Source organism: Kitasatospora brasiliensis (genome assembly GCF_032654805.1).
Lineage (GTDB): Bacteria > Actinomycetota > Actinomycetes > Streptomycetales > Streptomycetaceae > Kitasatospora > Kitasatospora brasiliensis.
Window position 1 is genome coordinate 55372 of the sequence record NZ_JAUOOW010000002.1, and the last position, 111797, is coordinate 167168.

At 72.5% G+C, this 111797-nt stretch carries 102 protein-coding genes, 4 tRNA genes, 1 rRNA gene and 2 pseudogenes (2 of these 109 only partly in view); 45 read left to right on the forward strand and 64 right to left on the reverse strand.

The features are described from left to right. The 5 genes from QWJ13_RS08100 to crcB (QWJ13_RS08120) form a co-directional block, all read right to left on the reverse strand. Positions 1-1836 carry the 5' portion of a DEAD/DEAH box helicase gene (locus tag QWJ13_RS08100; protein ID WP_316521870.1) on the reverse strand. The gene continues 420 nt to the left of window position 1, outside the view, so 1836 of the gene's 2256 nt are visible here — the first part of the coding sequence; it begins with the start codon at positions 1834-1836; the stop codon falls past the left edge of the window. A gap of 195 nt (positions 1837-2031) precedes the next feature. After that, positions 2032-2745, reverse strand: coding sequence for a hypothetical protein (locus QWJ13_RS08105; protein WP_316521872.1), 714 nt, complete (start codon positions 2743-2745; stop codon positions 2032-2034). A 217-nt stretch (positions 2746-2962) separates the two neighbouring features. Then, positions 2963-3337 carry a fluoride efflux transporter CrcB gene (gene crcB, locus QWJ13_RS08110; RefSeq protein WP_316521874.1) on the reverse strand — a complete coding sequence of 125 codons (375 nt, stop codon included), beginning with the start codon at positions 3335-3337 and terminating at the stop codon, positions 2963-2965. Next, on the reverse strand, positions 3334-3705 hold the full coding sequence (locus QWJ13_RS08115) for a DUF190 domain-containing protein (RefSeq protein WP_316521880.1): 372 nt from the start codon (positions 3703-3705) through the stop codon (positions 3334-3336). Before QWJ13_RS08115 ends, crcB (QWJ13_RS08110) begins: the two co-directional genes overlap by 4 nt. Continuing rightward, the gene (crcB, locus tag QWJ13_RS08120; RefSeq protein WP_432277460.1) at positions 3702-4235 is read right to left on the reverse strand and encodes a fluoride efflux transporter CrcB; all 534 of its coding nucleotides are present in this window, start codon (positions 4233-4235) and stop codon (positions 3702-3704) included. The genes QWJ13_RS08115 and crcB (QWJ13_RS08120) overlap by 4 nt, the downstream gene beginning before the upstream one ends. 70 nt (positions 4236-4305) lie before the next feature. Between crcB (QWJ13_RS08120) and QWJ13_RS08125 the strand changes: the two genes are divergently transcribed. From QWJ13_RS08125 to QWJ13_RS08140, 4 genes are all read left to right on the forward strand, one after another. Further along, entirely contained in the window at positions 4306-4647 is a 342-nt protein-coding gene (locus tag QWJ13_RS08125; protein ID WP_316523923.1) for a metallopeptidase family protein, read from the forward strand. Between the two features lie 117 nt (positions 4648-4764). After that, positions 4765-4837, forward strand: a tRNA-Glu gene (locus QWJ13_RS08130). A gap of 56 nt (positions 4838-4893) precedes the next feature. Continuing rightward, a tRNA-Asp gene (locus QWJ13_RS08135) sits at positions 4894-4967 on the forward strand. Between the two features lie 27 nt (positions 4968-4994). Then, positions 4995-5068: transfer RNA gene (locus tag QWJ13_RS08140), tRNA-Phe, on the forward strand. Between the two features lie 98 nt (positions 5069-5166). Here QWJ13_RS08140 and QWJ13_RS08145 read toward each other — a convergent pair. Together QWJ13_RS08145 and QWJ13_RS08150 are read right to left on the reverse strand one after the other, a co-directional pair. Then, on the reverse strand, positions 5167-6237 hold the full coding sequence (locus QWJ13_RS08145) for an alpha/beta hydrolase family protein (protein ID WP_316521882.1): 1071 nt from the start codon (positions 6235-6237) through the stop codon (positions 5167-5169). Between the two features lie 50 nt (positions 6238-6287). Continuing rightward, a pseudogene (locus QWJ13_RS08150) lies at positions 6288-6588 on the reverse strand (zinc-binding dehydrogenase); the annotation flags it as partial. Positions 6589-6766: 178 nt separating this feature from the next. Between QWJ13_RS08150 and QWJ13_RS08155 the strand changes: the two are divergent. The 3 genes from QWJ13_RS08155 to QWJ13_RS08165 all read left to right on the forward strand — a co-directional run bounded on the left by QWJ13_RS08155 (position 6767) and on the right by QWJ13_RS08165 (position 12080). Continuing rightward, positions 6767-7723, forward strand: a complete 957-nt coding sequence (locus QWJ13_RS08155) for a LysR family transcriptional regulator (protein WP_316521884.1) — start codon at positions 6767-6769, stop codon at positions 7721-7723. Positions 7724-7875: 152 nt separating this feature from the next. Beyond that, on the forward strand, positions 7876-11865 hold the full coding sequence (gene hrpA, locus QWJ13_RS08160) for an ATP-dependent RNA helicase HrpA (protein WP_316521886.1): 3990 nt from the start codon (positions 7876-7878) through the stop codon (positions 11863-11865). A 141-nt stretch (positions 11866-12006) separates the two neighbouring features. Beyond that, positions 12007-12080: transfer RNA gene (locus QWJ13_RS08165), tRNA-Asp, on the forward strand. Between the two features lie 359 nt (positions 12081-12439). Here the strand turns inward: QWJ13_RS08165 and bldC are convergent. Further along, a complete protein-coding gene (bldC, locus tag QWJ13_RS08170; RefSeq protein WP_014137253.1) occupies positions 12440-12646 on the reverse strand; it encodes a developmental transcriptional regulator BldC in 207 nt (68 codons plus the stop codon). A gap of 496 nt (positions 12647-13142) precedes the next feature. Continuing rightward, on the reverse strand, positions 13143-14045 hold the full coding sequence (locus QWJ13_RS08175) for a DUF8083 family protein (protein WP_316521903.1): 903 nt from the start codon (positions 14043-14045) through the stop codon (positions 13143-13145). Between the two features lie 184 nt (positions 14046-14229). Here QWJ13_RS08175 and QWJ13_RS08180 point away from each other — a divergent pair, with 184 nt between their 5' ends. Continuing rightward, complete coding sequence (locus QWJ13_RS08180; protein ID WP_316521905.1) at positions 14230-15387, forward strand: Glu/Leu/Phe/Val dehydrogenase dimerization domain-containing protein; 1158 nt, start codon at positions 14230-14232, stop codon at positions 15385-15387. A gap of 375 nt (positions 15388-15762) precedes the next feature. Continuing rightward, complete coding sequence (locus tag QWJ13_RS08185) at positions 15763-16020, forward strand: DUF3073 domain-containing protein (protein WP_316521906.1); 258 nt, start codon at positions 15763-15765, stop codon at positions 16018-16020. A gap of 150 nt (positions 16021-16170) precedes the next feature. On the opposite strand, the gene purM is transcribed toward QWJ13_RS08185, so the two are convergent. The 3 genes from purM to QWJ13_RS08200 form a co-directional block, all read right to left on the reverse strand. Next, positions 16171-17280 carry a phosphoribosylformylglycinamidine cyclo-ligase gene (gene purM / locus QWJ13_RS08190; protein ID WP_316523926.1) on the reverse strand — a complete coding sequence of 370 codons (1110 nt, stop codon included), beginning with the start codon at positions 17278-17280 and terminating at the stop codon, positions 16171-16173. A 124-nt stretch (positions 17281-17404) separates the two neighbouring features. Then, positions 17405-18988 (reverse strand): amidophosphoribosyltransferase, encoded by a 1584-nt coding sequence (purF, locus tag QWJ13_RS08195; protein WP_316521907.1) that lies wholly within the window; start codon positions 18986-18988, stop codon positions 17405-17407. 262 nt (positions 18989-19250) lie between these two features. Next, positions 19251-20096 carry a diacylglycerol kinase family protein gene (locus tag QWJ13_RS08200; protein ID WP_316521909.1) on the reverse strand — a complete coding sequence of 282 codons (846 nt, stop codon included), beginning with the start codon at positions 20094-20096 and terminating at the stop codon, positions 19251-19253. A 126-nt stretch (positions 20097-20222) separates the two neighbouring features. On the opposite strand from QWJ13_RS08200, the gene QWJ13_RS08205 reads away from it, so the two are divergent. Together QWJ13_RS08205 and QWJ13_RS08210 are read left to right on the forward strand one after the other, a co-directional pair. Further along, on the forward strand, positions 20223-21506 hold the full coding sequence (locus QWJ13_RS08205) for an adenylosuccinate synthase (protein WP_316521911.1): 1284 nt from the start codon (positions 20223-20225) through the stop codon (positions 21504-21506). Between the two features lie 121 nt (positions 21507-21627). After that, positions 21628-22230: a GNAT family N-acetyltransferase gene (locus QWJ13_RS08210; RefSeq protein WP_316521913.1), complete on the forward strand. Its 603-nt coding sequence runs from the start codon at positions 21628-21630 to the stop codon at positions 22228-22230. Between the two features lie 12 nt (positions 22231-22242). Here QWJ13_RS08210 and QWJ13_RS08215 read toward each other — a convergent pair whose 3' ends face one another. The 4 genes from QWJ13_RS08215 to QWJ13_RS08230 are packed head-to-tail and all read right to left on the reverse strand — an operon-like array spanning position 22243 to position 25000. After that, positions 22243-23331 carry a radical SAM protein gene (locus QWJ13_RS08215; protein ID WP_316523928.1) on the reverse strand — a complete coding sequence of 363 codons (1089 nt, stop codon included), beginning with the start codon at positions 23329-23331 and terminating at the stop codon, positions 22243-22245. Continuing rightward, entirely contained in the window at positions 23267-23884 is a 618-nt protein-coding gene (locus QWJ13_RS08220) for a class IV adenylate cyclase (protein ID WP_316521917.1), read from the reverse strand. Before QWJ13_RS08220 ends, QWJ13_RS08215 begins: the two co-directional genes overlap by 65 nt. Before the next feature lie 14 nt (positions 23885-23898). Then, positions 23899-24480, reverse strand: a complete 582-nt coding sequence (locus QWJ13_RS08225; protein WP_316521920.1) for an AAA family ATPase — start codon at positions 24478-24480, stop codon at positions 23899-23901. A gap of 19 nt (positions 24481-24499) precedes the next feature. Continuing rightward, positions 24500-25000 carry an ATP-binding protein gene (locus QWJ13_RS08230; protein WP_316521922.1) on the reverse strand — a complete coding sequence of 167 codons (501 nt, stop codon included), beginning with the start codon at positions 24998-25000 and terminating at the stop codon, positions 24500-24502. A gap of 207 nt (positions 25001-25207) precedes the next feature. On the opposite strand from QWJ13_RS08230, the gene QWJ13_RS08235 reads away from it, so the two are divergent. Both QWJ13_RS08235 and QWJ13_RS08240 read left to right on the forward strand, forming a co-directional pair. Continuing rightward, entirely contained in the window at positions 25208-26389 is a 1182-nt protein-coding gene (locus QWJ13_RS08235) for an NsdA family TPR-like regulatory protein (RefSeq protein WP_489753394.1), read from the forward strand. Next, on the forward strand, positions 26386-26688 hold the full coding sequence (locus QWJ13_RS08240) for a hypothetical protein (RefSeq protein WP_316521926.1): 303 nt from the start codon (positions 26386-26388) through the stop codon (positions 26686-26688). The genes QWJ13_RS08235 and QWJ13_RS08240 overlap by 4 nt, the downstream gene beginning before the upstream one ends. Before the next feature lie 300 nt (positions 26689-26988). On the opposite strand, the gene QWJ13_RS08245 is transcribed toward QWJ13_RS08240, so the two are convergent. Further along, the gene (locus QWJ13_RS08245) at positions 26989-27144 is read right to left on the reverse strand and encodes a hypothetical protein (protein ID WP_316521927.1); all 156 of its coding nucleotides are present in this window, start codon (positions 27142-27144) and stop codon (positions 26989-26991) included. A gap of 288 nt (positions 27145-27432) precedes the next feature. Here QWJ13_RS08245 and QWJ13_RS08250 point away from each other — a divergent pair, with 288 nt between their 5' ends. From QWJ13_RS08250 to metG, 3 genes are all read left to right on the forward strand, one after another. Further along, positions 27433-28281, forward strand: coding sequence for a helix-turn-helix domain-containing protein (locus QWJ13_RS08250; protein WP_316521930.1), 849 nt, complete (start codon positions 27433-27435; stop codon positions 28279-28281). After that, positions 28278-28478, forward strand: coding sequence for a DUF397 domain-containing protein (locus tag QWJ13_RS08255; protein WP_316521932.1), 201 nt, complete (start codon positions 28278-28280; stop codon positions 28476-28478). Before QWJ13_RS08250 ends, QWJ13_RS08255 begins: the two co-directional genes overlap by 4 nt. 205 nt (positions 28479-28683) lie before the next feature. Further along, positions 28684-30435, forward strand: coding sequence for a methionine--tRNA ligase (gene metG, locus QWJ13_RS08260; RefSeq protein WP_316521934.1), 1752 nt, complete (start codon positions 28684-28686; stop codon positions 30433-30435). Positions 30436-30490: 55 nt separating this feature from the next. On the opposite strand, the gene cutA is transcribed toward metG, so the two are convergent. Then, entirely contained in the window at positions 30491-30820 is a 330-nt protein-coding gene (gene cutA, locus QWJ13_RS08265; RefSeq protein WP_316521936.1) for a divalent-cation tolerance protein CutA, read from the reverse strand. A 64-nt stretch (positions 30821-30884) separates the two neighbouring features. Between cutA and QWJ13_RS08270 the strand changes: the two genes are divergently transcribed. Next, on the forward strand, positions 30885-31724 hold the full coding sequence (locus QWJ13_RS08270; RefSeq protein ID WP_316521938.1) for an alpha/beta fold hydrolase: 840 nt from the start codon (positions 30885-30887) through the stop codon (positions 31722-31724). A gap of 31 nt (positions 31725-31755) precedes the next feature. Here QWJ13_RS08270 and QWJ13_RS08275 read toward each other — a convergent pair whose 3' ends face one another. The 5 genes from QWJ13_RS08275 to QWJ13_RS08295 form a co-directional block, all read right to left on the reverse strand. After that, entirely contained in the window at positions 31756-32679 is a 924-nt protein-coding gene (locus tag QWJ13_RS08275) for a class I SAM-dependent methyltransferase (protein ID WP_316521940.1), read from the reverse strand. A 45-nt stretch (positions 32680-32724) separates the two neighbouring features. After that, on the reverse strand, positions 32725-33747 hold the full coding sequence (locus QWJ13_RS08280; protein WP_316521942.1) for an NAD(P)/FAD-dependent oxidoreductase: 1023 nt from the start codon (positions 33745-33747) through the stop codon (positions 32725-32727). Positions 33748-33826: 79 nt separating this feature from the next. Continuing rightward, a complete protein-coding gene (locus QWJ13_RS08285; protein ID WP_316521945.1) occupies positions 33827-34756 on the reverse strand; it encodes a hypothetical protein in 930 nt (309 codons plus the stop codon). Between the two features lie 316 nt (positions 34757-35072). Next, positions 35073-35642, reverse strand: coding sequence for a GNAT family N-acetyltransferase (locus tag QWJ13_RS08290; protein ID WP_316521947.1), 570 nt, complete (start codon positions 35640-35642; stop codon positions 35073-35075). A 23-nt stretch (positions 35643-35665) separates the two neighbouring features. Continuing rightward, a complete protein-coding gene (locus QWJ13_RS08295; protein ID WP_316521950.1) occupies positions 35666-36577 on the reverse strand; it encodes an NAD(P)-dependent oxidoreductase in 912 nt (303 codons plus the stop codon). 105 nt (positions 36578-36682) lie between these two features. On the opposite strand from QWJ13_RS08295, the gene QWJ13_RS08300 reads away from it, so the two are divergent. Continuing rightward, positions 36683-37024 (forward strand): winged helix-turn-helix transcriptional regulator, encoded by a 342-nt coding sequence (locus tag QWJ13_RS08300; protein ID WP_316521952.1) that lies wholly within the window; start codon positions 36683-36685, stop codon positions 37022-37024. A gap of 47 nt (positions 37025-37071) precedes the next feature. Here the strand turns inward: QWJ13_RS08300 and QWJ13_RS08305 are convergent, their stop codons facing one another. Then, the gene (locus QWJ13_RS08305; RefSeq protein WP_316521955.1) at positions 37072-37494 is read right to left on the reverse strand and encodes a DUF350 domain-containing protein; all 423 of its coding nucleotides are present in this window, start codon (positions 37492-37494) and stop codon (positions 37072-37074) included. A gap of 277 nt (positions 37495-37771) precedes the next feature. Here QWJ13_RS08305 and QWJ13_RS08310 point away from each other — a divergent pair. After that, positions 37772-38281, forward strand: a pseudogene (locus QWJ13_RS08310) (GNAT family N-acetyltransferase); the annotation flags it as partial. Between the two features lie 298 nt (positions 38282-38579). Then, a complete protein-coding gene (locus QWJ13_RS08315) occupies positions 38580-40409 on the forward strand; it encodes an NHL domain-containing thioredoxin family protein (protein ID WP_316521957.1) in 1830 nt (609 codons plus the stop codon). Between the two features lie 62 nt (positions 40410-40471). On the opposite strand, the gene QWJ13_RS08320 is transcribed toward QWJ13_RS08315, so the two are convergent. Together QWJ13_RS08320 and QWJ13_RS08325 are read right to left on the reverse strand one after the other, a co-directional pair. Further along, complete coding sequence (locus QWJ13_RS08320; protein WP_316521959.1) at positions 40472-41779, reverse strand: M18 family aminopeptidase; 1308 nt, start codon at positions 41777-41779, stop codon at positions 40472-40474. Positions 41780-41982: 203 nt separating this feature from the next. Next, the gene (locus QWJ13_RS08325) at positions 41983-43812 is read right to left on the reverse strand and encodes an acyl-CoA dehydrogenase (protein WP_316521961.1); all 1830 of its coding nucleotides are present in this window, start codon (positions 43810-43812) and stop codon (positions 41983-41985) included. A 213-nt stretch (positions 43813-44025) separates the two neighbouring features. On the opposite strand from QWJ13_RS08325, the gene QWJ13_RS08330 reads away from it, so the two are divergent. Beyond that, the gene (locus QWJ13_RS08330; protein ID WP_380694023.1) at positions 44026-44529 is read left to right on the forward strand and encodes an SseB family protein; all 504 of its coding nucleotides are present in this window, start codon (positions 44026-44028) and stop codon (positions 44527-44529) included. Between the two features lie 127 nt (positions 44530-44656). Beyond that, positions 44657-45616 (forward strand): pirin family protein, encoded by a 960-nt coding sequence (locus QWJ13_RS08335; protein ID WP_316521963.1) that lies wholly within the window; start codon positions 44657-44659, stop codon positions 45614-45616. A gap of 91 nt (positions 45617-45707) precedes the next feature. Here the strand turns inward: QWJ13_RS08335 and QWJ13_RS08340 are convergent, their stop codons facing one another. Then, positions 45708-46529: a protein phosphatase 2C domain-containing protein gene (locus QWJ13_RS08340; protein ID WP_316521965.1), complete on the reverse strand. Its 822-nt coding sequence runs from the start codon at positions 46527-46529 to the stop codon at positions 45708-45710. 201 nt (positions 46530-46730) lie between these two features. On the opposite strand from QWJ13_RS08340, the gene QWJ13_RS08345 reads away from it, so the two are divergent. After that, the gene (locus tag QWJ13_RS08345) at positions 46731-46934 is read left to right on the forward strand and encodes a hypothetical protein (RefSeq protein WP_316521967.1); all 204 of its coding nucleotides are present in this window, start codon (positions 46731-46733) and stop codon (positions 46932-46934) included. Here the strand turns inward: QWJ13_RS08345 and QWJ13_RS08350 are convergent. From QWJ13_RS08350 to QWJ13_RS08360, 3 genes are all read right to left on the reverse strand, one after another. Then, positions 46931-48256: an amidase gene (locus tag QWJ13_RS08350; RefSeq protein ID WP_316521969.1), complete on the reverse strand. Its 1326-nt coding sequence runs from the start codon at positions 48254-48256 to the stop codon at positions 46931-46933. The two genes, QWJ13_RS08345 and QWJ13_RS08350, sit on opposite strands and share 4 nt — an antisense overlap. 20 nt (positions 48257-48276) lie before the next feature. Beyond that, positions 48277-48507 (reverse strand): hypothetical protein, encoded by a 231-nt coding sequence (locus QWJ13_RS08355; protein WP_316521971.1) that lies wholly within the window; start codon positions 48505-48507, stop codon positions 48277-48279. Positions 48508-48774: 267 nt separating this feature from the next. After that, positions 48775-49413, reverse strand: a complete 639-nt coding sequence (locus QWJ13_RS08360) for an ATP-binding protein (RefSeq protein ID WP_316521973.1) — start codon at positions 49411-49413, stop codon at positions 48775-48777. Between the two features lie 229 nt (positions 49414-49642). Between QWJ13_RS08360 and QWJ13_RS08365 the strand changes: the two genes are divergently transcribed. From QWJ13_RS08365 to QWJ13_RS08405, 9 genes are all read left to right on the forward strand, one after another. After that, a complete protein-coding gene (locus QWJ13_RS08365) occupies positions 49643-50446 on the forward strand; it encodes a hypothetical protein (RefSeq protein WP_316521974.1) in 804 nt (267 codons plus the stop codon). A 178-nt stretch (positions 50447-50624) separates the two neighbouring features. Next, positions 50625-51368: a YcnI family copper-binding membrane protein gene (locus tag QWJ13_RS08370; protein ID WP_316521976.1), complete on the forward strand. Its 744-nt coding sequence runs from the start codon at positions 50625-50627 to the stop codon at positions 51366-51368. A 77-nt stretch (positions 51369-51445) separates the two neighbouring features. Then, positions 51446-52105, forward strand: a complete 660-nt coding sequence (locus tag QWJ13_RS08375) for an SCO family protein (protein ID WP_316521979.1) — start codon at positions 51446-51448, stop codon at positions 52103-52105. After that, entirely contained in the window at positions 52102-52602 is a 501-nt protein-coding gene (locus QWJ13_RS08380) for a copper chaperone PCu(A)C (protein ID WP_316521981.1), read from the forward strand. The genes QWJ13_RS08375 and QWJ13_RS08380 overlap by 4 nt, the downstream gene beginning before the upstream one ends. A 12-nt stretch (positions 52603-52614) precedes the next feature. Beyond that, entirely contained in the window at positions 52615-54627 is a 2013-nt protein-coding gene (locus QWJ13_RS08385; protein WP_316521982.1) for a copper resistance CopC/CopD family protein, read from the forward strand. Then, positions 54624-55886, forward strand: a complete 1263-nt coding sequence (efeB, locus tag QWJ13_RS08390; RefSeq protein ID WP_316521983.1) for an iron uptake transporter deferrochelatase/peroxidase subunit — start codon at positions 54624-54626, stop codon at positions 55884-55886. The genes QWJ13_RS08385 and efeB overlap by 4 nt, the downstream gene beginning before the upstream one ends. A 144-nt stretch (positions 55887-56030) precedes the next feature. Next, on the forward strand, positions 56031-56966 hold the full coding sequence (gene pheA / locus QWJ13_RS08395) for a prephenate dehydratase (protein WP_316521984.1): 936 nt from the start codon (positions 56031-56033) through the stop codon (positions 56964-56966). A gap of 502 nt (positions 56967-57468) precedes the next feature. Further along, complete coding sequence (serS, locus tag QWJ13_RS08400) at positions 57469-58743, forward strand: serine--tRNA ligase (RefSeq protein ID WP_316521985.1); 1275 nt, start codon at positions 57469-57471, stop codon at positions 58741-58743. An 81-nt stretch (positions 58744-58824) separates the two neighbouring features. Then, the gene (locus QWJ13_RS08405) at positions 58825-59673 is read left to right on the forward strand and encodes an HAD family hydrolase (protein WP_316521987.1); all 849 of its coding nucleotides are present in this window, start codon (positions 58825-58827) and stop codon (positions 59671-59673) included. Here the strand turns inward: QWJ13_RS08405 and QWJ13_RS08410 are convergent. From QWJ13_RS08410 to QWJ13_RS08430, 5 genes are all read right to left on the reverse strand, one after another. Further along, the gene (locus tag QWJ13_RS08410) at positions 59664-61385 is read right to left on the reverse strand and encodes a hypothetical protein (protein ID WP_316521989.1); all 1722 of its coding nucleotides are present in this window, start codon (positions 61383-61385) and stop codon (positions 59664-59666) included. The two genes, QWJ13_RS08405 and QWJ13_RS08410, sit on opposite strands and share 10 nt — an antisense overlap. Beyond that, complete coding sequence (locus QWJ13_RS08415) at positions 61382-62314, reverse strand: protein phosphatase 2C domain-containing protein (protein ID WP_316521990.1); 933 nt, start codon at positions 62312-62314, stop codon at positions 61382-61384. Before QWJ13_RS08415 ends, QWJ13_RS08410 begins: the two co-directional genes overlap by 4 nt. Continuing rightward, positions 62311-62994, reverse strand: coding sequence for a vWA domain-containing protein (locus QWJ13_RS08420; RefSeq protein ID WP_316521992.1), 684 nt, complete (start codon positions 62992-62994; stop codon positions 62311-62313). The genes QWJ13_RS08415 and QWJ13_RS08420 overlap by 4 nt, the downstream gene beginning before the upstream one ends. A 94-nt stretch (positions 62995-63088) precedes the next feature. Beyond that, positions 63089-63463, reverse strand: coding sequence for a hypothetical protein (locus QWJ13_RS08425; RefSeq protein ID WP_316521993.1), 375 nt, complete (start codon positions 63461-63463; stop codon positions 63089-63091). Then, positions 63460-65112: an AbeC-like domain-containing protein gene (locus QWJ13_RS08430; RefSeq protein ID WP_316521995.1), complete on the reverse strand. Its 1653-nt coding sequence runs from the start codon at positions 65110-65112 to the stop codon at positions 63460-63462. The genes QWJ13_RS08425 and QWJ13_RS08430 overlap by 4 nt, the downstream gene beginning before the upstream one ends. 215 nt (positions 65113-65327) lie before the next feature. On the opposite strand from QWJ13_RS08430, the gene QWJ13_RS08435 reads away from it, so the two are divergent. Both QWJ13_RS08435 and QWJ13_RS08440 read left to right on the forward strand, forming a co-directional pair. Continuing rightward, positions 65328-66050: a FadR/GntR family transcriptional regulator gene (locus tag QWJ13_RS08435; RefSeq protein ID WP_316521997.1), complete on the forward strand. Its 723-nt coding sequence runs from the start codon at positions 65328-65330 to the stop codon at positions 66048-66050. Positions 66051-66116: 66 nt separating this feature from the next. Next, a complete protein-coding gene (locus QWJ13_RS08440; protein WP_316521999.1) occupies positions 66117-67373 on the forward strand; it encodes a CynX/NimT family MFS transporter in 1257 nt (418 codons plus the stop codon). A 72-nt stretch (positions 67374-67445) separates the two neighbouring features. Here the strand turns inward: QWJ13_RS08440 and QWJ13_RS08445 are convergent, their stop codons facing one another. The 4 genes from QWJ13_RS08445 to QWJ13_RS08460 are packed head-to-tail and all read right to left on the reverse strand — an operon-like array spanning position 67446 to position 71017. Next, entirely contained in the window at positions 67446-68162 is a 717-nt protein-coding gene (locus QWJ13_RS08445; protein ID WP_316522001.1) for an ABC transporter permease, read from the reverse strand. 49 nt (positions 68163-68211) lie between these two features. Further along, positions 68212-69129, reverse strand: a complete 918-nt coding sequence (locus QWJ13_RS08450) for an ABC transporter ATP-binding protein (protein ID WP_316522003.1) — start codon at positions 69127-69129, stop codon at positions 68212-68214. Positions 69130-69156: 27 nt separating this feature from the next. Further along, positions 69157-70050 carry an ABC transporter permease subunit gene (locus tag QWJ13_RS08455; protein WP_316522005.1) on the reverse strand — a complete coding sequence of 298 codons (894 nt, stop codon included), beginning with the start codon at positions 70048-70050 and terminating at the stop codon, positions 69157-69159. Then, the gene (locus QWJ13_RS08460) at positions 70034-71017 is read right to left on the reverse strand and encodes an ABC transporter ATP-binding protein (RefSeq protein WP_316522008.1); all 984 of its coding nucleotides are present in this window, start codon (positions 71015-71017) and stop codon (positions 70034-70036) included. Before QWJ13_RS08460 ends, QWJ13_RS08455 begins: the two co-directional genes overlap by 17 nt. A gap of 245 nt (positions 71018-71262) precedes the next feature. Between QWJ13_RS08460 and QWJ13_RS08465 the strand changes: the two genes are divergently transcribed. Genes QWJ13_RS08465 through QWJ13_RS08480 form a run of 4 tightly spaced genes read left to right on the forward strand, consistent with a single transcriptional unit; the run spans position 71263 to position 75092 of the window. Then, on the forward strand, positions 71263-71673 hold the full coding sequence (locus QWJ13_RS08465; RefSeq protein ID WP_316522010.1) for a hypothetical protein: 411 nt from the start codon (positions 71263-71265) through the stop codon (positions 71671-71673). A gap of 13 nt (positions 71674-71686) precedes the next feature. Further along, positions 71687-73969: a hypothetical protein gene (locus tag QWJ13_RS08470; protein WP_316522012.1), complete on the forward strand. Its 2283-nt coding sequence runs from the start codon at positions 71687-71689 to the stop codon at positions 73967-73969. After that, complete coding sequence (locus tag QWJ13_RS08475) at positions 73966-74568, forward strand: hypothetical protein (protein ID WP_316522014.1); 603 nt, start codon at positions 73966-73968, stop codon at positions 74566-74568. The genes QWJ13_RS08470 and QWJ13_RS08475 overlap by 4 nt, the downstream gene beginning before the upstream one ends. After that, positions 74565-75092 (forward strand): hypothetical protein, encoded by a 528-nt coding sequence (locus QWJ13_RS08480; protein ID WP_316522017.1) that lies wholly within the window; start codon positions 74565-74567, stop codon positions 75090-75092. The genes QWJ13_RS08475 and QWJ13_RS08480 overlap by 4 nt, the downstream gene beginning before the upstream one ends. Positions 75093-75120: 28 nt before the next feature. Here QWJ13_RS08480 and QWJ13_RS08485 read toward each other — a convergent pair whose 3' ends face one another. The 4 genes from QWJ13_RS08485 to QWJ13_RS08500 form a co-directional block, all read right to left on the reverse strand. Beyond that, positions 75121-75747 (reverse strand): hypothetical protein, encoded by a 627-nt coding sequence (locus tag QWJ13_RS08485; RefSeq protein WP_316522020.1) that lies wholly within the window; start codon positions 75745-75747, stop codon positions 75121-75123. Positions 75748-75924: 177 nt separating this feature from the next. Next, positions 75925-77664: a hypothetical protein gene (locus tag QWJ13_RS08490; RefSeq protein ID WP_316522023.1), complete on the reverse strand. Its 1740-nt coding sequence runs from the start codon at positions 77662-77664 to the stop codon at positions 75925-75927. 129 nt (positions 77665-77793) lie between these two features. After that, a complete protein-coding gene (locus QWJ13_RS08495) occupies positions 77794-78681 on the reverse strand; it encodes an LLM class flavin-dependent oxidoreductase (protein WP_316522025.1) in 888 nt (295 codons plus the stop codon). Positions 78682-78757: 76 nt separating this feature from the next. Further along, positions 78758-79669, reverse strand: a complete 912-nt coding sequence (locus QWJ13_RS08500) for a serine/threonine-protein kinase (protein WP_316522027.1) — start codon at positions 79667-79669, stop codon at positions 78758-78760. Between the two features lie 87 nt (positions 79670-79756). Between QWJ13_RS08500 and QWJ13_RS08505 the strand changes: the two genes are divergently transcribed. The 3 genes from QWJ13_RS08505 to QWJ13_RS08515 all read left to right on the forward strand — a co-directional run bounded on the left by QWJ13_RS08505 (position 79757) and on the right by QWJ13_RS08515 (position 81886). After that, positions 79757-80302 carry an RNA polymerase sigma factor gene (locus tag QWJ13_RS08505; protein WP_316522029.1) on the forward strand — a complete coding sequence of 182 codons (546 nt, stop codon included), beginning with the start codon at positions 79757-79759 and terminating at the stop codon, positions 80300-80302. Continuing rightward, entirely contained in the window at positions 80299-81108 is an 810-nt protein-coding gene (locus QWJ13_RS08510; protein WP_316522031.1) for a hypothetical protein, read from the forward strand. The genes QWJ13_RS08505 and QWJ13_RS08510 overlap by 4 nt, the downstream gene beginning before the upstream one ends. Positions 81109-81202: 94 nt before the next feature. Further along, positions 81203-81886: a hypothetical protein gene (locus QWJ13_RS08515; protein WP_316522033.1), complete on the forward strand. Its 684-nt coding sequence runs from the start codon at positions 81203-81205 to the stop codon at positions 81884-81886. Positions 81887-81932: 46 nt separating this feature from the next. On the opposite strand, the gene QWJ13_RS08520 is transcribed toward QWJ13_RS08515, so the two are convergent. Beyond that, positions 81933-82124, reverse strand: coding sequence for a hypothetical protein (locus QWJ13_RS08520; RefSeq protein ID WP_316522034.1), 192 nt, complete (start codon positions 82122-82124; stop codon positions 81933-81935). 126 nt (positions 82125-82250) lie between these two features. Here QWJ13_RS08520 and QWJ13_RS08525 point away from each other — a divergent pair, with 126 nt between their 5' ends. Then, a complete protein-coding gene (locus tag QWJ13_RS08525; RefSeq protein WP_432277462.1) occupies positions 82251-83117 on the forward strand; it encodes an HAD family hydrolase in 867 nt (288 codons plus the stop codon). Here QWJ13_RS08525 and QWJ13_RS08530 read toward each other — a convergent pair. The 20 genes from QWJ13_RS08530 to sigJ form a co-directional block, all read right to left on the reverse strand. Next, positions 83093-83965, reverse strand: coding sequence for a phosphate ABC transporter ATP-binding protein (locus tag QWJ13_RS08530; RefSeq protein WP_316522037.1), 873 nt, complete (start codon positions 83963-83965; stop codon positions 83093-83095). The genes QWJ13_RS08525 and QWJ13_RS08530 overlap by 25 nt on opposite strands. 22 nt (positions 83966-83987) lie before the next feature. Next, entirely contained in the window at positions 83988-84893 is a 906-nt protein-coding gene (locus QWJ13_RS08535; protein ID WP_316522040.1) for a class E sortase, read from the reverse strand. After that, positions 84890-86692, reverse strand: a complete 1803-nt coding sequence (locus QWJ13_RS08540; RefSeq protein WP_316522041.1) for a phosphate ABC transporter substrate-binding protein PstS — start codon at positions 86690-86692, stop codon at positions 84890-84892. The genes QWJ13_RS08535 and QWJ13_RS08540 overlap by 4 nt, the downstream gene beginning before the upstream one ends. Positions 86693-86718: 26 nt before the next feature. After that, positions 86719-87951 carry a phosphate ABC transporter permease PstA gene (pstA, locus tag QWJ13_RS08545; protein WP_316522043.1) on the reverse strand — a complete coding sequence of 411 codons (1233 nt, stop codon included), beginning with the start codon at positions 87949-87951 and terminating at the stop codon, positions 86719-86721. 70 nt (positions 87952-88021) lie between these two features. Beyond that, positions 88022-89053, reverse strand: coding sequence for a phosphate ABC transporter permease subunit PstC (pstC, locus tag QWJ13_RS08550; protein WP_316522045.1), 1032 nt, complete (start codon positions 89051-89053; stop codon positions 88022-88024). Positions 89054-89207: 154 nt separating this feature from the next. Continuing rightward, positions 89208-91799, reverse strand: a complete 2592-nt coding sequence (locus QWJ13_RS08555; RefSeq protein ID WP_316522047.1) for a hypothetical protein — start codon at positions 91797-91799, stop codon at positions 89208-89210. Positions 91800-92030: 231 nt separating this feature from the next. Beyond that, on the reverse strand, positions 92031-92618 hold the full coding sequence (locus QWJ13_RS08560) for a hypothetical protein (RefSeq protein WP_316522049.1): 588 nt from the start codon (positions 92616-92618) through the stop codon (positions 92031-92033). A gap of 167 nt (positions 92619-92785) precedes the next feature. After that, on the reverse strand, positions 92786-93826 hold the full coding sequence (locus QWJ13_RS08565) for a PstS family phosphate ABC transporter substrate-binding protein (RefSeq protein WP_316522051.1): 1041 nt from the start codon (positions 93824-93826) through the stop codon (positions 92786-92788). A gap of 438 nt (positions 93827-94264) precedes the next feature. After that, a complete protein-coding gene (locus tag QWJ13_RS08570; RefSeq protein ID WP_316522053.1) occupies positions 94265-94669 on the reverse strand; it encodes a hypothetical protein in 405 nt (134 codons plus the stop codon). After that, positions 94659-94958, reverse strand: coding sequence for a hypothetical protein (locus tag QWJ13_RS08575; protein WP_316522055.1), 300 nt, complete (start codon positions 94956-94958; stop codon positions 94659-94661). Before QWJ13_RS08575 ends, QWJ13_RS08570 begins: the two co-directional genes overlap by 11 nt. Positions 94959-95252: 294 nt before the next feature. Then, complete coding sequence (locus tag QWJ13_RS08580) at positions 95253-97055, reverse strand: sensor histidine kinase (RefSeq protein WP_432277488.1); 1803 nt, start codon at positions 97053-97055, stop codon at positions 95253-95255. A 74-nt stretch (positions 97056-97129) separates the two neighbouring features. Next, the gene (gene cydD / locus QWJ13_RS08585; RefSeq protein WP_316522057.1) at positions 97130-100612 is read right to left on the reverse strand and encodes a thiol reductant ABC exporter subunit CydD; all 3483 of its coding nucleotides are present in this window, start codon (positions 100610-100612) and stop codon (positions 97130-97132) included. Between the two features lie 4 nt (positions 100613-100616). After that, entirely contained in the window at positions 100617-101642 is a 1026-nt protein-coding gene (cydB, locus tag QWJ13_RS08590; protein WP_316522060.1) for a cytochrome d ubiquinol oxidase subunit II, read from the reverse strand. Between the two features lie 33 nt (positions 101643-101675). After that, a complete protein-coding gene (locus QWJ13_RS08595) occupies positions 101676-103220 on the reverse strand; it encodes a cytochrome ubiquinol oxidase subunit I (RefSeq protein WP_316522062.1) in 1545 nt (514 codons plus the stop codon). Positions 103221-103647: 427 nt separating this feature from the next. Beyond that, positions 103648-105006, reverse strand: coding sequence for an oxygenase MpaB family protein (locus QWJ13_RS08600; protein WP_316522065.1), 1359 nt, complete (start codon positions 105004-105006; stop codon positions 103648-103650). Positions 105007-105362: 356 nt separating this feature from the next. Beyond that, entirely contained in the window at positions 105363-105974 is a 612-nt protein-coding gene (locus QWJ13_RS08605; RefSeq protein WP_316522067.1) for a Uma2 family endonuclease, read from the reverse strand. A gap of 136 nt (positions 105975-106110) precedes the next feature. Then, a complete protein-coding gene (locus tag QWJ13_RS08610; RefSeq protein ID WP_316522069.1) occupies positions 106111-106722 on the reverse strand; it encodes a Uma2 family endonuclease in 612 nt (203 codons plus the stop codon). 136 nt (positions 106723-106858) lie between these two features. Further along, on the reverse strand, positions 106859-108358 hold the full coding sequence (locus QWJ13_RS08615) for a sensor histidine kinase (RefSeq protein ID WP_316522071.1): 1500 nt from the start codon (positions 108356-108358) through the stop codon (positions 106859-106861). Between the two features lie 14 nt (positions 108359-108372). Further along, the gene (locus QWJ13_RS08620; RefSeq protein ID WP_316522073.1) at positions 108373-109161 is read right to left on the reverse strand and encodes a response regulator transcription factor; all 789 of its coding nucleotides are present in this window, start codon (positions 109159-109161) and stop codon (positions 108373-108375) included. Positions 109162-109366: 205 nt separating this feature from the next. Further along, the gene (gene sigJ / locus QWJ13_RS08625) at positions 109367-110320 is read right to left on the reverse strand and encodes an RNA polymerase sigma factor SigJ (RefSeq protein WP_316522074.1); all 954 of its coding nucleotides are present in this window, start codon (positions 110318-110320) and stop codon (positions 109367-109369) included. Positions 110321-110494: 174 nt separating this feature from the next. On the opposite strand from sigJ, the gene QWJ13_RS08630 reads away from it, so the two are divergent. The 3 genes from QWJ13_RS08630 to QWJ13_RS08640 form a co-directional block, all read left to right on the forward strand. Further along, on the forward strand, positions 110495-111019 hold the full coding sequence (locus tag QWJ13_RS08630; RefSeq protein ID WP_316522075.1) for a nuclear transport factor 2 family protein: 525 nt from the start codon (positions 110495-110497) through the stop codon (positions 111017-111019). A 53-nt stretch (positions 111020-111072) separates the two neighbouring features. Continuing rightward, a 5S ribosomal RNA gene (rrf, locus tag QWJ13_RS08635) occupies positions 111073-111189 on the forward strand. A 257-nt stretch (positions 111190-111446) separates the two neighbouring features. After that, positions 111447-111797, forward strand: partial view of an IclR family transcriptional regulator gene (locus tag QWJ13_RS08640; protein WP_030246527.1) — the beginning only. It continues 363 nt past the right edge of the window; the window shows 351 of its 714 coding nt (coding positions 1-351); its start codon is at positions 111447-111449; the stop codon falls past the right edge of the window.

Below are 111797 nucleotides of genomic sequence, written 5' to 3' on the forward strand. Positions count from 1 at the left end.
GTCGTCACGGTCACGGCCACCGCCGAAACCGCCACGGTCACGGTTGAAGCCACCACGGTCGCCACCACGGTCACGGTCGAAACCGCCCGAGCGACGGTCGTCACGGTCACGGCCACCGCCGAAACCACCACGGTCACGGTTGAAGCCACCACGGTCGCCACCACGGTCACGGTCGCCGCCACCGGAGCGGCGGTCGTCACGGTCACGGTCGCGGCCGAAGGCCGGACGCTCGCTGCGCGCCTCGCGGTACGCCGGGGTCCGCTCCTCGCCCTGCGGGGCGGCGGGGGCCTCGGCGGCCGGGGCGGCCTCGGTCACGGCCTGCTCGCCGGACTCGGCCTCGGCGGCCGGCTCCTCGTCCTCGATGCCCAGCTCGGCCCGCTCGCGCGCCGCACGGGCGGCGAGGCGGTCGGCCTCGTCGCGCAGCTCGGTGGCGCGGCGCTGCGCGCGCTCCAGCTGGCGGGTCATGTCGGCGAGCTCGCGCTCGGCGGCACCGGCGATGTTGGCGGCGCTCTCGGCCTGGACCTCGGTCAGCGAACGGGCGCCGGTGATCTTGGCGACCTCGGCGTCGAAGGCGTGGTCCAGGATGTGGCGCGAGGCGTCGACGCCCGCGTCCTCCATCAGGCGGAAGACGCCACGGCGCTGGTGCGGCAGCACCAGGGTGACGACGGCGCCGGAGCGGCCGGCACGCGCGGTGCGGCCGGAGCGGTGCAGGTAGTCCTTGTGGTCGCCGGCCGGGTCCACGTTCAGGACCAGGTCGATGCCGTCGACGTGGATGCCGCGGGCGGCGACGTCGGTGGCGACGACGACGTTGACGTAACCGTCCTTGAAGTCGCCGAGGACGCGGGTACGGGCGCCCTGGGTCATACCGCCGTGCAGCGCGTCGGCCTTCACGCCGGCCTCGATCAGCTGCTCGGCGACGCGGTCGGCGCCCATCTGGGTGCGGACGAAGATGATCGTGCGGCCCTTGCGGGCGGCGATCGCGTTGGTGATCGGCGCCTTGTCCTTGGGCTTCACCACGAGGATGTGGTGGGTCATGGTGGTGACCGCGCCGGCCGACGGGTCGACCTCGTGGGTGACCGGGTTCTTCAGGTAGCGCTTGACCAGGGTGTCGATCTCGTTCTCCAGGGTGGCGGAGAACAGCAGGCGCTGGCCGCCGGCCGGCACCTGGTCGAGGATCTCGGTGACCTCGGGCAGGAAGCCCATGTCGGCCATCTGGTCGGCCTCGTCGAGCACGACGGTCTTGACGTCGGCCAGCTTGGCGGAGCCGCGGTTCAGCAGGTCACGCAGACGGCCGGGGGTGGCGACCAGGATGTCGACGCCGCGCTCCAGCGCGTAGATCTGGTTCGACATCGAGGTGCCGCCGCAGACGACCTTGAGCTTGAGGCCGAGCACCGAGCCGAACGGCTCCAGGGCGTCGGCGACCTGCATGGCCAGCTCGCGGGTCGGGACCAGGATCAGGCCGCGCGGGTGCTTGGCCTTGGTGCGCTCGCCGTCGGCCAGGCGGGTGAGCAGCGGCAGACCGAAGCTGAGGGTCTTGCCGGAGCCGGTGCGGCCACGGCCCAGCACGTCCTTGCCGGCCAGCGCGTCCGGGATGGTCGCGGCCTGGATCGGGAACGGGGTGGTGACGCCGCGCTTGGCGAGGGCGCGCACGACGTCGTCGTGCAGGCCCAGGTCGCCGAAGGTGATGGTGGGCTCGGCGGCCGCCTCCTCGGTGGCCTCCACGGCCTCGGCGATCACCTCGTCCGCGGCGGTGTCGATGGTGTCGATGGTGTCGGTGACATCGGCGGCGGCCTCGTTCGCGGGCATGGCGAAGCGGGCGTCGTCAACGAGAGACATGCAAAACCTTCCGGAAGTGGCACGCGCCAAAGTCCGGGGTTCTGTTTCACAACCGCCTCTATGCGGTCAGCCACGGATCGCCGGAACGCGCCAAGGGCGCCAGATGGGAATAGGGCGCCAGTCAAATGAATCAAACGAACGATCTACCACCATAGAGGAACCTCGGGATCGGAGGCAAATGCCCTGCTCAATCCCCTAGTGCACCCCCACCCGAGGACTCGGGGCCGAGGAACCGGAGCTGCCCGGGGACGGGTCCGGGGCCGGCGGGGCGGTCGTGGCGGGCGCGCTGTGCTCGGGCGCGGGAGTGCTCGACGGGTGGTTGCTCGGGGTGGCCGAGGGCGTCCCGGACGAACCGCCGCCGGAGCGGCCCTCCCCGGTGCCGCCCGCCGCGCCGCCGGAGCCACCGGAACCGCCCGGCCCGCCACCGGGGTGCGGCACGGGGCTGGTGTTCGTCCCGCCCGCCGAACCGCCCGGCCCTCCGTCGGGAGCGCCCGAGCCCGGCACCGGCACCACCCCGGCCACCGAACCGCTGGCCGCCTCACCGGGCACCGTGACGGTGGACCCGGCCGAACCGCCCTCGCCCTGGAGGCCCCCCGGCCGCTCCGGACGCCCCGAGGCCCCGCCCGGATGCCCGGCCCCCGGCGAGGCCGAGGGCCCGCCCGTCACCCCCGGCTTGGCCGCCGAACCGGCCTGGCCGACCGGCGCCACACCGTGCTTCTCCTCCGCGGCCGGACCGACCGACATGCAGCCCGTCAGCCCGAGCCCGGCCACCGTCAGCAGCGCCGCCGCCCGTACCGCGCGCGAGCGCGGGAGCGCCGCCTGCCGCCCCCGAGCCGTACGGGCCGCGGCCATCCGCACCCGCACCGCCCGTACCGTCCGCACCGCTCGTGCCGCCCGTACCGAAGCCACTGAGGTCCCTCTCTACCGCCCCACCCGGGCCGCCCATTCGCGCGCGGCCGCTTTCGGTGCCCAACGCGCGCCCGGCCCGGCGGACACGGGCAGCGGGCAAGCTCTCGGCGCGGGACGGCGCTCCGGCGGCCGCCGCAGTCGCCTCCGAGGCCGCCTTCGGGGCATCCGCAGGGGCATCCGTCAGGGCATCCGCAGGGCGTCCGTCGGGGGCGCCCGCTCAGCCCCAGAGCGCGGCGGCCAGCTCCGCCCCGGCGTACACGGCGGTCAGCCCGGCGGCCACGCTGCCGGCCACATTGGCCAGCGCGTACCGCCCGGCGCCGGTCTCGGCCAGCCGCAGGGTCTCGTACGAGAAGGTCGAGTAGGTGGTCAGCGCGCCGCACAGCCCCGTGCCCAGCAGCAGTTGGAGCTTCGAGGAGGCCGCGCCGGCCGCCACCGCGCCGGTCACCAGCCCGAGGATCAGGCAGCCGACCACGTTCACCGTGAATGTCCCCCACGGGAACACCGAGTCGTGCCGGGACTGCACCGCCCGGTCGGTCAGGTACCGCAGCGGCGCGCCGACCACCGCGCCCGCCACCACCAGCAGCCAGTTCACTCCGCCGGCCCTTCCCGCTCGCCCCGCTCCGGGGGGCGACCCGTGCAGGCCACCACCTCGCAGCGGTCCAGCAGCACCAGCCCCTCCGCCACCATGCCGTCCAGCCGCGGCAGGAACGCCCGCACCCGCTCCTCCTCGTCCACGATCACCACCGCCACCGGCAGGTCCTCGCTCAGCGACAGCAGCCGGGTGGTGTGCACCAGCGACGAGGCCCCGAACCCCTCGATCCCCCGGAACACGCTCGCCCCGGCCAGCCCGGCCGCCCGCGCCCGGTGCACGATCTCGCTGTACAGCGGGCGGTGGTGCCACCGGTCGCTCTCCCCGACCAGCACGGTCAGCCGCAGCGCCGGCCCGCTCAGCCGGCTCATCGCGCGGCCCGCCGGACGGCGCCGCGCTCGGCCCCGCGGCGCACGGCCCGGTGGATCAGACGCCGGGTCAGCCCGGCCGCCGCCCACACCGCGAACAGCGCGCCCAGCAGCGTCAGCCCGAGGTACCCCACGGCGGGCCCGGGCCGGCCGGCCTCCAGCAGCCGCCGGATGTCCACCGCGTACGTCGAGAAGGTGGTGAACCCGCCCAGCACGCCGGTGCCGAAGAACGGCCGCACCAGCGGATGCGCCCGGCGCCCCTCGGTGAGCACCACCAGGAACACCCCGATCACCGCGCAGCCGACCACGTTGACCAGCAGCGTCGTCCACGGGAAGGCCGTCGTCCCGGTCCGCCAGCCGAGCCCGGCGGCGTACCGCGCGACCGCCCCGATCGCCCCGCCCGCCGCGACCACCGCCACCGCCGGCCCCTGCCCGCGCAGCACCGGCGGACGGGCGTCCCGGCGGCGCTCGCCGCGGGACCGCGCCACGGCCTGGTCCGCGGCATCGTCCAACGCGCCCTCCGAGGTCGTCACAGCCCCATCAAACACCGGCCCGCGCCACCTGGCACACCGTCATCCGACACCGGACAATGATCCGGTGGAGATGACCCGGGAAGAGTTCGAGACGCTGGTCAGCGACGCCCTCGACCAGATCCCCCCGCAGCTCGCGGCCATGATGGACAACGTCGCGATCTTCGTCGAGGACGAACCCGACCCGAGCGACCCGGAACTCCTCGGCCTCTACGAGGGCACCCCGCTCACCGAGCGCGGCGAGTGGTACGCCGGCGTCCTGCCCGACCGCATCCTGATCTACCGCGGCCCCACCCTGCGCCACTGCGAGACCCGCGAACAGGTGGTCGAGGAGGTCCGCACCACCGTCATCCACGAGGTCGCCCACCACTTCGGTTTCGACGACCACGAGCTGGACGAGCTCGGCTGGTCCTGACCCCGCCACCGGCCCCACCCCCCCACCCGGCCGAAACCCGTTTTGGCGATCCGCCCGACATCCCATATGCTTCTCGACGTCCCCGAACGCCGGATACGGCACAAGGACAGGCCGCAAGCCCTCATCGTCTAGTGGCCCAGGACGCCGCCCTTTCAAGGCGGTAGCACGGGTTCGAATCCCGTTGGGGGCACGCAGTACACGTAGTAAAGTGCAGTACCGCAAGACCTAAGTGGGCAACCACTACAAGGTCCCGTGGAGCAGTTGGTTAGCTCGCCACCCTGTCAAGGTGGAGGTCGCGGGTTCAAGTCCCGTCGGGATCGCTCGTCTCGCAAGAGACGATGCAGTACGGCCAGGTAGCTCAGTTGGTACGAGCGTCCGCCTGAAAAGCGGAAGGTCGCCGGTTCGACCCCGGCCCTGGCCACAACCGGGAAGCCCCCGTAGCGAATTCGCTACGGGGGCTTCTTCGATTTGAGCACCGCCGGCCTGCTGCCGTACTGACTCCGACGGGCGGTGCGCCGGTCAGCCGCGCGGTGAACCGGTCAGCTTCTCCGCGAGCCAGTCGGCGGTGGCGGGGAGCCAGTCCGGCAGGGCGGTGCCGAGCAGGTGGTTGCCGTGCGGGACGAGCAGCAGTTCGGCGTCCGGGGCGTGCTCGGCCAGGGCGGTGGCGGGGGTGACGCCCGGGATCCGGTCCTCGCCGCCCTCCACCACCAGCAGCGGGACGGTGATCCCCGGTGCGAGGTCGGCCAGGTCGACCCGGTCGGCGAAGGCGCGGGCCGCCTCGTACCCGCCGCAGCGCTGGGCCAGGGTCTCGGTGACGAACGGGACCAGGCCGTCCCAGTCCAGCCGGTACGGGCCGCTGACCGAGACGGCGGCGCACAGCCTCGGCTCGCGGGCGGCGGACTCGGCCGCGTAGTAGCCGCCGAGGCTGAGGCCGATCACGGCGGTCCGGGCGAGGTCCAGCCCGGCCCGGCCGGCCAGCGCGTCGAGGGCGCGGCCGACCACCCGGTGGTACTCCGGCTCGGGCGCGCTGGTGGCGGCCAGCACGCCCTGTCCGGGCCCGTCGACGGCGAGCACCGCGAGGCCCCGGGCGAGCAGGGCCTCGGCCACCGCGTGGAACTCCTCCTTGCCGGAGTCCATCCCCGGCACGACCACCACCACCGGAGCCGCCCCGGATGCGGCCGCCGGGCGGCGCAGCCAGCCCGCGAAGCCCTCGCCCTCGATCCGCTCCGCCCCCGGGTCGAGCAGTGCCAGCGCCCGCCGCATCGCCTCGTCGGCCTCGGCGGCGAGGGCGGCGGCGCCGGCCCGGTCGGGGTGCGGGAGCAGCCCGGCGAAGTGGTACCAGCGGGCGGCGCTCCGGTACCGCTCGCCGGCGGTGACGGTACGGCCCTCGGCGGCGGCCCGTTCCGCCGTCTCGACGTACCCGCGGGCGACGGCCCGGAAGGCGTCCGGCCAGTCGTGCGGCGAGGTCAGCGGGGCGGTCGCCCGGGCGTACTCGTACAGGTCCAGACCGGCGCCGTGGGCGCGCGGGCGGTCCTCCTCGATGAAGGCGGGCAGCAGGCCGGGGGTGTCCAGGAAGGACGGGTCGATCATCGGTGGGGGTTCCCTTCGGATCGGGTGTCAGGCGAGCGTCAGCACGGCCTTGCCGCGGCCGCCAGCTCGGTGACGTAGTGCCCCACTCCCCCGGAGGCCCCGGTCAGCAGCACCCGCCGCCCGGCCAGCGGCCGGCCCCGACCCGTCGGCGGCGCCCTGCACCACCAGCCCGGCCACGTCCTTGCCCGGCCGCCACCCGGCCCGGGGCGCCTCCGGCCGGAAGGTCTCGCCCCGGTTCACCGAGAACGCCTCGACCTTCACCAGCGCCTCCCCGGGGCCCGGCTGCGGCTGCTCCACCTCCGCGAACCGCACCGGCTCCGCCATCCGCCCCGTCGCCACCAGCGCCTTCATCCCCACCCCTCCGTCGGACACCCCCTCAGCTCACCGCGCACCGCCCCACCCGGTCCAACAACCGGAGGAGGCGGCCGACAACCCCCGGTTGTGAGCCACCCCCGCGGGCACCACGGCCCGCACTCCCGAGGGCCCGCCCCCTCCACCCCACCCCACGGCCACGTCCTAAGGTGCCGGGGTGGATCTTGATCTGGCGCAGGTGCGGGCGTTCGCGGTCGCGGCCGAGGAGTTGCACTTCGGGCGGGCGGCCGGCCGGTTGGGGATCAGCCAGCAGGCGCTGTCCAAGCGGGTGGCCCGGCTGGAGGGGGCGCTGGGGGTGCGGCTGCTGGAGCGGGACGCCCGCGGGGTGGGGCTGACCGGGGCCGGGCGGCGGTTCCTGGAGCCGGCCCGGCGGGTGCTGGCGCAGGGGGAGCGGGCGGTGGCCGCCGTGGAGTGCGCCGCACGGCCGCTGCGGATCGACGTGTGGGGGCACCTGTACGCCCCGATGCGCACCCTCGCGCAGGCGGTGGACGCGGCGCCGGGGCTCCAGGTGGAGCCGGTGCCCGGCCGGGACCTGCCGTCCGTCGCGGCCGCCGTGCTGCGCGGCGAGTCGGACGCCGGTTTCGGCCGGGTGCACCAACTGCCGAGCGAAGACGCCGGGTTGACCCACCGCCTGGTCAGGCTGGAGCCGGTGGACGCGCTGCTGAGCGCCGAGCACCCGCTGGCCGGCCGGGACACCCTGCGCCCGGACGAGCTGTGGGGCAGTGTGCTGCGCTACCCGGCGGCGGTGGACCGGCTGGACTTCCTGACCCGTTTCGCCACCCGGTTCGGCATCACCCAGCGGGTCGGCTCGACCAATCTGGGCCTGGAGCACTTCGTCGAGCAGGTCCGCACCGACCCGACCTGCTTCTCCCTGGTGCCGGCCGACAGCCCGCTCCCCGACCGTCCGGGTGTTCGCACCGTCCCGCTCGCGGACCCGACCCCGCTCTACGCCTGGTCGCTCTTGTGGCGCGGCGACCCGGCCGTCGACCCGCACCCCCGGCTCGACGACCTGTTGGGGGCGTTCACCGCCGAGGCGGCCCGTAGCCGCTGGCTGGAGTACGACCCGGCCCGCGACTGGCTCCCGGACGCCGATCAGGCCGCGCTGCACCCGTAGCGACACCCCGCCGGCACTGCGCCGACACCCCGCCGACGCCCGTCGCCGCCCACCGTCGCCCGGCGTTCGCGATTCGCCGTCGGCGGCTGTGACACTGGAGGGGCTCGAAAACCGAGGTGCGCTCCACCGTGCCTCCTTGCGAACCTAGAGGGATGCCCGCAGTGAGTTCTCCCGCAGTCCAGTCCGCCGCCGCACCCGCCGAGGGCCCCGGAATCGGTGAGCTGGCCGCCCGTCTGCCCGAGCTGACCCTGCGCGACCAGGTGCGGATCGGGCGCCGGCTGGAGGGGGCCCGCCGGGTCCGCAAGGCCGAGGCCAGGCAGCAGATCGCGGCCGAGATCGCCGCCGACATCGACCGCGCCGAGCTGGTCGTCGAGCGGCGCCGGCAGGCCGTCCCGAGGATCGGCTATCCCGCCGAGCTTCCGGTCAGCCAGAAGAAGGACGAGATCCTGGCGGCGATCCGGGACCACCAGGTGGTGATCGTCGCGGGTGAGACCGGCTCCGGCAAGACCACCCAGATCCCCAAGATCTGCCTGGAGCTGGGCCGCGGCGTGCGCGGCCTCGTCGGCCACACCCAGCCGCGCCGGATCGCCGCCCGGACGGTGGCCGAGCGGGTCGCGGAGGAGTTGGACAGCCCGCTGGGCGAGGCGGTCGGCTGGAAGGTCCGGTTCACCGACCAAGTCGGCCAGGACACCCTGGTCAAGCTGATGACGGACGGCATCCTGCTGGCCGAGATCCAGACCGACCGCGACCTCCACCAGTACGACACCCTGATCATCGACGAGGCGCACGAGCGCAGCCTCAACATCGACTTCATCCTCGGCTACGTCAAGCAGCTGCTCCCCCGCCGCCCGGACCTCAAGGTCGTGATCACCTCCGCGACCATCGACCCGGAGCGCTTCGCCCGGCACTTCGGCGACGCCCCGATCGTCGAGGTGTCCGGCCGCACCTACCCGGTCGAGGTCCGCTACCGGCCGCTCGTCGAGGACGGCGCCGAGGACGACGAGGACACGACCGAGGCCGACCGCGACCGGGACCAGATCCAGGCGATCTGCGAGGCCGCCGAGGAGCTCCAGGCCGAGGGCCCGGGCGACATCCTGGTCTTCCTCTCCGGCGAGCGCGAGATCCGCGACACCGCCGACGCCCTCGACAAGCTGAAGCTGAAGAACACCGAGATCCTGCCGCTGTACGCCCGGCTCAGCTCGGCCGAGCAGCACAAGGTCTTCCAGCGCTCGCGCAGCCGTCGGATCGTGCTGGCCACCAACGTGGCCGAGACCTCGCTGACCGTCCCCGGCATCAAGTACGTGATCGATCCGGGCACCGCCCGGATCTCCCGCTACAGCCACCGCACCAAGGTGCAGCGGCTGCCTATCGAGGCGATCAGCCAGGCCAGCGCCAACCAGCGCAAGGGCCGCTGCGGCCGCACCTCGGACGGCATCTGCATCCGGCTCTACTCGGAGGAGGACTTCCTCTCCCGCCCCGAGTTCACCGACGCCGAGATCCTGCGCACCAACCTGGCCTCGGTGATCCTCCAGATGACGGCGGCCGGCCTCGGCGACATCGCCGCCTTCCCGTTCCTGGACCCGCCGGACTCGCGCAACATCAAGGACGGCATCCACCTGCTGCACGAGCTGGGCGCGCTCGACCCGGAGGAGAAGGACCCGCGCAAGCGCCTGACCCAGCTCGGCCGCAAGCTCGCCCAGCTCCCGGTGGACCCGCGGATGGCCCGGATGGTGCTGGAGGCGGACCGGAACGGCTGCGTCCGCGACGTCATGGTGATCGCCGCCGCGCTCTCCATCCAGGACCCGCGCGAGCGCCCCACCGAGAAGCGCCAGGCCGCCGACGAGCGGCACCGCCGGTTCACCTCGGAGACCTCCGACTTCCTCTCCTACCTGGCGATGTGGCGCTACGTCCGGGAGCAGCAGCGCGAGCTCTCCTCCTCGGCCTTCCGCCGGATGTGCAAGGCGGAGTTCCTCAACTACCTGCGGATACGGGAGTGGCAGGACATCTACGTCCAGCTGCGCACCGTCGCCAAGCAGTTGGGCGTCACGATCGAGGAGCCCCACGACGACGCCGAGCCGGACGCCGACCGGATCCACCAGTCGCTGCTGGCCGGCCTGCTCTCCCACATCGGCCTGTACGACGTGGAGAAGCGCGAGTACGGCGGTGCGCGCGGCGCCCGCTTCGCGGTCTTCCCGGGCTCCGGCCTGTTCAAGAAGCCGCCGCGCTGGGTGATGTCGGCCGAGCTGGTGGAGACGTCCCGGCTCTGGGCGCGGATCAACGCGAAGATCGAGCCGGAGTGGGTGGAGCCGCTGGCCGGCCACCTGATCAAGCGCAGCTACAGCGAGCCGCACTGGGAGAAGAAGGCCGGCGCGGTGCTGGCGTACGAGAAGGTGACCCTCTACGGGATGCCGGTCGTCGCCCAGCGCAAGGTCAACTACGGGCGGATCGACCCGGAGCTGTGCCGCGAGCTGTTCATCCGCAACGCGCTGGTGGAGGGCGACTGGGAGACCCACCACAAGTTCTTCGCGGAGAACCGCAAGCTGCTCGGCGAGGTCGAGGAGCTGGAGAACCGGGCCCGCCGCCGCGACATCATGGTGGACGACCAGACCCTGTTCGACTTCTACGACGCCCGGCTGCCCGAGGAGATCGTCTCCACCCGGCACTTCGACTCCTGGTGGAAGAAGGCCCGGCACGAGCAGCCGGACCTGCTGAACTTCGAGAAGTCGATGCTGATCAACGACGCCGCCGGCGGCGTCACCGAGGCCGACTACCCGGACCACTGGCAGCAGGGCAAGCTCCGCTTCAAGCTGACGTACCAGTTCGAGCCGGGCAGCGACGCGGACGGCGTGACGGTGCACATCCCGCTGCCGGTGCTCAACCAGGTCACCGCGGAGGGCTTCGACTGGCAGATTCCCGGTCTGCGGGAGGAGCTGGTCACGGCGTACATCAAGTCGCTGCCCAAGGCGATCCGGCGCAACTTCGTCCCGGCGCCGGACTTCGCCAAGGCGGCGCTGCGCGCCGTGAAGGACCGCCAGGAGCCGCTCCTCCCGGCCCTGGAGCACGCCCTGAAGCGCCTGACGGCCGTCTCGGTGCCCCCGGAGGCCTGGGACGACGAACGGGTGCCGGAGCACCTCAAGGTGACCTTCCGGGTGGTGGACGGGCGCCGCAAGCTCGCCGAGTCCAAGGACCTGGAGGAGCTGCGGCTGAAGCTCAAGCCCAAGCTCAAGGAGACGCTCTCCTCGGCCGCCTCCGGCCAGGGCATCGAGCAGACCGGGCTGACCGCCTGGCCGGCCTCGCTGCCGGTGCTCCAGCGCACCTTCGAGCAGCGCTCGCGCGGCCACTCGATGCGCGCCTACCCGGCGCTGGTGGACGAGGGCACGTCGGTCGGCGTGAAGCTGTTCGACACCCCGGAGGCGCAGGCCCAGTCGATGTGGGAGGGCACCAGGCGGCTGCTGATGCTGACCACCAACTCCCCCGCCAAGTCGATCCAGGGCCGGCTGGGCAACCAGGCGAAGCTGGCTCTCTCGCACAGCCCGCACGGCTCGATCGGCGCCCTGTTCGAGGACGTGGTGGCCGCCGCGACGGACCGGCTGATGACCCTGGCCGGCGGCCCGGCCTGGGACGAGGCGGCCTTCGGCAAGCTGCACGACAAGGTGCGCGCGGACCTCTACGAGCTGTCCGCGGACACCACGCTGAAGACGGCCACCGCGTTGATCGCCTTCCACAAGGCCTCGACCCGGCTGAAGACGGTGAGCAGCCCGGTGCTGCTGAACGCGGTGAACGACATCCGGCTGCACCTGGCCTCGCTGGTGCACCCGGGCTTCGTGACGGCCACCGGCTGGCAGCGGCTGCCGGACCTCAAGCGCTACCTGCTGGCGGTGGACCGCCGGCTGGAGGCGCTGCCCAACCACCCCCAGCGGGACGCCCAGCAGCTGCTGAAGGTGCAGCAGGTGCAGCAGGCGTACGGGGAGCTGCTGGCGGCGGTGCCGGCCGGGCACCAGCCGTCCGCGGAGGTGCGGGCGATCCGCTGGATGGTCGAGGAGCTGCGGGTCAGCTTCTTCGCCCAGTCGCTGGGCACCCCGAGCCCGGTCTCGGAGAAGCGGATCATGAAGGCGATGGAGGCGGCGCGGGCGACCCTGTGAGCCGGGCGGGGCACGGCCCCGCCCGGTCGGGGCCGTGAGCTGCGCGGGGCCCTCAGGAGCCAGTTCGACCTGGGGGCCCACCATGGGCTACGATCTGTCTTGTTCGCAGCGCGGCAAGCGAGTGAACGAGATCAGAAATCTGGTCCCGTGGAGCAGTTGGTTAGCTCGCCACCCTGTCAAGGTGGAGGTCGCGGGTTCAAGTCCCGTCGGGATCGCCGCAAGGCGAGAGGCCCGGAACCGTCAGGTTCCGGGCCTCTCGCTTTTGACCGTCAGGTGTCATTACCCCGACTAGGTCTAGACCACAAGTGACAGAGCGCGTGACGGTCGTCACGCATCACTCCTTGGACAGGGGCCCATCAAACCCCCCTCCGGTACCCTGTTAATTTAATATGTAAAATTGTACAGGTATTCACTGTAAATCCCCCCCACCTCACGCGCATCAAATCGTTATCCGGAGTTCAACATTCCGACGGCTTGGCGCCCGTCGAACACCCTCACCCGGGCACGACAAAGGGGCCGCTTACCGGACCCGGCGGAGTCCGGTAAGCGGCCCCTTTAAAGAGCCTTTGGCCTATCAGGCCTCAGTACGCTGGGCGGGAATCCCGGCCAGCAGAGCACGCACCTCCGCCTCACGGTAACGACGGTGACCGCCGAGCGTGCGAATCGACGTCAGCTTGCCCGCCTTGGCCCAGCGGGTGACCGTCTTCGGGTCCACGCGGAACATGGTGGCAACCTCTGCCGGCGTCAGCAGCGGCTCAGCATCAGGGGTACGAGCGGTCATGAGCGGCCTCCTCGGGAGAACCGAACCAGGGCGGTTCTATCCTTCAAATTCTGCACCTTGGCCCGCGATGCCCGAAATGGCATAGACGGGCCGAGTCGGTTATAGGACGAACGGCTTGTCCTGGTGTCTACAACTACACCATCCGTCCAGCCCTATCGACCAAACCGCCAAAATTGACCCCTCACGGGTTCAAGACCGACGGATGGCGATGGACCACCCCATAACGGACAGTCACACAATGATGACATCCGGTTACGAAGGGACCAGACCCTCCGTTTCCCCGCAAAGCACGCATCAACTCCAGAACCACCCAAAAGTGGGCACGCTCACGTGAAGTTGGGCTGGTTGTCCCATTTTTGCACATAGGGGTTAGTTCGCGTCAACGGTGAGTAGTGTCACGTTCGACAGGTATTGACCCGAACCGGGACCTTGGTCATCAAGGTTTCGGTCCCTAAGTCCACAGCTCCTCTGACAGTCATACACGCGCGGTCGGACGTCAGTTCGCGTGCCGCAGGGCCAGCACCCGGTCCCACCGCACCGTCAGTTCCCGGTACACGCGCAGCGCCTCGGCCGCGTCCCCCGCCCGCAGGGCGCGCAGCCCCTCCTCCAGTTCCCCCGCCGAACGGTCCGCCAGCAGCCGTTCCGGGCCCAGCAGATGCACCAGCCCCCCGTAGTCCAGTTCCACCAGCGAGCGCGGGTGGAACTCCTCCAGCCAGCGCCCGATCCGCTCCGCCCCCCGCACCAGCTCCCCCTCCGGCACCGCCTCGCGCAGCGCCCGGTAGGCCCGCGCCACCCGCCGGCGGGCCTGCGCCATCGGCACCAGGTAGAACAGCGCCGCCGGCCGGCCCCGCTCCCCCTGCGGCCCGTCCCCTCGCGTGTCCTGCGGCACGAAGCAGCGGTCCTCGTCCCCGAACGGCAGGAACCAGCGCACCGGCACCTCCCACCGGCTGGTCAGGATCCACGGCCGGGCGTCCGGGTGCTCGGCCCGCCAGCGCTCCCGGTCCGCCTCGGCGGCCGCCCGGGCCACCGGCGGCAGCGCGGTGTCCAGCAGCGCCACCGGCGCCCCGGCCCGCAGCTCCTCCAGCGCCTGCCAGCTGCGCAGCCTGGTCGCCCACGGGCAGACGTACAGTACGCCGTCCACCACCCTCAGGTAGGCCCGCCCGCTCTCCTTCTCCGGCAGCGCCCGGGGCGTGCGGGCGGCCAGTTCGGCGAGCGCCTCGCGCTGCTCCGCCAGCGCCGCCGCCGCCACCGGCTGGGCGGGCTCCGCGGCGTCCGGCCCGTGCTCCGCCGCCCAGGCCTGCCAGCGCGCCCGCTCGGGCTCGGGATGGGCGGCCAGCGGCTCGTAGACCCGCAGGTGGGCGGCGTAGGGCGGGTGTACGGAAGTGCGTACGACGGTCACGCCCTGCATCGTCGCACGCACCGTCCGGCCCCGGGAGGGCCTGCCCCGAACCCGTTCCCGTCTCACTCCTCGGACGTCCGGCCCCAGCTGCGGCAAGACAGCTGATCAGCGGACCGCTCGCGACTACTCTTCGGCTTAGGCGCCCGCACCACAGCAGCGGGCCTTCGATACTGGAGTCACCACAGTGACCGACGTACAGACCCCCGCCACGCACCCCGCATCCGGCGTGCTCAGCAGGATCTTCCGTACCGAACAGGACGGCGCCCCCGGCGACGGTCACGAGCAGGTCGTCCTCTGCCACGACCGCAGCTCGGGCCTGAAGGCGATCATCGCCATCCACTCGACCGCCCTGGGCCCGGCCCTCGGCGGCACCCGCTTCTTCCCGTACGCCTCCGAGGAGGCGGCGCTGGAGGACGCGCTGAACCTGTCCCGCGGGATGTCCTACAAGAACGCGCTGGCCGGGCTGGACCTCGGCGGCGGCAAGGCCGTCATCATCGGCGACCCGAACAAGGACAAGAACGAGGCGATGCTCCGGGCCTACGGCCGCTTCGTCGAGTCCCTGCGCGGCCGCTACATCACCGCCTGCGACGTGGGCACCTACGTCCAGGACATGGACGTGATCGCCCGGGAGACCGAGTTCGTCACCGGCCGCTCGCCCGAGCACGGCGGCGCCGGCGACTCCTCCATCCTGACCGCCTTCGGCGTCTTCCAGGGCATGCGCGCCACCGCCCAGGCCCGCTGGGGCCAGCCGACCCTGCGCGGCAAGCGGGTCGGCGTCGCGGGCGTCGGCAAGGTCGGCCACTACCTGGTCGGCCACCTGGTCGCGGACGGCGCCACGGTCGTCGTCACCGACCCCTTCGAGGCGGCCGTCAACCGCGTGCGCGCGGCCCACCCCGAGGTGGAGGTGGTGGCCGACACCGCCGCCCTGCTCCAGGCCAAGCTGGACGTCTACGCCCCCTGCGCCCTCGGCGGCGCGCTGACCGACTCCGTGGTCGCCGCGCTGGGCGAGTTCGGCACCTCGATCGTCTGCGGCGCGGCCAACAACCAGCTGGCCCACCCGGGCGTCGAGAAGGACCTGGCCGACCGCGGCATCCTCTACGCCCCGGACTACCTGGTGAACTCCGGCGGCGTCATCCAGGTCGCCGACGAGATCGACGGCTTCAACTTCGAGCGGGCCAAGAACAAGGCGACGAAGATCTTCGACACCACGCTGGAGATCTTCACCCGGGCCGCCTCCGACGGCATCCCGCCGGCCGTCGCCGCCGACCGCCTGGCCGAGAAGCGGATGCGCGAGATCAGCGCCCTGCGCACGGTGCTGCTGCCCGCCGCCCGCCGCGCCTGATCCGGACCCGTGATGCGCGGGGGGCCGTCGATGCGGCCCCCCGCGCATCACGATGTGGAACCGGATTCTCACTTCTCCGGCCGAACGGGTGATCCGAGGCCCCCTCAGGGGGGATAATCGGTCCTGGAACGACGGACCCAAGACACCTCCGGACAGCGCGAAACCCGCCGCAAAACTGCCCTTGACCTGGAAAGACCTGGTCTCGGGTGCGGTCGGTGCGCGCCACGTCACACCGACGACGTATCGTCCAGCGGCGGAAACAGGTACCGTTAATGCTCCAAGGGACGGCTTCTCCCATTCGGGCAGGCGCCGACCCTGATCATGAACACGTGTCAGACTCGGGGCCGTGAGCCCCATCGTTGAGGGGGTCGACCCATGGGGCGCGGCCGGGCCAAGGCCAAGCAGACGAAGGTCGCCCGCGAGCTGAAGTACAACAGCGGCGGGTTCGACGCTAACCGTCTGTCCAACGAGCTGGGCGTATCGCCGTCCACCTCTTCGATCGAGCCGGAGCCGATCGAGGAAGTGGAGGACGACGACCCCTACGCGGAGTACGCCGCCCGCTACGCCGACCTCGACGACGAGGACGACAGCGGGCCGGGCGCCGGGGCCTCTCGGGCCTCCCGCCGCTCGTAACCAAGCAGTCCCGCCGGACCGGTCCGGGCGCCCTGGGCGCCGGGCCGGTCTTCGGCGTTCCCTCACGCCGGTCCCCGGCGGCCAGGGCGCCCGCGGACGCGAGAGGGCCCCTCCGGCGCTCCGGAGGGGCCCTCTCGTCGGTACGGACGGTCAGTTCGCCCGGAAGCCCTCGTAGGCGTTGTAGAGGGCCGCGCCGCCCTCGTGCGCGTCGGTGCGCTCGACGATGTCGCCGAGCAGCCAGGACTCCACGCCGCGGTCCTCCAGGATCGACAGCACGACGTCCACCGAGTGCGGCGGGACGACCGCGACCATGCCGACGCCCATGTTCAGCGTCTTCTCGATCTCCAGGGTGGCCACCTTGCCGACCTCGGCCACGGTCTGGAAGACCGGCAGCGGGGTCCAGGTGCCGCGGTCCAGGCGGGCGTGCAGGCCGTCCGGGATGACCCGGGCCAGGTTGGCCGCCAGGCCGCCGCCGGTGACGTGCGAGAAGGCGTGCACCTCGGTGGCGCGGGTGAGCGCCAGGCAGTCCAGCGAGTAGATCCGGGTCGGCTCCAGCAGCTCCTCACCGAGGGTGCGGCCGAACTCCTCGACCTTGCGGTCCAGGTTCCAGCCGGCCTCGTTCAGCAGCACGTGGCGGACCAGCGAGTAGCCGTTGGAGTGCAGGCCGGAGGCGGCCATCGCGATCACCACGTCGCCGGCCCGGACCCGGTCCGCGCCGAGCAGCGCGTCGGCCTCCACCACACCGGTGCCGGCGCCCGCCACGTCGTACTCGTCCGGGCCCAGCAGGCCCGGGTGCTCGGCGGTCTCGCCGCCGACCAGGGCGCAGCCGGCCAGCGCGCAGCCCTCGGCGATGCCCTTGACGATGGAGGCGACCCGCTCCGGGACGACCTTGCCGACGCAGATGTAGTCGGTCATGAACAGCGGCTCGGCGCCGCACACCACCAGGTCGTCGACGACCATGCCGACCAGGTCGTGGCCGATGGTGTCGTGCTTGTCCATGGCGGCGGCGATGGCCACCTTGGTCCCCACGCCGTCGGTGGCCGAGGCCAGCAGCGGCCGCTCGTAGTTCTTGAAGGCGGACGCGTCGAAGAGGCCGGCGAAGCCGCCGAGACCGCCGACCACCTCGGGGCGGCCGGCCTTCTTCACCCACTGCTTCATGAGCTCGACGGCGCGGTCGCCCGCCTCGATGTCGACACCGGCGGCGGCGTAGGTGGCGCCCTCAGAGGGGCGACGCGCAGCGTCACCGTTGGGGGTGGTGATGGGCGACGGGTGGGAGCTGGTCACTGCGTGCGGCCCTCTCGGGTCAGGGTGGGGGTGGTTCTTCGGAACAGCAGGGGGTGGAACAGCGGTGGGGCCCCGGTTCGCGGGACCCCACCGTGGGTTCTTACGGTCGGCGCAGCGCGTCGGCCGCGCCCGCCCCGCCGAGCAGCGACTGGACGCCGTCCAGGTCGCTGCCGCTGGTCGGCTTGCCGCGGACGGCCGGCGGCTGCTGGCCGCCCTTGATCTCGGCCTCCAGCAGGAGCTTGCCGAGCAGCGCCGGGTCCGGCAGCTCCATCGGGTACTCGCCGTCGAAGCAGGCCCGGCAGAGCCGGTCCTTCGGCTGGGTGGTGGCCTCGATCATGCCGTCGAGCGAGATGTACGAGAGCGAGTCCGCGCCGAGGGTGCGGCCGATCTCCTCGATGGTCATGCCGTTGGCGATCAGCTCCGCGCGGGTGGCGAAGTCGATGCCGAAGAAGCAGGGCCACTTCACCGGCGGCGAGGAGATCCGGATGTGCACCTCGGCGGCGCCCGCCTCCCGCAGCATCTTCACCAGCGCGCGCTGGGTGTTGCCGCGGACGATCGAGTCGTCCACGACCACCAGGCGCTTGCCGGCGATGACCTCGCGCAGCGGGTTGAGCTTGAGCCGGATGCCGAGCTGGCGGATCGTCTGGCTGGGCTGGATGAAGGTGCGGCCCACGTAGGCGTTCTTCACCAGGCCGGAGCCGTACGGGATGCCGCTGGCCTCGGCGTAGCCGATCGCGGCGGGGGTGCCGGACTCGGGCGTGGCTATCACCAGGTCGGCCTCGACGGGGGCCTCCTTCGCGAGCCGACGGCCCATCTCCACGCGGGAGAGGTGCACGTTGCGGCCGGCGATGGCGGTGTCGGGGCGGGCCAGGTAGACGTACTCGAACACGCAGCCCTTGGGCTTGGCCTCGGCGAACCGGGAGCTGCGCATGCCGTTCTCGTCGATGGCGATGAGCTCGCCGGGTTCGACCTCGCGGATGAAGGAGGCGCCGCAGATGTCCAGCGCCGCCGTCTCGGAGGCGACCACCCAGCCGCGCTCCAGCCGGCCGAGCACCAGCGGGCGGATGCCCTGGGGGTCGCGGGCGGCGTAGAGGGTGTGCTCGTCCATGAAGACGAGCGAGAAGGCGCCCTTGACCTTCGGCAGCACGACCTTGGCCGTCTCCTCGATGGAGAGGTCCGGGTGGCCGGCCAGCAGGGCCGTCACCAGATCGGTGTCGTTGGTCGCGGCGTTCCGGCCGGAGCGCGAGACGTGCTCCTCGCCGGGCAGTTCGGCGACCATGGCCGCCAGTTCGGCGGTGTTCACCAGGTTTCCGTTGTGCCCGAGGGCCAGCGAACCGTGCACGGTCGCCCGGAAGGTCGGCTGGGCGTTCTCCCAGACCGAGGAACCGGTGGTCGAGTAGCGGGCGTGTCCGACGGCGATATGCCCGTGCAACGACCCCAGCGAGGCCTCGTCGAAGACCTGGGAGACGAGTCCCATGTCCTTGAAGACGAGAATCTGGGAGCCGTTGCTCACTGCGATGCCCGCGGATTCCTGACCGCGGTGCTGCAGGGCGTAAAGGCCGAAGAACGTGAGCTTGGCGACCTCCTCGCCGGGAGCCCAGACACCGAAGACGCCGCAAGCGTCCTGGGGGCCTTTCTCACCGGGAAGAAGATCGTGGTTGAGTCTTCCGTCACCACGTGGCACGCCTTCGAGTCTAGGGCAGTTGACCAGGGCTTCCGGAACCCGGGACTGCCGGTTCGTCCGGTGACGGCGGGTTAACGCGCGTAGACAAAACCCCTTACACGCTGGGGATTTCGGGTGGGGGGAATTCCCGCGGGTGGCGGTTGGCCTTGTGGTTCGCGCCTGTTGGGGAGTTCCGCGCGGATGGCGGCGGAGGCCGGGGCGGGGCGGAACGTGAGCCTGCTCACCCGGGGCCCCCGCACCGGCTCCGTACGGGCTTCGCCGCTCAGGCCGCCGGCAGCAGCAGGCCCCAGGCGGCCGGGTGCACCGTCCAGGTCCGGGCGCGGACCGGGCCGACGGGGTGGCCGTCCGCCTCGTAGCCGAAGCCCCGCCCGACCACCGAGACGCTCGCCGCCCGGGCGCGCACCAGGGCTCCGGAGGCGGCGACCACGACCTCCAGCTCGCCCGTCCCGTCCGAGGCGCCGGACGGGAGGGTGACCTGGACCAGCCGGACCGGCCGGTGGACGTCCGCGAGCAGCCGGCCGTCGGCCTCGACCCGGACCCGGGAGCCGTGGTCGGCGCCGTCCGGGGTGAGCACGTTCGCCTGCTCGGCCGCAGCCAGTTTCGCCCATAGCGAACGCCAGCCGCCCGTACGGCCCACCGGTCGGCGCCCGCTCCCGCCGGTGATCCGCACCCCGCCCAGCGCCACCCCGCCGCCGTCGTCCACCATCAGGTCCAGTCGGCGCGACACGCCCGAGAGCACCGCCCGCGCGGCCCGGACCGGCTCCTCCGGCACGCCGAGCGCGCGGGCCGCCACCAGCTCCTCGGAGCGGCCGACCGGAACCATCCCGACCGGTTCGGCGCCCAGCTCACGCTGGCGATGCAGCGCCTGGAGCACCCGCTGGAGCGCGAGGTCGGAACCGATCACCACCGGTCGCCTCCGGCCGCGGTGCGAAAGCATCCGGTCGAGCTCGGAAGGGCTCTCCGGGAAGGCCACCTTGACGTCCGCGCCCCCGCAGAGCACGTCCTTCGCGATCCGCACTGACTCGCCGTCGGTCTGCCGGGCCACCGGGTCGAGGAGCAGCAGGAGCGGCTCCGGGCCGCCGGTAGCAGGCGTGGACAGGGACGACACGACCGGTCCTTCCTCAGGTAATCTCTCGGTGCAAGAGCCCCTTGCGCCATTGCGCCAGGGGCTTCGTCTATCTCGGGGCAGACTGCGGCCTACGCAGGATGCCCCAACCGGAAGGGGTGTACGCCTGTGCCGGCACTCGTGCTCGTTGGCGCTCAGTGGGGAGACGAGGGCAAGGGGAAGGCCACCGACCTCCTCGGCGGCTCCGTCGACTACGTGGTCCGCTACCAGGGCGGCAACAACGCCGGTCACACGGTGGTCATCGGCGACCAGAAGTACGCCCTGCACCTGCTCCCTTCCGGAATCCTCAGCCCGAACGTGACGCCGGTGATCGGCAACGGCGTCGTGATCGACCCGGCCGTGCTGCTCTCCGAGCTGGCCGGTCTGAACGACCGCGGCATCGACACCTCGAAGCTGCTGATCTCGGGCAACGCCCACCTGATCACGCCGTACCACCGCACCCTGGACAAGGTCACCGAGCGCTTCCTCGGCAAGCGCCGGATCGGCACCACCGGCCGCGGCATCGGCCCGACCTACGCGGACAAGATCAACCGCGTCGGCATCCGGGTCCAGGACCTGTTCGACGAGTCGATCCTGCGCCAGAAGATCGAGGCGGCGCTGCACGACAAGAACCAGATCCTGGTCAAGCTGTACAACCGCCGCACCATCCCGGCCGACCTGGTGGTCGAGGAGTACCTGGGCTACGCGGAGAAGATCAAGCCCTTCCTCGCCGACACCACCCTCGTCCTGGACGAGGCGCTGAAGGCGAACAAGGTCGTCCTGCTGGAGGGCGGCCAGGGCACCCTGCTCGACGTCGACCACGGCACGTACCCCTTCGTGACCTCGTCGAACCCGACCGCGGGCGGCGCCTGCACCGGCGCCGGCATCGGTCCGACGAAGATCGACCGGGTCATCGGCATCCTCAAGGCCTACACCACCCGCGTCGGCTCGGGCCCGTTCCCGACCGAGCTGCTCGACGAGGACGGCGAGGCGCTGCGCCGCATCGGTGGCGAACGCGGTGTCACCACCGGCCGTGACCGTCGCTGCGGCTGGTTCGACGCCGTCATCGCGCGCTACGCGACCCGGGTCAACGGCCTGACCGACTTCTTCCTGACCAAGCTCGACGTGCTGACCGGCTGGGAGCAGATCCCGGTCTGCGTCGCGTACGAGATCGACGGCAAGCGGGTCGAGGAGCTCCCCTACAACCAGTCGGACTTCCACCACGCCAAGCCGATCTACGAGACGCTGCCGGGCTGGACCGAGGACATCAGCAAGGCGAAGTCCTTCGCCGAGCTGCCGAAGAACGCCCAGGCGTACGTGAAGGCGCTGGAGGAGATGTCCGGCGCGCCGATCTCGGCCATCGGCGTCGGCCCGGGCCGCGACGAGACGATCCAGATCAACTCGTTCATCTGAGCCCGAGCACTTCGAGGGCCCCGCGGGATCCGTCCCGCGGGGCCCTCCGCTTTGACCTTCGATGTTTGCACTAGTTCAAACACCTATTGCCTCTAGTGCAGACCGGGTCTACTTTTGGATCATGACCGCGAAGCTGCCTTCCCCCGTCACCCTCACCGGCCGCCACATCCGCCTGGAGCCGCTGGAGCGCCGCCACGCCGCCGACCTCTGGGCCGCCGTCGGCTCCGAGCCCGAGGTCTGGCGCTGGACCATGCACCTGCCGCCCGCCTCGGAGCAGGAGCTCGGCGCCATCGTCGACACCCGCGTCGCGGAGGAGGCGGCCGGCGAATCGGTGAACTTCGCCGTGATCGACCTCGCCACCGGCCGGGCCGTCGGCGCCACCGGCTACCACGACTTCAGCGCCAAGGACGAGTTCCTGGAGATCGGCGGCACCTGGTACGCCCGCTCGGCCTGGCGCACGGCCACCAATACCGAGGCCAAGCTGCTACTGCTTCACCACGCCTTCGAGAACCTCGGCATGGGACGCGTCTTCTGGAAGACCGACGCCCGCAACGAGCGCTCCCGCACCGCCATCCAGCGCCTCGGCGCCCAGTACGAGGGCACCCACCGCCGCCACCGCCTGCGCCCCGACGGCACCTGGCGCGACAGCGCCTACTTCTCCATGCTCGCCGACGAGTGGCCGTCCGCCAAGTCCCGCCTGACGGAACGCCTTTCCCGGGGCTGATCGCCCCGGGGCTCAGGCTGCGACGCCGTACTGGCCGGTCAGTCGCCGGACTTCGGCTTCCTTGAAAGCCCGCACTTCCTCCACGATGCCGCTCTGCAACAACTCGTCCACGCGAACGCAGAGGTCCATGCGCTGGATGCAGACACCGACCATGTACTCACCCTGCTCGGTGAGGTACAACCTGATGCCGTAGTAACCCTCCTGACAGTCCGTGTCGTTGTTGAACCGGCATCCCGCACAGGTGACCGGAAGCCGCACCGGCAACAGCCGCTTGACGTAGACGGCCCGGCTGCCGAGTGCTCGGTAGAGGGTCCGTTCATCGGAGGTGCCGGCAGTGAACGTCCGGAGCACCGGTTCGGCACCGACACGGGCCAGCACTTCCGAGATCGCCGCGATCGACTCCGGTCCGTCCTGGATGCTGGTGAGCATCCGCACATCCGCGAACTGGCCGTACGACTCCACCAGGTTGACCACCCGGTCCACGTGGGCCGGTCCGGGGACGACGATGTTCACCGAAACCTTCACCCCGTTGGAGACGGCAGCGCGGATGGTCTGCTCGGCAGCACGGATCTTCGCCTCGGCCAGCCCCGCCGACCTGAAACGCTCGGACTGAACAGCCCGGAGTTCTCGGGCAGTTGTGCCGAAGACCGAGACGTTGACCCGATTGAGGCCCGCTGCCGAGCACTCCGGCATCACCTGGCGCCCACGCTCTCCGTTACTGGTCATTCCGACGCTCAGCCCCATGCCGGTGAGCGCCGAGACCAGCGAGGGCACTCCCGTATGGAGAGTGGGTTCCCCTCCGGTGAGATGGACCTCGTCCGCCTCGAACGCCGTTGCCACGGTCCGCACCGCCCGTCGGAAGGACATGTCGGGGGCCATCCTCGCCGCGAGGAAGTCGACTCCGTTCGTCTCACTGTAGATCGACACACGTCCGGTCCCACCCGGCCCCGACAAGAACGGCAGCAGGGTACGACCGCGATTGTCGGCAGTGACCGGCGTTCCCTCGTTGTGGCAGAACGTACAGGCCAATCCGCAATCATCGATCACCTTGATGCGGATGGTCCTGTCCTTGACCACCCTGACGGCTGGACTCTTGATCACTGACAAGGTGTGCTTCCTTTCCCTCGAACGTGAGCCGGGGAATCGCCTCGATGTCGATCCCGTACCGGCGGTAGACCTTGGTCGTGTTCTCGCTCGTCAGCTCGGCCGGCGAGAGGCCGAGTGCGAGCGCGGTCGCATGGACGTGATCGGCGCTGTCCCCCTCGATCTCCAAGTACGGGGGGATCAGGGGCCAGTGGTCGATCTCGATGGCCGCGCCACCCAACGTCCAGGAGGAACGGCGATTCTCCTGGTACGCCTTGGGCTGATAGCCGAGCTTGCCGAGCAGCGTGTTCGTGACGTCGAAGTCGCCGACGGTCGTCTCCGTCTCCATGACGCCGTCGATCGTGTCGGAGTGGATCTCCTTCACGCAGAGGGTGACGTCGATGCCGGTATCGCGCAGGCGCACCCATGTGCCGGGGCGGCCGGGGATGTCGTACACGTAGCGGCGCTGGAACCGGTCACCCAGATGCTCCGCCCCTGACTGGACCAGCAGCGCGCGCATCGTCTCCGGTTCGACACCGAGGACCTTTACTTCGAACTCATTTGCGGTCATGGACAGTTGCCTTCCTAGGGGAGCCACGGAACGCGCGAGCGCACGATATCGGCGATGCCACGGGCCACCTCTTCGGGCGCGCGACCCGTCCCGTCCACGCCGAGCAGGCCGAACGCCCGGTACACACGAGAGCTCTCCGCCACGTTCGGCTCCTCCCGCTGGTGCCAGTAGCTCAGCGTTCCCCCCTCAGCCCGCCGACGGAGGCGCTCCTGGCGAACGTGCTCGTCCACCTCCAGCAGGATCGGCACATCCGGAACGAGAACCCCGGGCGGAAATTCCGCGGCGCAGTCGTACCCCATCGCCCTGTGCGTGGCGATGGTCCGAGGGAAGTAGGACTCCACCACGACCGCCCGACCGCCCTCGGTGATCTCCCGGGCCGTCTCCGACTTGATGTGGTTCGCCATGAGCCACCAGTGGAACCGCGCCACCAGATTGCCGCTCGCGTCGACCTCTGCCCGCATGCGGGAGAACGTCGGCAGGGCGTCGTCCGCGAGGTGAACGCCGTTGACGCAGGCGGCGACCAGCGGGGCGACGGTCGTCTTCCCGCTCGCGCTCAGACCATCAAGGGTGATGAAGGTGCCTCGAACCGCATCCATCCGAATTCCATTTCATCCGTCAGGCTTCCTGACCTGGGGCGGCGCTGTTCACGCCGGCTGAGCGGTTCGGCCTTCTCGCCCCCAGCTCGAACCAGACCCACTTGCCGACCGGGGCCCAAGCCACTCCCCACCGGGAGGAGAGGGCTTCCACCAGCCCCAGGCCATAGCCGGACTCCGCTTCGCTCTTCTGGCCCATGTGGCATGGGAGTTCACGGGACGAGTCCCGGACGCCCACCCAGATCGACACCTCCTGCCGACTCACCAACACGCAGATCCGCGTGCAGCCCGCGTGTCGAACCGCGTTGGCTACCAGCTCGCTCACCAGGAGCGTGGCCACCTCCGTCAGCTTCTCGGCGGACCAGGCCGCCAATGCAGCCGCCACCAGCTTTCTTGCCTGTGCCGCCGCTTCGGGACGGCAAGGCAACTCCAGACGGCAATCGAGGTCATCCGGCCGGACCACCGGGATCTCGACGAGCACAAGCTCGTTGGGGCCATCGGGCGTTGCGGTAACGCTCGACATGAGGCCTCCACTCCGTGAGCAGGTCAAAAGGATCATGTCGCCGAGGCCTTCCGTCGGAGTTGACGTAATCGGCCGATTACCCTGGGCGACTGGAATCCATCAAACGCCTGCGGCTCGGGTTGGGACAGGGCAATCCTGTAGGCAGAAGTCAGGCAGTTCACTAGGCTGTCTGGCCCTCGATATCGGCACCGCAGAGACGGGCCTCAGATGACCAATGACGCTCTACGGCGGCTTCGTCTCAGGCGAGAGTGGACTCAAGGCGAGGTCGCGCACCGCGTGAACATAAGGATCACGACCGCGACAGACCGAGAGTCTGCGATTGACGCCAATGCGATCAGCCGACTAGAACGTGGCGTGATCAGCTGGCCGGACGCCAATGTTCGCGATGCTCTACGCAACGTCTTCGGCGTGGCCACGAACGCAGAGCTGGGACTGTTCCCGAAGCGGACCCGGCGGGACCGCGAGGAGGTGAGCGAGTCGAAGCGCCGAGACTTCCTGGCCGTCTCCCTGGCCTCGATCCTGCCTGAAGTGATGCCTTCCCCATCCTCCTTGGGGATGAAGGACGTTGACGACATCGCCGAACGGACCTTCGCGCTGGAAGAGTGGGACCGACGAAGCGGCGGACTCGCCACACGCCATCTGGCCTTCGGCGAACTCCGAAGCGTTGTCGAGCTCACCAGATCATCAATGGGGCCGCGCGTCCGGGACCGGCTCTGCGGCCAGATCGCCAACCTTGCCGACCTCGCGGCGTGGTCAGCGTTCGACGCAGGCCAGTGCGCGCCCGCGCGAAGCACGTTCGGACTCGGCATCAAGGCGGCCCAGGAGGCCGACGACGACGGGCTCCTGTGCCATGTCGCAACCGGCCTGGCCCGCCAGGAGATCGCCGAGCGCAAACCGAAGGAGGCCATCGGTCTGGCCGACATGGCGATGACGAACGTCCCTCTGTCCGCACTGGCGATGATCGCAGCGGTGAAGGCCCAGGCATACGCCATTCAGGGGGACGAGGCCGAGGTCGTACGACAGATCTCCCTTGCCGAGTCGATCTACAGCCGAGTCACCGACCTCCGCAGCGAGCCACGCTGGATGTGGTACTTCACCGAACACAAGCTCCACGGCGAGACCGGTCATGCCCTCTACCTGCTCACGATGGTCAAGGGAGGGCCGGTCTCCGACCTGGTGTCCAGACTCCGCCGAGCCGTGGACTCCCAGACCTCGAATCGGGCCCGTTCGAAGGCGATCGACACTGCCCACTTGGCGACGGTGCTGTACCGCCAAGGTGCTCGGGAAGAAGCCGATCACTACGCCCGCACCGCCGTCGACCTTTCCACCGTGGTCCGCTCCGTACGACTGGACGCCGCACTGGCCGAAATGAGGAGAGCCCGAACATGACCATCGAAGACGTGATCAAGGAAGCCACCGCCCGAGGCATCAGCGGACTGCCCGAATCCTCCCGGCTGACCCACGCCAGGGTGTGGCCGGGCGCCTCTCAGTGGGTCGGCGAGGTCGGCGAGCCGCCCCACAACGAGACCGTGGGCGGAGGTTTGTTCGACACCAAAGAGGAGGCTCAGGAAGCCGCCTTGCAGGCCATCACCGAGGGTCGATCCACGTTCCTTGCGCTGCTTCCGGCTGATCTCGCGGCAACGGCCGTGATGTGGCCGGAGCCGACCGTGAACGTCTGGGATGCCTGACGGTCAACATGAGTGGCCGTTCTGGCGCACCAGCCCAGAACGGCCACTCGCACAGATTCCTGCTTTTGACACCGAACTCTCATCCACCGGCCTGCGCCCCCAAGCGACTTGGGGGCGCGGGCATTGTTCTCCCGTAGGGCAGTAACGATCACCCCGGTCCGGGCCTGCGCGAAGAGCGCAGGCCCGGACCTCTTCGCGGGGTGCGTCGCCGCTTCGGCTCGGCCGAAGCGGCGACGCCCGACCGGACGGGCGGGGGGCGGGGGGCTGAGCTGATCGCCCCGGGGCTCGGGCGGCGGGGCGCTACTTGCGCTCGCCGCGGGCGGGGCGGCCGGCGGCGAACTCGGGGTTGGCGGGGCGGGGGTCGCAGGCCTGGATGTTCACCAGCCAGACCAGCCAGCCGACGAAGAGGACGGCGAGCAGGAGCGCCGAGAGTCCGGCGACGAGGAGGGTGTTCACCGGGGTACGGAAATGCGGTGGTGGGGAAGGCGGAGAGGCTTGGGGAGTGGCATGGCTGTCTCCGGTCGGTGATTTCGGGTATCGCGACCATGCATCTGACGACTGTTTAGACGACAACATGTCAGCGAGTGACACGGACGACCATAGGGTCAAGGTGCCAGAGTTGCTACCGAGCGGGAGAACGTTCACTCCATCGTGGTGTATCCCCGGTTTCGGTAGCTAGGGCCTGGTGTGCGCGGCACACTTCACCGGAAGCATCGACGCAGCCGCGACCCGGAGAAGAGAGTCATGCCACCCCGCTTGTCGCCGACCGTGCGCCAGCAGCGCCTCGGGATCGAGTTGCGCAGGATGCGCGAACAGGTGGGCGTCACGCCCAAGAGCCTGGCCGCCACCATCGGCACCGACCTGCCCAAGATCTCCCAGATGGAGAACGGGAAGTCGGGCATCAGCGCCGAGCGGCTGCGGATCTGGGCCGGCACCTGCGGCTACGAGGACGGCCCTTACCTGGACGCGCTGTTGGCGATGACCCAGGACCGGCGCAAGTACTGGTGGGACGGCTTCCGCGGCCGACTGCCGAACGCGATCATCGACATCGCCGAGATGGAGCACCACGCCGACTCCCTGTCCATCCTGAACAGCACCTTCATCCCCGGCCTGCTCCAGACCCCGGAGTACGCCGCCGCGGTCTTCGAACGGCTCCCCCCGCAGTACCGGCAGGAGGCGGAGGTCCGGAAGGGGTTCCGGATCCGGCGCCAGCAGGTCCTCGTCGACCAGCCGAAGCCGTACAGCGCGTTCCTCCACGAGTCCGCGCTGCGCATGCAGTTCGGCGGTCCCGAGGTGCTGCGCGAGCAGTTGCGGAACCTGCTGGAGAACTCCGAGCGCCCCGGGCTGGAGATCCGGGTGATCCCGTTCAGCGTGCCCACCTACACCGGCTCCGGGGAGAGCCTGTACCTCGCCCGGGGGCCCGTCCCGGAGCTCGACACCGTCCAGATCGACCTCTCGCACGGGCCGACCTTCGTCCACTCCCAGGCCGAACTGGCCTCCTACCGTCGGATCAAGGAGGTCACCGCGGAGATCGCACTGGAGCCGGACGAGTCCAGGGATTTCATCCGAACACTGCTGAAAGACTTCACATGAGCAGGTGGCGCAAGGCCTCGGCCAGCGGGGAGAGCGCCGACTGCGTCGAAGTCCGGGCGGCGGGGGAGCTGGTGGAGATCCGCGAGTCGGACCGGCCCGAGGTCGTGGTGCGCACCACGCCGCGCAAGTGGGCCGCCTTCGTCCGCGGGGTGAAGTCCGGGGAGTTCGACCGGTACGGCGACTTCTCCCGGCCGTGACGTCCTCCGGCTCGGTGGTGGCGTCCGGCTCGGTGGTGGCGTCCCGCTCGGTGGTGGCGTCCCGCTCGGTGGTGGCGTCCCCCTCGGTGGTGGCGTCCGGCTCGGCTCCCCCGCGGCCGCTAGGCTTGCAGCCCGCAGTGGACCCCAGCGCCTGGCACGGCCCTCCGGCTGGGGTGCCGTGCGGGAGAAATCGGAGCATCCGAGGATGGCTCGGCACCTGATCACCAGCGCCCTTCCGTACATCAACGGGATCAAGCACCTGGGCAACATGGTCGGGTCGATGCTCCCGGCCGACGTCTACGCCCGCTACCTGCGCCGGCGCGGCCATGACGTGCTGTTCATCTGCGCCACCGACGAACACGGCACGCCCGCCGAACTGGCCGCCCAGGAGGCCGGGTTGCCGGTCGCGGAGTTCTGCGCCCGGGCGCACGAGGCGCAGCGGGCGGTGTACGACGGCTTCGGGCTCTCCTTCGACCACTTCGGCCGCAGCTCCTCGCCGCAGAACCGGGAGATCACCCAGGAGATCGCCCGCGAGCTCCAGCGCAACGGCTTCATCGAGGAGCGCGCGATCCGCCAGGTGTACTCCAACGCCGACGGCCGCTTCCTGCCGGACCGCTACATCGTCGGCACCTGCCCGCACTGCGGCTACGACAAGGCGCGCGGCGACCAGTGCGAGAACTGCACCCGGGTGCTGGACCCGACCGACCTGCTGGAGCCGCGCTCGGCCATCAGCGGCAGCGCCGACCTCGAAGTCCGGGAGACCCGCCACCTGTTCCTGCTCCAGTCCAAGCTCACCGAGGAGGTCGACGACTGGGTCTGCGCCCACGGCGAGGACTGGCCGGTGCTGGCCTCCTCGATCGCCCGCAAGTGGCTGACCGAGGGCCTCCAGGACCGCTCGATCACCCGCGACCTGGAGTGGGGCGTCCCGGTGCCGGCCGACGTGTGGCCCGAACTGGCCGCCGAGGGCAAGGTGTTCTACGTCTGGTTCGACGCCCCGATCGAGTACCTCGGCGCCACCAAGGAGTGGGCGGACGCGGCCCCGGCCGGGCAGCTGCGGGACTGGAAGTCCTGGTGGTACGAGGTCGACGAGTCCGTCCGGTACACCGAGTTCATGGCCAAGGACAACGTCCCGTTCCACACCGTGATGTTCCCGGCCACGCTGCTCGGCTCGCGCCGCCCGTGGAAGAAGGTCGACTACGTCAAGGCCTTCAACTGGCTGACGTACTACGGCGGGAAGTTCTCCACCAGCCAGAAGCGCGGGGTCTTCACGGACGTCGCGCTGGAGCTGCTGCCCGCCGACTACTGGCGCTACTTCCTGATGGCGCACGCCCCCGAGTCCGACGACTCCAGCTTCACCTGGGACCTGTTCGCCTCGGTGGTCAACAAGGACCTCGCCGACACCCTCGGCAACTTCGTCAACCGGGTGCTCACGTTCAGCCGCAAGCGCTTCGGCGAGGACGTCCCGGGCGGCCACCCCGCGGGCGAGGCCGAGCGGCGCCTCGGCGAGCAGGTGGCCGGGCTGCTGGCCGAGTACGAGGCCCAGGTGGAGGCGCTCAACTTCCGCAAGGCGGCGCAGGCGCTGCGCGCGCTGTGGAGCGCCGGCAACGCGTACCTGGACGAGAAGGCGCCCTGGCTCCAGGTGAAGACCGACCCGGACGCGGCGGCGCTGACCCTGCGCACGGCGATGAACCTGATCCACCTGTACGCGGTGGTCTCCGAGCCGTTCATCCCGACCACGGCGGCGGCGATGCGCGGGGCCTTCGCGCTGCCGGAGGACTCCCCGGCGGCCACCCGCGACTGGATCGGGGCCGAGGAGGCGCGGGCGCTGGACCTGGTGCCGGCCGGAACGGCGTTCACGGTGCCGCCGGTGCTGTTCGCCAAGATCACGGACGAGGAGCTGACGGCCTGGACGGCGCGCTTCGGCGGCTCGGGCGGCTCGGGCGGCTCGGCGGCGTGAGCGGGCGGCCGGGCCGGGTGGCTCGGTGCCGCCGCTCGGCCCGGCGGGTCCGGCGCTACTCCGTCGTCTCGCCGGCCACCCAGGCCAGGTAGTCCGCGCTGCCGCCGGCCACCGGCACGACGATCACCTCGGGCGTCTCGTAGGAGTGCCGCTCGGCGACGAACGCGCCCAGCCGGTCGGCGAGTTCGGCCCGGGTCTTGAGGTCGATCCGCCACTCCTCGGCGTCCCGCACCTCGCCGTCCCACCAGTACACCGACCGTACGGGGTACACCTGGGCGCAGGCCGCCAGCCGCTCCCGCACCACGGCGGACGCCAGGGCCCGGGCCTGCTCCTCGCTCTCGTGGGTGGTGGTCACCACGACGACGTGCCGCTCGCTCGCTGTCATGCCCCGACGCTACCCGGCCCGAATCTCCGTTGCCCGGCCCGCCGGTGGTTGCCACGATCGTCCGATGACGACCTTCAGCGGCCACGACGGCACCCGGCTCCACTACCGCGTCCTCGGCGAGGGCGAGCCGCTACTCGTCCTCGCCGGCGGCGCGATGCGCGACTCCGCGTACCTCGGCGACCTCGGCGGCCTCTCCGCGCACCGCGCCCTGCACGTCCTCGACCTGCGCGGCACGGGCCGGTCGCAGCCCCCGGCCGACCCGACCAGCTACCGGGTGGACCGGCAGGTCGCGGACGTCGAGGCCCTCCGGGCGCACCTCGGGCTCGACCGGGTGGACGTCCTCGCCCACTCGGCCGGCTGCTCGCTCGCAACCCTGTACGCACTGCGGCACCCCGGGCGCGCCGGGCGGCTGGTCCTGGTCACGCCCAGCCTGCGGGTCTTCGGCGACACCGTCACCGAGGACCACTTCCGCGAGGCGGCCGAGGCCCGCGGCCTCGGCGAGGAGGAGTGGTACCCGGCCGCCTGGGCCGCCGTCCGCACCGCCGCGGCCGGCGGCGCCGCCGATCCGGACGACCTGGCGCCGTTCTTCCACGGCCGCTGGGACGCCGCCGCCCGCGCCCACGAAGCCACTCGCGACGCCCAGAGCCACCCGGAGGCCGCCACGGCGTACCTCGACGGCGGCTACGAGCCCGCCGAGGTCCGCGCGGCCGTCGCCGAACTCGCCTCCCCCGCGCTGCTGGTGGCCGGCGAGTACGACCCCGCCCCGCGGCCAGGGGCGGTCCGCGCCGCGGCCGCGCTGTTCCGCCACGCCCGGACCGTCGTCCAGCCCGCCGCCGGCCACTACCCGTGGCTGGACGACCCGGGCGCCTTCCGCCGTACGGTGGCCGACTTCCTCGCCTCCTGACCGGCGGAGTCGGCGGATCGGTCCCGGCGGATCAGTCCCGGCGGGCCGTGTGGACGGTCATCGCGGAGAGGTAGAAGGCGTCCGGGCGGTGCAGGATGCCGGTGGGGGCGTGCTCGTCGAGCAGGGCTTCCAGGGTGGCCCGGTCCTCGGCGTCGAGCTGCTCGGCGAGCTGGTCGTGCAGACGGGCCAGCCGGGTGCGCAGGTACCCGCGCACGGGGCCGGCCAGCGGGGCCGGGTGGTCCACCAGGAAGGTCCGGGTGCCGGTCGGGGTCAGCCCGGCCCGCCCGAGCATGGCCGGCCAGTCCTCGATCTCGGCGGTGCTGTCCGGCAGTTCGGCCCGCATGGTGCTGAAGCCGTCCTCGTGGGCGGCATCCATCCGGGCCTGGAAGCCGGCCCGGCCGAGCCCGAAGTCGCGCGGCAGGAAGCGGGCCGGCAGGCCGCGTTCGGCGACCGCGAGCAGCCCGCCGGGCCGCAGCACCCCGGCGAGCGAGGTGAGGGCGGCCTGCTGGTCGCCCAGGTGGTGGATGGCGTTGCCGGACCAGATCAGGTCGGCCTCGCCGAGCTTGTCGAACTCGGCGGGCAGGTCGGCCTGTCGGGTGCCGAGCCGACCGCCCGTACGGGTGCGGGCCCGCTCCAGCAGGGCGGCCGACTGGTCGACGGCCACCACCTCGGCGGTCGGGAAGACCTCGGCCAGCAGTCCGGCGATCACACCGGGGCCGCTGCCGACGTCCAGGACCCGCCGTACCGTGCCCTGCCCGCCCTGTCCGCCCTGTCCGTAGAGGCCGAGCAGCCAGCGGCCGGCCTCGATGACGGCGTCGGCCCGCAGGTCGGCCTCCAGCTCCAGGTGCGCGGCGAGCGCGTCCCAGTCGAAGTCGGCGGCGGGGACGTGCCCGTGGGAGTGGCCGTGGGAGTGGGAGTGGCCGTGGGAGTGACTGTGCTGCTGGTGCGTTGACATCCGGATGCTCCGATCGTGGGTTCGGGTTGACGAAAGCTTCCCCGCTCAGGCGGGCAGGGCGGCGCCGGACGCGCGGTAGCGCTCGACCGCCCGCTCGACCTCCTCCGCCGCGAGGTCGTGGTCGAGCGCGAAGGCCGCCGCCGCGCCCATCCCGGCGGCGGTGACCACCTGGGCGCGCGGGTCGGCGACGTTGCCGACCGCCCACACCCCGGGGAGGCTGGTGCGGCCGGTCCGGTCGGTGGTGACCCAGCCGCTGTCCTCGCGCGCGCAGTCGAGCCCGAAGAGCAGGGCGTCCCGGGGCACCGGCTGCGGGAAGACGAACACCGCCTCGCGCGGCACCACCTGCCCGTTCGCGAGCTCGACGCCGCGCAGCCGCCCGTCCTCGGACACCAGGCGGACGATCCGGCCCTCGACCACCCGGACCTCCCGGGCGGCGAGCCGCTCCCGCTCGGCGTCGGTCAGCACGAGGGTGTGCGCGAGCAGCACCACGTCCGCCGACCACTGCCGCAGCAGCAGAGCCTGACCGACCGCCGCCGGGCCCGTGCCGAGCACGCCGAGCGGCCGGTCGCGGACCTCCCAGGCGTGGCAGTACGGGCAGTGCAGCACGTCCCGGCCCCACCGCTCGGCCAGACCCGGCAGCTCCGGCAGCCCGTCGCGCAGCCCGGTGGCGACGACCACCCGGCGCGCGTGCAGCACCGGGCCGCCGGCCAGGTGGACCACGAAGCCCGGCCCGTCCGACTCGGCGGGCTCAGCGGGTTCAGCGGGCTCGGCGGGCTCAGCGGCCTCGATGTGCTCGACCCGGGCGGCGATCAGGTCCACCCCGTACCGGGCGACCTCCTCCCGCCCGACCGCCAGCAGCGCCGCCGGGGGCATGCCGTCCCGGCTCAGATAGCCGTGCAGGTGGGCGGCGGGCGCGTTGCGCGGCTCACCGGCGTCCACCACGGCGACCCGGCGCCGGGCCCGGCCCAGCACCAGCACGGTGTTCAGCCCCGCCGCTCCGGCGCCGACCACCACCACGTCGTAGCGCTCGTTCTCCTTGTTCCCGGTCGTCCCGGCCGTCTCGCCCATGGCGCTCACCTCCTCCGCCAGGCTGCGATCCCCTTCACCGCATCGGCAAGCTTTGTTGCCGCCTCAGCAAACCCCGCGGTCACGCCTCCGTCCGCCTCCAGTACGACCGGGCGGCCACCGCCAGCGCGACCCCGTACCCGGCGAACCCGCACATCCCGACCCAGCCGACCTCCAGGGCGCTCTGCTCGCTCGCCAGCTCACCCAGCCTGATCCGCGCCACCCCGACGGTGCACAGCCCCAGGTAACCGACCCCGAACACCCCGTACGGCGCCAGCGTGGCCGCGCCCAGCAAGGCCGGGGTGAGCGGCAGCCAGCGCGGCACCCGACGGCCGCTCAACGGCAGGGTCCAGCGCGGGAAGACCTGCCCCCACGGGCGGACCAGCCCCCAGAGCAGGAACACCCCGAGCAGCGCCAACAGCACCGTGCCGTCGAGCCCCCAGCGCTCCAGCAGGAGCCAGAGCCCGGAGGAGCCGTTGCGCACGTAACCGGCGTACATCTCGTCGCCGCTCATCCCGGCGAAGCTGCCACCGAGCGCCCAGACCAGCTTCATCAGCACATACGGCACGAACGCCAATGTGCCCGCCCAGGCGGCGAGTTGGACGAGCGGCGGGGCGGCGGTGGGAGCCAGCGTGGCACCTGAGCCACCGCGGCTGCCGGGCCGCAGGCGCCGCGCGGCGGCGGCCGACAGCACCGCGCCCACCGCCGCCAGGGCGCGCGCCACCGTGTCGGGGACGCTGTCCACCCGCTGCCCGAACAGCAGCGTCACCAGGTCCATCAGCAGGCCCCACGCCCCCACCGCGGCCGCCCCGCACAGCAGCCACAGCAGCCGGCGCACCGGCCTGCGCCGCACCACCGCCCCGCCGGCCACGGCCGCGACCGCCCCCAGGCCGGCCACCGCCCACCCTGCCCAGGAGGCGCCGAACAGCGCCGCCCCCTCCAGCGCGCACCCCAGCCCGAACCCGGCGCACCCGACGCCCCAGCCGGCCACCGCCCACCCGATCCTCGTCATGACGCCAGGCTCGCCCCCACCACCCGCGACGCCCCTCCCCCGGCGCGGTGATCCGGCTCCCCCACCCGGGGGAGACGCCACCCTCCCGTTCGATCGTGAGGCTGCCCGGCGACTCGGCACGCTGCGCCCTCACGATCCAGGCCGACCGAGATCCCCGTCCTCGACACATGGACCTGATGATCGCGGCCACCGCCTCCGCCCACGGCCTGCCGCTCCACACCCGGAAGACGGATGACTTCATCGGCCTGGAGCAAGGAGTGGACGTCATCGCGGTGTAGCGGGCCCGCCCGGCCGGGGTGGCCGGGCGGGGCGGGATTCACCCCTGCGGGGCGGCGAAGCAGTGGACGGTGACGGTGCGGCCGGAGGCCCAGCGCTGGTCGTCGCTGCCGAGGAGGGTCCAGCCGAGCCGGCGGTAGAGGGCCAGGGCGGCGGTGTCGGTGGCGAGGACGTCCAGGACGGGATGCAGGCCGAGCGCCCGCGCGTGCGCCACGGCGTAGGCCAGCAGACGGGCGCCGACGAGGCGGCCGCGCGCCGCGGGTGCGACGTAGAGGCGGCCGATCACGGTGGTGAGTTCCGGCGGTCCGCCGGTGCGGTGGCTCCACAGGGTGGGGGCGAGGTCGCCCGGCGCGCTGCGGGCGAGGCCGACGTGTCCGGCGAGCCGACCGTCCGCCTCGGCGACCCAGGCGGCGAGCAGGCCGTCCGGGGTGAGCCAGGCGGCGGGACGGTCGGGCCACTCGGCGGGGTAGCCGTCGGCGGTGTGCACGTCGCCCAGCACCCGGACGCAGTCGGCGAGGTCGTCGGCGCGGCGCGGTCGGACCGCCACCCCCGCCCCGGCCTGCCACGAGTCGGACGCGACGACGGTGGCGCGTTCTTCGAGGTCTTCCATGCCGGTACGTTACCGGCCGGCCCTCACCGTCGCAGCAGGTCGACGACCCCGGTCAGGTCCTCCGCGCCGCCGCCGACCTCCAACCGACGCGCCATCAAACGGAAGTACGGCTCCAGCAGTTCGCCGCTCACCCGCTGCTCCTCGGCGGTGCGTCGCAGCGTCTCCTGGCCGGCCACCTGCATCGCCAGGTTGGACACCACGCCCCGGGTGTAGTCGCCGCTCTCCAGCCGCTCCGCCGTACCGGCCACCGAGCCGGACATCGCGGTCAGCCAGCTCCCCAGCAGCGGCGCCAGCTCGCTCGGCGCCACGGACTCGCCGCGGACCAGCGCGAAGGCGTGCGCGACCCCGGCGAACATCCCGTACATCGCGCTGAGCAGCGCCACGTCGTGCAGCGCCGCGTGCCCGGCGTCCGCGCCCACGTACCGGGTGCCGGCCGGGACGGCGAGGGTGGCGCCGTGCGCCTCGAACAGCTCGGCCGAGCCGCTGTAGAACACGTACGCCCCGGCCCCCGGAACGCCGATCATCGACGGGACGGCCATGATCCCGCCGTCCAGGTAGCGGGCGCCGCGCCGTTCGGCCCGGGCGGCGCGCTCCCGGGCCTGCCCGGGGGTGCTGGTGACCAGGTTGACCAGGTCCTTGCCGGCCAGGTCGAGGCCGTCCAGCGCCTGCTCCACCGAGGCGTCGTCGAGCAGGCAGACGACCACCAGCCGGTTCGCCGCGACGGCTTCCCCTGCGGTCGCGGCGACGGCGGCACCACGGGCGGCGAGACCCTCGGCGCGGGCGGCGGTGCGGTTCCAGACGGTCAGCGGGTGCCCGGCGGCGAGCCAGGCCTCGGCCAGCGCGGTGCCCATCGCGCCGAGGCCGAGCAGGGTGAGCGGGGCGGGCGCGGGCTTCGAGGAACTCTCGGACGGGTGCTCAACAGGGTTGGTTTCCATGGCAGTCAGCCTCCGCGCCGCCCCCGGAAACGATCAAGTACGCACTTCGAAGTGGGTGGTTACCCTGGGGTGAGCATCGAGGTCGGAAGGCCGGGAGGGGTGGGCATGGCGACCGTACCGAGGCCCGGGGCGTACGTCTGCGGGACCGACGCCGCGATGGACGTGATCGGCGGCAAGTGGAAGGTCTCGATCCTCTGGGCCCTCGGAGAGCGCCCGAGCTGCCGCTTCGGCGAGCTGCGCCGGCTGCTGCCGGGGATCACCGAGAAGGTGCTGACCACCCACCTGCGCGAGCTGGAGGCGGACGGCATCGTGCACCGGGAGGCGTACGAGGAGGTGCCGCCCCGGGTCGAGTACGCGCTGACCGAGGCGGGGCGGCGGCTCAACACGGCGCTGGGGCCGCTGGGCGACTGGGGGCGGGAGCACGTGCTGGGCCGAACACCCGCGTAGCGGCCCGGCCGGTCGGGCGATCGCGGCCGACACCACCGCCGGGCCGGTCAGGCGATCGCGGCCGACACCACCGCCGCCACGGCGATGTTGCAGGCGGCCGACACCCACACCGCCGGGTGCGGCTCCGGCTCGACCAGGATCGCGCCGAGCTTGCCCGGCGTCAGCAGGTCCACCAGCCAGAACGCGACGGCCATCAGCAGCAGCCCGAGCAGGCCGTAACAGGCCGTCGAGACCAGGCCCTTGGCGAAGTCGGCGTAGGTGTACATGATCGCGGTGAAGACAATGCCGCCGATGCCGAGCAGCGCGGAGCTGAGCAGGACGGCGGCGTTGCGGTTGCGCTCGACCCAGATCTGGTGGCCGAGCCTGCCGGGCGTCAGCAGGTCCACCAGACCGATGCCGAGGAGCAGCAGCACCACGCCGAGGACGCCGTACGCCGCCGCCGCGCCGAGCCCGTGCAGGATGTCGTCCATCGTGGTTCCAGCCCCTGGTCCGCTCTCGCCGTCCCCCTGACCTGCCGGTCGGGGCCCCCGACCGGCGGGGTCAAGGGTTGGCAAAAGATACCCCACCCGGGTGAGCGGCGGACCGGGACCGGGAAACCGGAACGGTCGGTCCTCCTCCTGCACCAGGTGGTCGACGCAGGCCGCGACGGCCACCCGGCCGCGCAAAAGCACCGCCACGAAGCACCGCCACGAAGCACCGCCAGGAAACCCCGTCGCACGACGGCCCCCGATCCCCTTCAATACCGCCATGCACCCCGAGCTCACCACCACCGAACTGCGCAGCGAACGCCTCGACCTGCTGCCGATCGCCCCCGCGCACGCCGACGAGCTGGCCGCCGCCCTCGCCGACCCGGCCCTGCACGCCTTCACCGGCGGCCGCCCGGCCACCGTCGAGGAGATGCGCGCCCGCTGCGCCCGGCTCGCCGCCGGCTCCCCCGACCCGGCCGAGGCCTGGGGCAACTGGGTGCTGCGGCTGCGCGCCGACGGCGCCCTCGTCGGCTACGTCCAGGCCACCATCCGCCCGGACGAGGCCGAGGTCGCCTGGGTGGTCGGCACCCCGTGGCAGGGCCGCGGCCTGGCCGGCGAGGCCGCCCGCGCCCTGCTCACCCACCTCGTCAGCGCCGGCATCACCGACGCCGTCGCCCACGTCCACCCCGACCACCGCGCCTCCGCCAAGATCGCCCGCAGGCTCGGCCTCCACCCCACCGCCCGCTCCCAGGACGGCGAGACCCGCTGGGAGGCCGACCTCGCCCAGCCCGACCTCTTCCCGAACACCGGCGGCATGACGGTCGAGCAGGCCGACCGGCTGACCGCACTGGTCGAGGAGTGCCGCCCGGTGCTCGACGCCGAGGGCATGGAGGCGGTGCAGCGGCTGCTGGTCCAGCGCGGGATCGCCACCGTGCCGGCGATCGCCGTCACCAGGGCCCTGCTCGGCTGGAAGGCCACCCCGCTCCTGACCGCCCGGGAGATCGTCGAACTGAGCCCCGCCCGTCGCCCGTCGAACTGACCCCCGTCCACCCGGAATGCGGAAGCCCGGCGTGCGGTTTGATGGACGCATGGCATCTCGTGCACGTGTACGCGCCCCCGAGCTGGTCGGGGCAGGCGGTTGGCTGAACACCGGCGGCAAGGAGCTCACCCTCGCCGACTTCCGGGGCAAGATCACCATCCTGGACTTCTGGACCTTCTGCTGCATCAACTGCCTGCACGTCCTGGACGAGCTGCGGGAGTTGGAGGAGAAGCACCGCGACACCGTGGTGATCGTCGGGGTGCACTCGCCGAAGTTCGTGCACGAGGCCGAGCACCAGGCCGTGGTGGACGCGGTGGCCCGGTACGAGGTGCACCACCCGGTGCTGGACGATCCGGCGCTGGCCACCTGGAAGCAGTACGCGGTGCGGGCCTGGCCGACGCTGGTGGTGATCGACCCGGAGGGGTACGTGGTCGCCCAGCACGCCGGCGAGGGACACGCCCACGCGCTGGCCCGGCTGGTCGAGGAGTTGGAGGCCGAGCACGCCGCGAAGGGCACGCTGCGCCGCGGCGACGGCCCGTACGTGGCGCCGGAGCCGGTGGCCGGGGACCTCACGTTCCCCGGCAAGGCGGTCCGGCTGCCGAACGGCCACTTCCTGGTCGCCGACTCCGGCCATCACTCGCTGGTGGAGCTGGCCGAGGACGGCGAGACGGTGGTGCGCAGGATCGGCGACGGGCAGCGCGGTCTGGTGGACGGCCGGAGCGGGGACGGCGCCGGCCCGCGGTTCAGCGAGCCGCAGGGCCTCGCGCTGCTGCCGGAGGGCTCGGCGTACGACGTGGTCGTGGCCGACACCGTCAACCACGCCCTGCGCGGCGTGCGCCTGGCCGACGGCAGCGTGACCACCCTGGCCGGCACCGGCCGCCAGTGGTGGCAGGGCTCGGCCACCGAGGGCCCGGCCCGCGAGGTGGACCTGTCCTCGCCGTGGGACGTCGCCTGGTTCGACGGCAAGGTGTGGATCGCGATGGCCGGCGTGCACCAGCTGTGGGCCTACGACCCGGCCGCCGGTACCGTCGCGGTCGCGGCCGGCACCACCAACGAGGGCCTGGTGGACGGGCCCGCGGCCGAGGCCTGGTTCGCCCAGCCGTCCGGCCTCGCGGTCTCCGCGGACGGCGGGACGCTCTGGGTCGCCGACTCCGAGACCTCGGCGCTGCGTTCGGTTTCACGTGAAACCAAGGCGGTCGAAACCGCCGTCGGCACCGGCCTGTTCGACTTCGGCCACCGCGACGGCGCCGCCGACCAGGCCCTGCTCCAGCACCCGCTGGGCGTCACCGTGCTGCCGGACGGCTCGGTGGCCGTCGCCGACACCTACAACCACGCGCTGCGCCGCTACGACCCGGCGAGCGGCGAGGTCAGCACGCTGGCCACCGATCTGCGCGAGCCCTCCGGGGCGGTGCTGGTGGACGGCGACATCGTGGTGGTCGAGTCGGCCCGGCACCGGCTGACCAGGCTGCGGCTGCCCGAGGAGGCGGTGCGGGTCGAGTCGGTGGCGCACCGCACCCAGCGCGCGGCCACCGAGGTCGCCCCGGGCGCCTTCCGGCTGGACGTGGTCTTCGAGGCGCCGAACGGCCAGAAGCTGGACGAGCGCTACGGGCCGTCGACCCGGCTGCTGGTCAGCGCGACCCCGCCCGAGCTGCTGGTCTCCGGCGCGGGCGCGGACAGCGACCTCTCCCGTGAGCTGGTGCTCTCCGACGAGGTCACCGAGGGCGTGCTGCACGTCTCGGCGATGGCCGCCTCCTGCGACGACGACCCGGAGATCGAGTACCCGGCCTGCCATGTGCACCAGCAGGACTGGGGCGTGCCGGTGAAGCTGGTCGCCGACGGCGCCCGCCGCCTCCCGCTGGTCCTCGCCGGGATGGAGTAACCCCCGAAGCAGCGCGACGGGGCCCGGCGATCTGTTCGCCGGGCCCCGTCGCGCTACGGGTGTCAGCCCTCCAGAAAGGCCTTGATCGCGCTCGCCAGCAGGTACGGGTCCTCCGCGCCGCACAGCTCGCGCGCCGAGTGCATGGAGAGCGCCGCGATGCCGCAGTCCACCGTCCTGATGCCCAGACGCGCCGCCGTGATCGGGCCGATCGTCGTACCGCAGGGCATGGCGTTGTTGGACACGAAGGTCTGCCACGGCACGCCCGCCTTCTCACAGGCGGCCGCGAACACCGCCCGGCCGACGCCGTCGGTCGCGTAGCGGTTGTTGACGTTGACCTTGAGGATCGGCCCGCCGTTCGGCAGCGGGTGGTGGCCCGGCTCGTGCCGCTCGCTGTAGTTCGGGTGGACGGCGTGGCCCATGTCCGAGGAGAGGCAGATGGTGCCGGCCAGCGCCCGGGCCCGGTCCTCGGTGTGGCCGCCGCGCGCGTGGATCGTCCGGTCCAGCACGTTGCCGAGCAGCGGGCTCATCGCGCCGGTGTCGGACTCGCTGCCGGTCTCCTCGTGGTCGAAGGCGGCCAGCACCGGGATGTACGGCAGGCGGTCGGCGCCCTCGGCGGTGGCGACGGCGGCGAGCGCGGCGGTGGCCGCGTGCACCGAGAGCAGGTTGTCCAGGCGCGGGGCGGCCAGCAGCTCGCGGTCGCGGCCCAGGTAGGAGGCGGGCTGGACGTCATGGGTCATGAGGTCCCAGCCGACCACGTCGGCGGCGTCCAGACCGGCCCGCTCGGCGACGTACGAGATCAGCGAGCCCTCGTCGACCGGGCCGAGGCCCCAGATCGGGGTGAGGTGGCGCTGCTTGTCGAGCTTCATGCCGTCGTTGACCTGGCGGTCCAGGTGGATGGCCAGCTGCGGCACGCGCAGCAGCGGCTCGTCCAGCTGGACCAGCCGGGCGGTGCCGTCCTTGAGCGCGAGCCGGCCGGAGAGGCCCAGGTCGCGGTCCAGCCAGGTGTTCAGCGGGACACCGCCGTAGATCTCCACCGCGACCTGCCGCCAGCCCGCCGAACCGGTGTCCGGCAGCGGCTTGACCCGCAGGTTGGGCGAGTCGGTGTGGGTGCCGACGATCCGGAACGGGGTCTCGGGGCCCGCTCCCTCCGGCAGGTACCAGGCGATCAGCGCGCCGCCGCGGATCAGGTAGCGCCCGCCGGCCGCGCCGTCCCACGCGTCCGTCTCGGCGACCTGTCGGAAGCCCGCCTTCTCCAGCCGCTCCGCGGCGCTCGCGACCGCGTGGTACGGAGACGGCGAGGTGCCGAGGAACGCGATCAGATCGTCGCTGTGCGTCCGGTCGAAGAATGCCTGGCGGGCGGCGGTCGGCATGGTGCTCCTGGGTCGAGTGAGGGCCGAAGCCGGAGGGGAGTCGGCTTCGCACCCGAGCATATGCCGGTGCCCGGACAGGGCGTTCGGAACGTCTCGCGAAGCACCCGACAACCGTCGGCGCAGACACCGAAGGGCCCGGTGGCAGCCGGGCCCTTCGGTGTGAGGGTGTGCGTCAGGCAGTCGGTGAGGAAGAGGGGCAGGCCTTAGAAGGCCTCCTCCGCCAGCTCCATGATCTCGTTGTCGATGCCCTCGGCGATCGCCCGCTGCGGGGCGATGGTCGGCAGCACGTTCTTGGCGAAGAAGCGGGCCGCCGCGACCTTGCCCTGGTAGAAGGGGACGTCCTTCTCCGAGGCGCCAGCCTCCAGCTTGGCCAGGGCCACCGCGGCCTGGCGCAGCAGCAGCCAGCCGACCACGACGTCGCCGGAGACCATCAGCAGGCGGGTGGTGTTGAGGCCCACCTTGTACATGTTCTTGACGTCCTGCTCGACCGAGGTCAGGTCGGCGATCAGCTTGCCGACGATGGCCTCCAGGTCGCCCGCGGCCTTGGCGAGCAGCTCGCGCTCGGCGGCCAGGGCGTCGCCGCCGGCGGCGGAGGCGATGAACTTCTGGATCTGCTCGTTGAGGGCGGTCAGCGCCTGGCCACCGTCCTTGACGATCTTGCGGAAGAAGAAGTCCTGGCCCTGGATCGCCGTGGTGCCCTCGTAGAGGGTGTCGATCTTGGCGTCCCGGATGTACTGCTCGATCGGGTACTCCTGGAGGTACCCGGAGCCGCCGAAGGTCTGGAGCGACTGGGCGAGCTGCTCGTAGGACTTCTCCGAGCCGTAGCCCTTGACGATCGGCAGCAGCAGGTCGTTCAGGCGCTCGGCGGCCTCGTCGCGCTCGCCGCGCAGCTTGGCGGCCGTCATGTCGTCCTGGGTCGACGCGGTGAACAGGACCAGCGCGCGCATGCCCTCGGCGTAGGCCTTCTGGGTGAGCAGCGAGCGGCGCACGTCGGGGTGGTGGGTGATGGTGACGCGCGGGGCGGTCTTGTCCATGAACTGCGAGATGTCGGCACCCTGCACGCGCTCCTTGGCGTACTCCAGGGCGTTCAGGTAGCCGGTGGAGAGGGTGGCGATGGCCTTCGTGCCGACCATCATGCGGGCGAACTCGATGATCTTGAACATCTGGCGGATGCCGTCGACCTTCTCGCCGAGCAGCCAGCCCTTGGCCGGGTGCTTGGCGCCGAAGGTCATCTCGCAGGTGTTCGAGGCCTTGAGGCCCATCTTGTGCTCGACGTTGGTGGCGTAGACGCCGTTGCGCTCGCCCAGCTCGCCGGTCTCCCAGTCGAAGTCGTACTTGGGGACGATGAACAGGCCCAGGCCCTTGGTGCCCGGCTTGCCGCCCTCGGGGCGGGCCAGCACCATGTGGACGATGTTCTCGGACATGTCGTGCTCGCCCGAGGTGATGAAGCGCTTCACACCCTCGATGTGCCAGGAGCCGTCCTCCTGCTGGATCGCCTTGGTGCGGCCGGCGCCCACGTCGGAGCCCGCGTCGGGCTCGGTGAGGACCATGGTGGAGCCCCACAGGCGGTCGGTCATCCGCTTGGCGACCTCCAGCTGCTCCTCGGTGCCCTCCTCGGCGATGACGCCGGCGAAGGCCGGGCCGGAGGAGTACATCCAGATGGCGGGGTTGGAGCCCAGGATCTGCTCGGCGAAGGCCCAGATCAGCGAGTTCGGGGTGACCTGGCCGCCGATCGACTCCGGGATGCCCAGGCGCCACCACTCGGCGTCCATGAAGGTCTGGTAGCTCTTCTTGAAGGTGGCCGGGACCGGCGCGGTGTTGGTCTCGGGGTCGAAGACCGGCGGGTTGCGGTCGGTGTCGGCGAAGGACGCCGCGAGGTCGTTCTCCGCGAGGCGCGAGATCTCGCTCAGGATGTTCTTCGCGGTCTCGACGTCCATGTCGGCGAACGGTCCGGTGCCGTACACCTGGTCGCGACCGAACACCTCGAAGAGGTTGAACTCCACGTCCCGCAGGTTGGACTTGTAGTGACCCATGGCCGTTATCTCCGGTTCGTCGCCTTCGGGAGACCGCCTTCCGGCGCCCCGTACCCACCAGTAGGCATCATGATGCTACCCAGCGGTAACTTGAGCAAGCCCCCGCCGGACAATCCGCCGCTATGAACGTGGTCACGTCCCACAGCCAGGACGGCCACTCCTTGTCAGGATCGGCGCCAGCACGGGAGGGTGCGCTCCCGCTAGCCTGTCCGTGTGTACGGATATGACCAGAACACATACCCGGGCGATCCCTACCAGCAGCAGGCGGGACCGCAGCCGGGCATGAACGGCATGCCCGGACCCGACGCCTACGGCGGGCAGTCGCAGACCCCCCAGCAGTCCCTGTACCCCGAACCCTCGCCGCCCTCACTCGCGGACGCGGTCCGGGCCTTCACCACCGGCTCGATGGCGGTCGAGGACTTCCAGGCCATCTTCATCACCTCGAAGGTGCACTGCCCGCGCGGTGACCGCCCCGGCTTCCTGGCCCTGCACAACACCCCGACGCCGGTGATCCCGATGTTCAGCTCGCTGAAGGAGCTGCGCCGCTACGCCGGCAAGGACTCCAAGCACTTCACCGTCACCGGCGCCGAGGTCCTGGACCTGCTGCCGACCGGCTACGGCTTCGCGCTGGACATGGAGGGCGAGCACCGGATGGTGTTCGACGCCAAGGCCGTGGAGCAGATGGTCGACTTCACGATGCGCCGGATGTACGGCTAGCCCATCCTGGAAGAGGAGCCCCGCGCTCCTCCGTCACTACATAGTTCAACGTTCAACTTGCTTGTTGTTGAGGATTGAACTAACCTCGTGGACATCAGGCCGAAGCCATTTCCTGAAGGAGGCCGACATGCCCGCCGTGACCGTCGACAACCCGCTGACCCTCCCGCGCGTCACCACGCCGAACCCCGCCGTCACGAGCGCCCGGCCGGTCCTGACGGTGGCCACCGCCCCCGAGGGCTACGAGGGCGAGGGCTTCCCCGTCCGCCGCGCCTTCGCCAAGATCAACCAGAAGTACCTCGACCCGTTCATCATGATGGACCAGATGGGCGAGGTGGACTACGCGGCCGGCGAGCCCAAGGGCACCCCCTGGCACCCGCACCGCGGCTTCGAAACCGTCACCTACATCATTGACGGAACGTTCATCCACCAGGACTCGCACGGCGGTGGCGGCACCATCACCAACGGCGACACCCAGTGGATGACGGCCGGCTCCGGCCTCCTCCACATCGAGACCCCGCCGGAGTCGCTGGTGAAGTCCGGCGGCCTCTTCCACGGCCTCCAGCTGTGGGTGAACCTGCCGGCCTCGGACAAGATGATCGCCCCGAAGTACCAGGACATCCGCGGCGGCAACGTCAAGCTGCTCAGCACCGAGGACGGCGGCGCGCTGCTGCGGGTGATCGCCGGTGAGATGGACGGCCACCAGGGCCCCGGCACCACCTTCACCCCGATCACCATGATCCACGCCTCGATCAACCCCGGCGCCCAGATCACCCTGCCCTGGCGCTCCGACTTCAACGCCCTCGCCTACGGCCTGGCCGGCAACGGCTCGGCCGGCACCGAGCACCGCCCCTTCCACCGGGGCCAGGCCGTCGTCTTCGGCGACGGCGACTCGATCACCATCCGCGCCGACGAGAAGCAGGACTCCCGCGACACCAACTTCGAGGTCGTGCTGCTCGGCGGTCTGCCGATCCGCGAGCCCGTCGCCCACTACGGCCCGTTCGTGATGAACAGCCACCGCGAACTCCAGCAGGCCATGGAGGACTTCCAGGCCGGCCGGCTCGGCACCATCCCCGCTTCCGGCCACTGAGGGCTTCGGAGCCGGAACACCGGAACGGCCGCAGGTCCCACCTGCGGCCGTTCCGCCGTTTCCACCGCCCGCCACAGCAGCGCGTGGACGGCTACAGCAGGGCGTAGACGGCGGAGGCGTCGTCGTGGGGCTTGCCGCGCGGCCAGCGTTCGCAGCACATGTCGCTCCGTTCCGCCGCCCGGACCTGGGCGATCAGTTCGGCCGGGCCCGACTCGGCGAGCAGCCGCAGGACGTCACCCCAACTGCCCAGCCCGAAGCGCTCGGTGAAGCGCGAGGCGCCGTCGGTGAGGGCGGCCAGCGCGTACAGCCGGTCCAGCGGGACGAAGCCGGTCTCGGCGTGCTCGGCCGCGCGCGGGCTGGCGGCGGCGATCCACGGGCCGTTGCCCCGGTTGCGGGCGGCGCGCACGGCCAGCGCGTACTCCAGGTGCAGGGCCGCCCGTTCGGCCGAGCCGGGAACGGTCTCCCAGACCTGGCGGCGCAGGTCCTCCCCGCCGGGGAAGCGCTGGTTGTCCCCGATCACCTTCGGCGGGCCGTCCTTGAACTCCAGCACCAGCAGCGAGTCTCCGAGCACCAGGTACTCCAGCGCCTCGCCGTGCCGCCGGGCCGCGACGACCATCGCGGCGGGGGTGTTGGGGTGGGCCAGGTCGCAGCGGCCGCCGTGCAGCGCGGCCGTCTCCACGATGGCGTCGGCCAGGCACTCGGCGATCGATCGGTCCGCCCGGTCGGTGAGCCGGGCGAGCAGATGGACGCCCAGCCGGCGCACGTACCAAGCCGTCCCGTGCCGACACCCGGACTCCAGGCCGGCCGGCGAGCTCGCGCCGTCCAGCAGGACCAGCGCCTCCGGCGAGGCCACGGCGAAGTCCTCGCTGTCCCGGTCGGGCCGCCGCGCTTCCCCTGCGAGCTGTAGCTGCATCCCGACAGTGTGGCGGCCGCCCCCGGCCCGCGCCCAGACCCGTGCGCGGTGTGGCGCGGGCCGGGCCTCGGCGCCCGGTGGCAGCCGGGGTGATTCGGCCATACCGTCGGACAGTGACCGGACGATTCGGCCAATCGGAGCGGGTCGGATTCGGGACGCCTCCGGGCGTCGGGGCGGCCCGCGACGGACGAGGAGCGGATGATGTTCTGGCAGTTCATCGTGTTGCTGGCCGCCTCACTCGGCTTCCCGACCGCGGCCCTGTTCTTCCTGATCGGCGGACCGCGCTTTCCCGACGAGCGGCGCGGGCCCGACGAGCGGCGCGGGCCGGACGAGCGGCGCGGGCCCGGGACCAGGGGCAGTGAGACCGGGGGGACCGGAGCCTCCAGGATGTCCGAGACGCCCTAGGGGTACGCCAACTCGGCTTCGAGCAGCGCCGATTGAGCGAGCAGCCGCTCGTCCTCGCCCTCCGAGCCGACCACCTGGAGCCCCAACGGCAGCCCCCGCCCGGTCCGCCCGGCCGGCAGGCTCAGCGCCGGGCGGCCGAGGAAGCTCCACGGCAGCGACATCACCGCGTCCCCGGTGCTGTGCAGACCCTCCGGCGCCCCGCCGGTCGCCGAGGGCGCCAGCCACAGGTCCACCCCGGCCGCCGCCTGCGCGGCGGCCACCCGCTCGCGCAGCCGCTCGCGGAACCGCAGGGCGGCCGCCCGGTCCTCGGCCGCGACGCCCTGGCCGGCCCGGATGCCCGCCACCGTCTCCGACCGGTAGAGCCCGCCGAAGCGGGCGAACCAGTCGGCGTGGCTACGGGCCAGCTCGAACCGGTTGACCAGCTGCAACTGCCGCCTGACCTCGGCGAAGTCGGGGAATAGCTCGACCCGTCGCACCACCAGTCCGGCCCGCGCCAGCCGGTCCAGCCGCTCCTCGAAGGCCCGCAGCGCACCCGGCTCGGCGCACTCCAGGTACGTCCCGTCCGCCACCCCGAGGACCGGCCGCCCGAGAACCGGCTCGGCAGGCCCGCCACGCTCCGCCCGCCAGCCGTCGCACAGCAGTGAGGCCGCCAGCGCAGCGCCCGCCAGGTCGGCGGTGAACACCCCGAGGGTGTCGAAGCTCGGCGCGTTCGGGATCACCCCCGCGAACGGGATCCGCCCGTACGTCGGCCGGAAGCCCACCACCCCGCAGTACGCGGCCGGACGGACCACCGAACCGACCGTCTGGGTGCCGATCGCCAGCGGCACCAGCCCGGCCGCGACCGCCGCCGCCGAACCGCTGCTGGAGCCGCCCGGCGTGTGCCCCGGATGGTGCGGATTACGGGTCGGGCCCGGGGCGCTCGCGGCGAACTCGGCCGTCACCGTCTTGCCCGCGACCAGCGCCCCCGCCGCCCGCAGCCGGTCCACCACCACGGCCTGCGGCCCGGCCAGTACGCCGGGCGGCAGCGCCGAACCGCCGTGCGTGGGCAGCCCGTCCACGTGCGCGATGTCCTTGACGCCCACCGCCACCCCGTACAGCGGCGGCCGCCCGTCCGGTTCCGGGTGGCGCGCGGCCAGCTGCCGCGCCTGCGCCCGCAACCGGCCGTGCCGCCCGGGCTCGGGGACGAACGCGTGGATCAGCGGGTCCACCCGGTCGACCCGTGCGCACAACTGATCGACGTACTCGGGCAGTTCGGGAGCGCCGACGCGCAGCCCGGCGGCCTCACGGGTCAGCGACCGGGGCCGGACGAGGGGTTCCTCCATGGCGAGCACGGTAGCGCCGCTTACGGGTGCTCGGCCGCCAGGTACGGAGCCTCGCGCAGGAAGTACGCCCCGCAGGTGTGGCAGCACAGCTCCGGAGTCTTCCCCCAGTCCACCGCCGACCGCACCCGCGCCGCCGGATCGAGCTCACGGCCGCACATCGCGACACTCGAATCGCCCCGGACCACGTGCCACAGCCGCACCCCACCGGCCTCGCCGCCGGCGCCGTACTCGGCTCGCATCTGGTGCATCATGCTCCCCATCGTCCGGCCGCCGCGCGCACTCGGCAACCGGAGCCGGCCCGCCGCTCGACGGCCCGAGCCACCCGCCCCGCCGAAACTGACAGCGCGTACGCCCCCGACTCGACCACGGGGGAACCGATGGGCGACGCCATGGAATTGACGCAGGATCACCTCTTCGGAACGGGAGAAGCGACCCACCACATCAGGGGGTGGCCCGCACCAGGACCGGCACCGCCGACCCGGCGCGGCCCGACCCCGCACGCGCCCCGCCGAAGGGCTTCAGGACGCCCGCAGCAGCGCCCCGTCCTGCCACTTGAGGATCTTGTCGAAGCTGACGATCGCCCCTCGCAGCGGGTGGTTGCGCAGCTGCACGTGGTCGGTGAGGGCGTGGATGAGGAAGAGGCCGCGGCCCGACTCTGCGGTGAGGTCGGGCAGGGTGTCCAGGTCGACCGGGCGCAGGGTGGGGGCGGTGGGCCGGCAGGGCAGGACGTGGGTGTCGTACGGGTGGCCGTCGCGGCGCGGGCGGTGGGCGGCGAGGACGCGGGCCGGGACGGTGGCCCGGCCACGACGGGAGCGCCGGTGCGGAGCCGGGCGGGCCGGGGCGGCGCCGGCCGGACGGCGGGCGGGCGCGGCGGGTGCGGCGGGCGCGGTCGAACCGGGCAGCCCCGGGCCGGAGTCGGTGACCTCGATCCGCAGCCGGTCGCCGCAGATCGACGCGGAGACCTGGAACGCGTCGTCCGGCCGCCCGGTGGCACCGTGCTCGACGGCGTTGGCGCAGGCCTCGCTGAGCGCGACCCCGAGGTCGTCCGCGATCTGCGGGTCGACGCCCGCCGTCGCCATGGCACCGAGCAGGATGCGCCGGGCCAGCGGAACGCTGGCCGGGTCGCGCTTGAGGTGCAGAGTCCACCAGATGTCCACGGGAGGTCCCTCCTGGCTGCGGCTCCACATACAACTAGGTATCTCCGGGTGATTCCCGGGCGAACCGTGCCCGAGGCCGGCTACCGCCCGTTCGGCGGATGGACTGGGGGGTCGGGTCTGTGCCGGGCCTGGCGTACGCCCCCTCGCGCGCGCGGCCGAAAGGGGCATTCATAGGGATTTCCCACCCTGCCCGTGTCCGTGGCGTACGCAATGAGAGGATGGCCCGGCCATGACTGCCCTCGCCGCCGCCCCGCGCCCGGGCGCCTCCGGACCGGCTCAGCCGGTGGGGGCCGCCGCCTGGGACCTGCGGCTTGCCCGGGCCGTCCCGTTCGCGCTGGTCTGCACCCTGATCGCGGCCGCCGGGCACAGCCTGGCCGGTGGCGGGAACGTGCCGCCGACCGCGCTGGCGGTGGGCTTCGCCGTGGTGCTGGCCTTCGCCGCGGCCTGCGGCGGGCGGGAGCGTTCGCTGGCGGCCATCGCCGGGGCACTCGGGGTCGGGCAGTTCGGACTGCACGGCCTCTTCCACAGCTACTCGATGCCCGGCGCGCACCACGGCGGTGCGCTGAACGTGCCGCAGGTGGCGGGTCGGCTGATCTGCAACGAGGCCCGGCCCGGCACCCTGGTCGGGCTGCCCGGCGGCCCGTCCCCGGAGCAGCTGGTCTCCTCCGCGGGCCTGGACCCCCACGCGTACGCCGCCGCGCCCTGGTCGCAGGCCGGCGTGTTCGGCATGACGCCGTCGATGCTGGCCGGGCACCTGGCCGCCGCGCTGGTCGCGGGCTGGTGGCTGCGGCGCGGCGAGGCGGCGCTGTGGCGGCTGCTGCGGGTGGTCGCCACGGCCGCCCGGGAGCACTGGACGGCGCCGCTGCGTACGGCGTTCGCGCTGGTGGCCGCGCTGCTGCGCGGTCTGTTCGGCACGGCCGGCCCGGCCCGCCGGTTCGGGGCCCGGGGCGGGGAGAGCCCGTTCCCGGCGGGTGCCGTGCTGCGGCACAGCGTGGTGCGGCGCGGCCCGCCGTGCGGGGCCCTCGCGTACTGACCGGCGTTCCTGGTGCCGCGAGGCCCGGGTCCGCGGTGTGCGCGCCGTCCGGCCGTTCCCCGAGCAGCGGGGGCGGTCCGAGGTTCTGCCCCACGTCCCCACGCGCGGCCCGCCGAGGCACGGTTCACGTCCGTCGCCCGGCTCCGGTGCCGCCGAGCTCCGATCGGAGACCCGCATCATGCGTTCCCTTCCCACCCGCCGTCTCGCCGCCGTCGCCCTCACCGCCGCCGCCTCCGTGGTGGCGCTGGCCGGCCCCGCCTTCGCGCACGTCACCGTGAACCCGGGTGCGGCCGCCCAGGGCGGCTACACGGCCGTCGACTTCCGGGTGCCGAACGAGAGCGACACCGCGAGCACCGTGAAGCTGGAGGTCAACCTCCCGCTGGACCACCCGCTGGCCTCCGTCCGGACCCTGCCGCTGCCGGGCTGGACCGCCGCGGTCGAGAAGGCCAAGCTGGACAAGCCGATCAAGGTGCACGGCAACGACGTCACCGAGGCCGTCTCCAAGATCACCTGGACCGCCGACGCCGGCACCAGGATCGCCCCCGGCCAGTTCCAGGAGTTCCGGGTCTCGCTCGGCCCGCTGCCGACCGACACCGACAACCTGGAGTTCAAGACCCTCCAGACCTACGACAACGGCGACATCGTCCGTTGGATCGACGAGTCCAAGGACGGCCAGCCCGAGCCGGCCAAGCCCGCGCCCGTCCTGAAGCTCACCAAGGCCGCCGAGGGCGACGGCCACGGCGTCACCGCCTCCCCCGCCGCGAACGGGGGCAGCTCCGACCACGCCGCCGCCTCCGGCGACGACAAGTCCGACGACTCCACCGCCCGCACCCTGGGCGTGGTCGGCATCGTGGTCGGCGTGATCGGCACCGCCGTCGGCGTGCTCGGCCTGCGCCGCAAGAGCGGCGGCTCCGCCTCCTGACCCCCGCGCCGACCGGGCCGTACCCACCGCACGGGTACGGCCCGCCGGCCCCTCCACCCCGCACGATCGGAACTCCCATGCCCCGCACCACCCGTCTGGCCGGCGCGGCCGCCCTCGCGCTGGCCGCCGCCCTGACCCTCTCCGCCTGCGGCTCCTCCGGCGACGGCGCCTCCGCCGCCAAGGTCACCCAGCACAAGGAGGACACCCCGTACCAGGGCACCAAGCTCGCCAAGAACTTCGAGAAGCCGGACCTCCAGCTGACCGACACCTCCGGCCAGCCGTACGACCTGCGCCAGAAGACCAACGGCAAGGCCACCCTGCTGTTCTTCGGCTACACCAGCTGCCCGGACGTCTGCCCGACCACCATGGGCGACATCGGCGTCGCCATGAAGGCGCTCCCCGAGGCGGAGCGGCAGAAGATCAACGTCGTCTTCGTCTCCACCGACCCCCAGCGCGACACCCCCCAGGTGCTGCGCACCTGGCTGGACTCGATGGGCAGCGACTTCATAGGCCTCACCGGGGACCTGGCCAAGGTGAAGACCGCCGCCAAGTCGCTCGGCATCATGATCGAGGACCCGGTGGTCAACGGCGACGGCACGGTCACCTCCACCCACGGCGCCCAGGTGCTGGCCTTCCTCCCCTCGGACGACAAGGCGCACGTGCTCTACATGAGCGGCACCGAGGAGAAGACCTACGAGCACGACCTGCCGCTGCTCGCCCAGGGGGTCTCGGCGTGACCTCGGCGCACCCCGGAACCCACCGCTTCCGCCGCTCCGCCCTGCTCGGCGCCGTCGTCGCGACGGCCCTGGGCGGCGGTGCCATCCTGGCCGCCTGCGGGACGAACGACGCCCCGGGCGGCGGCGCCACACCGGCCCTCAGCGTCGCCGACTCCTACATCCCGCTGCCCCCGGCCGGCGGCATGGCGGCCGGCTACCTGACCGTCCGCAACGACGGCGGCCAGGACCAGCTGCTCAAGGTGACCAGCCCGGCCGCCGGGTCGGTCACCATGCACCGCTCCAGCGCCTCGACGATGGAGCAGGTGGACAGCCTGGACGTGCCCGCGCACGGCGCCCTGCAGCTCGCCCGCGGCGGCAACCACCTGATGATCATGGGATGGCAGAAGGCCCCCGCCCTCGGTGACGAACTGGAGCTCGACCTCACCTTCGCCAAGTCCGGCACCATCTCCGTCAAGGTGCCGGTCAAGGAGCTCACCTACCGCCCCGGCCAGAGTTAGGGAACCGCCACCATGCAGTCGGCCGGCCTGGAGAAGGCCACCCACCGCCGGATCGTCGGGGTGCTCGGAGTGCTCGGCGCGTTGCTCGCGCTGATGCTCGCGGGCGCCGGGCCGGCTTCCGCGCACGCCACCCTGGATTCCACCGACCCACGGCAGAATTCGGTGGTCGCCACCGCCCCGCAGGCGGTGACGCTGACCTTCAGCGAGTCCGTCTCGCTCTCCGGCGACTCCGTCCGGGTGCTCGACCCGGCCGGCAAGCCCGTGGACACCGGCAACCCGGCGCACGCCGACGGCAAGGGCAACACCGCCCGGGTCGGGCTGAAGGGCGGCCTCGCCAACGGCACCTACACGGTCGCCTGGCGGGCCGTCTCGGACGACTCGCACCCGGTCGGCGGGGCGTTCACCTTCTCCATCGGCGCGCCCTCGGACACCTCGGTGTCGGCCACCGCGCTCCAGGGCGCCAAGGCCGACGGCCTGGTCTCCGCCCTGTACGGCACCGGGCGCACCGTCGCGTACGCGGCCTTCGCCCTGCTGGTCGGCGCCGCCGCGTTCGTGCTGGTCTGCTGGCCGGCCGGCACCGCCCGGCGCCGGGTGCAGCGGCTGCTGATGACCGGCTGGACGGCGCTGCTGGTCTCCACCGTCGCGGTGCTGATGCTGCGCGGCCCGTACGAGCGCGGCTCCGGGATCGGGCAGGCCTTCGACCTGTCGCTGGTGCGCGCCACGCTGGACGAGCGGATCGGCACCGCGCTGGCCGCCCGGCTGCTGCTGCTCGCGGCGGGCGGGGTGTTCCTGTCGCTGCTGGTCGGGCAGCTGGGGCAGCCGCCGCGGCCGCTGCCCGCATCGCCGGAGCCCGGCGAGGAGCCGAACGGGGACGACGCCGAGGCCGCCGAGCTGCGCGAGCTGGAGCGGCGGGCCTCCGAGCGGCCGCAGCACGAGGTCCGGCTCGGCCTCGGCGTGGCCGGGCTGCTGCTGGCCGTCGCCCTCTCGGCGACCTGGGTCGGCGCCGACCACGCCTCGGTGGGCATCCAGGTCTGGCTGGCGCTGCCGCTCGGCGTGCTGCACCTGATCGCGATGGCGCTCTGGCTGGGCGGACTGGCCGCGCTGCTGGTGGCGCTGCGCGAGGGCGTCGGCGCCGAGGTGGTGGACCGCTTCTCGAAGATCGCCTTCGGCTCGGTGGCCGTGCTGGCCGTGACCGGGATCTACCAGTCCTGGCGGGGCCTGGGCAGCTGGGGCGCGCTGACGGGCACCGAGTACGGGCGGCTGCTGCTGGTGAAGAGCGGCTGCGTGGTCGTGATGCTCGGCGTCGCCTGGATCTCCCGGTCCTGGCTGGCCAAACTGCGCTCGGCCCCGGCCGAGGCGGCGGAGGTCGCGCCGGCCGAGGCCGAGCTGCCGGAGCCGGTCGCGGTGGCGGCGCACACCGAGGACCCGGTCCGCCAGGCGCAGCTGGAGCGCCAGCGGGCCGCCCGGCAGAGCGCCGGACGCGACCGCGGGCTGACCCCGACCCGGGCCGGGCTGCGCCGCTCGGTGCTGGTCGAGGCGCTGGTCGCGGTGGCGGTGCTGGTGGTCACCACGATGCTCACCAACTCCCCGCCCGGGCGGGTGGCGAGCGAGGTCAAGGCGGGGGCGAGTGCCGCTCCGGCCGCCGACGGGGCCGCGGCCGCGCCGCAGACCGAGCCGGGCCGCACCGTCGAGCTCAAGCTCCCGTACGACACCAAGGGCCGGACGCCGAACGCCAAGGGCACCGCGACCGTCACCCTCAACCCGGCCCGGACCGGCTCGAACGAGGTCAAGCTCGCGCTGGACGGCGCGGACGGACAGCCGGTGGACGTCCCCGAGGTGCAACTCGCCTTCACCCTGCCGGACCGCGACCTCGGCCCGCTGCCGGTCGCGCTGACCCCGGAGGGCACCGGCCGCTGGAGCGGCACCGCGCAGCTCCCGCTGGCGGGCACCTGGGTGGTGTCGGTGCAGATCCGCTCCTCCGACATCGACCAGACCACCCCCACCCAGCAGTTCAAGATCGGGTGAGCGCGGTGATCGAGGAGTCGACGGACCACACGGGCTTCACCCGGCGGGCGCTGCTGGGCACCGCCGGCGCCGGGCTGCTGGTCGGCGCCGGGGCGGGCGTCGCCCTCGCCTACAACCGCCCCGACGAGGGCGGGCGGCCCGCGACCGACGGCGCGCTGGGCGCGGCCCGGGTGCCGTTCCGCGGCGAGCACCAGGCCGGGATCACCGACCCGCCGCAGGCCAGGGTGCAGCTGGCCGCCTTCGACCTGGCCGAGGGGGTCGGCCGGGACGGGCTGCGCACCCTGCTCCAGCGCTGGACGAAGGCGGCCGAACGGCTGACCGCCGGGGAGCCGGCCGAGGAGTTCGACAACCAGGTCGCGCTGGACGCCGGGCCCTGCTCGCTCACCCTCACCCTCGGCTTCGGCGCCACGCTGTTCGACAAGGCCGGCCTGGCCGACCGCCGGCCGCCGGGGCTCGAACCGCTGCCCGCCTTCCCCGGCGACGCGCTGGACCCGGCCCGCGGCGACGGCGACCTGTTCGTCCAGATCGGCGCGGACGACGCCCTGGTCGCGGTGCACGCCCTGCGGGTGCTCCAGCGGCTGGCGGCCGGTACGGCGGCGCCGCGCTGGCAGTCGGCCGGCTTCGCCCGTACCCCCGGGGCCGCCGCGCAGCCGGTGACCGGGCGCAACCTGATGGGCCAGATCGACGGCACCAACAACCCCCGGCCGGGCGAGGAGGGCTTCGCCGCCAAGGTGTTCTGCACCGCCGGCGGCGAACAGCCGGCCTGGCTGGCCGGCGGCTCGTACCTGGTGTTCCGGCGGATCCGGATGCTGCTGGACCACTGGGAGGCGCTGCCGGTGGAGCGGCAGGAGCGGGTGATCGGGCGGCGCAAGTCGGACGGCGCCCCGCTCGGCACGCCCGCCGGGGCCGGTGAGCGGGCCCCGGTCGACCTCGCCGCCCAGGACGCGGACGGCACCCTGGCCATCCCCGCCGACGCCCACATCCGGGTCGCCGCCCCGGCGGCCAACGGCGGTGCGGCGATGCTGCGGCGCGGCTTCTCGTACCACGACGGGCTGCTGCCGGACGGTTCGCCGGACGCCGGGCTGCTCTTCCTCGCCTTCCAGGCCGACCCGGGCAAGGGCTTCACCCCGGTGCAGCGCAAGCTCTCCCGGGGCGACGGCCTCTCCCGCTTCCTGCGGCACGAGGCGAGCGGGCTGTACGCGGTGCCGCCGGCCGCGCCGGTCGGCGGCTACCTCGGGCAGCAGCTGCTGGAGGGGTAACCGCACCTCTGTCCACCTGTTTCACCGCCGCGGTCCCGGTCCCCGGAACGCGTTCCTGCCGGGGCCGCGGAATCGTTAGGGTGACTGCTTTCGGCACACCCCGCGCGCACCCCGCTCGCAGCACCGAGACCTCACGGAGGCGTCATGTCGGCCACCCGCTACACCTACCTCGGACCGGCCGGCACGTTCACCGAGGCGGCCCTGCACACCCTGCCCGAGGCGGCGACCCGGGAGCTGGTGCCGCTGTCCTCGGTGGCGCTGGCGCTGGACGCGGTGCGCGGCGGGGAGGCGGCCGGGGCGTTCGTCCCGATCGAGAACTCGGTGGAGGGCGCGGTCACCGCGACCAACGACGAACTGGCCTCCGGCGCGCCGCTGATGATCTACCGCGAGGTGCTGCTGCCGATCGCCTTCGCGCTGCTGGTGCGGCCCGGCACCGAGCTGTCCGAGGTCAAGACGGTGACCAGCCACCCGGTGGCCCAGCCCCAGGTGCGGCGCTGGCTGGCGGCCAACCTGCCGGAGGCCACCTGGGAGTCGGCCGCCTCCAACGCGGACGGCGCCCGGCTGGTCGCCGAGGGCCGCTACGACGGCGCCTTCGCGGGCGAGTTCGCGGCGCCGATCTACGGGCTGGAGCCGCTGGTCAAGGAGATCGCGGACGCGAAGAGCGCGGCCACCCGCTTCGTCCTGGTCGGCCGCCCCGGTCGGGTGTCCTCGCCGACCGGCGCGGACAAGACCTCGATGGTGGTCTGGCTGCCGGACGACCACCCGGGTGCGCTGCTGGAGCTGCTCCAGGAGTTCGCGGTGCGCGGGGTCAACCTGATGCGGATCGAGTCCCGGCCGACCGGCGAGGGGATGGGCAGCTACTGCTTCCTGATCGACTGCGAGGGCCACCTGTCCGAGCGCCGGGTCGCCGAGGCGATGATGGGGCTCAAGCGGATCTGCCCTCAGGTGCGGTACCTCGGCTCCTATCCGCGTGCCGACCGGCAGGAGTCCACCCACCGGCGGCCGGGGACCTCGGACGAGGATTTCACCTCGGCTGCGGACTGGCTCTCCCGCGCGCTCGACGGGCGCGGCGACATCTGAACCAGCCGACATCCGGGCTTCGGCATTCCCCTTTCGGACCTTTTCGGCGCCGCCTTCACGTCACCTTCGGGGTCGTCCACAGGCGGGCCGGGGCCGGAGCCCGCTGTCCACAGGCTTGTCCGCTGTCCACAGCCCGGAGTTATCCACAGGCCTGGGGGCGAGTCGACAAACCGCTATAGCCATTGCCCAGACCCGGTCGGACCATCGGTTTGCGTCGCAGAGATGACCAATCGGACCAGAGTCACCCGGTTGCCAGCAAATCACCCGTCCGAGTGCTTCAATTCCCTCACTCGGGAAGGTTCATTGAGGTTTGAAACCTCAATTCCCTGGTTCGTTCACGCGGAAGACGATCCTCCCCTTGAGTCCACAGGCCTGGGCCCCAGCCTGTGGATAACTCGATGGGGCGGAGTTCCCCACAGGAGTTATCCACAGGTTGGCGTGAGTTATCCCCAGGGGAAATCTCGTACCGGCGGAGGAGGAGTCGCCCGGTACGCTTGGCCCTGTGATTGACCTTCGCCTGCTCCGTGAGGACCCTGACCGAGTGCGCGCCTCGCAGCGCGTCCGTGGCGAGGACGTCGACCTGGTCGACGCCCTCCTCTCCGCCGACGAGCGACGCCGGTCCTCGGGCAGCCGCTTCGACGAACTGCGCAGCGAGCAGCGAGTGCTCGGCAAGCAGGTCGCCCAGGCCAAGGGCGAGGAGAAGGCCGCCCTGCTCCAGCGCACCAAGGACCTGGCCGCCGAGGTCAAGGCCGCGGACGCCGAACAGGGCGCCGCCAAGGAGGAGGCGGACCGCCTGCTCCGCTCGCTGGCGAACCTCATCGACCCGGCCGCCCCGGTCGGCGGCGAGGAGGACTTCGTCACCCTGGAGGAGATCGGCACCCCGCGCGACTTCTCCGCCGAGGGCTTCGAGCCGCGCGACCACGTCGAGCTCGGCCAGATCCTGGGCGCCATCGACACCGAGCGCGGCGCCAAGGTCGCCGGTGCCCGGTCGTACTACCTGACCGGTGTCGGCGCGCTGCTGGAGCTCGCCCTGGTCAACATGGCGATCGCCCAGGCCACCGCGGCCGGCTTCATCCCGATGATCACCCCGACCCTGGTCCGCCCGGCCGCCATGGACGGCACCGGCTTCCTGGGCCAGGCCGCCGAGAACGTGTACCACCTCGCCGAGGACGACCGGTACCTGGTCGGCACCAGCGAGGTCCCGCTCGCGGCGTACCACATGGACGAGATCCTCGACGCCGACAAGCTGCCGCTGCGCTACGCCGGCTACTCGTCCTGCTTCCGCCGCGAGGCCGGCACCTACGGCAAGGACACCCGCGGCATCATCCGCGTCCACCAGTTCGAGAAGGTGGAGATGTTCGTCTACACCACTCCCGAGGACGCGGAGAACGAGCACCGGCGCCTGCTGCAGTGGGAGAAGGACTTCCTCAACGCGCTGGAACTGCCGTACCGGGTGATCGACGTCGCCTCCGGCGACCTCGGCGCCTCGGCCGCGCGCAAGTTCGACATCGAGGCGTGGATCCCCACCCAGGGCAAGTACCGCGAGGTCACCTCGACCTCCAACACCACCGAGTACCAGGCCCGACGGCTGTCGATCCGGATGCGCGAGGAGGGCAAGACCCGCCCGCTCGCCACCCTGAACGGCACCCTGGTCGCCATCCCGCGCACCATCGTGGCGATCCTGGAGAACCACCAGCAGGCCGACGGCTCGGTCGTCGTGCCCGAGGCGCTGCGGCCGTTCCTCGGCGGGCGGACGGTCCTCGAACCGGTCAAGTAACCCGGTCCGACAACCGGTCCCGCGACCGGCCCGCACCAGCAGCACCAGCACCACGCGCAACTCCCGGGAGACGTACGGCCCATGAGCACCATCAGCCCCAGCCCCGCCTCCCCCGGAGCAACCGGCGGTGGCGACCTGCCCTACCGGCTGGTCGCCACCGACCTCGACGGCACCCTGCTCACCAGCGAGGAGACCGTCTCCGAGCGCACCCGCGCCGCCCTGGCCACGGCCACCGGCGCGGGCGCGCTGCACATCATCGTCACCGGGCGCTCGGCCGTCTGGGCCCGCCCGGTCTTCGACGAGATCGGCTACACCGGGATAGCCGTCTGCGGCCAGGGCGCCCAGGTCTACGACGCCGGCGCGCACAAGCTCCTCACCTCGCTCACCCTGGACCGCCGACTGGCCGCGCTCGCGATCGAGAAGATCGAGGCCGAGACCGGCCCGCTGGCCATCGCCGCCAACCAGGACGGCCTGGACGGCCAGGTGCTGGCCGGCCCCGGGTACGAGCTGCTGATCGGCTCCGACCTGCCGGTCGTCCGGGTCGAGCGCGGCGGGCTGCTCGACGCCCCGCTCAGCAAGCTCTACATCCAGCACCACGCCCTCACCGACGACGCCCTCGCCGAGGCCGCCCGGCGCGCCGCCGGGGACCTGGTCGGCGTGGTGATGGCCGGCGCCGGCGTGGTCGAGCTGCTGCCGCTCGGCCTCTCCAAGGCCACCGGCCTGGCCGTCGCCGCCCGCCGCCTGGGCGTGCGCGCCGCCGACACCATCGCCTTCGGCGACATGCCCAACGACGTCCCGATGTTCGGCTGGGCCGCCCACGGCGTCGCCATGGCCAACGCCCACGAGGAGCTCCTGGCGGTCGCCGACGCCGTCACCGCCAGCAACGACGAGGACGGCGTCGCCGCCGTCCTGGAGCGGCTCTACCAGTAGTTCCGCGGGCCCGCGGCCTTGAGCGCGGCGCGCGTGGCCGCGTCCGTCCACGGCTCGAAGGTGTCGTCCCTGCCCAGGTTGACGTAGATGGCCTGGGCGTGGATCAGGTACCGGTGGGTGGTGGTCTTCCGGCCGCTCTGGGTGGCCCGGGTGGTGTTCGCGCCGTCGGCGCACAGCTCGGAGCCGGGCCCGCTGTTCGGGCACCAGAAGTCCCAGTCGGAGATGTCGGTGTCGGAGAGCGCGGTGTAGGCCGCGTCGGCGGTCCTGGCATCCCGCAACGGCTTGACCAGGACGATCACCATGATCTTGCTCGTGGCGTCCAGGTAGGTCCCGACGACCTGGTTCACGCAGCCGCCGGTGCTCAGCACGCTCCGGACGTGCTCGCTCACACCGGACGGCGCGCATTCGTGCCGCCCGCCGCTGGCGCGTTCGTAGCGCACCTGGTTGGAGTCGGTGAACGCCTCGGGCAGCAGCGCGGTGGCGGTCAGCGGAGTGTGGTCGGTCCGTTCGTCGTCGAGCGAGTCGGGATCGAACAGCGGGGTGGGGCTGGGCCGGGGTGTGGGCGGGTAGGTGCGCGTGGGCGTGGACGTCGGCGTGGACACGGGCGGCGGGGTGTACGAGGGGCCGGAGTCCGAGGACGAGTCGGACCTGTTGTGGTTGACGCCGAGCACGACCGCGAGGACGACGGCCGCGACGACCGCCGCGATGCCGACGCCGACGGCGGCCGGGGGTGTCCTGGTCGGCGGTGTCCTGACCGGCGGTGTCCTGACCGGCACCGGTGTGACCGGGCTCGCCGCCGGAGGGGGTGACAGCGGCACGACCGGGGCAACCGCCGGGGCCGTGTCGGCGGTGGCGGCCGCCGCCGTGAGGTGCTCCGCCCAGAGCGCCGGGGCGGGCCGGCGGGCCGGGTCCGGGTCGAGTCCGGCCCGTGCGAGGTCGCCGAGGGCCGGGCTGAGCGCGGCCAGCGCGGCCGGGTCGACGGCGTTCTGGTCGCGGGCGAAGAGCCGTACCGCGAGCAGCGCGAGCTTGTAGGCGTCGCCCGCCGCCGTCCCGCGCTCCTCGCCGGGCGGGAGCTGCCAGTCCGGCGTCTCGACCTGCGGCAGGACGGTGGCGCCGCGCAGCCGTACGGCGTCGCAGTCGATCAGGAAGCAGGTGGCCCGACCACCGTCGCCCGCACCGGTGGCGAACAGCAGGTTCTTCGGGGACAGGTCCCCCACCGCGATGCCGAGGCGGTGCAGCCGGGAGAGCGTGCCGGCGAGGTCGGCGAGCAGTTCCAGCCGATCGCGGTCGCTGACGGTGAGGCCGACCCCGGCCACGTAGCCGTCGTCGTTGAGCAGGAACTCCAGGGTGGCCAGCCGCCGGGTGGCCACCGTGGCGCCGCCGAGGGCGTGCAGGTCGAAGTGGAAGCGCTCGGGGGCGGCCCGCATCAGGAAGCCGCAGGTGCGGCCGCGCTGCCGGACCACGGCGGTGGGCCAGGCGGCCCTGTCGCGGAGCCGGCGGGCCTCGGCCCCGTCGAGCGCGGCGAGCAGCGCCACGATCGCGGTCAGCGCGTCGCTGTCGAGCTCGGGGAGGGTCTCCGGGCGGTACTCCTTGTAGACGACGCCGGGCCGGTCGGCCACCTCGTGGACGGTGCCCTGACCGCCCTGCCCGAGGCGGCGGGCCAGGACCAGGCTGTCGCGCTCGACGGTGGGGGCGGAGCGGTCCTCCGTCATCGCGCCTCCTCGGCGGCGTGCGGCCAGACGACCAGCAGGGTCCGGTCGTCGTCGAAGGTCTCGCGGGAGAAGTCGAGCAGGTGGGCGAGTCGGAGCGGGCTGGGCGGCGCGGCGAGGGCGTCCGCGAACAGGGCGCCGACCTGGCCGTCCCCGTCGCCCAGCGGGTCGCCGAAGCCGTCGGTGCCGATCAGCAGGGCCAGCTGCGGGGTGAGCCGGACGCTGGTGCGCTCGATCGGGTCGGGCACGGTGGGCAGCGGGGTCACCTCGGTGCCGATCAGCGGGGCGTCGGCGGCGGACTTCGGGCCGAAGAGCGGGTGGTAGCGGCCGTACGGGAGGTCGAGCAGCCAGGCGCCGGAGTCCCCGATCCGGCAGAGCTCGACGACCGGGCCGGCCGGGTCGGGGCGGACCACGCCGGTGACCAGGGTGGTCGCGTACAGCCGGGAGACCTCGGCCCGGTCCGGCTCCCGGCCGGCCAGCCGCCAGCGGGCGACCTGCCACAGCCGCCGGGCGGCGTGCCGGGCGACGTCCTGGAGGTCCACCGGGCCCGGGCCCGCGGAGAGCAGGTGGAGGGTGTGGGCGAGGGCGGCCCGGCAGGCCTCGATCGCGCCGAGTTCGGCGCTGGTCGCGGCCGAGACCCCGTCGGCGACGGCGAAGGCGACGGCACCGCTGGGCTGGTGCAGGGCGACGCGGGCGGCGTCCTGGCGCGGGCGGCCGTAGTAGCGGTGCTCGGCGCCGCGCACGGAGGCGAAGCGCACCGCCAAGGCGTCGGTGGACCAGCCGTCGCACTCGGTGTCGGGGAAGTCGTAGGCGGGCTGGCGCGGCGGCCGCGGTTCGAACTCGATCCCGGGCGTGCCCACGGCGATCCGCCGCCAGGGGTCGGCGGCGTCCGGCCCGGCGCCGTGCTCCGGGCCGGGATCGCGCCGCCTCACTGCCCCACCTCGTCGATGGCGAGGACGAACTGGTCGGGGCGGTTGACCACGAGGTGGGGGTTGGCGGAGCCGAGGGCCTGGCCGGAGGCGACCAGGCTGGTGGTGAGGGCGTGGAAGAACTCGCCGATGGCCCGGCCGAGATCGATGCCGGGCCGGGCCACGAAGGCGAACTCCGGACGGGTGGCCACCGCGAGCATCGTCCGGGGCTCGGCGTCGCCGATGCCGCAGGCGATGATGTTGGGGGCGGTCGGGGTCCGCCGGCGGTCGGTGAGCAGGGCGTGCGCGTCCCGCCAGTCGTCGCCGTCGGTGGGCTGGCCGTCGCTGAGCAGGAACACCACCGGGCGGTGCACCTTGTACCCCTGGCCGCGCAGCCATCGGACGTCGTCGGGGATGCGGTCCAGCAGGTCCTCGAAGAGCGCCTGGTAGTCGGTCAGTCCGCGGATGACCACCTGGGGCAGCCTGGTCTCGGTCCGCATGTCGGTCACCGCGAGGCGGACCCGCACGTCGTCGGAGAAGCCGAGGACGGCCAGCCGCAGCTTGGCGGCGATCATCGGCTCGGCCCGCAGGCCCTCGCACAACGAGACCAGGCCGCCGGAGAGTTCGGCCAGGTACGGTTCCATCGAGGCCGATTCGTCGGCCAGTACGTAGGCGGGCAGCAGGACACCCTTGGTCTCGGCCACCGCGCTCCCCCTTCTCGTGATCGGGCCCTTCTCGTGATCGGGTCCCTCTTGTCGGTGGGCCTCTCCTGTCGGTGGGCCTCTCTTGTCGGTGGGCCTACGAGAGCAGCGACTCGACCGTCTCCTCCAGCTGCCGGATCTCGGCGGCCATCGCCGTGGTCGCCACGACGCCGTCCCGGGCCCGCTGGAGGAAGCGCCGCACCTGGTCCCAGCGCCGCGCCGGGGAGTCGACCTCGGCCTGGAGGTCCTCGGCGGTCCGCGCCGGGCCGCTGCCCGGCTCGCTCTCCCGGCGCAGCCGCTCGGCGAGCGCCAGCACCCGCCGGGCGAGCGCCTCCTCGTCCACCTCCCCCGCACCGGAGTTGACCGTGACCGAGGAGTTCCGGCCCGCGGCCACCGGCGAGTTGGTGAAGTTGATGTTGCCGCTGCCGCTGATGTGGAACCCCCCGGAGGTGGTCCGTTCCTCGCCGCTCATGGTTTGGCCTTCCCCTTCTCCGGGCCGCGGGGCGCGAGCATGGCGCGCACCTTGCTGCCCGCCCCGGCCGCGACCGGGGAGTTGACGAAGCTGATGCTCGCGTTGCCGGAGGTGAAGATGCCCCCGTTGTAGATGACGCTCTGGCGTTCGCGGAGTTCGGAGATGTCGACCTGGTGGTTCTCCAGGAAGTCGATCAGGGTGTCCAGGGTCCGCCGCTCGACGACCTTGGTGTACATCTGGTGGTCGATCTGCTGGTAGTAGCGGTGGAACTTCGTGTCGGCCGCCAGCTGCCGGATGCTGGTCAGGGAGCCGTAGTTGAAGGCGCTGAACCGGATCTGGCGCAGCTGGTCGCCGTTGGCGAGCCAGGCGGAGAAGGGCGCGAAGGGCAGCAGCAGCACGAATCCGGTGCCGCGCAGCATCCGCCCCGGCATGCTGGTGAGGGAGATCCGGGCCAGGGTGGCCAGTTGGCGCCAGGTCGGCCGGTCGAGCAGGTGGTCCACCAGGTGGTAGGCCTCCTTGACCGGCGGGAGCATCGAGGAGGCGCCCTCGACGAAGAGCAGGTCCTTGGCGGGGCTGAGGCCGAACCGGACGGTGCTGGTGGTCACCACCTCGCTGCCCCAGCCCGACACCGTCGTCACCAGGTAGGGCCGGGCCCGGGCGGTGCCGTCCTCCCGCAGCCGGTCGACGACGTTGGCGGGCAGGTCGGTGTGCGGCCGCTCGGTCGGCCTGGGCAGCAGGATGCGGCGGACGGCCGGGTCGAGGCCCAGCGCCAGGTCGGCGCCGCTGACGAAGATCCGCTCGGAGACGTTGACCTCGGGCAGGCCGAGCGACTCCACCGCCCTGGTGATCTCGGCGGTCAGCTCGGCGATGGAGAACGGCAGCACCCGGTCGGTGTGCTCGCTGGGCCGGTCCACCGGGATGGTGAAGTTCCAGGTGTTGAGCAGCCGCCCGTACCCGAGGAAGGGCTCGAAGCCGGAGAAGACCGTGACGTTGCCCTCGTGGTCCTGTCCGGCCAGTGCCCGCAGCCGCGCCTCCTCCTGGGGGCGGGCGGCGGGCGGCGCCTGGGCGGGGTCGAACACGGCCCGGCTCAGCCGGGGCTTGATCACGCCGAAGTAGGCGGTGAGCTGCTCGACGAGCACCACGGCCCAGGCCACCACCAGGAGCGGGAGCAGCACGATCGGCAGGCCGAAGGGGAGCCCGGTGTCCGGCTCGGGCACGGCGTAGCCGCCGGGGTAGTCGTAGACCGGGGTGGGCGCGGGCGGGGCGCTGTGCTCGAAGGGGTGGAGGAAGAACGAGGCGACGATGCAGGCCGCGATCAGCGCGAGCAGCACCTTGGCGGTGGTGTGCCGGGCCCGGGCGAAGACGGCGTAGCGCAGCACGCAGGCCAGGTCGACGTCGGGCGAGGAGGCGACGGCCCGGCGCGGCTCGCCGAGGACGGAGCCGATCGCGCGCCGGGCGAGGGCGCTGTCCATCTGCACGGCCGCGCACAGGTAGCGGGTGGCGTCGGTGGCCCGCTGCGGCGGCCGGCCGCGCACGGCCGGCGCGGGGCCGCTGTGGGTGCCGGGCCCGGCCCGGCAGCCGGTGCAGGGCATGCCCGGGGGGTTCTCCAGGCCGCAGGCGGAGCAGGTCCAGGTGTCGAAGGTACTCATGGTCGACCACCCTTCGGAGAGTGTCCGTTTCCCGTAAGTACCCACTCCGTGACGAAATCTGACCTGTCGTCAGGTAACGGATTTGTCGACCACGGGACCTTCGCATTCTCGGACCCCGACAGAGCCCCGGGCCAGTTGTAGGATGACCGGGCAAGAGGTTGTAGGATGACCGACGACCCAGTGAGGACGTACGCGGTGTGGAAGGGAGGTCCGGCATGAGCGGCGGTCTGCAGGCGGCCGGGCGGCGCTCCCTGGTGGACACCGCGATCGAGCAGCTGCGGGAGCAGCTCGCGGGTGGGGTGTGGCCGGTCGGGTCGCGGATTCCCACCGAGCACGAGCTGGCCGAGCAGATGCAGATCGGGCGCAACACCGTGCGGGAGGCGATCCGGGTGCTGGTGCACGCCGGAATGCTGGTCTCCCGGCAGGGCGAGGGGACGTTCGTCCGCTCCACCAGCGACCCGGCGTCCGTCCTGCGCGGCGTCCAGCGCTCGGGCATCCGGGACGTGCTGGAGGTCCGTGCGGCGCTGGAGACCGAGGGCGCCCGACTGGCCGCGCTGCGGCACACCCCCGAGGACATCCGGCGGATGCGGGCCGCGCTGGCCCGTGAGGCCGAGGTGTTCGCGACCAACCCCGAGCGGGCCAGCCGCGAGGCCACCGTCGAGCACGACCTGGAGTTCCACACCGCGGTCGTCGAGGCCGCGCACAACCCCGCGCTGACCGAGGTGTACCGCTACTTCGGCGCCTCCGTGCGCGAGGCGATGACGTCCGCGTTCGGCGACCACGAGATGCCCGAGGCGGCCGTGGCCACCCACGAGGCGCTGGTGGACGCGATCGAGAGCGGCGACCCGAACCGGGCGGAGGCGGCGTCCCGTGCGCTGCTCTCCGAGCCCACCGCTGCCGTCGAGCAGCTGCTCGCGGCCATCGCGGCCCGGAAGTAAGGACGGCGCGAGCCTCCCCTTCCGCCGCTGCGCATCCACGCACATTCACGAAAGAACAGCACGCCCATGGCCGTCACCCGTGCCCAGCAGCCGGTTGCCACCACTCCTGCCCCGCTCCCCGTCCGCGCCCGGCTGGCCCATCCGCTCCTGCTGCTGGTCGGCATCATGCTGGTCGCGGCGAACATGCGCGCCTGTCTGGCGGCCGTCTCCCCGATGGTCGGCGAGATCCAGCGGACCTTCGGCCTGTCCTCCACCGCGGCCGGCCTGATCACCACCGTCCCGGTGCTGTTCCAGGGCGTCGGCGCCCCGCTCACCCCCCGGCTGACCAGGCGCTTCGGCGTCGAGCGGGTGGTGCTCGGCGCGGTGCTGGTGCTGGGCGCGGGCGTGCTGCTGCGGGTGCTGCCCTCGGTGGCCGCCCTGTACGCGGGCTGCGTGGTGATCGGCGTGGCCATCGCGGTGCTGAACGTGTCGATGCCGGGCCTGGTCAAGCGCGAGTTCCCGGACCGCGCGGCCACCATGACCGGCGTCTACTCGACCACCATGCTGGTCGGCGCCACCCTCGCGGCCGGCACCTCCGTCCCGCTGGAGCACGCGCTCGGCGGCGGCTGGCAGGCCTCGCTCGGCGCCTGGTCGCTGCTCGCGCTGATCGCGGCGGTGGCCTGGCTGCCGCAGGTGCTGCGCGCCCGCCAGGAGCGCCGGCAGCAGGGTGCGGTGGCCGCGACGACCGCCGCGGCCGCGCCGAGCAAGCCGATCGAGGGCATCTGGTCCTCCCCGCTGGCCTGGCAGATCAGCCTCTTCATGGGCATCTCGTCGCTGCTGGTCTACATCCTGGTCGCCTGGATGCCGACCATCCTGGCGGACCACGGCATGGACCGCAGCCAGGCCGGTCTGGTCTTCGCCTTCTCCAACCTGGTGCAGGTGGCCGGCGCCTTCCTGGTGCCGCTGATGGCCGGCCGGATGACCAGCCAGCGCGCGCTGGCGGTGACCATGGCCTCCCTGAACGGGCTGGGCATCGCCCTGCTGCTGATCGCGCCGGTCTCCGGCGCGTGGGTGTCGGCGGCCATCCTCGGCGTGGCCCAGGGCGGCTCGCTGGGCCTGGGCCTGGCGTTCATCGTGCTGCGCACCCGCAACGCGGCCGGCGCCGCCCAGCTGGGCGGGATGTCGCAGGCGGTCGGCTACATCGTCGCGGCGGCCGGCCCGGTCGGCGCCGGTGCGCTGCGCCAGCTGACCGGCAGCTGGGACACCCCGCTGATGCTGATGCTGGTGCTGGCGCTGGTGGTCGGCGCGGCCGGCTGGGGCGCGGGCCGCAACCGCACCCTCTGAAGCCTCTGAGCCGTACAGGCACGAGCCCCGGACACCCGTGAAGGTGTCCGGGGCTCGGTGCTGGTACGGGGCCTACTCCTCGCCGGCCAGGGTCAGCCCGGCCAGCTTCACCGAGGCGAACACCGTCGCCGCGACGGTGACCACCAGCAGCAGCGGCACCGCCGCTGCGAGCGAGACGTCGGCGCTGATCGAGTTCTGCCCCGCGACCGCCTCCCCCACCGCCCGGCCCCACTGCTGGACGCTCAGCGTCCGGGCGCCCTGGACGAAGTTGCCGACCGTGGACTCCCAGATCAGGGCGTACGCCAGCCCGGCCACCACCGCGTGCCGGGTGACCACGCCGAGCAGCAGGAACAGCGCGCTGTACGCGGCCCCGGCGACCAGCACCGCCACCGCGTAGCCGAGCGCCACGCCGTCCTGGGTGCCGACCAGCAGCAGCCCGGCCAGCAGCGTCGGGACGACCGAGAACAGCCAGGTGACGCCGATCGCGACGGCCAGCTTGGTGGTGATGATCCGCCACCGGGGCAGCGGCTTGGCGAGCAGGTAGACGATCGAGCCGTCGTCGATCTCGGTGGCGATCACCCCGGTGCCGACCACCAGCCCGAGGATCGGCACCAGCGTGCCGAGGCCGAGGGCGCCGAGGACCCGGTCGGCCGTCTCGTGCGCGTCGGCGCTGGACGCGCTCGCGAGGGCCGCGACGGCCAGCAGCAGGGCGGGGGCCACCAGCAGCAACAGGCCGCGGCGGCGGCCCAGCAGCCCGCGCAGGGTCAGCCTGGCGACGGTGGGGTTCATGGTCGGTCGGCCCCTTCCTGGGCAAGAACAGCGGTCCTGGCGGTGGCGCTCACGCGGAGACCAGGTACGAGAAGACGCTCTCCAGCGATTCGTCCGCCGGGGAGACGGTGTACAGCCGGATGCCCGCCTCCCGGGCGACCCTGGGCAGCAGGGTGGTGAAGCCCTGGAAGTTCACCGCCTCGATCCGCAGCGCCCGCTCCCGCCCGTCCACCTCGATGCCGGTGGTCGAGCCGTCGGCGATCAGCGCGGCGGCGAGCCGCCGGTCGTCGCTGGAGCGGACCAGGTAGCGGTGCGGGCGGTCGGTCATCAGTCGGCGGATCTTGCGGAAGTCGCCCGATGCCGCGTGCCGTCCGGCGACCACCACCTCGATGTGCCGGGCCAGTTGCTCGACCTCCTCCAGGATGTGCGAGGAGAAGAGCACCGTGCGGCCGTCCGCGCCGAAGCGGCGCAGCAGGTCCATCAGCTGGAGCCGCTGGCGCGGGTCCATGCCGTTGAAGGGCTCGTCGAGCAGCAGCACGGACGGGTCGTGGACCAGCGCCGAGGCCATCTTGACCCGCTGCTTCATGCCCTTGGAGTAGGTGCCGGTGCGGCGGTCCTTGGCGTACGCCATCTCCACCAGGTCCAGCGCCCGACCGGCGGCGGCGCCCGGCTGGGGCAGGCCGTGCAGTTCGGCGTTGGCGAGGACGAACTCCCAGCCGGTCAGGTAGTCGTACATCGACTCCCGCTCGGGCACCAGGCCGATCTGCCGGTACACCTGCTGGTTGCGCCAGATCGGCGTGCCGTCCAGGGTGACGGAACCGCTGGAGGGGGCCAGGAAGCCGCTCATCATGTGGATGAGAGTCGACTTGCCCGCGCCGTTCGGCCCGAGCAGACCGGTGATCCCGGGCCCGATCTCCATGGTGATGTCGTTGACCGCGACCACGTTCCCGAACCAGCGGGAGACCTTGTCGATGGTGATGGTGGCCATGCCGCCCTCTCAGACACTGCAGTTGAATTAGACATGGCGATAGCGGCGCAGCAGCAGCCGGTACGAACCGACCACCATGGCCACCGCGACGAGCGCGAACACCAGCACCCCCAGGCCGCCCGGCGCGTGCCGGCGGTCCAGGCCGTAGCCGAGCCCGAACAGCTCGTTGACCAGGGACTCCACCAGGTCGGTGGGCGAGATCAGCGACATCCACTGCGCGGTGTCGGTGCGGCTGGGGCCGCTGATGCCGACCGCGATGGCCCCCAGCGCGGCGCTGACCGTCAGATAGCCCATGATCGCGGCCACCCCGAAGCCCCGGCGCGGAGTGGCGGCCGCGATCACCACGGCCACCGAGGTCGGCACCACGGCGTACAGCACGGCCGCGCACAGGCCGTACAGGAAGTGCCCGGTGTTGTGGGCGAAGTCCATCCCGCCGAGCAGCGCGCCGACGTACAGCACCAGCAGCGGGGCCGCCATCAGCAGCAGTTGGGCGCAGACCATGGCGCCGAACTTGGCCCGGACGTAGTCGGTGCGGGTGATCGGTCGGGAGAAGTAGAGCGGGACGGTCTGGTAGCGGAGGTCCCGGGAGAGCAGCACCGGCGCCTGGGAGGCGAGGAAGACCGAGATCACCAGGCTGAGCATGGAGAGGTAGCCCGGGTACTCGATCGGCAGCTCGTCGCGCTTCATCACCACCGAGAGCGCCACCATGATCAGCGCGGGCACGGTGACCACGCCCAGCACCAGCATCGGCAGCACCTTGGACTTGCCGGAGCGGCCGAGGCCGTACGCGGCGCGCAGGCTCTGGGTGAAGAGCGCGCGGGTGGCGTAGGAGCGGCCGAGCCGGGGGCCGGTGTAGCCGCGGTAGCCGATGTCGTGGATGACGCCGGTGTCGACGGGCCTGGTCTCAGGAGGCAGCGGCATCGTTCGTCCCTCCCCTGCTCTGTCGATCGGTCTGCTCCTGGGAGTCGGTGAAGAGCTCGGCGACCCGGTGCCGGCGCTGCTCCAACCGGACCAGGCCGAGGCCCAGTTCGGCGACGGCGTCGCGGATGGCGTCGTAGGTCGACTCGTCGGCCAGCCGCACCAGCAGCTGGTGCGAGCCCTCCGGCTGGACGGACAGCCCGGCCGCGGCGAGCCGCTCGCGGACCGCCGGGCCCGGCTCCCGGGAGTGGTCGTCCGGGAAGTCGCCGACCTCGACGGCGAGGACGGCCGTCACCTCGGTGAAGGAGGCGGTGGAGGAGGAGCGCAGCAGCTTGCCGCCGTCGATCACGACCAGGTGGTCGCAGGTGCGCTCCAGCTCGCCGAGCAGGTGGGTGGTGACCAGCACCGAGATGCCGAAGTCGGTGTGCACCCGGCGGATCAGCGCCAGCATCTCGTCCCGGCCGGCCGGGTCGAGGCCGTTGGTCGGCTCGTCCAGCAGCACCAGCTTCGGGTCGTGCACCAGCGCCTGGGCGAGCTTGACCCGCTGCTTCATGCCGGTCGAGTAGCCACCCATCGGGCGGTACCGCTCCTCGTACAGGCCGACGTGCCGCAGCGTGTCGGCGGTGCGCTCACGGGCGGCGGTGGCGGGCAGGCCCGCCATCCGGGCCATGTGCACCACGAACTCGGTCGCGGAGACGTCCGGTGGCAGGCAGTCGTGCTCGGGCATGTAGCCGACCCCGGCGCGGATCTCGGAGCCCTGGGTGGCGATGTCCAGGCCGAGGACCTCGCCCCGGCCGGAGGTCGCCGGGGCGAGCCCGAGCAGGATCTTGATGAGGGTGGACTTGCCCGCGCCGTTGGCCCCGACCAGACCGACCACGCCCGGCCGCACCTCGACGGTGAGCTGGTCGAGGGCGGTGACACGGGGGAACCTCTTGGTGAGGCCGTCCGTCTTGATGACAGCTGTGGACACGCTCACCAACGTAACGGGCTTGTGCCGTACGGGTCATGAGCTCGAATGACGAGGCCGCCTGATGCTGCGGTATGACGTCCGGTCCCGGCACCCCTAGGGGTTCGGCAAAAGCGGAGGCCCCCTGTACCCTTTGTCGAAATCTTGACCTACTTGACGGGTTCTTTGCCGACGGGGGTGCCGGAACAGCGAGCCGGCACGGAGGGGAAGCGAGCGACATGTCTGATCGGGCGAGCGCATTCGACCGAATGATGAACCCTTGGGCCTACGACGCGGACGGCAACCTGACCGCCCAGGCCCGCGCCCAGGAGACGGCCCGCACCCGGATCAACTCCACCTCGGCATCGGGCGGCGGAGGCGGCGGCGGCGACGGCTTCGCCGCCGACCCCAACGCGATCGCCACCGCGGGGAACAACTCCGACCAGATCCACGGCCGCCTCAACACCGACGGCCGGGCCGCCGACGAGGCCACCACCAAGGTCTCCACCTCGCTCGCCAACTGGAGCACCGGCAAGGCCGCCCAGGGCGCCACCAGCACCTGGGACGAGTGCGTCGCCGCGCTCGGCGGCACCATCGGCCAGACCACCCAGGCGCTGCGCGCCACCGCCGCCAACTACCAGCGCAACGAGTCGGCCACGCAGGCCGGCTTCACGGCCTGAGAGGAGCCCGGTCATGGTCGACTTCCACGAGCTCAGCACCGCCGACTTCGGCGTCCTGGACACCGCCTCCACCGCCTGGACCAATGTCGCCCTCAAGCTCCAGTCGTTGGACAACGACTGGAACAGCTCGGTGATCGCCAAGGTCAACTCCGCCTGCTGGACCGGCCCTTCGGCCGACCAGGCGCGCCCCGGCCTCCAGCGCACCAATGAGCAGCTGACCGCCGCCGTCACCGAGGCCAACGCCTTCGCCTCGATATTCAACGAGGCCTCGACCGAGTTCAAGGCGGCCAAGGCCAAGCTGGACAAGTCGGTCGCGGCCGCCCGGGCGGCCGGCCTGACCGTCACCGACAACGGCACCGTCAGCTGGCCCCCGGCCGACAGCGCCACCCGGCACGACTACGAGGCCATGCGGGACTACCAGCGCGAGTGGGGCGACAAGGCGGAGGCCGCCCGCAAGGCGATCGACTCGGCCGTCGCCGAGGCCACCGCCGCCGACGAGCGGATCGCCTACGCGCTGCGCGCCGACAGCGGCACCGACCCGCAGAAGTCCTTCAACGGCAAGGCCATCGGCGGCGGCCCCGAGGCGGACGGCAAGCGCGCCGCCCTGCTCGCCGCCAAGGGCGGGGACATCACCGAGCCCGAACTCGTCGAGCTGAACTCGCTGTTGGACTCGCACGGCAACGACCCGAAGTTCGCGACCAAGTTCTACCAGGACCTCGGCCCGGACGGCCTGGTCAAGACCTGGAACTCCATGGTCGGCGACCCGGCGCACCCGCGCGACGACAAGTCCGCCCGCTGGAAGGGCTACGAGCAGCTCCAGAAGAACCTCGGGCTCACCCTGGCCACCGCCACCCGCACCACCAACGAGCCGCACCTGTCCGACGAATGGAACGCCGCCTTCCGCAAGGCCGGCTCCCAGCCGGTCTGGGACAAGCCCTACCGGGCCTCCGGCATGGACTACGTGCCGTACGGCTACCAGGTGCTCTCCGGCATCCTGATGAACGGCGACTACGACGCCCACTTCATCAACCCGGTCGCCGAGCACGTCACCCAGCTCGACACCAAGGACCGGTACTGGCCGGCCCCGATGCCCGGCTCCCCGATCCAGGGCTTCAACCTGATCGGCGGCACCGAGGCCGGCGCCGGCTTCCGCCCCACCACCGCCATCCTGGACGCGCTCGCGCACAGCCCGGAGGCCGCCACCAAGTTCTTCACCGACCATCCGACCGCGTACAACGAGGACGGCACGGTCAACCAGGGCGGCAAGCCCAAGCCCGCCGACTACTTCACGTACTTCTCCCACGACAAGGACTGGGTCCCCGACACCAGCGCCCGCGACCCCAAGGTGTGGGACACCAGCAAGGCGGCCGGTCCGGCCGCCTTCGGCCGCGCCCTGGAGGCCGCCACCACCGGCCACCCGTACGACCAGCCGGGCCCCACCCCGCCGACCCCGCACACCGGCGAGCAGTCCGACCTGATGAAGCGGGTCGTGGACACCTTCGGCCGGCACGGCGGCGACGGCGCGCTGGACGACATCAAGGGCGACGGCAAGCTCGCCGCGATGCGCGGCAGCCTCGGGCACATGACCGCCGAGTACATCGGGGACGTGCAGAACTCCCTCTCGCACGGGCACGACCTGCCGGTCAACGGCTCCCCGGCCACCCTCAACGCCTCGTCCGTGGCCGGTCTGCTCGACGCCCTCGGGCGCGACCCGGAAGCCTACGGCGCGGTGACGAACGCCAACCAGGCGTACACCACGGCGCTCATCCGCGGCCATCTGGACAGCGGGCAGACCGACTTCGCCCGGCTGGAGTCGGACATCAAGCACAACGCCGAGTCCGGCGGCGTCGTCAGCGGCTACCTCAACCAGGCCCGGGTGGACGAGGTGCAGAACCAGCACGCCCACTCCGACAAGGAGTTCAACGACGCGCTGGAGAAGAACGTCGGCTACGGCAAGGACGCCTTCAACGCCGTCATCGGCTCGGTGACCGACAAGATCCCGCTCGGCGGCGAGATCGCCGGCGCGCTGGTCGACGAGATCGCCGACAGCGTGATCGAGGCCAACAAGCACGACACCACCGAGGACGGGCGCCAGGAGAGCCGCGACCACACCGCCGAGGCCGAGGGCCGGGTGGCCAAGGGCGCCGACCAGGCCGTCCGGGACGCCGGCTCCGGCACCGCGATCTCCCGCGAGGACCTCGACCGGCTCGCCAACAGCGCCCGGGACAGCGCCCTCCAGGGCATGTCGCGCGGGACGGCGAACAACGTCAGCACCAACCAGAAGGGCGACGCGTGAGCGGCCTCGCCACTCGCTGGGGCCGGTTCCTGGCGAACCGGTGGGCCGGGCGGCTCCAGGACCCCCTGGTGCTGCCCGGCGTGCTGGTGGTGGCGGTGGCCGCCGCCGGGTTCGTCGGCTACCGGGACTGGCAGGACCACCGCCCGGTCGAGGGCCCGGGCCGGTCGGCGTACCTCTGCCGGCTGCCCACCGGCCCCGACACCCCGCTCGGGCGACTGCTGCCGGACGGCGACCAGGACTCCGAGGAACGAACGGATTCCGTCCTCGGCCACGACCCGCGGAGCTGCGTCATCCGGATCGACGGGCGCACCGTGCTCACCCTCACGTCCGTCGGGCGCCAGGGCGGACTCGCCATGCCCTCCGAGGTCGCCAAGCATCCGGACGCGCGCCCCTTCGACACCGGCCTCGGCGCCTCGTGGCCGGGCGGCGCCGCCGTGGCCGCGAACTGCCTGACCGGGAAGAACAAGACGAACGACTACTTCGAGCTGGAGATCGTCGCCGGGGAGGCCGTCCGCACCCCCGGCGACGGCCTCCAGGCCGGTCTCGAACAGCTCGCGCGGGCCGCGCTGGACGAGCCGAGGAAGGAACAGTGCTCATGAAGCACCCCAGGGCCGTGATCGCGGGCGGGGCCGCGCTGCTGCTCGGCGGCGGCCTGCTCGGCTGGCACCTCTACCTCGACCACACCGCCTACCGGCCGCCTACCGTCGCCCTGACGCACGGCGAGTGCGGGGGCCTGCTGGACGGCCCGGAGGTCGCCAAGGTGCTGGGCGGTGCTCCCCGGGTCTACGTGCACACGGAGTTCCGGAAGGCGGACGAGACCACCCCGGCCTCCATCCGGTGCTCGGTCAACGGCGAGGACGGGCGGCTGCTGATCGCCGAGGCGTCGTTCGGCGGCGTGCGGGCCGGCGGCGACAGCCTCGGCGCGGCCGAGTTCCAGTGCACGCTGGACGGCAAGGGCACCGGCTACCGGGCCGTCGTCGAACTCAACGGCGCGAACGGGCAGTTGCTCGCCGACGGCCCCGGCCGGGAGCTGATGGGCAAGGTGGCGGGCGGCTTCGCCGAGCGCGCCGCCCGGACGCGGCTCGGCTGCACCGGAGGCGCCGAGCAGCTCACCGTGAAGTGAGCGGCTCGGCGCTGCTCCTGACGTCGCATCAGCTGTGCGGGCGCTCCCACAGGTCGGTGACCTTGCCGGAGGCGTCCAGCGTCACCTTGTAGTCGCCGCCGCCCGCACACGGGTAGACGCCCTTGCTGGCGGCCGGATCGGCGATGCACTCGCTGACGTGCTTCGCCAGGTCGGCCGCGTTGACGTCCTTCGACGGGACCATCACCGAGTTCAGGTGGATCTTGACGGTGGCCGCGAACGGCGCGCTCTTGTCCGCGCCGACCGGCTCGAAGATGACGTCGTTGATGCCGCAGGCGTCCTTGGTCTCCTTGTAGACCAGGGTCGTCGCGGTGGTGGCCTTGCCCGGGATCACCCACTTCTGCCCGGCGGGCAGCGGGTCGGAGGTGCAGAAGCCCTCCGGCTCGTCCGAGGCCTTGGCGCTCGGCTTGCCGCTGGGCTTGGCGCCGGGCTTGCCGGTGGGCGCGGCGCTCGCCGAGGCCGCTCCGGTCGGGGCGGTGCCCGCCGGGGCGGCGCTCGTCGGGGCGGTGGTGGCGGTGGCCGACCCGCTTCCGGCGCCCTGGTCCGAGGAGTTGTCCGGTCCGCAGGCCGCCAGGCCGAGCGCGGCGGTGGCGGCCAGGGCGGCGACGAGCAGTCTGCTGGAGCTGGAAGAAGGCATGACGAAGGATCCCCCCGTGGTAACACATGATCAGATCATCGGTGCGGCCGACAGACTAGCGCCTCGTTCCGACAGCGCACCGGCGGCACGGCGGCGCACCGCCCGGAAACGGCGACGGGTGCCACCTCCAGGAGGTGGCACCCGTCGAACGGGATCGCGCTCAGGCCAGGACCGGGATCAGGGGCGGTCGGCGAACTTCGCCGGAGCGATCGGCCGTCGCAGCGGGTTCACCAGCGGGGTGCTCCCGGCCGCCGACGGCGCCGGAGCGGCCGACTTGGCGGTGGCGGCGGCCTTCGCGCCGACGCCGGTGGTGTAGTAGCCGAACATGTCGATCACCACGTCCGTGCTGCCCACGTGGTTGAAGGTGTCCACGTAACCGTTGGCCCCCACCGTGGCGTTGACCATGTTGGGGATGGTCTGGCCCTTGGTGAAGTTCAGGTTCGAGGCGTCCGGCAGCCCGACGCCGGTCGGGGCCGAGTCCGCCGGAGCGCCGTCGGGGTACACCGTGACGTAGCTGTCCATGGTCGGGTTGGTGACCGTCACGTTGAGCAGCAGCGAGCCGATGCCCCAGGTGCTCGGCTTCATGCCCCAGCCGAGCAGCGAAGTACCGCCGGCCAGCGGGCGGTTGTCCACGCGGGTGTCGTACTGCCGCTCCGGGGCGCCGGTGACCAGCACGCCGTCGGTGGTCTGGCCGCTGGTGTCCGGGACGAAGTAGCCCGCGGCGTCGACCACGATGTCGACCGGCGCGAACGCCGAGCTGAAGATGTCCACCATGCAGCCGCTGCCGAGCTGGGCGACCGCCATGTTGGAAATCGTCTGCCCGGTGGCGAAGTTGAGGCTCGACGCGTTCGGCAGCGCCTGGCCGTGCGGGTAGACGGTCAGGAAGCCGACGCCCTTCGGGTCGGTGACCGTCACGTTGAGCGCGGCTGCCGTGGCGTCGTACGGGATCCGGGCCTGGCTGCACAGGTTGACCGTGACGGTGCCGCGGGCCGGCACGTGGGTGGCCCGGGTGTCCAGCACCCGCTTGGGGGTGAAGCCGGTGTAGACCGCCCCGGTGGTGTCCGGGACGTAGTAACCGGTGACGTCGGCGATCAGGTCGAGGTTGCCGTCCGAGCCGTTGAGCATCTGCACGGCGCCGCCGGCCCCGACCTGGACCGTCACCGCGTTGGGGATGGTCTGCCCCACGGTGTGGTTCAGGTTGGAGGTGATCGGGGCGGACTGGCCGGCCGGGTAGACGGTGACGAACCCGGTGTCGGCCGCGTCGACCGCGGTGACGTTCATGACCACGGCGACGGCGTTCGCCGGGATGCCCGCGGTGCCGGCGACCTTCAGCGTGGTGACGCCGCGGCCCCGGAGCGTGGTGCCGTTGCGGGTGTCCAGCAGACGCTGCGGCGCCATCGACACGTAGGTGCCGGCGCTGCCCACCGAGATGTCCAGCGGCTTGGCCAGCGGAGTGCCGGCCGCGCCGTAGCTGTGGGTGCCGTTCGCGTCGGTGACGGCGATCTCCAGCGCGTACAGGCCGGGCTGGCAGCCCGTCGGCACCGCGCCGCTCGGGCCCTGGGTGGCCGCGGCGGCGGCGAACGGCAGGTTCAGCGAGACCGCCGTCGACAGGGTGCCGTCCGGGAAGGTGGCCGAGGCCGTCGGCGCGCAGCCCTGGGCGCCCGGGCCGTGCGCGGTCACCGTGACCTTGGAGATCGCGATCGCGTCGGACACCGGGAAGGACACCGGCGCGGTGCCCCCGGCCGGCGTCAGCTGGCTCTGGAAGGAAACGTCGCCGATCGTGATGGCGTCGGCCTGCGGGGTGGCGGCCGAGGCCACGGGGGCGACGAGGCCCGCCGCGGCGATGCCGGTCACCGCCGACAGCGCGACAGCGGTGGACCGGCGCAGCCGGCGGCCTCGGGATATGTCTCTGGTCATGCCGTCCTTCGTCTTGGACTCGACACACGCGGCCGGGGCATGGGAAGTACGCGACTCCAGAACCACTCCCCCGGGAAATCGCCCAGATCCTAGCCGCCCCCGCCGACACCGCCGCCGACGGGAGGGGGCTCAACCCAGCTGGGCGAGGCCCTCGGTGGCGATCCGCTCGAAGACGTCGAGGTCGTTCGCATAGATCGAATCCGGGATCGGCCAGTGGATCGCCAGCTCGGTGATGCCGAGCTCCCGGTACGTCCCCGCCCAGTCGACGAAGGCGTCCACCGATTCCAGCGGCTTCTCCGCGGTCGAACCCTGGAGCAGCACCTTCTCCAGCTCGGCCACGTCCCGGCCCCGCGCCTCGCAGGCCTCCGCCAGCTTCTCGATCTGCCGCGCGATCACGCCGGGCGCCTGCTCGACGGGCACGTTCGCGGGGCCCTTCGGGTCGCCGTACGTCACCCAGCCCTGCCCGTGCTCGGCGGCCAGCCCCAGCCCGCGCGGGCCGGCCGCGGCGACGTAGAACGGCACCCGCGGGGTCTGCGCGCAGCCGGGGATGTTGCGGGCCTCGACCGCCGAGTAGTAGGTGCCCTCGCGCGTCGTGGCGTCATTGGTCAGCAGCTCGTCCAGCAGCGGCAGGAACTCCCCGAAGCGGTCCGCCCGCTCCTTCGGCGACCACGCCCGCTGCCCGAGCGCCGTCGCGTCGAAGCCGGTGCCGCCGGCCCCGATGCCGAGCGTCAGCCGCCCGCCGGACACGTCGTCCAGCGTGATCAGCTCCTTCGCCAGCGTCACCGGGTGCCGGAAGTTCGGCGAGGTCACCAGCGTGCCCAGCCGCAGCCGCTCGGTCGCGCACGCCGCCGCCGTCAGCGTCGGCACCGAGCCGAACCACGGCTCGTCCTGGAACGAGCGCCAGCTCAGGTGGTCGTAGGTGTACGCGGCGTGGAAGCCCAACTCCTCGGCCCGCCGCCAGATCTTCTGCCCCTCGCCCCACCGGTGGACGGGAAGGATCACAGTGCTCAGTCGCATGCCGCCGACCCTACGCGCCCGCGTGCGGATGGTCGGCGAGAGCGACGGGTGGACCGCCGTCATCGTCGCCGCGGAATCAACGCGGCAGCCAGCTCAGCAGGGTCGTCGCCGCGAACACCGCGCCCGCCGCCAGACAGACCGCGCGCATGGTCGGCCACCGGGGGCCTTCCGGGGGCTGGGGCTGCGGGACCGGGGCCAGCAGCGCGTCCGCGAAGGCCTGGGCGGTCGGCGGTCGGTCCGCCGGCTCGACGGACATCGCGGTCCGCAGCAGCACGGCGACGTTCGCCGGGAGCTCCGCCCCGGCCGGGAGCGCCGGCAGCGTCGAGGCGGTCTGCCAGTCGGCCATCAGGGCCGTGGCGCGTCCGCCCGGGCCGAACGGCTTCTGCCCGGTCAGCAGCTCGTAGGTCACGACGGCCAGCGCGTACACGTCGGCCCTCCCGTCGAACCCGCCGGTCTGGAAGGCCTGTTCCGGTGCCATGTACGCGGGCGTGCCCGTGGTCACCGTGAGCCCGGACGCGTCGGCCAGTCGCTTGGCGCTGCCCAGATCCGCCACCAGCACCGCGCCGGGCGCGGGGTCGGCGGCGAACAGCAGGTTCGACGGTTTGACGTCGCGGTGCACCACGCCCGCCTCGTGCAGGACCTGGACCGCGTAGCCCGCCTCCGCGGCCAGCCGCAGCGCCTCCTGCGGATCGCACTGCCCGACCCGGTCCGCCAGGGTGCCGCCGCGTACGTAGTCCATGACGAAGTAGGGCCGGTCCTCCTGCACCCCGACGTCGTGCACCCGGACCACCCGCGGGCTGGCGATCCGGCGCAGCAGCCTCGCCTCCGCCAGGAACCGCTCCCGCACATCCGCGTTGGCGGCCCAGTTCTCGGCCAGCACCTTCACCGCGACCTCGGTGTCGAGCTCCGGATCGTAGGCCTTCCAGACCGTCGCGAAGGAGCCGGCTCCGAGCCGCTCCACGAGGAGGTAACGGCCGAGCTTGCGCATGTGGCAGCATTCTGCCGGAGTCGAGGGGTGTACGGAACTCCCGTTCGACGAACGGGATGCCGGGCGGGACGAATCGGGGGGATCCGGGTGTTCGAGGACGGGGAGCTGGAACGGCTCGTGACGGCCGCTCAGGCCGGGGAGCCGGGGTCGGCGGAGTACCTGCTGGCCAAACTGCGACCGGTGGTGCTGCGCCGCTGCTCGCGCTTCCTGCCCCACCACGCCGACGCCGAGGAGGCCGCGCAGGACGCGCTCCTGTCCATCAGCACGCACCTGGGCGAGTACGGCGGCCACGGCTCCTTCCTGGGCTGGGTGACGGTGATCGCCTCGAACGCCGCCCGGTCCACCTACCGCTCGATGCGCCGGCGCGCCGAGGACAGCCACGCCGACCTCCCCGAGTCCGTCGACCCGCGCACCACCAGCGTCATCGCCGGGACCCGGCTCGACCTGATGGAGGCGCTGGCCGCGCTGGAACGGCAGCACCCCACCCTGGTGGAGGCCTTCGTGCTGCGCGACCTGTGCGACCTGACCTACGTCCAGGTGGCCGAGGAGCTGGACGTTCCGTTGGGCACGGTCAAGGACCGCATCCACCAGGCCCGCCGCTTCATGCGCGAGCGCCTGGTCACCGGCCGGTGAACGACGGTCCCGCGGCGGGCCGCGGCCACGCCGTCGTCCGGCGCCGGTCCGCCGTCGCCGCCCTGGTGGCCGCGGCCGCGCTCGGGCTGGCGACCGGCCGATTCCTCCTGCCACCGCCTCCCGGCGCCACCACGCACCCGGCGGCGTCCGCCCTCGCGACGCCCGGCGGGTCCGTCCCGACGTCCGAGTCCTCGGCCTCCGGCTCCGCCACGCCGACCGGTGCGACCGGGCCGGTGACGGCCGCGAACCTGCTGGGACCGGCGGCGTTCGGCCCGGACGTCGACCCCGGGCGGATCCACGTCACCGACCGGTACGGCGACGGGTCCTACGCCAATGCGGCCTGCACCGGCGAGAAGACCCTCATCCAGACCCTGGGCGGGCGCGGTGCCCACTTCCGCGGACTGATGACCAGCACCCGCACGTCCCCGGACGACCCGACGGTGGCCGCCGAGAGAGACGGCCAGGTCGCCCGCGAGACCGTCGCCGAGACCCGAAGCCCTTCCCTGGCGCAGAACGCCGCCGACCGCCTGCTGCTGGAGCAGGTGCCCTGCCAGGAGTCGACGCCAGGGCACTGGGTCTACGGAAGGACCACGACGGTGCGGCTCGCCCCGGACGTCGCCGCGAACTGGATGGGCAGCTACCAGGGCGACCTCAACACCACCGGTACGGCGCCCGAGGGCAAGGAGCCCTGCGGCGGCGTCGCCGTGCTGCGCAGCGGCAGCCACTACGGGGTGCTGGAGGTCGATGCCTGCCTGGGGACGGCCGCGATGGACCGCGTCGTCAGGACCGCTCTGTCACAGCTGTGAAACAGCCGGTCGGGGCTCCAACTTTCCCCTCCCCGGCGGCATCTCCCCGGTTGTACGAGGACGCAGCAGGCGTCCCGACCAGCAGGGGGACCAGATGACCGAGAACCAGACCGTCCAGCAGAAGTCCGTTCGCCGCAACCGGCTCGCCGCCGCGGCCTGCTTCGCCGCCTCACTGATCACGGTCAGCGTCGTCGGCACCCAGTCGGCCACCGCCGACGGGGCCGCGCACAAGCCCGCCCGCCCGGCCTCGGTCGCGGTCGCCGCGTCCGGACTCGGCTCCGCCCAGCTGGTCCAGAGCCAGGACTTCCCGCAGGGGCTGAACCCGGTCGGCGCGACCATTTCGCTGACCGGACGCGAGGGGCTGTCCGCGTGCTCCGGCGAGACGACGATGCGCGACCTGACCAAGGGCACGGCCACCGGGTACGCGTCCGTGACCTGGACCCTCGACACCGACGGCCGGCTGAGGGAGTCGGCCGCGAGCGCCCCCACCGGGACCTCGGCCGACACCTGGGAGCAGCAGCTCGTCGGGCTCGTCCAGGAGTGCCAGAACGAGCCCGCGGGCCACTGGTACTACGGCGCGACCCACACCCTGGCCACCACCGGCGGCACCGCCCACTGGTACTTGGCCTACAACGGCGACGGCAGCGCCAGCGGCGGGGCCGCGGTCCTGCGCAGCGGCGACAAGGTCGCCGTCGTCGAGCTCACCGGCCGGCCCACCGACACCCCGGCCCAGGTCGAAGGCCTCGTCACCGCCGCACTGAACCGCCTCCACTCCTGACCGGCGGCCCCGCTCCGCCCGCGCCGGCGGGCGGAGCGGGTGCCCGCTACGGGTGGGGACGGGTGCGTTGGGTGGGGAGGGTGGGGGCCGTGGGGGTGCGGCGGGCGAGGTCGGCGAGGGTGTGGAAGAGGACGTCGCCGAGCAGGACCGGGTCGCGCGAGGTGTCGAGGCGCGGCGCGGTCGGGGTGTCGGGGTGGGCGGTCTGGGGCGGCTGGTCACGGAGCTGGCGTGTGGGCATGGCTCTTCCTGCCGACGGGATGGCCGTGGCCGGTTCATGCCCGCCGTAGCCGGGCGGCCACCGCGGGGGCGGGCGGATCGGCCGGAAAAGGGCGTAGGAAGGGCTTGATCACGGCATCGGCGGCCGATGGGCGAAGATGGAGCGGTGACCGAACCCCGTACCGCGCCCCGTCTCGTCGCCACCGACCTGGACGGCACCCTGCTCTGCTCCGGCGGCACCGTCACCGCCCGCACCGCCGCCGCGCTGGCGGCGGCCGAGGCGGCCGGGGTGCAGGTGGTGTTCGTGACCGGGCGCCCGCCGCGCTGGATGCAGCAGGTGAGCCCGCACATCGGCGGCCACGGGGTGGCGATCTGCTCGAACGGCGGCGCGGTGGTGGACGTGCGGCGCGGCGAGCTGCTGGAGACCTTCCCGCTGCCGGTGGAGACGACCCTGGCGGTGGTCGAGGTGCTGCGGGCCAAGCTGCCCGGCACGGCGTTCGCCTTCGAGTACCCGGCCGGCTGGGCCCGCGAGGCCGGCTACTCGGTGCCGATGTGGGGCGACGAGCTGGAGCACTACGTCGGCCCGGCGGAGGAGCTGCTGGGCGCCGGCGGGCCGGTGCGGGGCCTGTTCAAGCTGCTGGCCAAGCACCCGGACCTGGACCCGGACAAGTTCCTCGCCGAGGCCCGGGAGGCCGCCGGGCACCTGGCCGAGATCACCCGTTCCGCGTCGATCCCGCTGCTGGAGATCAGCGCGCCCGGCGTCACGAAGGCGAGCACGCTGGCCCGCTGGTGCGCCGGGCACGGGATCGACCGGAGCGAGGTGGTGGCCTTCGGCGACATGCCGAACGACCTGGAGATGCTGGCCTGGGCCGGCACCGCGTACGCCGTCGCCAACGCCCATCCGCGGGTGCTGGCGGCGGTGCCGCTGCACACGGTGAGCAACGAGCAGGACGGCGTCGCGGCGGTGCTGGAGCAGCTGCTCGAACTGTCTCAGCCGAAGCGGCCGTTGACGTAGTCCGAGGTCCGCTGGTCGCTCGGGTTGCCGAAGATCCGCTCGGTCGGCCCGGCCTCGACGATCCGCCCCGGGGTGTCGTGGGTGGCCAGGAAGAACGCGCAGCTCTGCGAGACGCGTTGGGCCTGCTGCATGTTGTGGGTGACGATCACGATGGTGAGCCGCCCGCGCAGTTCGTCGATGGTTTCCTCGACCCGCCGGGTGGAGGTCGGGTCGAGCGCGGAGCACGGCTCGTCCATCAGCAGGATGTCCGGCGAGACGGCCAACGACCGTGCGATGCACAGGCGTTGCTGCTGTCCGCCGGAGAGCGCCCCGCCCGGGGTGTGCAGCCGGGTGGACACCTCGTCCCAGAGTCCGGCCCGGCGCAGGCTGGTCTCCACCAGGTGCCGGCGCTCCTCCTTGGAGACCTTGATCCCGGCCAGCTTGAGCCCGCTGGAGACGTTGTCCTGGATGGACATCGCCGGGAACGGGTTGGGCCGCTGGAACACCATGCCGATCCGGCGCCGCACCTCGGCGGGGCGCCGGCCGGGCCGGTAGACGTCGTCGCCGTCCAGCAGCACCTCCCCGGCCAGGGCGGCGCCGCGCACCATCTCGTGCATCCGGTTGAGGATGCGCAGGTAGGTGGACTTGCCGCAGCCGGACGGGCCGATCAGCGCGGTGACCTCGCCGGCCGGCATCGCCAGCGAGACCCGCTCCAGCACCTTGCGGCTGCCGAACCAGGCGGAGACGTCCCGGGTCTCCAGCCCGGCCAGCGCCTCACCGCCCACGGGAGGCGGGACAGCGACCGGGGGCAGGGTGATGGTGTCGGCGACCGGGTCGGTCGCCGGGGTGGTCAGTGGTGCGTCGGTCATCGGGGCAGCCTCCGGGCGCGCGTCAGTAGAGGTTGGGCAGCAGGGCGGCGGCGTTCTCGTAGACCGCCCAGAGCAGCGCGCCGACCACCGGCGCGAGGCTCAGGTACGCGGCCGAGCGCCGCCAGTACCGGGCCAGCACCAGGGCGCCGGCCACCGCCCCGAGCAGGCCGAGGGACCACAGCTGGAGCGCGGCCAGCGCGCCCTTGTCCGCGGCCAGCGCCTTGTCGTACGGGACGGTCGCGGGCCGGCCGCCGGGGTTCTGCTCCGGGTTGCCGTCCAGCCGGGCGCCGACCAGCACGGTGGAGCCGGGGATCCAGTCGGAGTCGCCGGTGACCAGCACCAGCCGGTTGCGGGCCGGGTCGGCGATCGGGTGGTCGCCGTCGCCGTACACGTTGACGGTGTAGGTGAACTTGCCCTGCCCGGTGGTGGCTTCGATCCTGTCGCCGACCCGCAGCCTGGACAGCGCGGCGAACGGCGCGCCAAAGGTGGCGCCGCGGCCGAAGACCACCGCGACCCCGCGCTGACCGGGCAGCGCGGTGTCCCGGCGGTGGCCGGGGCCGCGCATCAGGTCCCGGCCGGTGGTGCCCTCGACCACCACGGCCTGGTGCAGGCCGATCGCCGGGATGTCCAGCAGCGCCACCGGCTCGCCGTCGGCGGCCGCGCCGGTCGGGGCGACCGCCCGGGCCAGCTGGTCGCGGAAGGTCTTGTACGCGGTGGACTGGTAGTGCCGCTCCTGGACGTTGGAGAGGGTGAACAGGAACCCGACGAAGCCGAGCACCAGCGCGGCCGCCAGGCTGACCGCCCAGGCGCCCTGGAGGAACCGCCGCCGCCCGGCGGGGACGGCGGGGCGGGCCGGGGCGGCGGGCCCCGCGGGGGCGGGCACCGGCGCGGGCCGAGCGGTCGGCTTCTCCAGCACCGGGGCGGTCACGAGGTGCCGTCCGAGCCCTTGCGGCCGTGCAGCAGCCGGCGGCCGAGCAGCGGCGGGATGAGCACCAGGGCGAGCAGTTCCAGCGCGGTGAGCGAGGACAGCATCCAGTCCTCGGGCTTGCCGCTGACCTCCACCACGTTGGCCGCCACCTCGGTGGCGCCGCCGCCTCGGCCGCGGGCGACCACCTGGCCGGTCTGCGGGTCGATCACGTCTCCGGTGCCGTCGCCGGTGCCTCCGGCGGCGTTCGGGTCCCCTCCGGCCGCATCGCCGGTGGCGTTCGGGTCCCCTCCGGCGCCACCGGTGGCGTTCGGGTCGCCGCCGGCCGCGCCGCCGGCCGTACCGCCGCCGCCCCCGGCGCCGCCGTTGCCGCCCTGGCCGCCGCTTCCACCGGCCCCTCCGCCGGTGCCGCCGGATCCCGAACCGGCCGACACCGGCTGGCCGTTGCAGCCGACCGTGGCGTTCTTCTTGTCGCACTCCTGCGGCATCGGCGCGTTCTTCAGCACGGTCAGCTCACCGGCCGCGTTGAAGGTCGGGTTGGCGCAGTTGGCGAGGGTGTCCGGGTTCACCGGGCTGGCGTTGCCCGGGATGCTCTTGGTCTGGAGCAGTCCGCCCCTGACCAGGCCGCGCGGGATCGGCGAGTAACCGAGGCCGTCCGCCTCGCCCTGGCCCTCGCAGAGCACGTAGGCCAGGAAGCGGCTGAGCGCGGAGCCCTTCTCGGGGGTGAACCGGGCCTGCACCGGCAGGTCGGTGCCGGCCCTCGGCACGATCAGGTAGCTGTAGCTGGAGATCGGGTAGGCGCGCGGGTCGGGCATCGTGTAGACGCCGTCGAGGTTCTGCTGGAGGTAGTTCGGGTCGCTCGGCGGGGTGTTGTCGTCGACGCCGCGGATCTTCGCCGCGGTGAGCGCCACCGCGACGTTGGAGGCGGTCGGCAGCGAGTAGTAGCCCGCCGCGTTGAGCACCTTCACGACCGGCCAGTTGCTGCGCTTGGCGAAGGCGTACTCGTCGTAGCCGATGGTGCCCTTGTTGGTCGGCTCCTTGATGTAGCCGGCCACGGTGTCGGAGCTGCTCTGCGCGGTCATCCGGCCGGAGGCCGGGAAGAACTCGGTGTAGTCACCGCAGGGCACGCCGTTGATGGACTTGCAGTACTCCTCCCACTGCGCCTGGTGGGTGTGCTGCATCCACCGGGTGAACTGCGCGGTGGCGCCGGAGCCGTCCGAGCGGACCACCGGGGTGATCGGCAGGTTGGGCAGGGCCTTGCCGTAGTCGGCGGTGATCTTCGGGTCGTTCCAGTTGGTGATCTTGTTGGTGAAGATGTCCACGAGGGTCTGCGGGGAGAGCCGCAGGTCGCGGACCTGCTTGCCGCCGACGACCAGGTTGTACATGAAGGTCGTACCGCCGGCGGTGACCGGCACGTACGAGAAGCCGTACTTCGGGTCCTCCTTGGTACCGGCGCCGCTGCGGCGCTTGTCGTCGCTGAGCCCGGTGTCGTCCTGCGAGCGGAACGGCACGTCCGAGGCGGTGAAGTCGTCCTTCCCCTGGGCCCAGCTGGTGCGGCCGGCCGCCGAACCGGTCGGGCTGAAGTTGATCTGGATGCCCTGCGGGCCGACGTCCTGGCGCCACTGGTCGATCGCCGGACCGGCCCAGCTGGAGCCGTCCGCGGACAGGGCGACCGAGGCCGCGTACGCCGGGGTGCTCTGCCCCGGCAGCAGGGAGGCCGCGGCGAGCAGCAGGGACAGCAGCCCCGCCGCCAGTCGGGCCACGGAGCGCCTTGCGGCCTCCCAGGACATGTGAACTCCCATGGTTCCGAGGGTGGTTGGACGGAACATCAGTGCTTCTTCGGCTGGCTGGCGAACGGACGGGCGACGGCGGCCGCGGCGGCGGCCTCAAGACGGCGGGCGTCCCGGTCGAGGCGGCGCCGCTGCGCCCGGGTCAGCCGGCCGGGCTTGCGGCCGCCGAGCACCCGGGCGGCGACGAAGAGGATCAGCACCACGGCCATCAGGGTCAGGCCGGCGGCGAAGCCGCGCGCGATCATTCCGTCGTAGGGCTGCTTGACGTTGTTCCAGATGTAGAGCGGCAGCGACACCTGGTGGTCGACGAACGGGTTGGCGTTGAACTGCGAGGAGTAGCCCGCGGTCAGCAGCACCGGCGAGGTCTCCCCGATGCCGCGCGCCATGCCGAGCACCACGGCCGTCATCAGGCCGGGGCGGGCGGTGGGCAGCACCACGTTCCACACCGTGCGCCACTGGCTGCCGCCCAGCGCGTACGAGGCCTCGCGCAGGGTGCCGGGCACCAGCCGGATGACCACCTCGGCGGCCCGGGTGACGATCGGCATCATCATCACGGTGAGCGCCAGCGAGGCCGCGAAGCCGCTCTGCTCGAAGTCGAGCGCGATGATCACGATGCCGAACACGAAGAGCCCGGCCACGATGGACGGCAGCGCCGTCATCGCCTCCACCAGGGTCCGCACCGGCTTGGCCATCCGGCCGCCGACCTCGGACATGAAGACCGCCGCGGCGATGCCCAGCGGAACGGCGAACAGCGTTGCCAGGCCCAGCTGTTCGAGCGAGCCGACGATCGCGCCGAGCGCGCCGCCGGAGTCGATCGGGGAGAGCGGTCCGGTGCTCTCCATCGACTCGGTGAAGAAGTTCAGGTGGCGCGCCGCCTCGACGCCCCTGCTGGTGACGAAGCCGATCTGGTCGGCGATCAGCGCGACGACCAGGATGCCGGCGCTCCACGCGACCACGGACACCAGGCGCTCGCGCACCATCATGGAGCCCCACTGGAGCCGGCCCAGCGCGAAGTAGCCCGCCAGGAACAGCGCGTACCAGCAGAGCAGGAAGCCGAGCGCGCCGCTGAACGGCAGCACCCGCTCGTACATCACCCAGTCCAGCCCGAGCGAGCCGGCCAGGGCGCCGACCACGGTGAGGACGTCCTCGCGGGTGACGCCGCCGAGCCGGACCTTCTGCTCGGGGCGGGGTTCGTCGGCCACGGCCGGGGCGGGCCCGGTGGGCCCGGTGGGCCCGGACGCCGCGGCCGGCGGCAGGTCGAGCGTGGTCATCGGACGGCCCCTTCGGCGTGGTTCGAGTGGTATGCGGCCTGAAGGCAAGGGAATTGACGGTTCGTCATGGTCAGTCCGCCGTCGCGGCGCCGGAGCGGGAGCGGTTGATCACGAAGCCGGCCGCCACGTTGACCACCAGGGTGAGCGCGAACAGCACCAGGCCGGCCGCCATCAGCGCGGAGAGCGAGAGCGGGTCCGACTCGCCGAACCGCAGCGCGATCAGCGCCGAGATCGAGTTGGCGCCGTTCTCCAGGATGTGGGTGATGGTCGTGAAGTTCGGCGAGATGATCAGCGCCACCGCGATGGTCTCGCCCATCGCCCGGCCGAAGCCCAGCATCACCGCGCCGATCACCCCGCCCCTGCCGAAGGGCAGGACGACCGTGCGCACCATCCCCCAGCGGGTCGAGCCCAGCGCGTACGCGCCCTCCCGCTCGCCCTGCGGGGCCTGGGAGAAGACCTCCCGGCTGAGCGAGGCGATGATCGGGATGATCATCAGGGAGACCACCACGCCGGCCACGAAGGTGGAGGAGGTGTACGAGGTCCCGATGTCGCCGGTGCGCACCTTGAGGAAGGGGATGTAGTCCCCCAGGTGGTTGGCCATCCAGCGGATGGTGCCGATCATCCGCGGCTGCAGGAAGAACAGGCCCCACAGGCCGTACACGATGCTGGGGATCGCGGCCATCAGGTCGATCAGCGAGACCAGCGCGGCACGCAGGCGCGGGGGCGCGTACTCGGAGATGAAGATCGCGGTGCACAGCGCCACCGGGACGGCGATGACCAGGGCGATGACGGCGATCAGCAGGCCGTTCGGCAGGACGGCGGCGATGCCGAAGTTGTGCGCGGCGGTCTGCCACTTGTGCTCGGTCAGGAAGGACCAGCCGACCGTCCGGAAGGCGTTCGTGCCGCGCAGGACCAGGAAGAAGGCGATCAGGCCCATGATCGCGAACACCGAGATCCCGGCCACCCGCAGCACGCCGCGGAACACCCGGTCGGCCGGGGTGGCGGGGGCGGTGATGGCGCGGGGGACGTCGGTGTCGGCGGCGCGGTCGGGTCGGCCCGGCGACCCGGCGGGCGTTGCCGCGGGCTCGGCGGCGGCTGTCATGGCTGCATCTCCGTGCTCGGGTACGGCGGCCGGGGCGTGGCCCAGGCCCTGAGGGTGGCCCGGCGGGGCCGGGACGGCGGCCCCGCCGGGTCGTACGACGGCGTTCACGCCGCGTGCGACGGCAGGTGCGTCGAGGTGCGACGGCGTGCGCGTCTCAGAAGCGGCGGCGCACCCGCGACCAGCAGTTGCGCAGACCGTTCAGCACCCGGTCCCCGGCCGGCGTACCGCCGAGGATCAGCGCCGCCGGACCGCCGACCAGCAGCACCAGGCCGCCGACCAGCGCCACCGGCAGCAGCAGCCGGGCCGCGCCCGAGCGGTCCGCGGCGGGCGTCCCGGCCGCCACCGCGGCGGCGGCCAGCGGGCTGCCGGACGCACCCGGCGTGGCGCCGGGCTTCGCACCGGCCGCGGCGGCCTGGGCGGCCGTCCCGGTGCCGCCGGTACCACCGGAGCCGTCGGCCGGGCCGCCGGAGGAGGAGCCGGTGAGGCCGGAGCCGTCGGCGGAGCCCCCGGGCGTGCCGCTGCCCGTGAGGCCGGAGCCACCGGAGCCGTCGGAGGAGCCGGAGCCGGACGCCGGGGTGCCGCCTTCGCCGCCCTCGGCCGGCGGAGGCGTCGCGACCTGGTTGCCGGGCAGCTTGCCGTCCTGCGCCGCCACGTGCCCGGCGGCGTCCTCGGCCTGCCGGCGCTGGGCGTTGTTCAGGGCGAGGAAACCCGCCGCCAGCTTGCCCGGCTCGAAGCCGTAGACCTGGCCGCTGGTCGTCACCGTCTTCACGAAGGTGGCGACGGCCTCCGCCTTGGCCGCGGACAGGCCCTGGGTGGGCACCATCGCGTACTGCACGGTGGTCAGCGGGTAGGCGCGCTGGTCCCGCGAGAACGCCGTGTCCGGTGTGCCGTACGGCAGTTGCTGCACGCCGGTGGCCGGGTCGGTCGGCATGTCCGCCACCGCGGCCTGGAAGCCGGCGCCGTCCGGAGAGACGAACTGGCCCGCAGGGTTCAGCAGTTGGGCCTCAGGCAGGGAGAAGGCCTTCGCCTGGCCGGAGTCCATGACGGTGAACAGCGTCCGCTGTCCGGGCAGCATCGCGGGGCAGGCCACATGGGTGCCGTCCCCGGTGAGGGTCGGCACGACGCAGTTCGGGGTGTTCTGGAGGAGCTTGCGCGCCATGTCGCCGAGCCCCATCGTGTTCGGGTTCCACTCGTACTGCTTCCAGCGGTCGTACGGGTCCTTGTCCGCGCCGACGACGCCCGAGGAGTCCTGCCGGATGAAGGACTCGACCGGGTAGCCGGAGAAGGTGGGCCGCAGGTAGAAGGAGTCCACGTGCATGCCCCACGGGTCCGGCTCGCCGTCCAGGAAGCGGACCGCGTCCGGGTCGGAGGCGATCCACGAAGTGAGCTGGTGCACCAGGTCGGTGGTGCCGCCGACCACCGTCGGGCTGGAGTTGCCGGTGTCGCAGAACGTCGGCCAGGCCAGACCGGAGGCCGGGGGCAGCGGGTTCAGCTTCACGAACTCCGGGTCGGCGAAGACACAGACCGGGTTGCCGCGCACCGAGGCGATGTCCGAACCCGTCGGCAGATAGGACTGGGTGAGCATCTTGGCCAGCAGCCGGGCGTTGAGCTTCATGTCGCGGATCTGCCGGCCCGACACCGGGTCATCCACCGCGAAGACCACCGAAATGCCGCTGGTCGCCAGCGGCGCGTAGACGTACGGCCGCGGCGGCGCCTGGCCGTCCGGCCGGGCGGTCAGCGCGACGTCCTTGCGGCCGCCCAGGAAGTCCTCCCGGGCCTGCGGCTCGCCGCCGGACGGGCTGTACTGCACCGAGAGCGGCGTACTGCCCAGGCACAGGCCGGTCCGCCACTGCTGCATGGCCCGGTTGGCCATCTCCAGGCCGGCCACGGTCAGATCGGCGACCCGCTCCTGACAGGCGTCCGGGGTGGGCGCGAACTCCAGCGGGATGGCGATGTGGTTCGCCCACGCGCACATCTCGCCGGTGGTGAGCTGGTTGCGGACGTTGCCCTGGCCCATCACCTTGTCGGTCGCCGTCGGAGTGAAGCCGTCGGCGAAGACGTCGGCGTCGTGGTTGTCGCAGTTGGTCTTGCCCTTGCGGTTCCAGATCGCGATGCTGTCCCCGCCGTAGTTCGGCTCGACCACGAGCGAACACGGGTGGGTGGCGTCGCAGCCCAGGGTCGGGCTCTGTCCCGAGGTCCAGACCTCGATGTTCGCGACCCCGGAGCCGTCCGGCCCGGTCGGGGCGACGACCATGTTGCTCGGAAAGTCCGGCGTGGTGACGCCCGGGGCGGGCTTCGGCTGTTCGAAGCCCTTCGCCGGGTCCGTGTTGAACAGGGTGCTGCCGTAGCAGTCGGTGATGTCGGGCTTGGCGCCCCGGCACTGGTACACCCGGACCGGGTAGCGGGCCTCGCCGCCGAGCGGCGGGGTGACCGTCACCGGCGCGCCCATGGAGTCCACGGTCGGGGTGAACCCGGTCCAGGACACCTGGACGACCTGGTTGGTCAGGTTCTTCGTCTGCGCGACGGTGATGCTGCCCTCGGGGCCCTTCGACTGGGTCTCCGGGATCCAGATGTGCGGGCCCACCACCGTCCGGGCGGACCCGCTCGCCGCGGCGGCCGGCGCCACCGCGCCCAGGCCGATCGGTGCCACACCGAGCGCGACCACCACCGACCACACCAGCGCGGCCGCCGGAAGCCGGCGTCTCCACCTCCCCGGCACGCTCCGGCCGGGCAATCGGACTCTCATGACGGGCACCTCCGTGCGGATCCACGCCGCCGGGTGCGCGGCGCGAGGGTGATCGGGCTGCGGGCGCGACCGGCGATTCCGGTACGCGTCCATTCGGCCCGCCACACATGGCCGGATCCGGTCGTCCATGTGTACGAGACCCCAACGCGGCGACTCCGTGGCGGACTTGGGAACTCCACGCAAGGAGGCCCGCACCTCGCGGCACGGGCCCACCCGGGGTCCGACGACTCGTCAGCCGGTGACGGTGAGCGAGAAGGAGCCCACCGACTGACCGCCGGTGAAGAAGGCGGTGTTCAGCTTGGTGTCCAGGTACTGGGCCGCCGCGGCGTCCACCTTGAAGTCCGACGAGTCGAGCGTCTGGGTGGTTCCGCTGACCGTGGTCCGCCCCACGCCGGCCGGCTTCAGCAGGTTGACCGGGTCGGTGCCGCCCTCCGGCACACCGGTGAGCCGCCAGGCGTCGGCGCTGAACGCCAGCTGCTTGAACCGCACGCTCTTGCCGGTGAAGTAGTCGACGAACAGCAGGCTGCCGCCCAACCGCAGTTCGCCGTAGTAGCCCTTCAGGTTGACCGAGCCGCCGGTCACCGGGAAGGAGACCTTGAGGCCCTCGGCGGAGCTGTAGGAGACGCCGGCGTCCGGCAGCGGGAGGACCACCACACCGTTCTGCGCCGCGGAGGACACGAAGGCGGTGCTCACGGTCGCCACGGCGGTGCCGGTGGGCCCGGCCGGCGCGGTGTCGGCGGCGGCCGCACCGCTCAGGCCGGTCACGGCGAGGGCGACCGCGGCGCTGCCGGCCAGCAGCCGGGCGGAAGTACGGGACATGCTGAACTCCTTGGGAGAGGTGGAGTGTCGGTGCGGGCCCGCGGGAACGGGCGAAGGGCCGGCGGCCACGGGCGCGAGGCCCGTGGCCGCCGGGTCGAGCTGGGGCCCGACCGGATCGAGCGGGTCAGGCAGGGTCGAGCGGGTTCAGGCAGGGTCGAGCCGGTCGATCAGGTGAGGGTCGCGACACCACAGGCGGCGGTGGGCAGGAAGCCGAAGCCGCGCAGGTCGGAGTCGGCCTTGGTGTCGTTGCAGATCCAGCCGTCCTGGCCGAAGATCGCACGCAGCGCGGTGCCGTGGGCGTCGGTGGCGGTCCACTCGGTGTTGCGGACCACGTTGTAGACCACGCGGCCGAAGACCGAGTTGGCGAAGGTCGCGTTGATGACGTTGTTCGCCACCGGCGCCACCGAGACGTTGTTGAGGATGACGTTGCGCAGGGTGAGGCTGCCCGGGGCGTCGGTCGCCGTGCCGTGGCCGCCGACCGTCTGGCCGAGGTAGTGGGCCACGGAGTACGGGAAGACCACGTTCGGGTTGTTGTTCAGGCTGACGTCGGTGCCCTCGTTCTCCTCCGGGCCGTCGGCGACGCAGGTGCCCAGGACCGGGTTGCCGATCGCGCTCAGGAAGAACGAGCGGGTGCCGGAGTTGGCCTGCGGCAGGACCGGCTGGATGTTGACGGCCGGCTTGCTGGAGTCGATCTGGTTCCAGGTGCGGAAGCTCGGGTTGCACTCGTAGATGCCCTTGAGCTGCGCCGGGGTCAGCGCCGCCGGAGCGTTGCCGCCCGCGCTGGCGGACCAGGTCACCGCGTCCTTGGCGAGCGCGACGAAGGCCAGGCCGGTCGCGTCACCGGTCGCCGGGCCGCGCGAGGAGCGGGCGAAGTCGACCGTGGTGGAGGTGTTGGCGGCCAGGGCCTTCACGCCGGCGCCGGAGCCGTTCGGGCGGGTGATCGAGGTGGCACCGGTCTTGGTGACCAGCGGCGAGGAGCCGGTCGCGTCCCAGCTGTACAGGCGGGGGGCGTTCGGGTCGGTCAGCGAGGCGTTGTAGTCGACCGACAGCTGGTTCAGGATCGCCTGGGTCGTGTCGGAGCCGACACCCACGATGTCGATGGCGCGCGGGGTGCCCGCCGGGTCGGCGACGGCGGTGCCGCTGACGACGGTGGCGACGGAGGTCGCCAGCGCGGCGACGGTGAGCAGCTTGGCAGCGGTCTTACGCATGTTCCTCTTCCTCCGGGGGAGAGACGTACATCGCGTGAAACCCTTACTCCGTTGGGGAGTTCGGGGGCCGGTGGCCGCGTCCGCTGCGGCCTGCCCGGCAGTGCCGATCCTTTCCGGCGGGGAGGTTCCGCCGGAAGGGAGGCCGGGCCCGGTCGGGGAATGTCGACTCATCGGTTCAGCGAGGTTTAGCCACTGGTCAGCGTGCACGCGACAGGGGCACCACCGAGCCTCCGGACTTGGTCGACGTTCTTCTCCAGGAGGCTGCTCGGGGTGTTGCCGGAAACCTGTCCTTCACCGGAACTGCACGGACGGAGAATCCCGGACTCCGGAAACGCCGAGACGGCGGCCCGCCGGACGACGGACCGCCATGGCTTCGGCGACTCAAAGACTCACAAGCTCACGGGGCTCACGGGCTCACAAGTTCACGGGCTCACAGGTTCACAGCGGCCAGCGCCCGTCCCGCCCGGCCCGCCGCAACTCCTGCCCCACCCACCGCAATCCGGCCAGGAACCCCTCGACCCCCGCCTGGCACTGGTCCCGCCGCAGGTACCCCCGGGCACTGCGGGCGACCGGAACGGCCTCGGCCGCCCCCGGCCGGGTGCTGCGCACCGGCAGATAGGCGGCCCAGACCCACTGACGCCCTTCGGACTGCCCGACCGAGCACCGCAGCGCGGCCCGCTCGATCAGCAACTCCCGTACAGAATCGGCCAGTTCGCCCTCAGTCCGGTAGGTCCGCACACCCACCCCGAGCGGCCGCCCGTTGGCGGCCCGCAGCGCCCAGCCGAGGCCGCGGTCGGCGGCCGGAACGATCAGCAGCCGCGGCCCGCGCCGTTCAGCGGCCATCGACGCGTCTCAACGGCGCGGTGGACCCGGGCAGTTCGCGCGGGGGCTGCTTGGCGAGCAACGCCACGAACCGCCGGAAGGCGTTCTGGCAGGTCGCGTACCGTTCGTACGCGCGGCTGGACCGCACCTCGGGCAGGGCGCGCGAGCCCGGGACGACCCAGACCCAGCCGATGCCCTCCCGTACGTGGGTGATGCGCGCGGTCAGCCCGGCCGCCCCGACGCGCAGGCCGTCGAAGCACCGCTCGGCCTCGCCGGGCGTCTCGAACGCGGCCGCGGTGATCGCGACCACCCTTCCGTTGGGCGCCTTCAGTTGCCAGCGGTAGCGCCCGTCCGCCGCCCGTTCGGCGCGGAAACCCCCTCGACTTGCCCCAACTGCGGTGTGACCGCGGCCGGCAGCGTCCACTGCCCCCTCCGTCCGGTTGCCCTCCGGATTCCCCTCCGAGCGGAGCAAAGCTATGTGTGCACACGGAGACCCCGAAAGCCCAGAACGTTCACAACTTGCGCCGTTGGTCGGGAAGTTCTCTCTCGTTTAACTTTCACTCGATCTCGGTCGAAGCCCGCCCGAGGCCCGGTCGCGACGCACTCACAGCCGGGCCGTCCAGCGCACCATCGTCCCCTTCCGGTACGGCCCGCTCTCGTGCCAGGCGTCGCCGCCGAGCGCTTCGGCGCGCCGGGCGAGGTTGAGCAGGCCGCTGCGCCGGCCGCCCGCCGGGATGCCCACCCCGTCGTCGGTCACGGTGAGCAGCACGCCGGGCCGTCCGCCGTGCTCCAGTGACTCCGGGTCGCCGCCCGTCGGCCGGCCGTTCTCGTCCAGGTGGGCGGTCGCGTCGACCTCCACGCCGACCCGGGAGGCGCGCGCGTGCCGGGCCGTGTTGGAGAGCATCTCCCGTAGGGCGGCGAGCAGTTGGCGGCCGGTCTTCTCGCCGACCAGGCTCTCCACCGGCCCGACGAAGGTCACCGAGGGCTTGAAGCCGAGCGCGGCCGCGGCCTGGCTGGCCTCGCGCAGCACCCGGGTGCGCAGGGTGTCCGGGGTGTCGCCGTGATTGTCGTGCTGGAGGGCGTAGATGGTGGTGCGGACCTCCTGGATGGTGGCGTCCAGCTCGTCCACCGCCTTGCCGATGCCGGTCTTCACCTCGGGGACGACGGCCCGCCGGGCGGCGCTCTCCAGCATCATCCCGGTGGCGAACAGCCGTTGGATCACCAGATCGTGGAGGTCGCGGGCGATCCGGTCGCGGTCCTGGAAGACGGCCAGTCGCTGCTGGTCGCGCTGGCCCTCGGCGAGCCGCAGGGCGAGCGCGGCCTGCGAGGCGAAGGTCTCGGCGAGCTGCTTCTCGCTGTCGGTGAACGGTACGGCGCCGCTGGGGCGCCAGACGCAGAGCCCGCCGAGCACCCGCCCGGCGGCGACCATCGGCACGGCCATGGACGGGCCGAAGCGGCGGGCGAGCCGGATCACCACGCTCGGGTCGCTGGACATGTCGTCCAGGTAGACGCTCTCCCCCGCGAGCAGCTGGGCCGCGATGCTCTCCTTGGGCAGCAGCTCGCCGCGGACGAACTCGGCCAGCTCCCCGGAGGCGTGCGCGACGCGCATCTGCCCGTCGCCCTCGCCGCCCTCCGGGCCGGTCGGCAGCAGGATCATGCCGAGCGCGGCGTCCGCCAACTCCCGTACCTGTTCGGCGGCGACGGTCAGCGCGGTCTCGGCCTGCTCGGCGGAGAGCAGCGCGGTGGTGACGGCGGCGGCGCCGGCGATCCAGCGTTCCCGGCGGCGGCCCTCCTCGTACAGCCGGGAGTTCTCGATGGCCACGCCGGCCGCGGCGGCGAGCGCGTGGACGACCTGTTCGTCCTCGGGGGTGAAGGGCCCGCCGCCCTTCTTCTCGGTGAGGTAGAGGTTGCCGAACACCTCGGCGCGGACCCGGATCGGCACGCCCAGGAAGGCCCTCATGCACGGGTGGTGCGGCGGGAACCCGGAGGAGCGCGGGTCGGTGCGCAGGTCGGTCAGCCGAAGCGACTCGGGGCGGTCGATGAGCGCGCCGAGGATGCCCCGGCCGGCGGGCAGTTCGCCGATCTCGGCGGCGGTCTCGTCGTCGATCCCGACGTGGATGAAGTCGGCCAGGCCGGTGCCGCCGGGGGCGATCACGCCGAGCGCCGCGTACCGGGCGTCGACCAGCTCGGCGGCGCCCAGGGTGATCCGGTGCAGGGTGGCGTGCAGGTCCAGCCCGGTGCCGATCGAGACGACCGCCTCCAGCAGCCGCTGCATCCGGTCGGTGACCGCGGCGGCCGACTGGAGGCGCTCGGCGACCTCGGTGACCAGCGTGTCCAGCCCGAGCGAGGCGATCTCGGGCACCCGATGGGGTGTCTGCTCGGAAGTGGCCTCGGGGAGGTCGGGCATGGGGTCCATGGAGAAAGCCTACGTTTGTACGCTTTTCAGCCGGAGGGCGACGCGACGGGCGGTGGCGACGACCGTCAGCCCACCGGTTCCAGCAGCCCGTCCGCCTCCCGCTCCCGCCGCCACATCGCGTGCAGCCGCCCGTCCGGGTCGGCCACCAGCTCCGACCAGCGGCCCCGCTCGGCCACCCGGCCGCCGTCCAGCACCAGCACCTCGTCCACCGTGGTGTCGTCCAGCCCGGCCAGCCGGTGGGTGATCAGCACGGTGCCGCGGCCCTCGGTGGCGGTCAGCAGGTCGGCGGTCAGCGCGTCGGCGGTGGGCAGGTCGAGGTGCTCGGCGGGCTCGTCCAGGACCAGGACGGGGAAGTCCGCGAGCAGCGCCCGGGCGAGCGCCAGGCGCCGGCGCTGGCCGCCGGAGAGCCGGGCGCCGTGCTCGCCGACCATCGTGTCCAGGCCGTCCGGCAGGCCCTCGGTCCACTCCAGCAGCCGGGCGGCGGCCAGCGCGGCGCGCAGCTCGTCCTCCCCGGCGCCCGGCCGGGCCAGCCGCAGGTTCTCCCGCAGCGAGCTGTCGAAGACGTGGGCGTCCTGGGCGCAGAGCCCGATCACCCGGCGCACGTCCTCGCCAGCGAGGTCGCGGCTGTCCACAGCCTGTGGACAGCCGTCGGCGAACCGCACCGTCCCGGCGCTCGGCTCCAGGAAGCGCAGCAGTGCCTGGGCGAGGGTGGTCTTGCCGGAGCCGGACGGGCCGACCACGGCGATCCGGCGGCCGGCCACGAGGTCGAGGTCCACTCCGGCCAGCGCGTCCGTCCGCTGCCCGGGGTGCCGTACGGTCAGCCCGCGCACCGCGACCGGCAGCGGCTGCTCGGGCAGCGCGACCGGCTGCGCAGGCTCCTCGACCGGGGGTTCCGCGGAGAGCACCTCGTCCAGCCGGGCCTGCGCGGCGCGGCTGCGCTGGCGGGCCTGGACGGCGAGCGGCATCCCGGTGACGGCCTCGAACGCGGCCAGCGGGGTCAGCACCACCACGGCCAGGCAGACCGGCGCCAGCAGCCCGTCCCGCACCCCCTGGACGCCGACGGCGGCCGCGGCGGTCACGGTCAGCCCGGTGAGCAGCGCGATCAGCCCGGTGCCGAGCGCCGTGGTGGCGGCCGAACGGGCGGCCAGCCCGGTCAGCGCGGCGTCGGCGGTGCGGACGGCGGCCAGTCGGCCGGGCAGCGCGCCGGCCACGGTGAGCTCGGCGGTGCCGGTGAAGGCGTCCACCACGGTGGTGGCCAGCCGGCCGCGCGCCGGGGCCTGGCGCCGCTCGGCGCCGGCCGACCAGCGGGCGGCCAGCGCGGGCACCAGCACACCGGCGAGCAGCAGCCCGAGGCCGAGCACCAGCCCGGCGGCGGGCAGGAAGGCGGCCATCGCCACCGTCGAGGCCAGCGCGACCACGCCCGCCACCGCGGCCGGCAGCCGCCAGCGCAGGTAGTGGTCCTGGATCGCGTCCACGTCGGCGACCAGCCGGGAGAGCAGGTCACCGCGTCGGAAGGCGGGCAGTCCGGCCGGGGCGAGCGCGCTCAGCCGCCGGTAGACGGCGGCCCGCAGGGTGCCGAGGGTGCGCAGCACCGCGTCGTGCGAGACCAGCCGTTCGGCGTAGCGGAAGACGCTGCGGCCGATGCCGAAGGCCCGGACGGAGGTGACGGCCATCATCAGGTAGAGCACCGGCGGCATCTGCGAGGCCCGGGAGATCAGGTAGCCGGAGGTGGCCATCAGGGCGACGGCGCAGCCGAGGGCGAGCGCGCCGAGCAGGATCGACAGCGCCAGCCGGGGAGTGGTGGCGCCCTCGCGCTCGGGCTCCTCGGGGACGGCGGCGGCGGGGGTCGGCTTCCCGCTGTGGGCGAGCGGGGCGACCGGTTCCGCGGGCGCCGAAGGAGCCCCCGCGAGCCGTACCCGCTCGTCCGCGACGGCCAGCAGCGCCGGCCGGTGCGCGACCACCAGGACGGTGCGCGCCGGGTCGGCGGCGAGGGTGCGGACGGCGTCCACCACGGCCGCCTCGGAGGCGCCGTCCAGGTTGGCGGTCGGCTCGTCCAGCAGCACCAGCGGCCGGTCGTCGGCGAGCAGCACCCGGGCGAGGGCGAGGCGCTGGCGCTGTCCGGCGGAGAGCCCGGCGCCGTCCTCCCCCAGCCCGGCCGCCAGGTCGGTGACGAAGTCGAGCGCGTGCGCGGCCCGCAGCGCCGTCCACAGCTGCTCGTCGGTGGCGTCCGGCCGGTAGAGCCGCAGGTTCTCGGCGACCGTCCCGGCGAACAGGTGCGGGTGCTGCGGCACCCAGGCGATCTGCCGCCGCCAGCTCGCCGGCTCCAGCTCGGCCAGGTCGTACGTACGGCCGTCGGTGCCGGTGATCCGGACGCTGCCGGAGGCGGGGGCGGTGAGGCCGAGCAGCACGGCCAGCAGGGTGGACTTGCCGGCGCCGCTCGGGCCGGTCAGCGCGGTGCTGGAGCCCGGGCGCAGGGTCAGCCCGGCGCCGTCCAGCGCGGGCTCGGTGCGCCCGGGGTGGCGGACCACCAGGCCCTCGGCCGTGATCACGGCGCCCGCGAGGTCCGGCGCCGTGACGGTGCCGGCGGCGGGCAGCGGGGTCTCCAGCACCTGGAACAGCTGGTCGGCGGCGGTCAGCCCCTCGACGCTGGAGTGGTAGAGCGCGCCGACCTGGCGGATCGGGAAGTACACCTCGGGGGCGAGCACCAGGATCAGCAGCCCGGTCTCCAGGTCGAGCGTGCCGTCCACCAGCCGGAAGCCGACGGTGACGGCGACCAGCGCGACGGACAGGGTGGCGAGCAGCTCCAGGGTGAAGGAGGAGACGAAGGCGATCCGCAGGGTGCGCAGGGTGGCCCGGCGGTAGTCCGCGGTGATCCGGGAGATGGTGGCGGCCTGGGTGCGGGCCCGGTTGAACACCTTGAGGGTGGGCAGCCCGGCGACCACGTCGAGGAAGTGGTGCGAGAGCCGGGCGAGGGTGTCCCACTGCCGGTCCATCCGGGACTGGGTGGCCATCCCGATCAGCACCATGAACAGCGGGATCAGCGGCAGCGTCCCGGCGATCACGGCCGCCGAGGTGACGTCGGCGCCGACGATCCGCAGCAGCACGATCACCGGGACGACGACGGCCAGCGCCAGCTGCGGCAGGTAGCGGGCGAAGTAGTCGTCCAACGCGTCGATGCCGCGGGTGGCGAGGGTGGTGAGTTCGCCGGTGCGCCGGCCCGCCAGGTAGGACGGGCCGAGCGCGGTGGCGTGGTCGAGCAGCCGGCGCCGCAGGGTGGACTTCACCCGGGCGACGGACCGGTGCGCGGTGAGTTCGGTGAGCCAGCCGACCAGCCCGCGGCCGACCGCCGTGAGGGCGAGCAGCAGCAGCGGCGTGGTCAGCTCGCCGAGCGTCGCCCCGCGCTGGAAGGCGCGGACGACGATCTCGGCGATCAGACTCGCCTGGGCGACCACCAGGGCCGCGCCGGCCGCGCCGAGGAGCACGGAACCGGCGAGGAAGACCCTGGTGGTGCGGGCGTACCCGAGGAGTCGGGGGTCGACGGGCTTCACGGCGTCAGGCCTGGTCGAGCTGGGCGGCCGGGTCGTGCCCGGGGATGTGCTGGACGCCGATCCGCTTGCGGAACACCCAGTACGTCCAGCCCTGGTAGAGCAGCACCAGCGGGGTGAAGATCGCCGCGACGATCGTCATCACCTTCAGGGTGTACGGCGAGGACGAGGCGTTGCTGACGGTCAGGCTCCACTCCGGGTTCAGCGTGGAGGGCATGACGTTCGGGAAGAGCGCCAGGAAGAGCATCGCGACCGCGGCCACGATGGTCACCCCGGAGAGCGAGAACGCCCAGCCCTCGCGGCGGAGCCGGTTGGCCGCCAGGGCGGCGACCAGGGCGGCCACCGCGACGATCATCGCGGCCAGGCTGCGGCCGTTGCCGTGGGAGACCTGGGTCCAGATCAGGAAGGCCAGCGCCAGCCCGGCGGTCGCCAGCCCGGACACCAGCGCGGCCGTGCGGGCCCGCTCCCGGATCTCGCCGACCGTCTTGAGCACGGCGAACACCGAGCCGTGGAAGGTGAACAGGGCGAGCGTCACCAGGCCGCCGAGCAGCGCGTACGGGTTCAGCAGGTCCCAGAGGGTGCCGGCGTAGTTCTTCTGCGCGTCGATGTCCACGCCGCGCACGATGTTGGCGAAGGCCACGCCCCACAGGAAGGCCGGCAGCAGGGAGGTCCAGAAGAGGGCCTCCTCCCAGTTCCGCTGCCAGCGCTCACCGTCGTGCTTGTGCCGGTACTCGAAGGCCACGCCGCGGATGATCAGGCAGACCAGGATGATCAGCAGCGGGATGTAGAAGCCGCTGAAGAGCGTCGCGTACCAGTCCGGGAAGGCCGCGAAGGTCGCGCCGCCGGCGGTCAGCAGCCAGACCTCGTTGCCGTCCCAGACCGGGCCGATGGTGTTGATCAGCACCCGCCGCTCGGTGGTGTTGCGGGCCAGCGGCTTGAGCAGCACGCCGATCCCGAAGTCGAAGCCCTCCAGGAAGAAGTAGCCGATCCACAGGACCGCGATCAGCACGAACCAGACGTCGTGGAGTTGCATGTCAGATCCTCAGTTCCGCAGTGTCCCGGCGCCTCAGTACGCGAAGGCGAGCGGCTTGTCGGCGTCCTCGTCGGAGGACGGGCCGCGCAGCGACGGGTCCTTGGTGGGCGGCTGTTCGGTCACCACCGGGCCGGCCTTGGCGTACTTGACCAGCAGCTTGACCTCGATGACCGCGAGGATCGCGTACAGCGCGGTGAAGGTGCACAGGGCGCCGATCTGGGTGCCGATGCCGACGGTGGGCGAGACGGAGTCGGCCGTGGTCATCAGGCCGAAGACGGACCAGGGCTGACGGCCCATCTCGGTGAAGATCCAGCCGAAGCTGTTGGCGATCAGCGGGAAGCCCATGGTCAGGATGCCGATCCGCCAGCTCCACTTGGTGAGCAGCGGGCCCAGCTCGCGCTTGGGGGTGAGCATCAGCCGGGGCACCTCGGTCTCGCCGGTGCGGAACTCGGGGTGCAGGAAGAGCTTCTTTCGGGTGGTCCAGAGGCCGATCAGGCCGGCCAGGAAGGAGGTCATCCCGAAGCCGATCATGAGGCGGAAGCCCCAGTAGGTGACGAAAATGCTCGGGATGTAGTCCTTGGGGTTGCCGCCGTGCTGGGCGGCCTCGGCGGCGGCGATGTCGTTGATGCCGGGGACGGACGAGCTGAAGTCGTTGTGGGCGAGGAAGGACAGTATCCCGGGGATCTCCAGGGCGACCGAGTTGTGGCCCTTGGTGACGTCACCGACGGCGAAGACCGAGAACGGCGCCGGCGCCTGGGTCTCCCACAGCGCCTCGGCGGCGGCCATCTTCATCGGCTGCTGCTCGAACATGACCTTGCCCAGGGTGTCGCCGCTGAGCGCGGTGCCCAGGCCGAAGACCACGGCGAGCACCAGGCCGAGCCGCAGCGAGGTGCGCATCGCGGCGGTCTTCTTCGGGTCGGCGGTCTCGGGCTTGCGCTTGGCCTTCCAGAGGTGGAAGGAGGCGATGCCGATGACGAAGGCGGCGCCGGTGAGGAAGGCGGCGGTCAGGGTGTGGAAGACGACGACCAGGGTGGTGTTCTGGAACAGCACCCGGACCACGTCGGTCAGTTGCGCCTTGCCGGTGACCGGGTCGATCGCGTAGCCGACCGGGTGCTGCATCCAGGAGTTGGCGGCCAGGATGAAGTAGCCGGAGAGCACGGTGCCCAGCGCGACCATCCACATGCAGCCGGCGTGGATCTTCCGCGGCAGCTTGTCCCAGCCGAAGATCCACAGGCCGATGAAGGTCGACTCGAAGAAGAAGGCGATCAGCGCCTCCATCGCGAGCGGGGCGCCGAAGACGTCACCGACGAAGCGGGAGTAGTCGGACCAGTTCATGCCGAACTGGAACTCCTGGACGATGCCGGTGACGACGCCCATCGCGATGTTGATGAGGAAGAGCTTTCCCCAGAACTTCGTCGCGTGGAAGTACTTCTCCTTGTTCGTCCGCACCCAGGCGGTCTCCAGCCCGGCCACGATCGCGGCCAGGCTGATCGTGAGCGGAACGAAGAGGAAGTGGTAGACGGTGGTGATGCCGAATTGCCATCGCGCGATGGTCTCGTGAGCGATTGCCAGTTCCACTTCGCCCTCTCTCCCAACCTGCCCGAGTGATGACGGGCGTCTTCCGGACAAACTTCATCTATAGCCGTAGACCGTTGCCGAACCGCGCAAGCTTGTCCGCTTGTGAACGTGAACACGTTCACAAGAGGCAGTATCCATCATCCTTACGAAGGAATCGCAGGCGGGGTGGGGTCTGTGGCGGCGAGACGGTGGCTGCGGCTGCGCCCAGTCTGCGGATCCCCAAGGCGCCGGGACAACGAGCGACCGGGCGGAGCGGGGGCGGATCTTGGCCGAACCGGCGCTTGACAGGCCGACGCCCCGCTCGCACCAGCGGGCGGGGCGTGATACCGGGCTCTGATTCCGGCCTGATGGCGACGCGCGGCCGAAGAGCGCTGATTCCGACCTGTTGGCTACGCGCGGTCGAAGGGCGCTGATTCCGGCCTGATGGCTACGCGCGGCCGAGAAGCTCGGCGCCCGGGGTGGAGTCGGCGCGGGCGGTGAAGAACTCGGTGAAGCCGCGGAGGAACTCCTCCCGGGTGATCCGCCCGTCCCCGTCGGTGTCCAGTTGGCGGAAACCGTGCGACAGCTCGGCCGGATGCACCCGCGGCCCGCCGAACACCGCGCGGTACTCGTCGAACTCCAGGAAGCCGCTGCCATCCGAGTCCGCCGCGGTGAACACCGCCCGCAGCGCGGGCAGCAGCCCCCGCTCCAGATAGGCCTCGTCCCGATCACAACCGGCCAGGGTGGCCGCCACGAACTCCTCCCGGCTCACCCTGCCGTCCCCGTCGGCGTCCATCACCGCGCGCAGCTGCTCCCACCAGCTGTCGAAGGCCTCGTACACCCTGGCCTCACCGGCCTCGTCCAGCTCCAGCTGCCAGCACACGTCATGGGCCATCGCCCGCAGGTCGTGCACGGTGATGGAGCCGTCGCCGGTCTGGTCCAGCACCTCGCGGAAGAACCGGTCCAGCCGGGGACCGCGCTCGTCCCGGCCCTGGTGGCGGCGCTTCGGCCGCGACGGCTCCGGCGAGCGGTAGCGCAGCCGGTCCGGCAGCAGCGGGACGACGACGCCCACGCCGCGGTGCAGCACCGCGGACAGCAGCACGGCCCGCCGGGTACGGACCAGCCCGAACCGCTCCCGCACCACCGGCGGCAGATCCGCCACGGTCAGCTCGCGGATCACCCGGGCGACCAGCAGCCGCACCGCCCGCCACCCGGCGTCCCCGAGGAACCAGAGCCGGCGCGGCCGGGGCGCCTCACGCAACAGATCGCCCAGCAGATAGCTGGCCGCCTCGGTGAACTCCAGCCGCTCCCGGGCGTACCGGGCGAAGTAGGCTGGCAACTCACCGGCCGTGGCCGGGATTTCACCCTCCGGGAGGCCGAAGGCGGCGACCGCCTCGCGGAACTCCGCGTAGGCGAGCCCCAACTCCCGGGCGTCGTACGGATCTCCGCCCAGCCGGCGCATCGTGACCACGCACTCGAAGAGCGTCAGCAGCACCCACGCCCTGGTCCCCGCGTCCCGCGCGTCGTACGGCCGCCCGTCCGGCCCCGTTCCCCGGATCCGTTTGTGCGCCCGTTCCAGCCGGGCCACCTCCCGGCGCAAGGTCTCCGCGTCCTGGTAGAACAACCGCCGCCCGCTGCCCAGCGTGTGCTCCACCCGCCGCCACGGATGCGCCCGGTACGTCGAGTGCTCCGACATCCCCGCCGACACCGTCGGATCCGCCGCCTGCAACACCAGCAGCCGCCAGGCCACCAGGGCGATCCGCCACTCCGACAGATCCCGCTTGAACGACCTCTGACCAACGTCCACGACGATCTCCCGGTGGCTGGGGTGAGCACCTGGGCGACCATCGCACACGGGCACGGGGCCGACCTGGCGAACGGCGGGCGGTTCACCCGATCGGGGAGCCCGGGGCCGGGAACGCCGCAACCGCAGGCGGGCCGGGGCGGCCTGTCCTGCGGTTCCGTGGCAAGAGCCTTGGCCGCGATTGCTTCTGACGGCCGGGCAGAAGCGACCTCAGGCTTACGCATTCTTGACGCTCCATGCCGGAATCCGGCAATGATCGGGCGCCCGACCTTCCTGGTCAGCCAGCGAATTGACGTGTCGACAAAGCCCCGGAAAAGCCCACCTCAAACCCCCGGATTCCCGAAACCCGGACGAACCGGTCAGCCGCGTCGCTCGCCGGTGATGTCGGGCCCGATCACGAAGCCCTCGGCGGGGCCCTCGGGGATCACGGCCTCCTTGCCGTACGGGACCCGGGTGGAGGAGGCGTACTCGCGGCGCTCGGGGTCGGGCTCGGAGAGGACGGTGACGGCTCCGCCGTCGTCGTAGTCGTCGATGATCACGTACACCGGGATCCCGGCGGCGGCGTAGGCACGACGCTTGAGGACGTGGTCACGCCGACGGTTCTCAGCGCCGGAAGATACCGTCTCGACCACGAGACGGACACCGGAAGCGACCAGGCCCTTGCCCTCCGGGTGGTCGATCTCCTCGATCTCCCGCTGAGCGACGAACACGTCGGGGATGAGCACCTTGAGCCCGTCGATGACGTTGCAGTCGTTCCCCGGCCGCCAGTCGCTGCCGCGCAGTTGCACGAACAGGCCCTCAAGGACCCGGTTGTTGACATCGAAATGGCGGCTGCTGCCGGTGGGTGACAACGTGATCGTCCCCTCGATGATCTCCGCTCGGAAGCCCTCGGGCACATCCATGGACTTCCACGCCTGCCACAGCAACTGGTCCAGGTTCACGATGGTCCCCTCGGCAACGAGCGCGCTCATTGAGACACCCCACTTCCCGTCCAGTGTGATCAGCCCGCGCGAGTCCGCACAAGCAAGGGCCGCACGGTCGCACACGACCGAGGAGCCGGTCGGGTGAACGGGGGCAGTTCACTCGATCAGGGGGTTTGGAGAGCGGTCAGCCGCGTCGCTCGCCGGTGATGTCGGGCCCGATCACGAAGCCCTCGGCGGGGCCCTCGGGGATCACGGCCTCCTTGCCGTACGGGACCCGGGTAGAGGAGGCGTACTCGCGGCGCTCCGGGTCAGGCTCGGAGAGGACGGTGACGGCTCCGCCGTCGTCGTAGTCGTCGATGATCACGTACACCGGGATCCCGGCGGCGGCGTAGGCACGACGCTTGAGGACGTGGTCACGCGTGCGGGCTTTGGCGCCCGGCGACACGGTCTCGACGACCAGGGGGATTCCGGAGGCGAGCAGCCCCGAGCCGTCGGGGTGCTCGATCTCCTCGTCGTCCTCGGGGGCCACGTACGCATCCGGGATGTACACCTTGAATCCGTGGATGACGTTGCAGTCGTTTCCCGGCGACCAGCCGGATCCTTGAAGGTGGCCGAACAGCGCCCCGAGCAACCGCCTGTTGATCCGCGCGTGGCGGCTGTTACCGGTGGGTGACACCGCGAAGTCCCCCTCGATGATCTCCACATGGACACCCTCCGGGACGTCCATGGACTTCCAGATCTCCCACAGCGCCTGGTCCAGGTCCACGCCGGTCTCCTCAGCAGCAAGTGCGCTCATCGGAACACCCCTTTCCCGTCCAGTGTGATCAGCCCGCGCGAGTCCGCACAAGCAAGGGCCGCACAGTCGCACACGACCGAGGGGCCGGGCGGATGAACGGGGGGCAGTTCACTCGATCAGGGGGTTTGGAGAGCGGTCAGCGCTGGCGGGGGAGTTCCATGCGGAAGGTGGCGCCCTGGCCGGGGGCGGTGTGGAGGGTGAGGATGCCGCCGTGGGCGCGAGTGAGGGCGGTGGCGATGGCGAGGCCGAGGCCGGCGCCGCCGCCGTTGTCGCGGCTGCGGGAGGCGTCGACGCGGAAGAAGCGGTCGAAGACCCGTTGGGCCTGTTCCTCGGTGAGGCCGGGGCCGGAGTCGGCGACCTCCAGCAGGCAGATGCCGCCGGGGCCGGCGCCCACCCCGATCCGGACCGGGGTGCCGGGCGGGGTGTGCTTGACCGCGTTGCCGACCAGGTTGGTGACCACCTGGCGCAGCCGCGCCTCGTCGCCGATGACGGGCGCCGCGCCGGGTGCGCCGCTGCCGGTCGGGCCGGTGAGCGAGACCGGGCGGCTCGGGTCCAGGGCGGTGAGGTCGTGCAGCGCGTCGGCGGCGAGGGTGCGCAGGTCCATCGGGGCGAGGTCGAGCGGGCGTTCCTCGTCCAGCCGGGCGAGTACCAGCAGGTCCTCGACCAGGGCGCCCATCCGGTCGGCCTCGCTCTCGATCCGGGTCATGGTCCGCTTGACGTCGGCCTCGGTGGGCAGCGCGCCCATCCGGTACAGCTCGGCGAAGCCGCGGATGCCGGCCAGTGGGGTGCGCAGTTCGTGCGAGGCGTCGGCGACGAAGCGCCGCATCCTGGCCTCGGACTCGGCGCGGGCCGCGAAGGCCGCCTCGATCTGGGTGAGCATCCCGTTGAGCGCGATCGACAGCCGGCCGACCTCGGTGCCCGGGGAGAGTTCCGGCATCCGGTGCGACAGTTCGCCGGCCGCGATCCGCTCGGCGCCCTGCTCGATCCGGCGCAGCGGCCGCAGCCCGGCCCGGACGGCGAAGAAGCCGAGCGCGGCGATCAGGACCAGGACGCCGCCGCCGATGGCCAGGAAGGAGGTGCTCAGCCTGCCGGTGGTGGCGTCGATGTCCTCGCGGGAGACGGCGACCATGACGTACGTCGGGGTGATCGTCGGGGAGGCGTACGCGCTGGGGTTGGGGGCCTGTCCGCGGGGCGGCTGGAGCGGCAGCACCAGCACCCGCCAACTGTGGTGGCCGCGCTGGTCGGGCAGGTCGAAGGGGGCGTCGGGGGCGGTCCTGGTCGGGTCCAGTCCGGCCAGCTGGGGCGCCGGGTCGCTGTCCGAGACGGGCTGGCGCAGCGCCGCCTGGACCTTGCCGTCCGAGGAGAGGAACTGCACCAGGTACTGGCTGGGCAGGCTGACCCGCCGCCCGGCGACCGCGGGCCGGCCGGCGACCTGCGCGGTCAGCTGGCTCGGGGGTTTGCGGGAGAGCGGCAGCCCGTACCGCTGGAGCTGTTCGTCCAGTTGCTGCACCAGCTGGCTGCGGACGGTGGCCAGCACGAAGGTGTCGCTGACCGCGAGCCCGGTGGCGACCAGCGCGAGCACGAGCACCAGCAGTCGGGCGCGCAGCGAGAGCCGGGAGGAGAACCGGTCGAACACGGGCAGCGGTCCGGTCAGCCCTGCGGGGGGCGGCGCAGGACGTAGCCGATGCCGCGCACGGTGTGGATCAGCTTGGGGCCGTGCGCCGGGCCGGAGTCGAGCTTGCGGCGCAGGTAGGAGATGTACGACTCGACGATGGAGAGGTCGCCGCCGAAGTCGTAGGCCCAGACGTGGTCGAGGATCTGCGACTTGGAGACCACCCGGCCGACGTTGGCCATCAGGTAGTGCAGCAGCTTGAACTCGGTCGGGGAGAGCGAGACCGGGGTGCCGCCGCGGGTGACCTCGTGGGCGATCGGGTCGAGGCTGAGGTCGGCGACGACCAGCCGGCCGTCCTCGGCGGGCCCGCCGGCCCGGCGCAGGATGGCGCGGATCCGGGCGATCAGCTCTTCGAGGCTGAACGGCTTGGTGACGTAGTCGTCCGCGCCGGCGGCGAGGCCCTGCACCTTGTCGCCGACGCCGTCCTTGGCGGTGAGGAAGAGCACCGGCAGGTGGTCGCCGGGGTGCCCGTGCGCCGGTCCGGCTATCTGGCCGCGGCTGGTGCGCTCGCGCAGCTTCTCGATGACGGTGAAGCCGTCGAGGTCGGGGAGCATCACGTCGAGCACGACCAGGTCGGGGCGTTCGGCGGCGACCAGTTCGAGGGCCTCGGTGCCGCTGGCGGCGGAGGCGACGCGGAAGCCGGAGAAACGCAGCGAGGCGGAGAGCAGCTCGCGGATGTTGGGCTCGTCGTCCACGACGAGCAGGAACGCTTCGCCCTGGCCCCCGGCCACCGTGGAGCCGCCTGGTGTGGTGACAGTGCCTTGCACGGGGCTTACGCCTCCCGGTCGGACGATGACGTTCAGCATGAGGCTAGCCCCCGGAGGCTAAGCGGCATGGATGAATGTTGGATTAACACCTTATCGGTCGGTTTTAGGACGGGGGGCGCGCAGGGGTGGGCTCGATGGTGTGCGCACGGGCGTGAACACGCCGCATGGGGAGCGCAATCGGCGTGACGCGCCTCACCTTTACGCCTCACGCCGGGTCTCGCGGGTCCGAGGAATCCTCCGTCCAGAGCCGGAGCTTCTCCGGGTTGCGCACCGCCCAGATGTGGGTGATCAGACCCCCGGCGACCCGGAACGCGAACACCGTGGTGGTCACGTCGTCCTGCCGGGCGACCAGGCCGGGCAGGCCGTTGACGGTGCACTCCAGCATCGTGACGCCGGGCGCGAACCGCTCGGAGTCCAGGTACGCGGCGGCGATCAGCTCGCGCCCGGTCAGCGGGTGCAGCAGCGCGGCGGCCAGGCCGCCGCCGTCGGCGATCACCGTGGCGTCCGGGTCCAGGACGTTCATCAGCGACGTGAGGTCCTTCGCCTCCCAGGCCCGCCGGAACTCCCGGACGACACCGGCCTGCTCGCCGGTCGGCGCCACCGGGGCCCGGGCGGCCCGGATCCGGCGGCGGGCGGAGGTGGCCAGCTGGCGGCAGGCTGCCGGGCTGCGGCCGACGATCGCGGCCACCTCGGCGAAGGGGTAGCGGAAGACGTCGTGGAGGACGAAGGCGACGCGTTCGGCCGGGGTCATGGCCTCCAGGACGACCAGGAAGGCCATGCTCACCGACTCGTCCAGGGTGATCCGGTCCGCCGGGTCGGCGGCCGGGTCCGTCGCGGCGTCCGTCCACTCCCGGCTCGCGGGCAGCGGCTCGGGGATCCACTCGCCGACGTACCGCTCCCGCCGGGCCCGGGCCGAGCCGAGCAGGTTGAGGCAGATCCGGCTGGCGACCGTGGTCAGCCAGCCGCCGGGCGAGACGATCGCCTCGCGCTCCCGCCGGGGCAGCCCGTACCAGCGGGCGTAGGTCTCCTGCACCACGTCCTCGGCGTCGGCCAGCGTGCCGAGCATCCGGTACGCCAGGTTGATCAGCCGGCGGCGCTCGCCCATGATCGCGGCCGGCCCCGGCTCGGTGGTCGTGGTGGTGTCCTCTGTTCCCCGCATCGCTGCTTCCCGCATCGCGTCCCGCCCCTTCGGCTCGCCGGTTCTCCTCTCCCCCACTGACAGCGCGGCGCCCCCGAATGTGACGTCCTCCGGCTCCGCCTCACATTCGGGCGGCTGCCCGGTCGTACCCATCGCACCGGTCTCATCGCACCGGTCAGACGGAATGGAGACCCGATGAACGACTTCCGGGCGATCGCCGACCGCGTCGAGATCGCCACCCTGCAAGCCGAGTTCACCGACGCCGTGATGATGCGCGACCGCGCCCGCCTCGCCGCCCTGTTCACCCCGGACGGCGTGCTGCGGATGCCCGACGTCCCGGTCGAGCTGACCGGCCCGGAGCAGATCCGCTCCGGCGGCGAGAAGCTCCAGGAGCAGTGGGACTTCTTCGTCCAGAACACCCACCCGGGCGTGATCCGGATCGACGGCGACACCGCGACCGGCCGCGCCCACATGTACGAGCTCGCCCGGCTCAAGAACGGCTTCCAGGGCTTCAACCACGCGATCTACCACGACCGCTACCGGCGCACGGCGGACGGCTGGCGGTTCGCCGAGCGGGTCTACGAGATCCGCTACCTGGACACCACCCCCCTGACCGGCTCGGCGCCGCACCGGGGGCCCGCCGTCCAGCGCGCGGACCACCGGCGGCCGGCGCCCGGCGATCGGCCGCCGCCGGAATCCCTCCCGTTTTCCTCCTGGTAGGATGTGGAACGAGGCGAAGGCAATGCTTTCGAGCAGTTGCCCGGCCCGATCATTTCGGTGGTCATAGCGTGAGGGAAACGCCCGGTTACATTCCGAACCCGGAAGCTAAGCCTTACAGCGCCGATGGTACTGCGGGGGGGACCCCGTGGGAGAGTAGGACGCCGCCGAATTCTTCTTACGGCCCCTGCCGTGTCCGACAGTGACACGGCAGGGGCTTTTTTCATTTCTCCGCCGCTTCTCCGGCCGATTCTCCCGCCACTTCTCCGCCATTTCGGCTTCCGCCGATTCCCCTTCCTCCGGCACGTCCAGCAGCTGAGACGGCCGAGTCCCGGAAGAGACGGTTTGCGGATGGTTTGCGAGCATCTGAGAAGATGGCGAACATCGAAACAGACTTGCGTCTCGCTACCTGAGACTGCAATATCAGGCTATGGACAACACTAGCGGCGTCGGCGTTCTCGACAAGGCCGCTCTGGTGCTCAGCGCACTGGAGTCGGGCCCCGCCACGCTGGCGGGGCTGGTCGCCGCCACCGGTCTGGCGCGGCCCACCGCCCACAGACTCGCCGTCGCACTCGAACACCACCGCCTGGTCACCCGCGACATGCAGGGCCGCTTCATCCTCGGCCCGCGCCTGTCCGAACTCTCCGCCGCAGCCGGCGAGGACCGACTGCTCGCCACCGCGGGCCCCGTCCTCACCCATCTGCGGGACGTCACCGGCGAGAGCGCCCAGCTCTACCGCCGCCAGGGCGAGATGCGCATCTGCGTCGCCGCCGCCGAACGA

Bases quoted from the DNA above. Each gene is read 5' to 3' on its own strand.
- QWJ13_RS08115 (WP_316521880.1), bottom strand. From the start codon at position 3,705: ATGAGCCGGCTGAGCGGGCCGGCGCTGCGGCTGACCGTGCTGGTCGGG.
- QWJ13_RS08125 (WP_316523923.1), top strand. From the start codon at position 4,306: ATGACCCGGGAAGAGTTCGAGACGCTGGTCAGCGACGCCCTCGACCAG.
- QWJ13_RS08145 (WP_316521882.1), bottom strand. From the start codon at position 6,237: ATGATCGACCCGTCCTTCCTGGACACCCCCGGCCTGCTGCCCGCCTTC.
- hrpA (WP_316521886.1), top strand. From the start codon at position 7,876: ATGCCCGCAGTGAGTTCTCCCGCAGTCCAGTCCGCCGCCGCACCCGCC.
- bldC (WP_014137253.1), bottom strand. From the start codon at position 12,646: ATGACCGCTCGTACCCCTGATGCTGAGCCGCTGCTGACGCCGGCAGAG.
- QWJ13_RS08185 (WP_316521906.1), top strand. From the start codon at position 15,763: ATGGGGCGCGGCCGGGCCAAGGCCAAGCAGACGAAGGTCGCCCGCGAG.
- QWJ13_RS08210 (WP_316521913.1), top strand. From the start codon at position 21,628: ATGACCGCGAAGCTGCCTTCCCCCGTCACCCTCACCGGCCGCCACATC.
- QWJ13_RS08220 (WP_316521917.1), bottom strand. From the start codon at position 23,884: ATGACCGCAAATGAGTTCGAAGTAAAGGTCCTCGGTGTCGAACCGGAG.
- QWJ13_RS08225 (WP_316521920.1), bottom strand. From the start codon at position 24,480: ATGGATGCGGTTCGAGGCACCTTCATCACCCTTGATGGTCTGAGCGCG.
- QWJ13_RS08230 (WP_316521922.1), bottom strand. From the start codon at position 25,000: ATGTCGAGCGTTACCGCAACGCCCGATGGCCCCAACGAGCTTGTGCTC.
- QWJ13_RS08235 (WP_489753394.1), top strand. From the start codon at position 25,208: ATGACCAATGACGCTCTACGGCGGCTTCGTCTCAGGCGAGAGTGGACT.
- QWJ13_RS08240 (WP_316521926.1), top strand. From the start codon at position 26,386: ATGACCATCGAAGACGTGATCAAGGAAGCCACCGCCCGAGGCATCAGC.
- QWJ13_RS08250 (WP_316521930.1), top strand. From the start codon at position 27,433: ATGCCACCCCGCTTGTCGCCGACCGTGCGCCAGCAGCGCCTCGGGATC.
- QWJ13_RS08255 (WP_316521932.1), top strand. From the start codon at position 28,278: ATGAGCAGGTGGCGCAAGGCCTCGGCCAGCGGGGAGAGCGCCGACTGC.
- metG (WP_316521934.1), top strand. From the start codon at position 28,684: ATGGCTCGGCACCTGATCACCAGCGCCCTTCCGTACATCAACGGGATC.
- cutA (WP_316521936.1), bottom strand. From the start codon at position 30,820: ATGACAGCGAGCGAGCGGCACGTCGTCGTGGTGACCACCACCCACGAG.
- QWJ13_RS08270 (WP_316521938.1), top strand. From the start codon at position 30,885: ATGACGACCTTCAGCGGCCACGACGGCACCCGGCTCCACTACCGCGTC.
- QWJ13_RS08275 (WP_316521940.1), bottom strand. From the start codon at position 32,679: ATGTCAACGCACCAGCAGCACAGTCACTCCCACGGCCACTCCCACTCC.
- QWJ13_RS08280 (WP_316521942.1), bottom strand. From the start codon at position 33,747: ATGGGCGAGACGGCCGGGACGACCGGGAACAAGGAGAACGAGCGCTAC.
- QWJ13_RS08285 (WP_316521945.1), bottom strand. From the start codon at position 34,756: ATGACGAGGATCGGGTGGGCGGTGGCCGGCTGGGGCGTCGGGTGCGCC.
- QWJ13_RS08290 (WP_316521947.1), bottom strand. From the start codon at position 35,642: ATGGAAGACCTCGAAGAACGCGCCACCGTCGTCGCGTCCGACTCGTGG.
- QWJ13_RS08295 (WP_316521950.1), bottom strand. From the start codon at position 36,577: ATGGAAACCAACCCTGTTGAGCACCCGTCCGAGAGTTCCTCGAAGCCC.
- QWJ13_RS08300 (WP_316521952.1), top strand. From the start codon at position 36,683: ATGGCGACCGTACCGAGGCCCGGGGCGTACGTCTGCGGGACCGACGCC.
- QWJ13_RS08305 (WP_316521955.1), bottom strand. From the start codon at position 37,494: ATGGACGACATCCTGCACGGGCTCGGCGCGGCGGCGGCGTACGGCGTC.
- QWJ13_RS08315 (WP_316521957.1), top strand. From the start codon at position 38,580: ATGGCATCTCGTGCACGTGTACGCGCCCCCGAGCTGGTCGGGGCAGGC.
- QWJ13_RS08320 (WP_316521959.1), bottom strand. From the start codon at position 41,779: ATGCCGACCGCCGCCCGCCAGGCATTCTTCGACCGGACGCACAGCGAC.
- QWJ13_RS08325 (WP_316521961.1), bottom strand. From the start codon at position 43,812: ATGGGTCACTACAAGTCCAACCTGCGGGACGTGGAGTTCAACCTCTTC.
- QWJ13_RS08335 (WP_316521963.1), top strand. From the start codon at position 44,657: ATGCCCGCCGTGACCGTCGACAACCCGCTGACCCTCCCGCGCGTCACC.
- QWJ13_RS08340 (WP_316521965.1), bottom strand. From the start codon at position 46,529: ATGCAGCTACAGCTCGCAGGGGAAGCGCGGCGGCCCGACCGGGACAGC.
- QWJ13_RS08345 (WP_316521967.1), top strand. From the start codon at position 46,731: ATGTTCTGGCAGTTCATCGTGTTGCTGGCCGCCTCACTCGGCTTCCCG.
- QWJ13_RS08350 (WP_316521969.1), bottom strand. From the start codon at position 48,256: ATGGAGGAACCCCTCGTCCGGCCCCGGTCGCTGACCCGTGAGGCCGCC.
- QWJ13_RS08355 (WP_316521971.1), bottom strand. From the start codon at position 48,507: ATGATGCACCAGATGCGAGCCGAGTACGGCGCCGGCGGCGAGGCCGGT.
- QWJ13_RS08365 (WP_316521974.1), top strand. From the start codon at position 49,643: ATGACTGCCCTCGCCGCCGCCCCGCGCCCGGGCGCCTCCGGACCGGCT.
- QWJ13_RS08370 (WP_316521976.1), top strand. From the start codon at position 50,625: ATGCGTTCCCTTCCCACCCGCCGTCTCGCCGCCGTCGCCCTCACCGCC.
- QWJ13_RS08375 (WP_316521979.1), top strand. From the start codon at position 51,446: ATGCCCCGCACCACCCGTCTGGCCGGCGCGGCCGCCCTCGCGCTGGCC.
- QWJ13_RS08385 (WP_316521982.1), top strand. From the start codon at position 52,615: ATGCAGTCGGCCGGCCTGGAGAAGGCCACCCACCGCCGGATCGTCGGG.
- pheA (WP_316521984.1), top strand. From the start codon at position 56,031: ATGTCGGCCACCCGCTACACCTACCTCGGACCGGCCGGCACGTTCACC.
- QWJ13_RS08405 (WP_316521987.1), top strand. From the start codon at position 58,825: ATGAGCACCATCAGCCCCAGCCCCGCCTCCCCCGGAGCAACCGGCGGT.
- QWJ13_RS08410 (WP_316521989.1), bottom strand. From the start codon at position 61,385: ATGACGGAGGACCGCTCCGCCCCCACCGTCGAGCGCGACAGCCTGGTC.
- QWJ13_RS08425 (WP_316521993.1), bottom strand. From the start codon at position 63,463: ATGAGCGGCGAGGAACGGACCACCTCCGGGGGGTTCCACATCAGCGGC.
- QWJ13_RS08430 (WP_316521995.1), bottom strand. From the start codon at position 65,112: ATGAGTACCTTCGACACCTGGACCTGCTCCGCCTGCGGCCTGGAGAAC.
- QWJ13_RS08435 (WP_316521997.1), top strand. From the start codon at position 65,328: ATGAGCGGCGGTCTGCAGGCGGCCGGGCGGCGCTCCCTGGTGGACACC.
- QWJ13_RS08440 (WP_316521999.1), top strand. From the start codon at position 66,117: ATGGCCGTCACCCGTGCCCAGCAGCCGGTTGCCACCACTCCTGCCCCG.
- QWJ13_RS08445 (WP_316522001.1), bottom strand. From the start codon at position 68,162: ATGAACCCCACCGTCGCCAGGCTGACCCTGCGCGGGCTGCTGGGCCGC.
- QWJ13_RS08450 (WP_316522003.1), bottom strand. From the start codon at position 69,129: ATGGCCACCATCACCATCGACAAGGTCTCCCGCTGGTTCGGGAACGTG.
- QWJ13_RS08455 (WP_316522005.1), bottom strand. From the start codon at position 70,050: ATGCCGCTGCCTCCTGAGACCAGGCCCGTCGACACCGGCGTCATCCAC.
- QWJ13_RS08465 (WP_316522010.1), top strand. From the start codon at position 71,263: ATGATGAACCCTTGGGCCTACGACGCGGACGGCAACCTGACCGCCCAG.
- QWJ13_RS08470 (WP_316522012.1), top strand. From the start codon at position 71,687: ATGGTCGACTTCCACGAGCTCAGCACCGCCGACTTCGGCGTCCTGGAC.
- QWJ13_RS08480 (WP_316522017.1), top strand. From the start codon at position 74,565: ATGAAGCACCCCAGGGCCGTGATCGCGGGCGGGGCCGCGCTGCTGCTC.
- QWJ13_RS08485 (WP_316522020.1), bottom strand. From the start codon at position 75,747: ATGCCTTCTTCCAGCTCCAGCAGACTGCTCGTCGCCGCCCTGGCCGCC.
- QWJ13_RS08490 (WP_316522023.1), bottom strand. From the start codon at position 77,664: ATGACCAGAGACATATCCCGAGGCCGCCGGCTGCGCCGGTCCACCGCT.
- QWJ13_RS08495 (WP_316522025.1), bottom strand. From the start codon at position 78,681: ATGCGACTGAGCACTGTGATCCTTCCCGTCCACCGGTGGGGCGAGGGG.
- QWJ13_RS08500 (WP_316522027.1), bottom strand. From the start codon at position 79,669: ATGCGCAAGCTCGGCCGTTACCTCCTCGTGGAGCGGCTCGGAGCCGGC.
- QWJ13_RS08515 (WP_316522033.1), top strand. From the start codon at position 81,203: ATGACCGAGAACCAGACCGTCCAGCAGAAGTCCGTTCGCCGCAACCGG.
- QWJ13_RS08520 (WP_316522034.1), bottom strand. From the start codon at position 82,124: ATGCCCACACGCCAGCTCCGTGACCAGCCGCCCCAGACCGCCCACCCC.
- QWJ13_RS08525 (WP_432277462.1), top strand. From the start codon at position 82,251: ATGGGCGAAGATGGAGCGGTGACCGAACCCCGTACCGCGCCCCGTCTC.
- QWJ13_RS08530 (WP_316522037.1), bottom strand. From the start codon at position 83,965: ATGACCGACGCACCACTGACCACCCCGGCGACCGACCCGGTCGCCGAC.
- QWJ13_RS08540 (WP_316522041.1), bottom strand. From the start codon at position 86,692: ATGGGAGTTCACATGTCCTGGGAGGCCGCAAGGCGCTCCGTGGCCCGA.
- pstA (WP_316522043.1), bottom strand. From the start codon at position 87,951: ATGACCACGCTCGACCTGCCGCCGGCCGCGGCGTCCGGGCCCACCGGG.
- pstC (WP_316522045.1), bottom strand. From the start codon at position 89,053: ATGACAGCCGCCGCCGAGCCCGCGGCAACGCCCGCCGGGTCGCCGGGC.
- QWJ13_RS08555 (WP_316522047.1), bottom strand. From the start codon at position 91,799: ATGAGAGTCCGATTGCCCGGCCGGAGCGTGCCGGGGAGGTGGAGACGC.
- QWJ13_RS08560 (WP_316522049.1), bottom strand. From the start codon at position 92,618: ATGTCCCGTACTTCCGCCCGGCTGCTGGCCGGCAGCGCCGCGGTCGCC.
- QWJ13_RS08565 (WP_316522051.1), bottom strand. From the start codon at position 93,826: ATGCGTAAGACCGCTGCCAAGCTGCTCACCGTCGCCGCGCTGGCGACC.
- QWJ13_RS08570 (WP_316522053.1), bottom strand. From the start codon at position 94,669: ATGGCCGCTGAACGGCGCGGGCCGCGGCTGCTGATCGTTCCGGCCGCC.
- QWJ13_RS08580 (WP_432277488.1), bottom strand. From the start codon at position 97,055: ATGCCCGACCTCCCCGAGGCCACTTCCGAGCAGACACCCCATCGGGTG.
- cydB (WP_316522060.1), bottom strand. From the start codon at position 101,642: ATGCAACTCCACGACGTCTGGTTCGTGCTGATCGCGGTCCTGTGGATC.
- QWJ13_RS08605 (WP_316522067.1), bottom strand. From the start codon at position 105,974: ATGAGCGCGCTCGTTGCCGAGGGGACCATCGTGAACCTGGACCAGTTG.
- QWJ13_RS08610 (WP_316522069.1), bottom strand. From the start codon at position 106,722: ATGAGCGCACTTGCTGCTGAGGAGACCGGCGTGGACCTGGACCAGGCG.
- sigJ (WP_316522074.1), bottom strand. From the start codon at position 110,320: ATGCGGGGAACAGAGGACACCACCACGACCACCGAGCCGGGGCCGGCC.
- QWJ13_RS08630 (WP_316522075.1), top strand. From the start codon at position 110,495: ATGAACGACTTCCGGGCGATCGCCGACCGCGTCGAGATCGCCACCCTG.